Below are 115343 nucleotides of genomic sequence, written 5' to 3' on the forward strand. Positions count from 1 at the left end.
GATTAATAATTTTATGTTTGGTCAAAATCGTTAACCCTGCTCCCGGATTTACTTTCTGATATCCCTCAAATTGATAATCTTTACCAGCATCTTCCTGTAAAAGGATAACATCTGCACGCTGAGATTTCAGATAAGGTCCAATTCCGGCATTTCCTCTTCCCCCTGCCCTCGTATTGAAAGAGACTATTTTTATTTCTGAATTTCCATTTTTAGGAGAAGAATAATTCACCCATCTTTTTACCGGGTTGATAAATGCAAGCCCTGCAAACATGAATACAAAAGCTCTTTTTTTCCAGCTGAAAACCCAGAATACCGTCAGAATGATATAAGAGATCATAAGTACCGGAAAACCTAAGGAAAGCAAGTTAAACCATGGGAAAACCTTCGGTGGAACATAAGCATTCAATAATGTACCCAGCAGTAAAAACAGAATTCCCAGATGCAGGATGAATAGTATGAGTCGGAAAACCTTCACAATCTTATTTTAATTGAATCTGTACAAATGCTTTTTCCAAATTACTGCCAGCAGCCATCCTACCAAAGCTCCCCCTACGTGAGCGAGGTGAGCAATGCCACCTCCATTCCCGGAGACACCAAGGAACACAGAAACAACAACAATAATTGGCAGAAGGTATTTTACTTTTATAGGAACCGGAATAAACATGATTCCAATTTTAGAATCTGGATAAAGCGTCGCAAATGCCGCTACAACTCCGAAAATAGCTCCAGAAGCCCCAACCATGGGTGTAGCTACAATGTCTTTGAAACTTTCAAGTAATTCTTTTTGTTTAAGAATGGAATCTGCATTCCCTGCAAACCCAACACTGGCACCTGACAAATATGCATTTACATTAAACCCCAGCTGTTCCAACTCGCTGGAAAGCTGCTGAACTTCTACAAAATTCCACAAATTGAAAAGGAAAAATGCACCTAAACCACTTGCAAAATATAAAATCAAATACTTTTTATCTCCTAATGTCTGCTCCAGAATGGGTCCAAAGCTAAAGAGCGTCATCATGTTAAATAAAATATGCATGATACTTCCGTGCATGAACATATGGGTAATAACCTGCCATGAATGGAAAAAAGGGGAGAACGGATAAAAGCCCGCGAGATAACCAATCATCTGGTTTCCCATGAAATAAGTAACAATAAATACTATAACATTGATTATAATAATATTCCTTGTAATGGGCGGTATATTGTTAAACATAATTTAAAATTTGTTTTTAAAATCATTAAACGGAACTTCATAATAGCATCTTTTTCCATCCGGCAAAAACTCCGGGAAACCTAGTGCTGTAAAGTCTTTGATAAGCTGTTCCGCATCTTTTTTATAAATAAAGTCAAATCTTGACTTGGACTGCATTTTGTTCCACTGATTATGGTAGTAATGCAAAAATTCGTCTTCTGTTTTGTATTCCAGAATTTCAAAAAGGTTCTCCAGGAATTTCATTGCCTGGGTTTCTTTCAGCCCTTCAGGAAGTGAATCTATTCGAAGTACGCTTTCATGAGCAATTTTCATGTCAAACCCTAATTCCGGAAGATATTTTTTGATCGAATTGTATTTTGTCTTCTCAATCTCATTCATATGATATTCCAGAGAGAAAAGAAGAGCATGGCTGTTTGTATTTGATTTTCTGGTAGATTTATTCCCTTCAGAAACCAATAATCTGTGCATTCTTCCGAGATCCAGCATCAAGGTCACATCACCTTTATTGAAAAGCCAGTAGCCATTTGGAAGCCTCATCAGATCTTCGTCAAAATCTTCATCTTCAAATAAATTAATCTTTGAAGGTTCAGCAGTAATATTCTGATGGTACATTTCTGTAAGATTCTGAATTTCTTCTGGATGCACTACATTTTTTTCTTCCAGAAACGGATTATAATCCTTATCTACAATAATCTCCGGCATTTTTACAAAACCACTTCCACCTCCGTTTCCTTTGCTTGGAATCGGTTTATTCATCATTTCATCCAACTCCGGATCTCTGTCGAAATCAAGGCTTGGAGAGACATTATAAATCCCTAACGACCTTTTGATGGTTGAGCGGAGCAAAGCAAAAATAAGATGTTCATCTTCAAATTTCACTTCGGTTTTCTGTGGATGGATATTCACATCAATTTTCTCAGGATCAAGCTCCAGGAAAAGGAAAAATGAAGGGACATATCCGGGCTGAAGCAATCCTTCAAAGGCTTCCTGTACTGCTTTATTGAAGTATGGGCTTCTGAAATACCTTCCGTTCACAAAAAGAAACTGTTCTCCTCTTGCTTTCTTGGCACCTTCAGGCTTAGCAACGAATCCATGAAGTTTACACCAGATAATATCTTCTTTGATAGGAATCAAAAGCGGCTGAAGTTTCCTTCCGAAAACATCTACAATACGCTGCATCTGACTTCCTTTTCTCAACCTGAAAACAGCTTCATCATCATGGAAAAGGGAAAACTCCAGATTTTCATGAGCCAGTGCAACACGCTGAAATTCATCAATTACATGTCTGAATTCAATATTGTTATTTTTCAAAAACTTCCTTCTTGCAGGAACGTTATAGAAAAGATTTTTTACTAAAAAATTTGATCCGTCTGCTGTCTGAACCGGGTCTTGAAACTGGAAAACTCCGCCTTCAATATAAATGTTGGTACCAATGGATGTGTCATTCTGTTTCGTTCTGAGCTCTACTTGTGAAACTGCGGCAATAGAAGCCAGTGCTTCACCCCGGAAGCCTTTTGTAGCAATCTTAAAGATATCTTCTGTTCCTTTGATTTTGGAGGTAGCATGTCTTTCAAATGCCATACGGGCATCTGTTTCGGACATTCCTTTTCCGTCGTCTACCACCTGAATAAGGTTTTTCCCGGCATCTCTGATGATCAATTCAATCTTCGTTGCATCTGCATCAATAGCATTTTCCAAAAGTTCTTTCACGATGGATGCAGGCCGCTGCACCACCTCTCCCGCTGCAATTTGGTTGGCTACATGATCCGGTAAAAGCTGAATAATATCTGACATAAAAACGTAAATCAACTTACAAAAATAGTCAATGGAAACGGGAATTAAAATACCAAAATCGTGATTTAATATTTAATTATCAACATTTTTACTTATTTATCCCCAACCATTTTTTTTAATGTTTGTAATGAAGGGCGTTAGCTCACTTATTAATCTGATCGGGAAATTTTCATTTTAACACCTTTGAAAAACAGGATAAAAAACAACAGATTTATAGATTTTTAAGACATTTTTAAAGAAAAACACCCCTATTTCATAATAAAATAAGGGCATTTACAGCTAGTTTATACAAAAAATCAATAGTGTGTTTTATATTTTAATCTTCAAAGACAAGCTTTCTTTTCTTCTCTCTTTTAGGAATTCCATGGATTTTATCATAGAGATATGCAAAGAGATTAGGCTTTTTATAAATCCTGCTATATCTATATTTCGTGTTAAAGTGTCGAACATGAATTTTATAAGCATCATACCCGATGACAATCAGAAGACACAGACTGATTACATAGAACACTCTGAATTCCAGATAGTAATAAGTCAATCCTGAGAACACTGCTCCCATGATATAGGCAAGCATAATACTCATCAGAAGTTTTGCTCTGCCAATCAGCTCTCCGTTTCTTCTGTATTTTTTCTGCGTAAACATAGACACCAGGATTCCTAAATCGGTGGTTGTTCCCGTAAGGTGGGTCGTTTTCACGGAGAAGTTGGAGATACTTGCCGTAAGACCGTTTTGCAGTCCGGTGGCAAAAAGCATCAATGCTACCAGATATTCTGTTTCCTCTAATGTTTTCTGATAGTAAAACTGCCCGTATATTCCCACAAAAAGGAGACATATAATTTCCAGCGCAATAGGCATAGAATGGGCAAAATATTTACTTTTCTTGTTAAAGTTGATAACGATAAAGTTGGACAGAAAACTTCCGAAGAAGAATAAAAAGATCCATCCTCCTACTACTCCTACCTGCGTCCAGTTTCCTTTACTTATTTCTGCTGCTAAAATAGCGTAGTGTCCCGTTACATTCGATGTAAAAGAGAGAAATATCAATAGGGAAGCAATATTTATAGTACCCGCCGTAAAGGCAGTCAGCGTCCCCAACCTGATATTATCTCCCAGTGTCCTGCTGTTACTATAATTTCTTAACATTTTTTTATTTGTGTTTTATTTAGACCTCTACAAAGATCTCTGCCAATCTTCCTCTTTCCGGAAGTCTTTCTCTTACTTCAACGGTAATTTCTTGGGATTGCAGTTCTTTGCATTTTTTGATGTAAGGAATCAGATCAAACTTACCTTTTCCCTTACTTTTGATAGATGGAGAATAATAAGCCTCTTCAATATTTTCTGCCTTTACATATTGGTTGAATGTTCTCTGGAAACTTCCTGTAAAAATATCACAAGTGATTTTATTAATCAGGTGGGGATATTTATTACTGATAATTCCATAGGCATCACAGAACTCTTCCGGTCTTATTTTATTAAAAACCGATGTTTTGGTTGTGAATAAAAGATCTCTGATAGAATCTCCGCCATCATACCCGGATGTCAGAAGGATATTATATTGGTTCTGATCTTCTGATGCATCTTTCTCCTTAAGTACTTTTTTCAATATATTCAATGACTCAAGAGAGTAATCTGTCGCAATTAAAATTGTTTTAGCCATGTTCTTTATTATTTTGTATTGTGTTTATCTTTTTTGATGATACAAAACTAGAACGACCACATTAGAACATCTTTGGAACGAAATTAAAATGTGATTAAAGAGATTAAAATGAGATTAGAAAATTGTTAAGGAGAGTTCATATAGCAAAAAACAAAATCGTAAAAGGACGAAATTGCTCATAGACATTGTTTGTTTCCGGATTGTTCTTCAGGCTGAATAAGATCAGGCTACTCTCCTTTCTGCGTACTATAGAAATTCGGGAAGCGCATCTGTACTGTAGTTCCCTGGTTTTCGTGTGAACTTACGATCAGTTCCCCGTGATGCATTCTTACGATGTTTCTTGCTAAAGGAAGCCCAATTCCATAGCCTTCATAGTTGTTCGTATTGGAAGCTCTGAAGAATGGGTCGTAGATTTTATTCATCTCTACTTCAGGAATTCCGATACCATTGTCTTTTACAATAATGTAGACATCTGTATTGGTAGCTCCCAAAGAGACTTTTACCTGCTGAAAATTAGAATATTTGCAGCCATTACTGATGATATTGGCTACCGCGAGATGGAGCAGCTGTTCATTTCCCTGTACTTTCAGCTTTTTCGGATTATCGGGAAGCATACTGATATCAAGATAAATATTATTTCTGGAATCTATTCTTCTTAGCGTTTCAATAACATCCCAAAGCAGCTGATCTATTCTTACCTTATCCATTTTCTGGATTTTCCCATCGAATCCGGTTTGGGCAATCATTAAGAGAGCTTTAATCTTTTTATCCAGCTTTTCAGCTTCATCCAGAATGATTCCAAGAGTTTCTTTGTATTCATCGGCTGTTCTGCTGATGGAAAGAGCAACATCAGCTTCTCCCATAATGGAGGTAAGAGGAGTTCTCAATTCGTGGGAAACATTTCCGATCAGGTGATTCTGAGTTTCAAATGAGGTTTCAATACGGTTGAGCATATCGTTGAAAGTATCTACCAACTCGTTCAGCTCTTTGTTATCAGGCTGAGACTCCAGCCTTAAGTGAAGATTTTCAGAACTTATCTCTTTTACTTTTCCTGTAATTTTTAAGATAGGTCTGAATAACGTTTTGGAAAGATAAAAAGAGAAGATCATACTGAAGAACAAAGAAAGAACGATACAGGTAAGCAGTGTTCTTTTTAAAAAGCCCAGATAATAAATGACATAATGATTTTTAGCTGAAGCAATAGCGATATAATCTTTATTATCATATTTAAAGCTTTGTCCTATATAATAGAATTCTTCATCATTATAATTGGACTCTCCTTCTTTGATAATATTTTTAAAGAAATAAGCAGGAATATGAACTTCCTGAGATATTTTTTTGAAATTGGAATCTCTGGGAACGGCAAAAACATAGTCCTTTTCCATTGGAAGTTCCTCATCATTCAGACTGTTGAGAATATAATTTTCCGGAAGGTCGAGATGATCTTTGCTTTTTTCAATCTGAACAATGGTCGCCGTTCTGATTTTTAGGAGCTCATAAAATCTCTGATGGGAAAAATTCACGATAGAAAAGTATACCAAACCACTGAACAGCAAAATGATGGCTGTAAAAACCAACATCAAAAGCACCATCGTTTTGGTCTGATTTGTAATCACTTTATTAAACATCCATTATGTTTTTTTCAACACATATCCCATTCCTATCACTGTATGAATCAACTTATTATCATCCTGGTTATCCATTTTTTTTCTTAAATAGTTGACATATACATCGACCACATTGGTTCCCAGTTCGTAGTTCACTCCCCATACTGCATCCAGAATTTCAGCTCTGGAAATTACTTTTTCCGGATTATTCAGGAAATATAGCAGGAGTTTATATTCTGTAGAAGTAAGCGAAATGTCTTCTCCTGCGCGGGTTACCTTCTTGGTATAATCATTCACCATCAGGTCTGAAAACTGAAAAACATCTTCATTATCAGGTTCAGATTCAATGGCTTCCTGCGGACCGTTGTTGTTGCTTCTCCTTAGCAAAGACTTCACACGTGCTACCAGCTCTATGAATTTAAAAGGCTTTACAAGATAATCATCTCCTCCGCTTTCCAGTCCAAGAACGATATTTTCAGAAGTTCCCAAAGCAGTTAGAAACAAAATCGGAACGCTCTGATTTGTTTTTCTTATCTCTTTACAGACATCCAGACCATTCATTTCCGGAAGCATAATGTCTAAAATTACCAGATCAAAATCGTTAGCCTGCACCAGTTGTACTCCTGTACGGCCGTCAAAAGCTACAGAAATTTCATATCCATTTTCCTGAAGTCCTTTTTTAATAAAAGAAACTACACTGGTTTCGTCTTCGATAAGAATAATTTTTTTCATAAATGAAATAAGGAGTTTCACAAAAATAGGGAAATTTTATTGGGGTGGACAAAAAGAGCAAGCAGAAGGCAAATTCAGTATTCCTTTTTCAATAATAATTTTCAATGAATTGATTCCCTACCTTATTCAAACTCTATATAATAATATTACCTTTGCTTTTAATAGAATGATGAAAAAATAATTCAGGTTAAATTACATAGAGTATGAACGACTTTTTAATAGGTATCGGCAAGAGATTAAAGGATATTAGAAAAAAGAATAATTTAACCATCAATGATCTGGCTTTCAAAGCGAATGTGAGTAACGGTCTTGTTTCCAGAATTGAAAACGGAAGGACGATTCCTTCACTTCCTGTCTTATTGGATCTGATTCAGTCTCTTGAGATTGATGCCAGCTACTTTTTTGAAGGGGTTGAGAAAAAATCCAATGCAAAATTCATCTATGTTCCGAAAGAAAGCCAGCAGGTAATAGAAAAAGAGGTAGAAGCTGAAGGATTCAAGTATATGCATATCTTCAGCAAAAGTCTTCATTCTTTGGGATTTGAAGCGGCACTCCTTACCCTTGAACCCAATTCAAAAAGGGAAAAAGTTATTACCGATGCCTGGGAATTCAAATATATCCTGAAGGGAGAAGTGAAATACGTGATTGATAATGAAGAAATCATTTTAAAAGAAGGTGATTCTCTATATTTCAATGGTAAGTTTCCTCACGTTCCGGTAAGCATCAGCGATGAAAGCTGTGTGATGCTTGTCCTTTATTTTTATACTGCTTAATCGCATTTTTTTTAACGCAAAGTTTTTTATTTGACTTTGTCATTCTGACGAAGGAAGAATCCTATTTACATTCAATAGTATAAAATTCTTCATTGCATTGCATTCAGAATGACAATTCTAGAGTAGAATCAATCTCATTGATTCTTTATGAGTACACGCATCACAAGAACGCTTCATCAGCGACAAAGTCGCAACCTTTGCATCCTTATAAATATACTGTTAGAATCATTAAACTTTGCGTTTAAAATAATAATCATTTTACTCATTCTTCTTCAATTTTTGATTTCCAGACAAAACAAAAGTTTACAAATATGCAATTTTTGATTTTCTACTTTCTCCCAAAATGAACGAAATATGAACCAAAACACCCCTATTTTAGATCAATTTCCCATTGAATAACTATAAAGCAATATTTATAAAAAACGTTGTGTGAACAAACTCTATCTCTGTTTTATTCTATTTTAAAAGATCAATTTCAATGGTTTCCAAAGTAAAATAGTCGTAATAAACAGTGTCTATTTGTTAAACAATACTTAATACAGAATATTTATATATATTAAAATTATTAGCTTGATTTGCATAAAAAATTTAATATATGTAAAAATGAAAGCAAATTTAGAGAAATTACTTACCCTTGTTTTTGTCTGTTTCATTGTCTTTGTTTCAGCACAGAAACAGTTAATTATAGGAACTGTTCTGGACGACAGCCAGCCTCTCCCCGGGGCCACAGTCAAAATAAAAGGCTTATCTAAAAATATAGCGACTGATATTGAAGGAAAATTTACCATCAATGATATCAAAGAAGGTCAGTACACGCTACAAATCAGCTACATCGGATATGAATCTACAGACATCAATGTAGATCTGAAGCCAGAACAAACGGTTGATTTGGGAATCATCAAACTTTCCCAGCCCCGAAAAAACATTGATGAAGTAGTCGTTACCAGAACGCTGAAAAATACGGAAGCAAGAGCGTTGAATCTTCAGAAAAATGCAATCAATATTACCAATGTCATTGCCTCTGACGGAATCGGAAAGCTACCGGACAGAAATGCGGCAGAGACCGTACAGCGTGTACAGGGAGTTTCTATTGAAAGAGACCAGGGCGAAGGAAGATTTGTTTCTCTGAGAGGACTTCCGCCATTCTGGGCTTCTACAACCATCAATGGAAACAGACTTCCTACCGCTGAGGAGGAAACAACATCAAGAGCAACAGCATTCGACTTTTTTCCTACGGAACTGATCTCGTATGTACATGTAAACAAGTCTTTTACCCCAGACATGGAAGCAGACGGAATTGGTGGTGGTGTCAATTTTATCACCAAGACTCCGCCAATGAAAACAGAATTCAAAGCAACTATTGGAAGTGGATATAATGCTAAAGCTGATAAAGGAGTTTACAACCTTGGATTTTTATATGGAGGAAGAACGAAAGATAAAAAATTCGGGTATTTATTCAACTTTGCCCATTTCATCAGAAACTGGTCTACAGATAACTTTGAAGCGAGGAGAAGTGGTGACGAAGGTGTTTTCAGACTGGAACTTCGTGATTATAACGGAGTAAGAAAAACAACAGGGATCAATACGGCTTTTGAATATGTATTGTCTCCAAAAACTACTTTCTATTTAAAAGGAATGTATGGTACATTATCGGATGATGAAACCCACTACAAACATAGAATCCGATTTGATAAATTCAGCAGCGCCAACAATACAGCGAGAGTAGAGCTTCAGAATATCCACAATTTATTAATTACAGAGCTTACTTCTGTCTCTTTGGGAGCCGTTCATAATTTAAATAAAGGAAAAATCGACTGGGACTTATCTTACTACGACAACAAATTCAAGTATGGAAACATTCCTGATAAACAGAACAATTCCTATTATGTCATCAAGTATACCCAATCTGGTGTAGGGATCAATCCAGATTACATTTCCAATCATGGAAATGGTCCCAGAGCCTACTGGAAAGCCGATGGCGGAAAATTAGATTATAAAAATCCGGATGCTCTGTTTAGTTTCTACAGTGATCCGAATTTTAAGATGGATGCTTCCCAGATGAGATTTACAGATCTTGAGTTCTATAAAGTTTTTGTAGAGGAAAAAGACAAAATCGTAGCAGCATTCAACCACGAAATTAATGCATCTGATAAACTGACCTTAAAATATGGTTTTAAATACAGAGATAAAGAACGTAATGCAAAGTTCTCTGATATTTTCTACAACTGGAACAATGGTACTGCCCCACTTCTGTCTGAGTATTCACAATATATCACAACACAGCCCAATGGACCGAAATATTTAAGTGAAATGAATGCTCATATCGGCAATACTTTTGGACCCGTACTTTCTACAACAGGAATGAACCAGTTCTGGTATCAGAATCAAGGGAATCTAAAGATTAATACGGCTGATTCCGAAGCACTGCAGTACAATAAAGCATTAGGAAGAAATTTTGATGTCTTTGAAAAACATGCAGACGCTTACGGGATGGCAACCTATAAACTGAATGATAAGATCATCATTTTAGGAGGAATCAGATTATCAAATACCAATACCAAAGTAAGAGGATACAGCGTAAATGATGATGTACTGACTCCAGTAGAAAACACCAAAAACTATCTGGCTGTTCTTCCGATGATTCACTTGAAATATACATTAAATGATAAAACCAACCTTCGTTTTGCTGCGACTAGAACTTTCTCAAGACCGAACTTTGGAGATCTCACCCCTGGAGGAACTTATATTGAAGCAGACAATGAGTTTAAAGGAGGAAACCCAAATCTTAATCCTACCTATTCTTTGAATTTTGATTTGATGGGAGAATATTATTTCTCCAACGTAGGGATTCTGAGTGGCGGCGTTTTCTATAAATCGATTACAGATCCTATTTTTCAGGATTCTTTTATCGGAAATTATAACGGAATTACGGGTGTACAATTTACAGCACCTAATAATGGAAAAGCAGCATGGCTTGGAGGTATTGAACTTGGAATTAACAAAAGATTCGACTTCCTTCCAGGGTTTTTACAATACTTCGGAGTACAGCTGAATGCCACATTCATGACCTCTGAAATGGAGAAGCCAAGCGGAAGAACGGTAGCACTGCCCTATCAGGCAAAAGAACTATACAACGCACAACTTTTCTTTGAGAAAAAAGGATTCAATGCAAGGCTGGCTTACAACTATAAAGGAAAGTATACTGTAGAATATGCTGAGGAAGATATCAACGATTCTTATTATGGTAAATACAGCAATCTTGATTTCGGAGGGTCTTATCAGTTTACAAAATATCTGACTTTATATGCAGATGTAAACAATATTCTGAACAAACCTCTGATCTATCACTTCGGTAAAAATGAAGACCGCCCTGAACAGGTAGAATATTACGGAGTACGATTCAATCTTGGAGTAAAACTGAACTTCTAAACCATTATCATGGCCAGAACCATCAATAAAAAAACATTAGTAACACTGAAAGCCGCTTTTGCTGCTTTTGGTGTTTACTTCTGCATGTACGGCTTCAGAAAACCTTTTACTGTAGCTTCTTTCGAGGGATTTTCCTATTTCGGAGTAGATTATAAGATTCTGATTATTATTGCGCAGGCAGTAGGCTATTTTATTTCAAAATTCATCGGGATCAAATTTATTTCTGAGCTGAAACCACAAAAAAGACTTACTTATCTGTTTGTTTTTATTGCCATTGCAGAGCTTGCCCTGTTAGGATTTGCAGCGGTTCCTGCTCCTTACAATATTATATTTATGTTTATCAACGGGATTCCGTTGGGAATGATCTGGGGAATTGTTTTCTCTTACATCGAAGGGCGAAAAACCACGGAAATCATCGGTCTGTTTTTATGTTCAAGCTTTGTCGTTTCTTCAGGATTTACAAAATCCGCAGGAAAATTTTTAATGGATACGTTCTCCATTTCCGAGTTCTGGATGCCGTTTTCAGCCGGACTTATTTTTATTATTCCATTGATTCTTTTCGGGCTGCTTCTTGAAAGAATTCCCCAACCTTCAGAAGAAGACATTTTGCTTAAAAACAAAAGACAACCGTTGAACGGCAGGGAAAGAAAAGCACTGATCCAACAGTTTTTTGTTCCCATCATGTGTATTATCTTTTTATATATCAGTTTAACGGTTTTAAGAGATTTCAGAGATAATTTCAACCGTGAGATCTGGGACGGACTGCATTTTACTTTTGACAGTTCCATTTTCACTTTAACGGAAATTCCTATTGCGGTGATGGTCCTTTTGATCTTCAGTTTCATGGTCAAAGTAAAGAACAACAAAAAAGCATTTGCCTACTATCACTATATACTTTTCATAGGAATTCTAACAGTAGGGCTTTCTACTTATCTTTTTCAGCAGGGCTCTTTATCTCCTTTTTTATGGATGACGATTTCCGGCTTCGGAATGTATATCTGTTATATTCCTTTTAACGGAATTTACTTTGACCGGATGATTGCCGCTTTTGAAATCAAAGGAAATGTAGGTTTTCTCATTTATATTGTAGATTCATTCGGGTATCTGGGAAGTGTTCTGATTCTTTTGTATAAAAATTTTGGTTCGGCTCAGACTTCATGGTTAAATTTCTATATCAACTTAAATTACATCATCACCGTTACCGTTTTCATTCTTTCGGTGATTGCTTTTCTGGCTTTCAGAAATAAATCAAAGCCAAAATCAAACTCTAATCAATTCATCAATTTCGATACATCGAAAATTTTATAAATTATAATACAATGACAACAAAATTTGATTTAATCGTTGTAGGAGGTGGAATTTTAGGAACATTCCATGCTTATCATGCGCTGAAGAAAAATCTTAAAGTAGCTTTACTGGAAAGAAATTCTGTTCCTCAGGGAGCCACTGTAAGGAACTTCGGACAGGTAGTACCGTCCGGAATGGATCTGAAATGGCAGAATTTCGGAAGAGAAAGTCTCACCATATACAATGAACTTCATACCCAGGCGGATCTTACCATCAGACAAAACGGATCTGTATATATCGCATCCAATGATGAAGAGCTTCAGCTGATTGAAGAGCTTTATGAAATCAACAGAAACAATGATTATGAATCTATTTTATTATCAAAAAATGACTGCGTTAAAAAATATGACGGGCTCCGTTCGGATTATTGTAAAGGAGGTCTGTTTTTCCCTCAGGAACTTTCAGTAGATTCTGCAGATATGATTGTAAAACTTCACAAGCTGCTTCAGGAAAAAATGGGACTGCAGATTTTCTACAATACAACGGTTCTTGAAACCCATGAAGATGATCAGAAATGTACAGCTGTAACTGCAGACAGAATGGAATTCAATGCATCTAAAATCATCATCTGTGGCGGACATGAGTTTAAGACTTTATATCCTAAAGTATTCAATTACAGTGATCTGGAAGTCAGTAAACTTCAGATGCTTCAGACCAAACCGCAGGGGATTTATTCGCTTCAGGGAAATATTCTTACCGGGCTTTCTGTCAGAAGATATGAATCATTCAGCGAATGTCCTTCTTTCCAGAAAATCAAGGCTTTAGAAGACCCGATTTCTTTTGAAAAGAAATACGGAGTTCATATTTTATTCAAACAGGCTCTTGACGGTTCTGTCATCATTGGAGATTCTCATGAGTATGCCGATGCTAAAAATGCGGATGATCTTGGATATGATCTTAATATGGAGATTGATGAATTCATGATTCTTGAGGCTAAAAAAATCATTGATCTTCCCACGTATGATATTCAGAGAAGATGGTTCGGAATTTATTCTCAGTGCAAAACCAAAGATATTTTTGAACACAGCCCATCTGCCAATATTCATATTGTAACGGGTATCGGAGGGAAAGGAATGACAGGAAGCGGTGGCTTCTCAAAATTTAATATTGAAAAAATTTACGCTTAAAATTTAAATGAAAAATATAGAATTACTGGTTCTGGATATGGCCGGAACAACAATTGATGAGGATAATGTAGTGTACAAAACACTTACCAATGCCGTGAATGATTACGGCTATGTGGTAAGTCTGGAAAAGGTATTATCCAGCTGTGCCGGAATGGAAAAACTGGAAGCTATTACAAGCCTTTTAAAGGAAATTAATGGCAATGAAGAGGACGCTCCCGAAATCTTTGAGAATTTCTCTGATCAGCTCAAAGAGTCTTACAAAAATCTTGAAGTAAAACCCATCACCGGAACGGAAGATTTCCTTCTCAGTATGAAGTCTCAAAACAAAAAGATCGTTTTGAATACAGGATATACATCTGAAATCGCTCATCAGCTTTTGAATAAACTCAACTGGAAAGAAAGTATTCATTTTGATGCTTTAATTACTGCGGATGATGTTTCGGAAAGCCGTCCAAGCCCTGAAATGATTCATCTTGCGATGAAGAAATTCAATATCACTGAAGCACATAAGGTTTTAAAAGCAGGAGATTCTGTTATTGATATTGAAGAGGGTAAAAATGCAGGCTGCGGACTTACGGTAGCCGTTCTTTCCGGAGCTCAGACCCGATCAGAACTTAAAAAAGCATCCCCTGATTATATTCTAAATACAATTTCTGAGGCTGAAGATCTTCTTTAAACACATCTTTTTTCAAACTATTTTTTAGTACTTCTTTACACAAATGTTTTCAAGGCAAATCATTGGAAACGTTTGTGTTTTTTACCACCCCGTCAAATTATAAATTTGACACCCCTCCGGAGGAGGGGAATATAGTACGTACAATTGAAGATTTTCGGACGCTGTTGTGAACTTTATATTCTCAAAGTTTGTTACTTAAAATAAACGGGATTTATTCTCTTTTGTGACTTTTGTGGTTAAACATTTCATTCTTTTTCTGGAACTTTTTAATTATCAATAAATTAATTTTCAGTTCACGCATGTTTACAAATAGTAAACTAATTTTACAATAGTTCAAAATAAATTACTATTTGTAAACTTTTCTATTTTCAAAAACTCTTTTCCCTATGAAAACAAAACTATTCTCAATGGCTGTTGTAATGAGCTGTTTCCTTGGAGCTCAGACCAAAAAAGTACTTTTTATCGGTATTGACGGTTGCCGTGCAGACGTAATGATGTCTACTCCTACTCCCAACATTCAAAATCTTATCAGTCAGTCGATCTATTCTGTCGACGGGCTTTGTGCTGCCACTACCTGGAGCGGAAACGGATGGAGTACGATGCTTACCGGTGTATGGCACACCAAGCATAATGTTCAGGACAATAATTTTACAAGCCCGAACTACGTCAATTATCCTGACTTTTTAACAAGAGCTGAAACTTACAATCCTGGTCTGAGAACTATTTCTCTTGCTCATTGGGCACCCATCAACGATAAAATTATCCAAAACGCTGATGTAAAAACCAATCTGGCAACAGATCTTGCAGTGAAAAATGCTGCTGTAACTGCTTTGCAGAATGATAATCCTGATATTCTCTTTGTAGATTTTGACGATGTAGACCACGCAGGACATTCTTACGGGTTCTCTTCCACCGTTCCTCAATATGTATCTTCTATTAAAACAACAGATACTTACATTGGAGAGATTGTTGCAGCGATGAAAAATAGACACTCTTATAACAATGAAGACTGGCTCGTAGTTCTTACTACAGATCATGGTGCGGTAGACAGCTCTCATGGTGGTGGAAATCTTTCTGAAAGAAATATTTTTACAGTATATTCTAATCCGGGATTTACTCCTCAGCAGATCAGCAAAACCGTTCTGGAATCCAATAAAACATTTAATCAGTTGAATTTTCCAGCGGGAACTTATGCAAAACCATCTAACCAGACACTTTTTAATTTTGGTGCCAATCAGGATTTTACCATTGAATTTTGGGTAAAACCTAATGCAGCCTATTCCAGTGATCCGGTAATGATCAGTAATAAAAACTGGGCTAATGGGAAAAATAAAGGATTTGTTTTCTCAGGATATTCCGGGCAGACATTCAAGATGAATATTGGTGATGGTACCAGCAGAATAGATCTTGTTGGCGGAAAAGTGGAAACCAATAAATGGAAGCATATTGCTGCCAGCTTTGACAGAGACGGCCTTGTAACGCTGTATGAAGATGGTGTTCCGGTAACTTTTGCTAAAATGAATACGATCGGAAATATTGATTCCGGGCTTCCTTTAACTTTAAATCAGGATGGAACAAATACTTATGGAATCAATCTGGCGGCTTCTTATAAAGATGTAAGAATCTGGAAATCGGCTCTTCCTAATGATGTGATTGTGAATTGGGCTAATCAGGATATTACGGCTTCACACCCTTATTATTCTCAATTATTAGCCAACTGGAAATGTAATGGAACTTCAGGAAATACATTGACGGATTCAAGCCCAAATGCTAATAATATGGCAGTAACAGGTTCTCCTACTTATAACACCGGTACTGTTAACAATTTTAAAGTGTATGATTATACTTCAACGACAAGAGAAACAGATCATTTCCCTACTGTATTGAACTGGCTTTGTATTCCGGTTCAGTCTTCATGGGGAATTGACGGCGTGAACAGAATTCCGGCATGTTCCAAAGAAGTATTGGCATCAAAAGAGACGAAGGTCATCGCTGATGATTTTAAAATATATCCCAATCCTGTTTCAACATTCATTGGAATCCAGTACAAGTCTGAGGATAAGGAAATTAAAGTAGAAATCATCGACAGTAAAGGAGCGATTGTTTCAACATCACATTTACAGTCTTCAAGAGAATATTACGATGAAAAAATAAATATCGGAAATCTTCCGGCAGGAATGTATTTTATTAAAATCAACGGAAGTAAAAAACCACTGACCCAGACTTTCATCAAGAAATAAAACAGTAAAGCAATTAGATTTAAATTTTGATATTAGAACAAGGATATTCCTATCCGAGTTCTAATATTTTTTTTGTTATATCTTCAAATCCAGCTCCATCTGCACATCTACACGGTCATATCCTGCAGCTACAATAGGTACATGTTTAAACCCAAGCTTTTCATAAAGTTTTATTGCAGGAACCAGCACAGAGTTTGTTTCCAGAACTACTTTTTCAGCATTCAGGCCTCTTGCCAGATCTACTAATGTGGCTCCCAGTAAATATCCTATTTTTTTACCCTGAGCTTTAGGACTTACCGCCATTTTTGACAGCTCAAAAGTAAGAGGTTCCTCTTTCGCTTTCACCAATGCACAAGTTCCTACAGCTTCATTATTTAACAGGGCAAAAACAATATGCCCTCCTTTATTTAAAATATGTTCTTCCGGATTATCCAACAGCTTATAATCACTGGCTTCCATCACAAAGAATGTTTTGATCCACTCTTCATTTAAAGCTTTGAAAGCTCCTTTATACTGAGGTTCATAGGCTACAATTTTTACTTCATTATTATTATCATTCATCGCTATAAGGTTTATTAAATTCTGTTTTTTATCATTTTTCCGAGCTTTTCAAGATCACTTTCCACTCTGTCTGTCCATTCTAATGCATAATTCAGACGCATACAGTTTTGGTACTGATTATATTGTGAAAACATTCTTCCCGGGGCGAAATTTACTTTCTGACTGACAGCCGCATCATAAAGATCTTCTGTACAGATTCTCTTATCAAGTTCCAGCCACAGCATAAAACCTCCTTTTGGTTCGGAGATTTTGGTATTGTCCGGAAAATATTCAATCACTGATTTCTGAATTTGAAGATAATTGGCGTAGAGTTTCTTCCTGAACATTCTCAGATGATGGTCGTACCGTCCGTGGGCAAGAAAATCTGAGATTACATCTGAAAATAATGACGGACTGGAAACCGTCTGAACGAGTTTCTGACGGATAATTTTATCTTTAAACTTCCCGGGAGCCACCCATCCCGTCCTAAAACCAGGAGCTAATGTTTTGGAAACAGATCCCACCCACATCACAATTCCTGCTTCATCATAAAATTTACAGGGTTTGGGTCTTCCTGCACCAAAATAGATGTTTCCGTAGACATCATCTTCAATCAGCGGAACATTCTGCTCGGTAAGCATTTTTACCAGTTCTTTTTTATTCTCATCAGGCATCTGGAATCCTAGCGGATTGTTATAGTTTACCACAAAACAACACGCAGACAGCTTTGGAAGCACTTTTTTTAAAGCATCCAGATCTACCCCTGTAATAGGATGAGTAGGAATTTCTACGGCCTTCAACCCTAATAAATGAATGGCCTGAAGAATTCCAAAATAGACCGGGCTTTCCACCGCTACGCAATCTCCCGGCTTAGTAACTGCCATCAGACAATTATATACTCCATTCATTGCTCCGGATGTAATTACCAGGTCATCTTCTGTGATTTTCCCTTCCATTACCATCGCCCATTTTGCTATTTCACGCCGAAGCTGTTCACTTCCCTGTACCGATTCATAATTGACTCCGCTGTCACTTTTCCTCTTCACCACATCAATCATGCATTTTTTCATCTTGGCTACCGGAAGAAGGCTTTTCCCGGGAATTCCCAGAGCAAACTGCGTTACATCAGTACCGGCAATCGTCCCGAATACTTTATCAAAGAGATCCTCAGGCGTATTTTTTCCTTCCGAATGCTTCATTTGAGCTACAGACGGCAGGGCAAGTTTCCGCTGGGAAGTCTGGCTTACATAATATCCGTATTTAGGACGTGATTCTACCAGAGACCTGCTTTCAAGCTCCATATAAGCCTGTTTTATGGTATTCAGACTTACGTTATATAACTTCTGGGCACTTCTCAGCGAAGGCAGCCTGTCTCCAAACTGCAGGGTTTCACTTTTGATCTGCTCTGTGACAGAGTTTGCTATTTTAAGGTACAGAACATCTTTGGGCATTGCATTACGGTTTTAAGTAAATGTACAATTTTATCATGGCTTTATTCAAGATTCAGCCAGCTGACCATTCTTCTTATACTGCTATTCAATTGTTCTGAATCCCTGAAATTAGGGGTACTATTATTTTTAAAATATCTTTCAGCACGGGAAAAGAAATTTCTCTTTTCGGATTCTGTTATTCTGTTTTTATCATAGATTATGAAAGATATTTCATCCTTTTCATTCACAATAAGACTGGCAAATGCAACGGTCTCATTTTTCTTTTTCGCCAACATAAAAGGAAGTCCGAAATTCGGGTCTACTTTCTTTACTTCTTTCATTTGCAGGAAAATCTTTTTCAGTTCAGGCATGTCCGAAATATATGCTTCGGCATACTGAATCTGCTCCTGAGGTTGAACCATCATTTCCATAAGTACTCTTCTTATTTAACAAAATTATGGAGTCTTTAAGTTTGGATACAGATACAGAACTATACAATATTCTGGGTACAGATTTATACTCGCAGGAATTTGTGATAACGAAAGAAAAACAGTTCCACAAACAGCATAGAAAATTGATATTATAAGGAACTTCATTTGTAGCAGTTTGTATTCTTAAAACAAATTATGCAATCTCTATTCATTCTCTGAAATATTGTGATACCAAATGGTTGCTTATCGTTGAGTTGCACAGAATTGCAAATATTTTTATCAATCATTTATTCGCATTATCTATATTTGCAAAAAATTTTAGACAACATGAGCTTCTTTGGAAGTAATATTAAGAAAATACGACAGGTTAAAGGATTAAGCCAAAAGGCCTTTGCAGACTTGTTTGATTTAAACAGAGGGGTAATAAGTTCTTATGAGGAAGGACGTGCAGAACCAAAAATAGAAACAATACTGAAAGTTGCCAATCATTTTAATCTTAATCTTGATAAATTTCTGACAGAAACCCTGCAGTCAAACCAATTGGGAAGTATTTCAAGCACTGATCAGCTCATGCTTTTCCCGGAATTGACTCATCAGAATGATAAGGAAACGCAAGTAACAACGGAAAATAAGAGTCTCAACACATCAATACTGCAAAAAATATTAGCATCCGTTGATTTGATCTATGAATTTACTATAGAAAAGCATCTATTACCACAATATCAATACGGAGATGTTATATTTCTGAATAAAGCTGATCTGACAACAGACTCTATTGATAATCTATTAGTTCACATCAATGGAAATCTTCAACATTCAACTGATAATCAAGTAACAAACAAAAAAAATAAGGAATACTATAAGGTTGTAGGATATGTTTCTACTACTGAAAAGAATATTTTTGACAGCATCTTTGAAAGACTGGAAAGGCTGGAAAATAAAGGATAGCCCGTCAATCAGACAAGAAATAAAAAATCCCTATGCATTTGATTGTATAGGGATTTTTATGAGCTATCATATTTTATTTAAAATCGTTTTCTTCAATACCCTTATTATAATACAATTCCACGAGGTTGGCTTCCTGATTTCCACTTTCAGAAACAAAAGTAGATTGAGTGGCATTCCAAAGATCACCGAACTTCTTGTAATCACTTTTTAAAACCTTTGAAAACGTATTCTTTTCTCCATTTTCAACAGTTTCTTCTTTGCTTAGAAAGAATGATTTCACATCATAATATAGATAAGTCACCTTTCCTGTTACATAGGTCGCTTTTATTTTATAATATATCTTATCAGGATTCTCATCAATAAGTTCAATTTTGTACAGTTTAGGATCTATGTAGGCTAATTCATTGATGATATATTTCCTGTCAGCTTTATCTTTGAATTCATCAGGATCAACCAGTTTTCTCTCACCATTAACCAACTCATATCCTGTTTTCCCATCAAACCAGGATCTGTATACGATCCTTCCCTGATATTCAATCTCAAAACTTCCTTTGTTAGGCACCATTTCTTTTGTGATCCAGTTTACCTTACGGCCGTCCATTACCGTTTCTGATTTGGAATAAAGTGTTTTTATGCTGCTTAAAAGCTTTTTCCCTCCTTCTGCCTGAATGGCTTTTTCAATAATTTCCCGGGCTTTTTTCTCGTTGGTTGTCTGTGAGAATAATTGATGAGAAGCAGTTATCATCGTAACTGCTAAAACGGTATTCAATAATTTCATGGTTGTTTTATTTCTGAAACAAATGTACCAAAAGCAGCCTCAATTTTTTAATTATATAAAATTATTTGTAATCGAAACCGATCTTCATCTTACCAGACATAAAAAACCCCTCCGTAATCAGATTACAGAGGGACTTGTACCCCAGACGGGACTTGAACCCGTACGTCCTTGCGGACACAGGATTTTAAGTCCTGCGTGTCTACCAGTTCCACCACCAGGGCATGGTGTGGGCAAAAAAAAAGATTCGAACTAGCGTTCCAACCTTTTGAATGACTCTGAAGAGTCTTTTCGCATAGTGCGGATGAAGGGACTCGAACCCCCACGCCTCACGGCACCAGATCCTAAGTCTGGCGTGGCTACCAATTACACCACATCCGCTGATTTGCCAATCTGTTTTTACAGATTTCAGCTATATTTCTTACAAATATAAGATTTTTATTTAAAGAACGCTCTCTATTAAAACAAAAAACCCTCCGTAAGATATTACAGAGGGTCTTGTACCCCAGACGGGACTTGAACCCGTACGTCCTTGCGGACACAGGATTTTAAGTCCTGCGTGTCTACCAGTTCCACCACCAGGGCATGGTGTGGAGCGAAAAACGGGATTCGAACCCGCGACCCCAACCTTGGCAAGGTTGTGCTCTACCAGCTGAGCTATTTTCGCATAGTGCGGATGAAGGGACTCGAACCCCCACGCCTCACGGCACCAGATCCTAAGTCTGGCGTGGCTACCAATTACACCACATCCGCTGGTTTTTTTATATTGTAAGTTTTAAAGAGCTTGCTTCGTTTTTGTGAGTGCAAATATAGGGCAATTTCCTTTACCACCAAACTTTTCAAGAAAAAAAATTAAAATTTCTACATTTTTTTTTCACGGCACCTTTTATTACATTTCATTTTCTTACTTTTACATCGTTAATATTTACGATATGGAATTACAAGGAACGGTAAAGAAACTTTTTGATGCTCAAACATTTGCGAGCGGGTTTCAAAAAAGAGAAATGGTTATTTTAACTCAAGAACAGTATCCACAGCCTATAAACATAGAATTTTTATCTGATAAAATCAGTTTATTAGATAACCTTAAAGAAGGAGAAAACGTAAAGGTAGGAATCAACATCAGAGGTAGAGAATGGGTTTCTCCTCAAGGTGAAACTAAATACTTCAACTCTATTACAGGGTGGAGAGTAGAGAAAGTTTCTGAAAATGCTTCAGAACCTACTCAGGCAATGTCTCAGCAATCTGCAACTCCAGTTTCAAACGAAAATCCGTTTGCGGGAGACGATGATGATGATTTACCTTTTTAATTAAAGAAAATAAGATCAAATATAAATCCTGCTTTTTGAAGTGGGATTTTTTTTCTAAGCATGGTTCGATTAGACGAAAACGAGATTTCATTTCCTGACCCTGAGCTGTATGACGGTCATGAAGGAGTGGTTGCTTTTGGAGGCGACTTGTCTGTAGAGCGTATCTGGTTTGCTTATCAACTTGGTATCTTCCCCTGGTACAATCCCGGAGAAGAAATTCTATGGTGGTGTCCGGATCCAAGGTTTGTACTTGACCCGGCAGAATTGAAAGTTTCAAAATCAATGAGAAAGATATTAAACAGAAACGTTTTTACTTTTTCAGAGAACAAAAATTTCAGGGAAGTAATCAGGAATTGTCAAAAGACAACCCGAAAAGGGCAGTCCGGGACATGGCTTTCTGATGAATTGATGCATTCTTTTATCCAGCTTCATGAATATGGTCTTGCTAAAAGTATTGAAGTGTGGCAGGATGAAGAGCTTGTGGGTGGCTTTTACGGATTGCAGATTGGCAGTGTTTTTTGTGGAGAAAGCATGTTTGCTAAAGTAAGCAATGCTTCCAAAGCAGGATTTATTCATTTTGTAGAGAGTAACAGAAACAATATTGAATTAATTGATTGTCAATCCCATACAGAGCATCTTGAAAGCCTGGGTGCTAAAATGATTCCTAAAAAAGAATTTCTAAAAATCTTACACGAAAATAATGAACGCGGATAAAGAAAAATGGGTTCTTCTGGTTATCCTGAGTATTATCTGGGGATCTTCCTTTATTTTGATCAAAAAATCTCTCGAGCATTTTAATCCTTATCAGGTAGGATCTTTAAGGGTTCTTATTGCGGGGATTATTTTACTTCCGATTGCGATTTCCAATTACAAGCTCTTCCCAAAAAAGCATTTAAAATGGTTAATTCTGGCTGCTTTTACAGGGAATTTTATTCCTATGTTTTTATTTCCAATAGCAGAAACCGAAGTGAGCAGCAGTATTGCGGGAATCATCAACTCTATGATGCCTATTTTCGTCATTATTGTAGGGGCTTTGGTCTGGAAATTCGAAACAACAAAAAAGCAGATTATAGGGACTTTAATAAGTTTTACCGGGGTTTGCATCCTTGCATTTGGAGGGGGTGACAGCGGAGAATTGAAAATGATTCCAATCCTATTGTTATTATTGGCTACTTTATGTTACGCCATAAGTACAACAACCGTCAAATCAAAGCTTATGGAGGTTTCTTCCACTGTTTTATCAGCTTTTGTATTCTCATTTGTCTTACTATTTCCATCCATTATAGCACTGACCTCCACCGGATTCTTTTCCGAATTCAGTTTTTCGAAAGATAATCTCCTGGGACTTATGTTTGTCGGTCTCTTATCTATCTTCGGAACGGGTCTTGCGATGACAATGAATTATCGTTTGCTGAAAGTTTCTTCTCCCCTTTTTGCTTCCACGGTTACTTTAATAATGCCAATTGTGGCTATTATCTGGGGAATTTTAGATGGTGAAAAACTGACTTATTTACAATTTATAGGGGCCGGAATCATCATTGGAGGGCTTATATTTTTAAGAACAAATCAAAAAAGATAAATCATATTATAAATTAAATTATATTTGACCGATTTAACTTATAACTATGAAAAAACTTCTACTTTGTGGCTCAATAGCCTTATTAACACTTTCGTGTTCTTCTGACGATGACACTCCTTTTGACAACAGTGATCCCTCCAATCAAAGTGTAATTCTTCCTACAAAAATGATCAAGGATGGTATTGTAATGAAAATCAATTACAACGGTACTAAAATCATCAGTATGATTAACAACATTAATCATGGGCAAAGAATTGAATTCACTTATACCGATGAGTATGTTACCGGAATCAAAAATTACGAAAACAATGTTCTTGAAAGCACGGTTGAATATGGATATAATAACGGTCGTATGTCTTCAGCAGTTACTAAAGAATATTCTACTACAGGCACAGTACAGAACACGGTTGCATTTACTTATGTTTATACAAGCAATACAGAAATCAATGTAAAAAGACAAACAAATTCCGGGGCTGCAGGCTCTTCTACAATCAACAGTGTATTTACCTACAACGATGGAAATATGGTAAGCAATGTAGGTTCGGGCACCGGAACAGTAAATGGAAACACTGTTAATTACACAGAAACAGAGACCTACACTTACACGGATAAAAACTATCCTTTTAAAAACGTAAAGGGTTTTGATAAAATCATATTCAATGGAAATGAAAGCAGCGATGGCGTAAGCATGTTGTTTTCAAATATAAAGAACAGCCTAAGCACCTATAAGGGGCAGTTTACCAATACTACAGCCGGCGGAGGAACCGGAACCGGAACAACTTCTCATAAATATACCGCTACATTTAATACCGCAGGTTATCCGTCTGTAGAAGACAGACAGTCTCTTGACAGTAATGGAAACCCTCTCACAAGTGCTCCTGATAAATTCATCTACGAATATAACTATCAATAAAAAAAACCTGCATAAATGCAGGTTTTTCTATTATTTTTTAGATTAATCTAGTTCTTTTTCCTCACTTTAGTAGCTTTAACCTTTTTCACTTCATCTTTAATGAAAGGATATTTTTTCTGCATATCCTTAGCTAAAGACGGATCAAGCTCTAATGCTTTCTGAAGTGATTCTGTTCCTTTATCCTGATCTTTCAAGTTGAAAAAACAATTACTCAACTGATAAAACAGCTCAGCTCTGTGATGTTTTTTTATGGCACTATTCAACACCGTTACCGCATCTTCGTACTCTCCTACCAACATTAAAACTTCTGAATAGGCATACCAGTTGTAGAACCTTGTAGGCTCTGCATCCACCAGCTTTTTAAGACATGAAAGGCTTTCTTCAAACTTCCCTGAGTCAATGAAAAGAAACGCTAATCTTTTTTGGTAATCAAGATTGTTTTCATTCAGCTGGGTAGCTTCTTTAGCATAGTGCAATGCTTCAGACATTCCGCCCATTTCTTCGTAAAGATAAGACTGTTCCATCATTGCAAGATAAAACTGAGGGTCTTCTCTCAATGATTTCTGGAATGCATTTAAAGCTAAAATAGGTTGTTTTAATGCCTTATTGCACAATCCGATTTTATAAAAAGTAAATGCTTTTGTGTATTCCAGCTCCAGCATTTCTTCATAAGTATCGATGGCTTTCTGGTATTGTCCCATAGCTTCATAACAGGCTGATTTGTTAGCATATACTCCTACAGAGCTTGAATTGATTGCCAACAAATAATCGTAGCCTCTTATGGCTTCATCATAATTTTTTCTGTTGAAATAGAATTGTCCGTATTCAAACCAGGCGGTTTCAGAATAAGGGAATTCATCTAAATATTCATTAAGAAAGGCTATAGCCTCCTCGCTCTTATTCAGGTCACTGAAGCACACCATACAGTTTTCCAGCGAATATTCGTCCGTTGGATCTTCTTTCAGTGCTTTTCTGTAATGTTTAAGGGCGTTAAAAGGATCTCCGAGATTCACATATTCATCCGCAATAAAGTTGTGGAGAAAGTTTTCTTCTTCCTCTAATGTCAAAGCTTTTTTACAAATTTCAATGGATTTTCTGGGATTTCCTAAGCTCGAATAATATTTGGCGTAACAAACCAAAAAGTCTGTGTTCTCCATAGAAGCACCTTTCAGCTCGTTGATAAGTTCTTTCGCCATATTATACTCTTCCCACTCCAAAAGGATCTCAAGCCTTTTGATCTTGATATCCAATGAATTGGGATGAAGCTTCAGTCCATAATTAACCGCCATATCAGCGTAATTAAAATCACCAAGCTCCAAATAATAAACAATAATGTCTTCCAACTCTTCTGTATCAAAGTAGAATTCGTCATTGTTTTCCATCATTTCCTCGAACTTTTTTACAAGTTCATTTCCAAAATACTCTTCCAATAGTGTCCTCTTTGTCGGCCTGATGTCTGAATTTGCTTACAAACCTCGGCAAACGGTTAGTTAATAATACATCTGAAACTGATATTCAAATATTTATGCAAAGTTGCAACTTTTTTTTGAATTTTCCATTTCATAAATTTCTATTATAAAAATAGTAAAAAAAGAAAACCGATAAAAGGATTGTGGATAAAAAAATGGAAATTGGGGTTAAATTCTTATGACCAGGCGTTTTCCGCTTTGTATCTCAGCATTCCACACGGCTTCGATATTTTTAATATCAACCTCTTCTGTTTCCATTTTAATTTTTCCTTCAACAGCTGCCTGGTACATTTCCGGAATAATTTCTGAAAACAGAAGTGCAGATTCTTCTTTTGTCCAGCTGCCCAATCCCGATCCTGAAATCTGAATATCAGTTCCTCTGAGAATCTGTGAAGAAAGCTGAACGGTATCTCCGCTCATTCCTCCTATTGTTACCAGTTTTGTTTTATGGGAAAAAGTTCCGTCTCCCTTAAAGGCGGACAATATCATTTCTACGGAATGGCCCCAGATATAATCCAAAATAATATCTATAGGTGTTTCCTGATGAACTTCTTTTATTTTTTGTTTAAAATCATGATCGTCCAGTTTGAGTGAAATTACCTCATCAGCGCCCAACTCAAGTAAAGACTCCAGAGATTTTTCATTTCTACCGGTAACGATAACTCTACCAGCTCCATATATTTTGGCGATCTGAACAGCAATTCTGCCTGTAATTCCTGTTGCTCCATTAATCAGGACCGTATTTCCCGGTTGCAACCCTGCCTTGAATTTCAAAGCCATCGCTGATCCCATAACAGCATTGGGTAGTGCTGCTGCTAACGAAAAATCCAGTTCTTCAGGAATCGGAATGATCATTTTTTTATCTGCTGCGGCTTTTTCGGATACGGTTCCTTTCTTGCTGAAAAAATAGACTTTATTTCCGTTTTCAAGATATCCTGCCCCATCTGTTCCAATAATTGTTGGCTGATGCTCCTGATTTTCTGTTGAATAGTGATTCCCTCCCGCTCTGGCTTTGTCAAGGTTTTTAATGGAGGCTGCTTTTACTGAAACCAAAATTTCATTTTCCTGTACTTCAGGCTCCGGGAAATCTGCATATTGAGGGATACTTCCTTTTTCAAATACTACTGCTGCTTTCATTCTTTAATTTTTATACAAAATTATGAGGGATAGGGATGGGAAAGCGATAACATTTGTTATCAGTTTGGGGAAATGAAGCTGGAAGAGGGAGGCTGGAGGTTTATAATCCTGATAATAGAGTTAAAAACGCGGAGATCGCTATGTAAATATGATATTATGATTATTATTTGTTCGCAAGGGCACTTCGTTTAGCAAACAACAATCACTGCTGAGTAAAATGCCTTTGCGATCGTATTCAACAATACATATTAATCTTTGTGAACGTTGCGTTTAAGATGAGTCATAATTTATGCAGTTTCTTTTTAAGCTTCTGGCTTCCATCTTCCAGCCTATTCCAGCCTCTCCTTTAATATTTTGCTTTTAATCCTACTGAGATGCACCGTTGTAATGCCTAAATAGGAGGCTATATAATGCTGGGGAACTCTTTTGATAATCTCGGGTTTTTGCTTAACCAGATTCAGATATCGTTGCTGCGGAGTGTCTTTAATGAATGAAAAGAAATGTTTCATATAATCGAATACCCTTTCAAAAAGAGCATCCATAAACAGGTTTCTGAGCTCTGGATTTTCATAGACTTCTTCCAGGAAAGCCTCTACATCAGGTTTGTTGATTTTATATAAAATACAGGGCTCTATGGTCTCAAATGACACCATACTTGGTAAGCCTTTTTTGAAGCTTTCAAGGGAAGAAAACATTGTATTTTCAAGAAAAAACTGGAATGTTACGTCTTTTCCGTCATTATTATACCATGCTCTCACCATTCCTTTTTCAATATAATAGGCATTGTAGGAAACCTCATCTTCTTTTAAAAGTAAGGTTTTGGCGGGAACTTCCATACGTTCGAAGCTGCCCAGGAATTTTCTCCATTTTTCTTTAGGGAAGGGAAACCTTTTTTTGATATGCTCAAACATGCCTGATATAAAAGAACGGACAATGTGCCCGTTCTTTTTCTATTTTTTTAGATTAAACTCTTAATTTTAGCAATGATATCATCACCCAACTGATCAGCTTCTTCCTGAGAATGAGCTTCAGTATAAATTCTGATAATCGGCTCTGTGTTGGATTTTCTAAGATGAACCCAGTTGTTTTCAAAATCTATTTTAACACCATCTACAGTAGAAACGTCTTCATTCTGATATTCCTGCTCCATTTTGCTTAAAATAGCATCTACATCAATCTCCGGAGTCAGTTCTATTTTCTTTTTACCCATGAAATAGCTTGGATATCCTGCTCTAAGTTCAGAAACAGTCTTATTTTCTTTAGCTAAATGCGTTAAGAATAGTGCAACTCCTACTAAAGAGTCTCTTCCGTAATGTAAATCAGGATAGATAATTCCTCCGTTTCCTTCTCCTCCGATGACAGCATTTTTCTCTTTCATCAAAGTCACTACGTTCACTTCTCCCACAGCACTGGCAAAGTATTCTGAATCATGCGAACGCGCTACATCTCTCAAAGCACGGCTGGAAGAAAGATTGGAAATAGCTGCTCCTTTTTTGTGTTTCAACAGATAATCTGCAACAGCAACCAATGTATACTCTTCACCAAACATTTCTCCCTTTTCATCAATCAGGGCTAATCTGTCTACATCCGGATCTACTACAACTCCTACGTCTGCATTTTCTCTTTTCATCAATTCACAGATGTCTCCCAAATGTTCTTTCAAAGGCTCAGGATTGTGTGGGAAATGTCCTGTAGGCTCACAGTATAATTTGATGGTTTCGCAACCTAGTTTATCCAAAAGCATAGGAATGGCAATACCTCCTGTAGAGTTTACGGCATCCAGGGCTACTTTAAAGTTTTTAGCTTTGATTGCTTCTACATCTACCATTGGTAAATCCAGGATCTGCTGGATATGGATATCAAAAGCATCATCTCTTGTTTCATATTTTCCAAGATCATCCACTTCTGCATAGTTGAAGTCTTCACTCTCTGCTAAAGCAAGTACTTCAGCCCCGTTTTCTCCAGTGATGAATTCTCCTTTTTCGTTCAATAATTTAAGGGCATTCCACTGTTTTGGGTTGTGGGAAGCGGTAAGGATGATTCCTCCGTCTGCATTCAGCTCAGGAACCATTATTTCAACTGTTGGTGTTGTAGAAAGGCCAAGATCTACTACATTAATCCCCAATCCCTGCAATGTAGCAGTAACCAAAGAAGAAACCATCTGACCAGAAATTCTGGCATCTCTTCCGATGATAAGGGTAAGATCTTTTTTGTTTTTATTATTCTGAAGCCAGGTTCCGAATGCGGAAGCGAACTTTACTACATCCAGCGGTGTTAAGTTATCATTTACTTTACCGCCAATGGTTCCGCGAATTCCGGAAATAGATTTTATTAATGACATGATGTTTTTACTTTTATTTTGTTCTTTCTAAATTTTCCAACGCAAAGATACTTAAAAGACCTTTCAACTTATAAAACGGGAATCTTTTTTTGGATTTTATCATAGGTATTTTTCACAACTTTCGGTGGTGCAAAACGATACCCTATATATAACAGTCCATAGAGGTTATTATTTTCTACGGTCTGATTATTTTTCTGATCATAGGCATAGGTCTTAAAATTCATTTTACCTCCGAATAAAAACCGGTCTGTATTATACCCGATGTGAAGCCCGCCCTGCATTCTTATGGTGGCATACTGGGCATTTTCTTTGGTTCCTCCATTCTGAAAATCACGGTAGCTGGAGAACTTCCCTCCGACCCCAATAGCCAGATAAGGTGAGATATTAACATTCTTACCAATGACCCAATTATAGAAATATCCTATATTTCCGCCGATATTATATTGGGTCTCTTTGCTTTTTATACCATCAATTTTATTTCTGAAAATAGTAAGGTCATAGTCTACAAAAGGAACCCAGCTTCCGCTGCTTTTATACTGCCATTCTCCCTGTGTATAGATACTTCTTGCTGAAAAATTTTTATTGAGAATATAGGAGGTGGATCCACCAAAGGTTTGAACCCTTAAATCCGGAAACTGAATGTATGGATCTCTTCCTTCCTGCCATTCGGGGGACAGGTCTTTCATATTTTCAACATAGAACCCGCTTACATTTTTATAATAAATATTCTGGATAAATCTTCCGGGGAATAATCTGAAACTCAAATCGGTATAAGAGCTCTTTCCTTTCATTTCATCATCATTATTACCCTCTAAAAATCTGGGTGCAAATGATACGGTCGCACTTATAATTCTATAATCGACTGAAAATGATGTTTTCGTTTTATTGTTGATTGACAGGTCCATTTCGAACGCATTCTTGCCTTCTCCTGTTGAAAAAACATAGTTTTCGATATTAGTATCAAGATTCACACGGATCATTACCTGGTCTGCATAAGACTTGGTATTTGCGGTATCCGACTGTGCTTTTACCTGAAAGACTGATAAAGAAAATAGTACAAGTAATCCTGTCTTTAAAAAATTCAAACCGAATAATTTACGTTAGAAAAATGAAATTACTACATTTTTTTCAATTATCCGATGAACCCAGTATTAAGAACAGCCACAATCTTTATCACAGTTGGTTCTTTTGGAGCTGAATTTCTTAGGGGCAAAGTTCTTTTTAAGTACTTTAAATAGAGAGTAACAGGCAAATGCTACAATTAATAAGATAAGTACGTATTGAAAAATTAATGATGAGTCCATTACTTTAAAATCTGATATACTATCATCGACACAAAATATGCCAAACCTGTCATCATGACTACCTGAAAGCCGGTCCATTTCCAGCTTTTGGTTTCTCTGTAGACTACTGCAAGTGTAGAAACACACTGCATTGCAAATGCATAGAAAAGAAGAACTGAGATTCCGGTTGCAAAGCTGAAGACTTTTTCTCCGTTGGGTTTTACATCTCTCCTCATTTTATCAATCACTTTTACTTCCGGAGCATCATCTTCCAAACTGTAAAGGGTAGACATTGTCCCTACGAACACTTCTCTCGCCACAAAACTGGTAAGAATTCCAACTCCCATTTTCCAGTCGTAGCCCAGTGGAGCAATAACAGGCTCTATTCCTTTACCCATTTTGGCAAGGTAAGAATGGTCAAGATGAACGTCTGTTGCTACCAATTCATCTGTTTTCTGACTTGGTCCGAAATAGCTCAGGAACCAGATGATAACACTTACAATAAAAATGATTTTTCCTGCTCCTGTAACGAAGTCCCATACTTTCCCTAAAACCATTTTAAAGTCGTAGCCAAAAAGTGGTTTTTTATAGGCCGGAAGGTCCATTACCAGGTATGTTTTTCCTTTACTTTTAATAAATCTTTTTAGGATTGCTGCTGACAATAAAGCGACCAAGAAACCTAGTAGATACATCCCCATCAGAACCAGCGCTTTATATTTTATTCCTAAAAATGATCCTTCTGAGATGATCAGACCGATAATAATACTGTACACCGGAAGTCTTGCAGAGCATGTCATAAATGGTGTTACCAATATCGTCAGCAATCTTTCTTTTACATTTTCAATGTTTCTGGTAGAGATTACCGCAGGAATAGCGCAGGCCGTTCCCGATACAAGCGGAACAATACTTTTTCCGTTAAGTCCGAAAGGACGAAGTAATCTGTCCATCAGAAATACAACTCTTGCCATATATCCTGAGTCTTCCAACAGATAAAGAAAATACAGCAAAATTCCAATCTGTGGTGCAAAAACGACAATTCCTCCGATTCCCGGAACGATTCCGTTTGAAATCAGCGAATTAATTGGTCCTTCAGGAAGGTGTTCGTTTGTAAATGCTGCCAGCCAAGAGAAGGACTCTTCAATCCAGTTCATAGGAAATTCTGCAAGGAAGAAAACGCTTTGGAAAATAATCAGTAAGATCACTAAAAAGACGACATAACCCCAGAATTTATGTACTAAAACTTTATCCAGTCTTTCAGTTAATAATTCTTTGAATTGGGCTTTTTTAGAAATTACATCAGCCAGTATTTTGTCTACGTTCTGATATCTTCTAACGGTTTCCTGAACCTGCAACCTTTTTGGAACCAGGCTTTTAGAATCGGATTCATTCAGTTGTTCCATTACAGAGCTTATTCTGCCGAGGTCTGTCCCAAGTGAAAGGCTCATCCAAGCTTTGTATTCATTATCGAAACCTTTATGTGCTGCCAGTTTCTGAATAAAATCTCTATGTTCGTTTGGTGTTTCAAAAGAAACCTGATCTGTTTTTACAAACTCATTGTTGTAAACAGCTTCTCTTACTTCCTCAATCCCGATCTGCTCTTTGGCATTGGTCTGGATAATTTTAATGCCTAATGCTTCGGAAAATTTTTGAATATCAATAGTGATTCCTCTTCTTTCTGCCTGATCAATCTGATTGACAATCAGAATCATTGGAATCCCAAGGTCCTGAATCTGCTGAAACAGAAGCAGTCCTCTTTTTAAACTTAATGCTTCAAGAATATAAACAACTCCTGCATAGTTTTTCTGCTCGTCAATAAGGTATTTGGAAAAAATAGCTTCATCTTCTGAACTCGGGTATACGCTGTAAGAACCTGGAAGATCAATTACTTCCACTTCTTCATTTTTATAAGTATAGTTCCCCGAATGGCTAGCAACGGTAACGCCGGCATAGTTTCCGGTCTTCTGCTTTTTGTTGCAAAGCGTATTGAAAACCGTTGACTTTCCTACATTAGGATTTCCGACTAAAAGTATCTGTTTTTTCTTGTTTTCCTGCATTAATTCAATTCTTCAACAATGATGTAATCTCCTTCTTCCTCACGAAGAGCAATCCGGCTTTTTTCTGCTCCAAACTCCACATACATTGGCCCGTTGAACGGAGCCTGATACAAAATTCTGAAAGTGGTTTCCGGAAGAAGCCCCATTTCAATGATTTTATTGGGCATTTTCAGATGGTCATTATCATACCCCAATATCTTCCCCATTTTGTTTTTAGGGAATCCACTTAATTTATGTAATCCTTTCTCTTTCAAAGCCTAATTTTTAGTCCTGCAAATATACGTTATTTAAATTTAATCTAAATAACGTTTAGGGATAAAAGAAATCAACCCAAACACATTGCTGTATCTGGGTTGATTCAAAATATAATTTAGTTGATATGAAGTCTTATTTTTTCTTCTTGTCAGAAGCTTGTTCTTTTTCTATTGGGTTATCATTGGATCCGAAGAAATCCTTTACCTGTTTTTCCAATCTCTTCATGAAATCTCCTACTGTTCCATCTGTTCCCGGCATAGGTCTGCTCATATTCTCTGCCGTCATATAAGGTCTTGATTCTGCAAACGGATCAGCTTTATATCCTTCGTAGGATTTCAGGAATTTATCTTTGGATGTAGGTGTTATTGTATTGCTCATCATTCCCATCTTAGCATTGATCTTATCTGCATATGACAATTCATCATAGTTTTCGATCTTTTTATTTCCGCTCAACTGCCAGGAATAGTTTTTATCAGCGTCTTCAATTTTTACAATCAGACCTGGAAGTCCTTTAAATTTATAAGGTCCATCCTGAAAAGGGATATCTGAACTGAACCATGCCGTCCATTTTCTTCCTCCGAATTCTGTAGTTGCTTTCTGAGCATTGTATGCACCCACCTTTTCTTTATCAGGTAAAATACTCCACTGCAGTTTCGGCTCGTCATCGTATGAAAATAGGTTTCTGCTGATTCTGTCTACATACTGAACCTTCATGTCCGGATAGCTTTTGATAATTTTATAGGAGAATTTAGGCCATTTTATCAGTTTGGTCATATCCTTGAAAGACTTGGTTTTCTCCATTTCTTCTATCTGAATTTTAATGATAGAATCCTGAGCAGGCATTGTATAATCCTGATAGATTGATTTCTTTGGAGTAATATCAAGGATGGTAATGATCTTATCAAGTTTTGCCGAATCTTTCTTCGGTTTAAAAGTCAGTTCATAAAAGAAACGGTTTGCAGTTTCCTTTGATTCCTGAGCTCCTGCAAATGCAAAAAGAGCAATAAGAAATATAGAGAATAACTTTTTCATTATAACAAGTTTTATATAATTAGTAATCACATGTCTTCTTTTGTTACAGTTTTTTTGAAATTTTATTTTTTAGGAAAAGATTTATCTCCTCCGGATTAAGTGGTGATTAAAAAATTATGATTTTCTTAAAACAGTTTCATTTTTTAAACGCTTACCTTTAAGTTTCTAAAAAACAAAATATTATGGACACGTTATCTCAATTAAAATCCGAACTGGAAGGAGAATTCCAAACCACAAAAAAGTTTATTGAATTGTTTCCCGAAGGAAAAAATGACTTCGCTCCCCATGAAAAAAGCATGAAAATGATGCCTCTTGCCACCCATCTCGTAGAAGTTTTTGAATGGCCGAACACTATTTTGAAAACTTCTGAACTGGATTTTGGTAAAGGCGATTACAAACCGACAATTCTTTCTACAAAAGATGATCTTATGAAAAAACTGGAAGAAGATTATCAGGCAGGTAAAGCGGCATTGGAAAATAGTACGGAGGACGATCTGAACCCCAGCTGGACGATTAAAAATGACGGCCATGAACTGGCAAGCTGGAGTAAATACGGAGCGATACGACATGCATTAAATCAGATTACGCATCACAGAGCACAATTGGGAGTATATTACAGACTGAACAACATTCCTTTGCCAGGAAGCTATGGGCCTTCAGCAGACCAGCAAAGTTTTTAATTTTAATACATCAGTATATCTCAACAAAAAACCAATCCATCAGGATTGGTTTTTATTTTATTTAAAGTTGAATTTTACAGTAAACATGACTTGACTAGGGCGGAGTTGATATCTTGTATATGTAATATTTGTGGTATTAATATCATAGGTTTCGAAAACTTTTTTATTCGCGATATTCATCCATTTCAATTCAAAATCAATTTTCTTTTTAGTCCAAGTGAACTGATATGATACATCGTAGAATCCATTATGATATTTTTGACCTGCCGCATTTGTATTTACCTGATCCCAATTGAATCCCACAGTATGACTTTCCATAGGATAGAAGAAAACCCCTAGGTTATGGGTAAATCCTGTTCTGGTAGCATTTGAGTTTAATTCTCCAACACTTGTTTGTTTTGTTCTGGTAAGACTTGCATTATAATCAACGCTCATCCAACTGAAATAGGTATTATTGAATTTAATACCAAATGACTGGCCATTATTTTTATTAGTATAGGATTTATCATTCAAAAATGCATCAGATTCTGTCGTATTGTTGCTATAACTAAGAGATGCGTTTGTTTTAAATTTTGGAAAATATTTTCCAACTTCTACACTATATCCATTACTCAATACATGATTATCCTGCTCTTTATATTTCATTATGGTATAACCGGCTCCATTGATCTCCGGATTTGAAATTAAGTTTCTCTTTGCATCAGAATATCTGTAATTAACATTGAAGAACAGATTATTCAATGGGTTTCTATATTCTATTCTTGTTCCTGCAGATTTATTGTTATTCTGAGGAATTGGGTTTTTAACATCCATTGCTCTAATTCCCTCTGGTGACGTCATTAAGAATCCTGAATATGCTGTATTTATTTCTCCAAAATTATTATTAATATTAGCATTTACGGATGCTTTCCAGAATGAAGCAAAAGAATATTGTGCAAAAATATTAGGTTCAAACGTTACTTTATTTACCGATTTTGAAACGAGTCTTAATGGATCTTCCGCTTTAATATTGTTTGAGTTTACCGGAAGATTGGCATAGATCATCCATGATTCATTTTTATAATTTATCCCTAAACTTCCGTATGGTGTAGCTATGGTGTAATTTAAATCATTGCTATATGCCTCTGGTTTGGGATCTTTATCAGGATTGGTAGATGGAATTGCTTTCACGTTTGACAAATCTGACATCATACCTGTGCTTTTAAAATTAAATCCAACTTCAGGAGTAAATGTCCATCCTTTAGCAGAAAAACCAATATTGGCAGAGTGATTAGCTTCAAAAGTCTTAAGTCTTAAACTCTGTGTTGCAAATTCTGTATTAGCTACCGGTTCAAATCCAGGGATATCCAGATAAGATGATGGAGAAACTTGCAAAGTCTGTCTGTCCGTTTGGTAGCTTACATAGGATAAAAGATTTACCATTTTTTCTTTCCAAGGAATAATTGTACTTAGTGAGTTCTGGAATGATGTTGTAGGAGATTCAACACCCTCATTAGCATTTCTCAGTATTCCACTTTTCAGATCTGTTCTGTCAACAATTCCCCTGTCTGCATTCCAATATTGAGAGAAACTTGTGGTATTTTTAAAAAATCCTTTTTTTGCATTCTTTGTAAATATTAATTCTCCTTTTGCTTTATCTGTATAAAAATTATTCAGGATTTTTATACTATTGGAAGTTCCTCCAAAATAATCCTTTTGACTATAGGATTCTCTTTCTACAGCATTGTTGGTATAGTTTGCGTTGGCTTTAAGTTCCCACTCCTTTTTCTTATCAATATTGGTAAGATAATTGGCTGATAAATAATGAACATTATTCATCAGATATCTTTTCACTGGAAGATTAGGGGTATCTGCATTTTCTACATTCAACCAGTCATTTTGTGAAGCATTGATTCTTTTTCCTTCAAATCTATTTCCAAACGCCAGAATATTCCCTTCGTTTTCCACCTGCTCACCCATATTATTGGTTTTATAATTGACTACCCATTGGCTTTTCTGTCCAAAGAACATAGGGGTCAGTTTTACATTCCAAAGCCATGGATCTCCGAATCCTGTTCCTACTTCCCCTCTACCAGTCATGGTTACGGAGTTTTTCAGTTTGATATTGATGGCTGCCTGATCTGAAGGCACTTTGTCCTGAAGTATTTTTACCGGCTGGTGGTTCTCCAGAACTTCCACTTTCTGTACTGCATCTTTCGGAAGTGAATTGTTGATGGTACCATAACCACCTTCCATAAGATCTTTTCCATTGACATAGAATTTATTAATGGCATTTCCCTGATAAAGAATTGTTCCGTCATTATTGACTTCAATTCCCGGGATTTTTTTCATTACATCTGCCAGGGTTCTGTCATTCTTGCTGTTGAAAGCTTTAAGATCGTAAGAAATGGTATCTCCTCTTGCGGTAATCATTTTTGTTTTCAGCTGTACTTCCTTTATTTCCGTAGCTTCAGACTGCATTTTAAAGCTCAGAGTCTGATCGCTGTTGCTGATTTGCTTAGTAAGGGGTTTCTGATTGAACGCTTTCACTTTAAGATCCACATTGGGTTCTGCGGATGTGAAAGTTACTTTATATTCTCCTTTAGAGTTGGTAATTCCGTAAGCCAGAATTGCATCTTTACCTGGTTCTTCTATAGTCACACTGGCACTTGGTATTGCTACCCCGTCATCATCAGTAATCTTTCCTGTAACTGTCTTCTGTGCAAAAGTGAGCACCGTAAAGAAAAGCATCAGAAATAAAGAAATATTTTTTTTCATACCTATTATTTGCTCAATTAGTTAATCATTGTAGTTTTTTGTTACACTTTTATAAAGATGACTTTTGTTATTAAAAGTTAAATCCTTTATCACTACAAACATAGTTATAATTTTGTTTTTTACAAGTCTCAAAAAACTAATTGTAATTTCTTTTAAATTATTAACAATAATTAACAAAACAATTTTCGCTTTTTTTATGTTTTAACAGAAACATTATAGATAAACTATATCAAAACTCTATTTTAATTTACCTCATAATATTTGTTTTAAAATTTACAATTTTATGATTTGTTAAAAAAAAGAATCTATTAAATAAATATTTCATATTAATCAATAATAAAACTATCTCCAAAATTTAGCTTATTTTAGATCATTGATACAATATAGCGTCATTTTAAGTCTTTTTTTACAACAAAAAGAGGGATCTAATCAATTAATAAAAAAAATAGTATTTTTAACTATTCCAAATAGTAAAATCTGATTTGAATCATAGATTAAAAAAAAATTAAAGACAAGGATCGTTAACATTTATTTAATAATTTTGTCATATAAATTTACTAAAATGGGAATTATTTTAAAGCCTATAGATATTGTAGATGACATTTCTAAAGAGGAATTCTACGAAAAATATCTGAAGCCAAGAAGGCCCGTTGTCATCAAAAATATGGCAAAAAAGTGGCCAGCTTACCAAAAATGGACGATGGAATACATGAAGGAGGTTGTAGGAGATGTAGAGGTTCCTTTATACGACAGCTCAAAGGCAGATCCTTCTGCTCCCATCAATTCTTCTGCCGCAAAAATGAAATTTGGAGATTATATAGATCTCATTCAGCGAGAGCCTACCGATCTGAGAATATTCCTTTTTGACCCCATAAAATACGCACCAAATCTTTTGGAAGATTATATTTCGCCCAAAGAACTCATGGGAGGGTTTCTTGATAAATATCCCAATATGTTCTTCGGTGGAAAAGGATCTGAAACATTCCTTCATTTTGATATTGATATGGCGCATATTTTCCATACTCACTTCAACGGAAGAAAACATATTCTTCTTTTCGATTATAAATGGAGAGAAAGACTCTATCAGATACCGTATTCAACCTATGCATTAGAAGACTATGATATTGAAAATCCAGACCTCACAAAGTTTCCGGCACTGGATGGCGTAGAAGGAATTGAATGTTTCCTGGAACACGGAGATACTTTATTCATGCCTACAGGATGGTGGCATTGGATGAAATACCTTGATGGAAGTTTCTCTATTTCTTTAAGAGCATGGGACAAATCATGGGCAGTAAAAGCTCATTCTTTATGGAATCTTACCGTACAACGTAAATTTGACGATGTTATGAAGTCTCAGTTTAAAAGTAAATACATGGACTGGAAAGAAAAGCTTGCTATTGAAAGGGCAGAAATCGCTTTAAAAAGAGGCTTACCAAGATAAATAAAAAGACGTTTCAATTGAAACGTCTTTTTGATTCTATTATAAAAATGTTATTTTTTAATAATTTTATAGCCTTTCTCAGTCTCTTTATCTTTAACCTTTACTATATAATTTCCTGCAGCCAATTCGCTTACATTTACAGTTCCGTTTTCTGAGTTCATCATTTCTTTTTTCACCAGCTTACCACTAAAATCATAGATATTGATTTCAGACATCTTCGTTTTATTTTTGATATATAACATATCTTTTACCGGATTCGGATAGACAGATGCGCGGCTGTTATCTGCTTTCACATCAGAAACCGACAGACTGTTTGCAGAAACCTGGAAATCATCTATCCCGATAAACCAGATATCTTCTGTAGTGGAATAGAAAGCAATATAGATTGTTTGTCCAACATAAGGGGTCAGATCATAAGTATACTGATTCCATGAAGTAGGAGGCTTTACTGCAGCAGCGAGCGTATTGGTAAGCCCAGCGATGGTGGGTGTTGTTGTTGATATTTTTATATCTACCGTCTCAGCAAGTCCGGCACCTCTGTTTCTTGCCCAGAAAGTAAGCTTATCTGATACTCCGGCAGTCACTACTATAGCAGGACTAATGACATAATCATCATGGGCAGTACTGCCATATTCCAATCCCAGAAAATGAGTTCCGGAATGAGGAGCATTGAATGAGGAATCATAAGAATCCCAGGTTTCCCAGGTTCCCGGATCGCCTCCATTAATGACGGTCCAATCGGCAGGCATTGTTGCCGAATCAAAACTTTGAGAATATTGTGCCAGCAGACCTATTGGTACAAAGCACAGCAATGTTACGAATTGATAAATTTGTTTCATAGTGTTTATTTTTCATACTAATTTAATAAAAAATAAACAAATTGATTAGCAAATAATCACGAAAACCCAAAAAATAACCCAGACTTTTATGAAAACCCTTTACAACACCTTATAAACAGGATATTGTCTGAAAGTCTTTTCTTCAAAATAAGGGGAATGTCTGTACACCCAATCCAGTTGTGCTTCTCCATCTTCAGACAGTTTTTTATCGGATGCTTTCGCTGTTTCAAAGGCCTCTTTCAGTTTTTTATCTTTTTTCAGCAGTTCAGCGGCGGTATCTTCAAAAATATAGGCGGAATAGTATTCTTTCTGAGCTAGAATCCCATCGAAGAAATTCCAGTTGAAAAATGAGTCTAATGCCTCAGGTTCAAGTGTTTCTATGATGTATTTCACACCAGGCTGATTGGTAGAAACCAGGTAATCTCCGGTAGAAAACATCAGATTTTTATTGAATTTGTCTACTGTGGTTTCAAAATGCAGATAGTGACCTTCATAGGGGTTTTTAACTGTTTTAAAATCTTTGATTTTATAGGATTCCACCGCTAAAATACTGTCTTTCCGAATCGGTTTCATCTGAATATTATTTCTTTTAAATTCCTCAATAACGCGGTATTGCGACTGTGGAATCACATAATATTTTGGAATGGTAATATATCCTGTTGGAACCGCAGTAGTAAATAGCTTTATATTCTTTGTAAAAGGTTTGTTTCTATCATAATAAAGCCTTGGCTTGCCGGAAACTTCACTGGGTTTATATTTCCCTTCAAAGCCTTTAAAATCCATGGTAGAAAACCTGGTGGAATCTATTTTCCAACGGATTCCATATTGTTTTCCAGCCTGGTATTGTTTTAAATTTTCAATGCGGAGCTGTTTTATTTTGTGGTACTCTTTATCTAAATTCTGCAGGTTGACCAACATATATTTGTAAGTAGCATCTACTCTTTTGTCATAAGGTTTTAACATATGGGTTTCAGGGACAGTTCCTAAGGAGTTGAAAAGAGAAGTATACCCTGTGGAATATCTTGGAGAGTCTTCAAATGAAGCAAATCCTACTTCAGGAACATCACCATGAATATTGACGTAAGGCGTACTTTCATACCCCAGTTTTTTCATATCCTCAAGATTTTTAGCCTGATAATCGTTATAGAAATAAGCTCCAAGTGTGTTTCCCAGGCGTTCTTTAAAGGTTGAAATATAGGTGAATGTATATTGATAATCTGCTCCGTTGCTGACATGATTATCTATAAAAACATCTGGTTTTAACCATTGATAGATTTCCTGAAAGCTTCTGGCATTTTTGGAATCCGCTTTAATAAAGTCCCTGTTCAGGTCATAATTCCTTGCATTTCCTCTGAAACCATATTGCTCCGGACCATTCTGATTGGCCCTGGAATAAGCCCCTCTGTTCAGCATTCCACTCACATTGTATGCGGAAATAGCGGCAATGATAAAATTCTGTGGAGTTTTGATCTTTTGGGTAGCAAGATCTCTCATCAGCATCATAGTTGCATCTATTCCGTCCGGTTCTCCGGGGTGAATACCATTGTTAACGAAGAGAACGGCTTTATCTTTTCTTAATTTTTCAACGCTTTTTTCCAGAAAAGGATTATAAACCACCACATAAATTGGTTTTCCGTTATCATCTTCTCCTTTTTTAAGGTACTGAATGGTATTGAAGTTTTTAGCCAGATCCTGATAATAGTTATTCATTTCATCGTAGGTAACAGTTTGATTGCCATTCCCTTTTTCAAATGGGGTCTGAAATGATTTTTGGGCAAAAAATAAGGTAGAACTCAGGGTGAATAAAAGATATTTCAGTTTCATTGAAGTCATATTTTTCAGACTTTAAAAGTAGCCATCTTTTATGAAAAAGCAGATATATGAAACTCCAAAATTGTTTTTAAAAATAAAACCCTCACCAGTTTTAAAAACAAATAAGGGTTATTTAAATTTATTAATTTCTTCCTTTTTCATTTGGGTATAAAGAGGGAAGCGGATCGCTTTGCCAGAATTCTTTAGAATCAATATCCATAATTGATAAAGCTCCGGTATAGGCTGCTCCGGTGTCCATATTCCAAATATTAGCTTTGTTGGCCGGCGTTGTAATCCCAATATCAAGAGTGGGTGTATGCCCGATAAATATTTCTTTGTATAAAAGCAGTCTTTTGGGATACAGCTCTGAATTCTTTTCCAGTTTTTTATCCATTGCTACGGCTGTTTCCCAAAGGGTTCTGTCCCATCGGTAATTGCTGGAATAAACTTCTTTTTCAGGGCCGTGCATCGAAGCATATCCCGCATGAATAAACAAGCGGCTCTGATTGTCAATATGATAGCTTTTCATTCTTTGAAAGAATTCCAGATGAATATCCAGATCTTCCGGGAGATAATCTGCGTAGCTTTCCACTGTACTTTTTCCGCCATTGAAAAGCCATACATCAGGGCTTTGTCCCAAAGCTAACCAATCTTCACACCAGGCATCATGATTTCCTTTGATGAATATACATTCCTGCTTTTTGGAAAGTTCCATTAAAAATTTAATAATTTCAGAAGATTCGCTCCATCCGTCCACATAATCACCGAGGAAGATCAGCTGATCATCCGTTGTGACTTTAGCTCTCTCAAGAACCTGTTGTAATGCTTTAAATCCTCCGTGAATGTCTCCTATTACTAATGTTCTTTTCATTTTACTTCGAAATATATTTTGCATCTACAAAATCTGTCAGCCAAACTCCATTTGCAGACTGGTAGAAAGATAATCCTTCCTGATGCATGGTTCCGGTTCTGATGGTAAGAATTACGGGTTTACCGTGTCTCATCCCGACCTTTGCAGCCGTCTCTTTATCAGCACTTAAGTGTACATGCTGGCGGGTTCTTTTTTCAATTCCTTTTTCTAAAATGGAAGTGATATTGGCTTCTGCAGTTCCGTGATAAAGAAATTCAGGGGGTTGTTTGGTTTCCAAAGCCAGATCTATATCAATAGAATGACCCTGATTTGCTCTGATCTTGGTTTTATCTTCATTAAAAGCAAAACGCTTTTTGTTATTGGTTTCTACAACCTCATCCAATTCTTCGGGAGTAAAAAACATTCTCTTTTTAGCAGATTTTGCTCTCAGCTCATCTATATCTGCCCACCCGTTTTCATCCAGCTTAATTGCTATACTTTCTGGCTGATGACGTAGAATCAGGCTTAAAAATTTACTTATTTTTTTCTTTTCTATTTCGTTCATGGTTTGTGTTTAATTCATTAATTTTTGGTTTAACTTCTCACATAATGCTTCAATATCTTCCTTTCTCACCAGCTCTGCAATCCATTCTTCCGGAATACTTCCATATCCATAATAAATTCCGGCAATTCCTCCAGTGATAGCTCCTGTTGTATCTGTGTCTTCGCCCAGGTTGACTGCTTTCAAAACTGCTTCTGAGTAGCTTCCCGAATTGAGAAAACACCATAGAGAAGCTTCCAGGCTGTGAAGGACATAGCCACTCGAGCCAATTTTCTCTTGTTCATATTCAAATATATCTTTATTTAAAATCCTTTCAAATTTATCCATTTCCGCCTGAGAACAAACGGGATTATAGTCTAAAAAGTGTTTTACAGACTTTTGTATTTTATAATAAGCTTCAAACTTTTCTGCCCCGTTTAATATTTCCAGTAAAAGCTCCAAATAAATAAAGCATGAAATCACGGAACGAATATGTCCGTGGGTAATTGAAGAGACTTCCTTAACTCTATCAAATCGTGCCTCAATCGGAAAGTCTTTAATATAAAATAATAGGGGTAAAATCCTCATTAAAGATCCGTTCCCATTATCAAATTCACTTGTTCCACCACATAATTGAGGAGTATATCCTTTACTGACTTTATATATCGCTTGCCTTGTAACAGTTCCTATATCGAAAACACGACCGTGAGGAGTCCAAATTTCTGCATTGTACCATTGCAAAAATTTCAATGCCATATCTTCGAGATTATACCCATTACACAAACTATCTGCAAGACATAATGTCAAAGAACCATCATCACTCCATGTTCCTGCAGGCTGGTGATGGGTTCCCAAAGCACGCATTTTAGTAACAGGAGAGCGCTTAAGCTGTTCTCTACTTCTAAATTCTACAGGAACACCAAGAGCATCTCCAATACAAACGCCCATGATTCCTGCTTTTACTTTATTTTCCATCAGGCAAGGTTTACCAGTTTATCAAATAAGAGCTTCATTCCCTGGGTTGCTGTTTCTTTCATTACAACTGCTCTCTGTCCGTATCCAAATCCTGTTTCATTAGGGTTGATTACGATTAAAAGACAATCATCTTTGATATCATGAATCAGTCCGGCAGCCGGATACACCTGTAAAGACGTTCCAATTACCAGTAAAATATCTGATTCTTTTACAATTTCTCTTGCGGTCTGATACAAAGGGACATCTTCTCCGAACCAAACGATAAAAGGTCTTAATTGAGCTCCATCTTCTGCTTTATCACCGATTTTGATATCCTCTTTTTGGTCATAAATCAGACTTTTATTGTTGCATGAGCATGATTTGAACAATTCTCCGTGAATATGAAAGATATTGGTAGATCCTGCTCTTTCGTGAAGGTCATCAATATTCTGGGTAATGATCTGAACATCGAAATGTTTTTCCAGTTCTGCTAATAATTGATGCGCTTCGTTCGGCTGTACTTCATGCAGCTGACGTCTTCTTTGGTTATAAAACTCCAGCACTAAAGCCCTGTCTTTTCTCCATCCTTCCGGACTTGCCACATCTGTTACATTATGATTTTCCCAAAGACCGTCTCCGTCTCTGAAGGTTTTTATTCCGCTTTCGGCACTGATTCCTGCGCCGCTTAATATGGTTAGTTTTTTCATTGGTTTACTCTAATAGTTTTTTGTAAATCATTTCATTTTCATCATCAAAACAAACAAAAATAACTTTCTCAATGACATCTGACTTAAATTTTCTGACCTCATCTATTGCAATTTTTCCTGCCAGTTCTTTTGGGAATCTGTATACTCCTGTACTGATGTTTGGAAAAGCAATTGTTTTTACACCAAGGCTTTCTGCTAATTTCAAGGAATTATGATAACAGTTTGCCAGAAGCTTTGATTCTTTTTCTTCATTACCATTCCAAACCGGACCTACCGTATGAATAACATAGTTTGCAGGGAGATTTCCCGCATTTGTTACTACAGCTTCACCAGTATTACATTTACCTTGTCTGTTTCTGATCGCTCTGCATTCTTCCAAGATCTGTGGCCCTCCTGCTCGATGAATAGCTCCATCCACTCCGCCTCCACCAAGTAAGGATGAATTGGCAGCATTGACAATCGCACCAACTTGGATCTTTGTGAGGTCTCCTTTTATTAATTCAATTTTCATTATATTTCTTCAAATGGTTTCAGCATTTCTTCTTTCTTTGTAAGCACCGCAAAAACGACTCTCTTAAATTTATTTTTATATTTACCCTGAAGATGTGTTTTAAATAATCCTGCAATTTCCTTCGGGTCGTTTCTGAACACTCCGCAGCCCCATGCCCCTAAAATTAAAACTTCATTTCCTTCATGTAAAGCCAGCGAAAGCATTTTATCCATTCTGACATCCATGGCAGGGAGAATTTCATTTTTTCTTTCCGGTTCCTGACGTTTTACCACCCCTGCATTGACTGCCGGAGAGGTGATGAAATTACACAGAACAGGTTTGGGAAGCAATTCTCCTTTATCTTTTCTGAAAACCGGAACTTTCGGGCTGTAAATCATTGTATCAGTATAAAAACAGGATTCCATCGCTCGGTGAATCATATAATAGTCCCAGGCCTGAAGCAGACTTTCATACAATCCGGAAGTTCTTGCGAGACTTTCTTCCTGTGCTTCAGCTCCGTTGATAAATCCTCCTCCGGGATTTTTTGCTGAAGCAAAGTTCAGACACATCATTTTTTCCTGATTTTCTTCTTCAGCTAATTGTAAAATTGCTTTTAAAGAACTGCAGTTTCTTGTTTCAAACTGCGTTTCAAAACCGGTTTCCGGCATTGGGGATTCTATCATTTCTGAAAGCTGTTCCGGGGTGAAAAGAGTGGTTTCTTTTTTACTGATTTCCAGCTCGTGTTCTATATTTATTTTTTCGCTATGTTCGTTGATATAATATTTTTTAGCAAGGATATCCAGGGTATCTTTTGCCATTCCTTTATTTGTCATCGTTAGTTTTTTTTATGTTAAGCATCAGTTCTTCCAGTTCAGTATTTCCGGCATTCTTAAAATCATCTCCTATAAATACTTTGGTGACTTTGATATCTCCTATAATTGCTTCATTAAAGCTGTTCAGCTCTTCCGAAGGAACCCATAATTCATTGTGGTTCATGGCTCCTACATTCTGTGCGGGATATTGATCTGCCACTTCTTCCAACACTTCAAACCGGGTTACAAAGCCCAGATAGTTTCCCGCTTCGTCTCTGGTGTTCCATTTTTCAGCAATCTCAGAAGCATATTCTTCATTAAGAACAGGATAAAAAATGGGCTGCCAATCCAGTCTGGGAGGAAATTTTTTAAACCCACTTTCTATAATCAATATCATTTCTTTTTCTCCTATTGGTCTGTATAATGTTGTTGTTTTCATGGCATTTCTTTTAATTATTTATTATACTGTGGCCCCAATTCTATGGGCCAGTTCATTTGATAAGGGATAATTCTTTTCTACAGGCAGCAGTTTTTTTGCCTTGTCGAATTCCCCTGATTGAGTAAAGTTCAAAATCTTCTTAACCAAAGGGGTATAATCCTCTATTTTCATAATCCATTCTTCATTGAATTCCTCAATCAGCGATCTGCTGATCCCAACCTGGATGGAACGGTAATTAAGTTTTGTTCCCTTAATATTCCTTTCAGGATCCCATTGCACATAAATTTCAGCATTTTCAAAGTCTTTTTCCCAATTTCGGGGATCAGGATAGACTCTTTTTTCTGGCGAAGTAAGTATTGCTTTGCTTAAAGCTTTCTCCCAGGCCTCTCTTTTGATGTGAATTGCCAGCGTACATTCCTGATTGGATTTCTGTCCATAGTTGCTGCGTTCCATCATCCAAAGAAAAGAAGGCTTTATCCAGGTCATTCTGTTGAATGAAAACGGTGCCATAAACTTCTGATTCTCTACGGCTGCTTTTGCAATTGTTTTATTATAAGCCTGGTATACCACCACAGTGTTATTTTTATAATCTGCTCTTATTTCAAATTCTTTCATCGTTGTTAATTTATTAAAAATCATACACATACACCTCTACATTCTTTGCAAGCAGTGTTCTTTTGATAATGGGTTCTATTTCTTCCCATTTTCCTCCCGCCAAGCCACATCCTATCCGTGGCATATGAACACTTGCATTGTACTGCAAAGCTTCATCAGCGAGTTTCAACAAACATTCTTCCACTGCATCGTATCTGATAGGTTGAACTTCTGAATGAGTAATGATTTTATGCTGAGCAATCATATTGCAGACCAAGATATCTCCTTCTGCCTGAACAATCTGGATTTCCCCTAAGTTAAATTTTTCTTTGTTTTTAAACCAATCACGGTATTCTTGCTCAGGTTGCTTCCATCTTTTGGAAATAGCGGTTACAAAACCTTTTCCCCAGCCTCCGATATCATTACAGATGTGGGTGATAATTTTTAATCCTTTTGCCTGTGGTGCCGTAGCATCCCCTTTCAAATATTGTATCGTTTTCATGGTTATTTACTTTTATTCATTATCAATATCTTGTCCCTAACTCAATAAAATTAATACTTGTATCTGCAAAATTTATAAAATCTGTTTAAAATCTTTTGAATACGGAGAATATGATCCATAAACGACATCAAATTCTACATCGATATTTTCTACCTTAAATTTCTCATCAATCTGATCCAGGCATGTAATAACAAGATTCTTTTTAACCGGAAATACATACGCTGCATCCAGTTTCAAGGCATAATTCAACAGGTTATAATCTATTTCTCCTGTTCTTAACTCCTTCTGATATTCATTAAATGTACAGGTTTCTTCTTCATTATTTTTCAGATCCATTTCTTTTTCATTGCTCATCCAGCCGTTTCCGTGACGGGTTGAATAGCTTCTGGTGACATAATACATTTCAATGTCTTCAATTTTTAAAAGCTTACAGATTTCGTATGCATTTTTTGAAATGGTATGAGCATAGGTCACATTGGGGAAAACGCCATGATCCATATCGAGTAAAATACCCTGGCTGCCTTCAAAAATAAGGTGTCTGAACGAAGCCAGCCAGGTATAATCATTTATTTTCCAATCAATCCTGTCAATAGCTTTCAAAAAAGGATGTAAAAGCTCATTAACTTCTTTTTCATCTGCAAAACCATAATAATAGGCGATCCCTTTCAGTTTTTCCAATAACATTTCTCTGGGCGCAATCAGGTCTATGGCAAACAGTTTATAAGGACTTTCGTGTCTTTTCATGGTTGCTCCTACTCCTTTTCCACAGGTTCCGTGTTCCAGATTTCTTGCATTGGTTCTGTTCTGCCATACATCAAAAGGAGTGGTTACCTTTGCCAATGGATGAATATGCAGCTCAATATTTCCGTTCTTTATTTTTAATTCTTCTCTTTCATTGAGTAAAAAAACCGGATGAATAGTGCAATGTTCCGTAAAGTAAGAAGGTAAACCGCGAAGAGATCCGCTTGCAAAGCTTGAATGCACATGTTTTCTATCATCAATCATCACGGTATGAGCAGCCTGTTGCCCTCCTGAAAATCGGATTACAACAGCCTCCGGATTCTGAGAAGCCAGAAAATCTGCAGTGATCCCTTTTCCTTCATCACCAAAACCAAGTCCTATTATTATTTGCGCCTTTTTCATGTCCTTTTATTTTTTGAAAGTCTTTACCATCTTCATTTGTTTTTTTATAATTTTCTGATGGCAATTACCTTATTCTAAAGCATTTGAAATTGATCCAACCCTTCTGTTTCTATAGTTCCCAAAGTTTTATTTTTAAATGTATCGCAGATAATTCCTTTAATAACATTCGGAATTTCTCTGTGATCTTCTATGGAAATACAATTTTGTCCTAATAATTCTCTCCATCCTCTGTCTGCTCTCAGTGCCTGATCTGAATGTAAAACATTGATATGGTATACTTCGTACTTCTTCTTTACTTCTTCCAGCAATTCAAGATGAGTATAGGTTTGCTGTCCTTTTCCCATAATTTCTCTGATGGCGGAAGCGGGAAGTGTTTTTAAACAAGGTTCATCTCCAACGGTAAACAGCAATCCTTTTTGATTTCTTTTTTCAAAGGCATCTGTCCTGGTATGGAACGCTGCGAAATACCACGCTAAAAGATAGCTTTCGCCGGCATTTCCGCCGCCGCCAGACTCAATATAAGTACGGGTAAGCCACATATCCAGTTCTGCATCTCCGGACTCAAACTGTCCCACCTGAAGCGGATAACCATCACATTCATGGTCTCCGATTCCAAGAAATAATAAAGCCGGATCCGGAACACCTCCCTGAATAATTCCTCCCATTAGTTTAGGCAATCCATCTCTGATCAGCTCATGAGGAATATGTCCCATACTTCCTGTAACATCCAGTCCTAAAATAATCGGAACTGAGTTGGGGTGAACTTCAGAGTCTCTGGATTCTCTGAAAGAAATTCCGTGAGGATTCATTGATTCGTGAGCCATTCTTTTGGCATTCTGGGTAAAAATTTCACCTGCGGATTTTGTTCCGTACCCTGCTTTTCTTGCTCTGTCATAACGAGCGTCTAAATCGTATCTTGTACTTCCCATGACTATAGTGTTTTTCCAAATAAATATTCAAATCTCTTCTGGGTTACTTCAAGCTGAATATTAAGGTTTCTGATTGTTAATGATAATTCCATGTCTTTCTGAACGAATGATTCGGGATTGAAATCCGCGAATGTCAGACTGTTCCTGTCTAGAGGACTGATATCTATAAGCCCTTCCTGTTCGCGCTCGAGTCTTTTGATTTTTAATTCGATATCTTCAACTCTGCGTCTGTAAATCAATTCGGAATCTGCTCCGATGATCTTTGCACGGTCTTCTCTGATCTGATCATTATTTCTTTGTAATGATTCGATAAATCTGGGTTTTAATTCATCTTCCATGATCAAATATTTTTATTTGTGTTAATATTACGCTAATTAAACAAGACATAGCAATGCCATTTTTTAAGAATGTTTATTCTTTAGAATACATGATATCCGTTCTTAAAACATACTTCAGTCCACTAATCAAGGTCTTTCCTTCATGTCTCAGAGGATGATGAAAAATCAGTGCTGTTCCTTTCTTCGGAGCCACGGTAAACAGGCTTTCGAATTCTGTTTCTCCTCCTTCAAAATCATCATTCAGATAGATCATAAAGGTGTAAAAACTTTTCTCATTTTCATTTCTGATATAACTTCCATCCCTGTGCATTTTAAACTGCTGTCCGGGAGCATATCTATAGACCCTAAGCATTTCATTAAAGTTAAGAAGCTGATATCCATCGTGTTCCTGAGGCAGAAATTCGGTTGCCTTTTTAAACAGATCTTCAGCCATTGTTTCATCAAAAATCATCAGTCGGTCATTATTTCTGACTCCTTTATTCATCTGCTGACGTCCAAATACATTGATTTTTGCTTCTTCAAAAACTTTTTCCTGCGAAAGACTGATATAATGATTGCATTCCGTTTCGGTCAGAAAATCTTCAATCAGAAATATCTGTGGGTGTAATTCTATTTTTTCCATGATTCCTATTTTGTATTGGTTATGTGTTTTAGTTTTTTAATTGATCTCTTACTTCCATTAAAGCAAATCCTAAGAGATTTTCTCCGTTCCATAATAAAGGATTTTCTGCTCTGCTGTCTGTTTCCAGCATTCCAATTCCCCAGATTCTGTCATAAGGACTCGCTTCCACAAGAATTTTATCTCCGGTTGACAAAAGAAAGTCTTTAAATTTCTGATTTTGAGAAAACTTCAAAAGATTTCCCTGAGTTACAATTTCATATTTATAATCATCCCAAAGTTTCGGATCAAAGTTTTTTACTTTTCGGCCTAAAGCTTTTGCCTGGTTAGGAGTAGCTGCCTTTAAGATTTCTTCTTCCGTTTCAGGATCATTAAATAACCTTGCTTTTCCGGCCATCATATAGTGCTCTGCCGTTTTATAAATGATCCCGTTTTCTTCAAATTTTCCGGGAAACCATTGGCTGAAGCATGATTTGGTTACCATATCTTTTGCCGTATGTCCCCAGAAAAAGAGAAATTTTATTCTTTCTTTCTTCTGAAACCGTTCTGTAATATTTTGTATGGTGTATTTCATGATTGCGTTATTTATACACAAATTTAAAATTTTATCAGTCTTTGCGCCAAATTTATTTGTGTTAATTTTACGCTAATATACATAAACTACTGATTTTCAGTTGTAAAAATTTATTTTATAAAACACGGATAACGCTAATTTTTATCACAATGACCCTAATCTTTAATTGATTTAGGCTAAAACTGATAGAATTTGATCATAAAAAACGGGCTAAAGCCCGTTCCTATTGAATGTATTTTGAGTGATTTTTCTTATATAATTCTTTTTTTTCTCCTATGCATTTGTGACCATTAGTGTAAACTAATTTGTGAAATTTGTGTTTAAAACTATTTAATTTCAAAATAAAAACCCTGTTCTTCAAGCTCTTTATATTTTTCTTTATTGAAAGTAAAAAGCTTTCCAGGTCTGCCACTTCCTTCTTTTTTAACATTATTCGTTTCGTTCAACAGTCCGTAACTCATGATTTTCTTACGGAAATTTCTTCTGTCGATTTCCTGTCCTACAATGGTTTTATAAAGATTTTCAAGGTCTGAAAAAGGAAATTCTTCGTTGAGAAGATTGAAACCGATCGGCTGGTATTGAATTTTTGTACGAAGTCTCTTTAAGGCAGTCTCAATGATTGTTTTGTGATCAAAAGCAACTGAAGGAAGTTTATTAATACTAAACCATTGTGCGTCTTCAGCATCAGAATCTGCAAACAATTCATGGTAAGATGGGTTCACAAGGCCCAGATATGCTACAGAAACTACTCTGTTTCTCGGATCGCGACCCAGATTACCAAATGTGTAGAGTTGTTCCAGAAAATCGGGTTTTATGCCTGCTTCTTCATAGAGTTCTCTTTTTACGGCTTCATCTACGCTTTCATCATCAAGAACAAGTCCTCCCGGAAGAGCCCATCCACCTTTAAAAGGTTCAATATTTCTTTTAATCAGAAGGATCTGAAGATCTTTTTTATCAAAATATCCGAAAATAACGGCATCTACAGCCACTTTTATATCCTGTAATTTTTTTGGAGACTCCATAAATTAATTTGCGTTACGAATACACAAAGTTACGATTTATGCTCAAATTAAAAAATAATTTCGGTTATAATAAAAGTTCCTATCTTTAAGTTATCATTCTAACCATCTTAAAACTAAATCATTATGAAAAATGTATTAACAATTCTTTTTATTGCTTTTTTATTAACAGCATGTGAGAAAGGAAAAACTACTGCTGCTAATACTACTGACAAAGCCGATTCTACTTCGACCTCTGAATGGAAACCTGTAGATTCTGCAACAGCTATGAAAGCCTGGATGGAGTATTCTACTCCTGGAGAAATGCACAAAATGCTGGCCAAATCTGATGGAACCTGGACTGGAGAAACAACAATGTGGATGGAAAACGGAGCAAAACCTATGATGAGTAAATCCGAGGCAACCAATAAAATGATGTATGGTGGACGTTATCAGATCACTAATCACAAAGGTGACTTTATGGGAATGCCTTTTGAAGGGATGAGTATTGTAGGATATGACAACTCAAAGAAGAAGTTTATCAGTACATGGATAGACAATATGGGAACGGGAATCATGCATGGAGAAGGAGAATGGAATGCATCCACAAAATCAGTTGAGTTTAAAGGAAAAATGACTGACCCTTCAAGACCAGGAAAAGATTGTGATTTCAGAGAAGTTTTCACATTTGTAGATGATAATAATCAAAAACTGGAAATGTACGGCCCTGATTCCAAAACAGGCAAAGAGTACAAAACCATGGAAATAAAATATACCCGTAAAAAATAAATCAGGAAATAAAAAAACCGCTTCATCTGAAGCGGTTTTTATTTTATAATGAATTAATCATTTAGTTTTAATACAGCCATGAATGCCGATTGCGGGACTTCTACTCTACCAATCTGTTTCATTTTCTTCTTACCTTCTTTCTGCTTTTCCAATAGCTTACGTTTTCTGGAAATATCTCCACCATAACATTTTGCGGTAACGTCTTTTCTTAAGGCTTTAATGGTTTCTCTAGCAATTACTTTGGCTCCCAATGCTGCCTGAACTGCAATATCAAACTGCTGTCTAGGAATCAGTTCACGAAGCTTTTCACACATTCTTTTACCAATGTAATAAGCATTAGAATCGTGAATCAATGAAGACAGTGCGTCTACCATGTCACCATTGATCAGGATATCCATTTTCACCAATTTAGAAGAACGCATTCCGATTGGGGAATAATCAAATGATGCATATCCTTTTGAAATAGATTTCAGACGATCGTAAAAGTCAAAAACAACTTCAGCCAAAGGCATATTGAATGTTAATTCCACCCTGTCTGCTGTTAAATAGCTTTGGTTTACAATTTCCCCTCTTTTCTCGATACAAAGCGTCATTACTGCACCCACAAAATCCGATTTGGTAATAATAGAAGCTTTTATATAAGGCTCTTCAACTCTGTCTAAAAGATTGGGATCAATCATTTCAGATGGGTTGTTGATTAACATTGCCGTTTCAGGATCTTTTTTAGAATATCCGTGATATGAAACGTTGGGAACTGTAGTAATTACATTCATATTAAATTCTCTTTCGAGACGTTCCTGCACGATTTCCATATGAAGCATTCCCAAGAATCCGCAACGGAAACCAAAACCTAATGCTGCAGAACTTTCGGGTTCAAACACCAAAGAAGCATCATTCAGTCTTAATTTTTCTAATGAGAATCTCAATTCTTCAAAATCTTCAGATTCAATAGGATAAATTCCTGCAAAAACCATTGGTTTTACTTCCTCAAAACCGTCAATTGCAGCAGCAGCAGGATTCACAAAAGAGGTAATGGTATCACCCACTTTCACTTCTCTTGCATCTTTAATCCCGGAAATAATATACCCTACATCACCACATTCAATTGTCTTTTTCGGAACCTGTTTTAGTTTTAAAGTTCCCACTTCATCAGCACCATATTCTTTTCCAGTCGCGAAAAATTTTATCTTCTCGTTTTTAGAAATACTTCCGTTTACTACTTTAAAATACGCTTCAATTCCTCTGAACGGATTGTAAACAGAGTCAAAGATTAGTGCCTGTAACGGAGCATTGGGATCTCCAACCGGTGCAGGAATTCTGTTGACAATCTGCTCAAGCAAATCATGAACCCCCTCACCTGTTTTTCCAGAAACTCTAAGAACATCTTCATATTTGCACCCTAAAAGGCCCATAATTTCGTCGGTTACTTCTTCAGGGTTTGCTGACGGAAGATCTATTTTATTAAGAATTGGAATAATTTCTAAATCATTTTCCAATGCCAGGTATAGATTACTGATGGTTTGTGCCTGGATACTCTGTGCAGCATCAACAATAAGAAGTGCTCCTTCACAGGCAGCAATAGAACGGGAAACTTCATAAGAAAAGTCAACGTGTCCCGGTGTATCAATAAGGTTTAGAATATATTTTTCTCCTTTATACTCATAATCCATCTGGATGGCGTGCGACTTGATTGTAATCCCACGTTCTTTCTCCAAATCCATATCATCAAGCGTCTGAGACTGTAGTTCTCTTTGGGTAACGGTATTCGTATACTCCAATAGACGGTCTGCCAGGGTACTTTTACCGTGGTCGATATGAGCGATTATGCAAAAATTTCGTATGTTTTTCATTTAAGAATCTTGTAATTTGCAAAGATAAGAAAATGCAAGAGAATTTTTCATTCTAATTCTTTCTTTTAACTGAAACACAGATAACAATAGGAAGAGAAGCTCAATTTTTCCCTTTTTCAATATTATTTGGTTTTACCAAAGTCTTCCGGCAACAGGTAATTTCCTGTAAAAGGATCAAGATAAACTTTGGGGCCTAAAGTATTCTTTTTTTTATTTGAGAGACTAACATCTATGACCGCGCCAATAACACCTCCCACCAAACCACCTGCAGCAACTCCAATGGTGACACCACTTGCAGTTGTTTCAGGAAATAGTTCTGCTTTTGTTACTTCAATAAAAACACCGTTCTCATCTTTAAAAATCTCAGTGTAACCAACAGGAATATTTTTATATGCTATTCCTTTATACACAAAAGCGTAAAAATGTCTTATCCCCGTTTTCTCCTCTCCTTTTACTGCTTTTGTCACCACTCCTTTATCATTAGCCTGCAAAGTAAATCCGGGTTCAGGATTATGGGTAAAGAAGCTGTAATAATCTTTGTACACCCCTTCTTTCAATTCGTTTGCGTTCAGGATGCTAAGTTTTTCTTTTAATAGAGAGCCATAGCTAGGAAGATCACTTTCTGAAACACTAAATTCCCATGGTTCTCCTTTATAAGATTCTTTAAACAGATCAGTAAGAATTAAAGTCGCTTTTCTGGACAGGCTTTGGGCTAAATAGGGCGTTATACGTGATGAAACTGTTGCTATTGTATCTTTTCTGTCAATAAAATGATATCCATCTTCTTTCTTAATAAATGTACTTGCTCTTAATTCAAGCTTTCCGATAGAGTATTTTTCTTTTTTGTCTTCTGAGATATTCAACCTTTCCAGCAAAAGAACCATGTCATCATTTCCTCTTACCGGATTGTATTTATAAAACCAATCTGTTATGTCTTTGCCGGCATTATTTTCGAAAATAATTTTCACCTCGTCTTTATGATACATGACCATTCCGACTTCCTGATTTGCTCTTTGATCTATCACCGTAAAACTTTTAATAGAGTTTTTATTATCTTTAATAGATTTTGAAAGATCAATTTTTTCTATTTTCTGTCCCAATAATACCATCGAAAATAATAAAAAGAAAAGTGTTTTTTTCATATGTGAACTTTCTGGTAAAAGTAATTTTTTTTGTTGTAAAAATTAAACGGCTCTCACAGAAAGATCTGTAAGAGCCGTCCAACATTAAAAAAATAAACTATTATGGGTTTTGTCTAGGTCCCGAAGCATTATTGTTTCCATGAGGTTTTCTTTCATCCATTTTATCCTTCATCATTTTCTCGGATTGAAACAACTTCAGAACTTTCTGGCAGGGAATTACCTGCTGCATTTTTTCTGCATATCTTTTTCTGTTATCTAACAGTTTTTGTCCTACTTCAAAGCTTTGCTGCAATTTGGCCTTTGCTTCTTCATCCGTTAGAGTTTCAGGATCAAAGCTTGAATTAAACTGACTTTTGATTTGCTTTTGGCTATCCAGATATTCGTTATACAATTGTGTAAATTCGGCTTTATCACCTGGATCGACATTCAGATTATCCATAATCATATTGTTCCTGAATTTTTTCAGGAGCTCTTTTCTCTCTTCCGGAGAAAGATTATTGATGACTTCTTTCCTTTCCTTAGGGTCCATCTTTTTCCAGTCGTAATCAGTCCTTTGGGCATTTAATCCAAAGCCATAAATAATCAAAAACGTCAATAATATCTTTTTCATTTTCTTTTAATTATAAATATCCAAATAAACGTCCTGAGTCGAATTACTTGCTAGCTCTGCAATTTCAGAGTTAGAAAACGAGTCCAGATATTCATTCATTTGTGTTTCTACTTTTTTATTCACGGTTTTCACCGGTTTGGGTGTCTCGATTGTTTTTTCAGTTTCGCTTACATTTTTAGAAGCATAAACATTGTTACTCTTTTGATTTCCAACTGTTTGATTATTATTTTCAACAGAAGTTAAATCAGATTTTAAAGTTTCGTAAGCAAGCTCGCCCTCTGTTTTTGGTTCTTTGGTATTGGCTGTATATGTTGTTTCAGAATTCAATCCTTTTTGCGTAGAATCATTATCTGAATTAAAAACATAAGTTGCTCCAAAGATCAAAGCCAGTGATGCCGCTGCAGCATACATCCAGTTCAGCTTAAAGACAGGTGCTTTTTTACTTGTCTTTATATCATTCATAACGTTCTCCTGAATATTTTCAAACATATTATCAGGAACTGTGTAAATGTTTTTACGCTCTAATTTTTCTATGTCGAACTCTTTCATCTTTGTTGGGTCAAAAAATTATCTTTCGTAATTTTCTTTAATATAATCTTCTATTTTTTGTTTGGCATAATGATAATTTGTTTTCAATGTTCCTACCGACATATCTACAATTTTTGATATTTCTTCGTAGGGTAAATCATCATAATACCGCATCATAAATACCAGTTTCTGCTTTTCGGGCAGGCTTTGTATGGCGTTCTGCAGCAAAAGCTGTATTTCTTCGGCATCTCCTTCCGTATTATCAGCTACAAGATTCTGCATGTGATACTCCGGATCTTCATCAGTTTTCTGCATCTTCTTCATTTTATTCACCTGCTGCAATGCTTCGTTGGTTGCAATTCTGTACAACCAGGTATACAACTGGCTATCATTTTTGAACTGATGAAAATTTTGATAAGCTTTAATAAAAGTTTCCTGCAAAGTATCCTGTGCAAGATCTCCGTCCACAATAATTCTTCTTATATGCCAGTACAATCTGCTTTGATAGGCATCCATCAAGGCCCGGACACCTTTATCCTGGGTCCGTGGATTCTGCATCAACGAAATAATTTCCGCGTCCTTAATCTTCATGAGATGCCTTACATTGTTTTGGATTACAAAAATAACTGAAAGTTAAATTAAAACTTCAATTTTCAATTTAAATATTTAAAATAATATGAGACACTTACGCAATAAACGTGCCTATATTGAAGTGTGAGATTTCTGAGGACATCTTCCTTTTCCGGCTCAGCTTAAAATCTTATATTTGTTATATGCAAATTGTAATCATCGGTTCCGGAAATGTTGCCTATCATATGGCAAAAGCTTTCACTTTGAAAAGTATTCCCCTGGCCCAGATTTTTGGCAGGAACGAAAAAGAATTGAGTAAGATTTCAGAAGAATTAAATATTCCTTATTCCACAGATCATCTGGAGGAAGCAGATCTTTATATCGTCTGTGTCAGTGATAATTCTATAGAAGAAGTTTCAAAGAGTATTTCCAGAAAAGACTGTTTGGTTGCCCATACATCAGGATCACTTCCAAAAGAAGCTTTGTCTGGTGAGTACAGGAAAGCAAGCTTCTACCCTTTGCAGACTTTTTCAAAATCAAAAGAACTGGAGTATGAAAAAATACCATTCTTCGTAGAAGCAGAAAATGAGGGAGATCAAAAAATATTGCTTGATCTCGCTTCACAGATTTCAGAGAAAGTAATGGAAAGCAGCCACGAAAAAAGAAAATACATTCATTTAACGGCTGTTTTCGCCTGTAATTTTGTGAATCATCTTTTTTCAAGAGCTAAAGAAATTTCGGATTCTCAGGATATTCCGTTTGATTATTTTTTACCGCTGATTGATGAAACGGTTCAGAAAATTTATGAAATTGAACCCAAACAGGCACAGACTGGCCCTGCAGTGAGAAATGATGTAAGAATTTTACAGCTGCATGAAAAGTTATTAAAAGACGAAAGTCTTAAAATTTATAAAACAATGAATCATTCTATTCAGGAAATGTATGAGTTATAAAGAGAAATTAAAAGATATTAAGGCATTTGTATTTGATGTTGACGGCGTTTTCACAGACGGAAGTGTTTATCTTCTTCCCGGAGGAAATATGTGCAGAGTAATGAATGTTCTGGACGGATATGCAGTAGTGAAAGCATTAAAAAACAATTATTTGATTGGAGTGATTACCGGTGGAAATGATGAAATGGTAAAACACAGAATCAATTACCTGGGTATCCAGGATTACTATCCGAAATCCCACAACAAAATAGATGATTTTGAAGATTTTAAGAAAAAACACAATCTTAAAAATGAAGAAATCCTGACTATGGGTGATGATCTTCCGGATATTCATATTATGGAAAGTTCGGCTATTGCGGCATGTCCTGAAAATGCAGTTCCTGAAGTAAAAGGAATCTCCGATTATATTTCCCCGAAAAAAGGAGGAACCGGAGCTGTACGTGATGTGATTGAACAGGTGATGAAGGTTCAGGGAAACTGGCATGACGATAATACTCAATCTGTATAATTACCGGTATGAAATTACTTTTAGCCTCTCAATCACCAAGAAGAAAGGAGCTTCTTTCCAACCTGGGTTTTGAATTTGAAGTTGTAAAAATAGACTGTGAAGAAATTCTTCCGGAACATATAAAAATAGAAGAAGCTGCAGCTTATCTATCTGATTTAAAAGCAGATGCTTTCAGACACTTGGAAGCAGATGAAGTTCTGCTGACCGCTGACACTGTTGTAGCTATTGATAATCAGATTCTTGGAAAACCTAAAGACGAAGCTGACGCTTACAAAATGCTTCAGAGCCTTTCTGGAAGGACCCATCAGGTTTATACGGGGATCACCATCAAAACTGCAGATAAATCCATTACAGAAACTGATGTTGCTGACGTTACACTTGATGAGCTCTCCGATGAGGAAATAAACTATTACGTTCAAAACTATAAGCCTTTTGATAAAGCGGGCAGCTATGGTATTCAGGAATGGCTGGGAATGGCAAAGATCACCAGCCTTACAGGAAGTTTTTATACCATTATGGGACTTCCTACTCATCTTGTTTATAAAATATTGAAAGAAACCTCCCTGATTTAAGAAATTATTGAAGTTTCGAATATCAGTTAAAGAAGAAATAAAATATTTCCACAAGAAATATAAATATTATTCATTATAAAATTTTATTATTTTTACAAAATCATCAAACTGCTGATAATAAAAAGCAGATTAGCAAGTTATAATTGAATAATGAAAAAGAATATATTATTCCTTTTAGTGATATGCCTTGTTGCTTCCTGTGCTACCAAAACAAAAAAGCCGGAGCAGCGATCAAAACTATTGAAAGGATTTTCCACATATTACAACACTCTTTTTAATGCGAAAGATGCGTTAAACAGTGAGTTTACAACCAGAGATAAGGGACATAAAGACAATTTTTATGCTCCTTATATACCTATTCTTACCTATGAAGAACAACCTTTGGGAAGTGATCTTGGACAATCAGAGGCTTTTGCCGAAAACTCCATGAAAATGGCTGAAGTAGCCAACAAACCTTCAGGAAGAGGAAATTCCGGAGTGCCGAATATCCCTGGCGGACCTCAGGGAAATACCCCTGCAAGGCCTGAAGGAGAACAAGGTAAAGGAGCTACTACACTTGAAATTGCGGAAGCAAAAGCTTTAAAAGCGATTAATAAATATTCTGTGACCAGAAATGGTGAAGAAAAAAACAAGCAGATTTTCGATGCCTATATGATTCTTGCCCAAGCGAGAATTTATAGAGGTAAATCCCTGGAAGCGCTGGATGCTCTTAATTATGTGTTCACCCATATGAAAGACGATAAAAGAATTGCACTGGCAAGAATTTATCAGGGGCTTGCCTATGACCAAATCAAAGATTATCACAGAGCTCATGAAACTTTTGCTAAACTGAAAGGAGAAGACATTAATAAAAGCTATGCAAAACTGCTGAGCATCTATTATTCTGAATCTCTGCTGGATGCAGGTAAAAAGGAAGAGGCAGCCAAAGAGCTTGATGAAGCTTTTGAACTGAACAGCAACAGAAAACTAAAGAGTAGAATTGCTTATCTGAGAGGCCAGGTTTTAGAAAATCTGAACCAGAATGATAAAGCAAGAGAAAGCTATACCGCAGCTTATAAATATGCCAATGATTTTGAATTTGAAGTAAAATCTCAGATTGCCATTGCTAAAACTTTTAATGGTAAAGGTGACTATGCCGGAGCCAAAAACTATCTGGAAGGAATCAGTAAAAAAGGTACTTATGGTTCCAGAAAAAATGAATTTTATTATGCTTTAGGCTTAATGGCCAACAAAGCAGGAAAAAAAGAAGAAGCCCAGCAATTCTTCAGAAAATCACTGTTTGAAAAGGTGTCTGACCCTCAGATCCGTGGATTGGCTTATTACGAAATAGGAAAAAGCTATCTTGACAAGAATGATTACATCGGGGCCGGAAGCTATTATGATTCTGCTCTTGCCGTAATGACGTATGAACCATCAAAAATCCTTTTAAAAGATCAGTCTGCCTACATCAAAAAGATTTCAAGGAATTATTATCTGATCAAAAAGAATGACAGTATTCTTTCACTGGCAAAGATGGATGAAGGCCAGAAAACAGACTATTTCACAAAATATATAGCAAAATTAAAGATTAAAGAAGAAAAAGAGGAACAGGAAAGAAGACGCGCAGAAAGGAACAAAGGATTTGATACCGGAGATTATAGCGCTAATTCTATTTTTGCTAACAGCTCCAATGCTTTTGAGGATTTCGGAGTAACTACCAAAGGATTTTACTTCGGAAATACCGGTACTGTAAGCAAAGGAACCTCTACCTTTAAACAAGTTTGGGGAGATCGTGCTCTTGCTGATAACTGGCGTTTTTCCAAGAAAATGGCTTCCATTGAAGATATGAAGAATGAAGCGTTGGGGGTAACTTCAGCACCTAATCCTAGACGTTTTGAACCTTCTTACTATATTGAGCAGATCCCAACAGATCAGGGTAAATTATCCCAATTGAAAAAGGACAGAGATACCGCTTCATTAGGTCTGGGAATCATGTATCAGAATTATTTTACCAACACTCCCCTGGCGACAAAAACGCTGTATGATCTTGTAGATGTAAAACCGGAAGAAAAGGTAATGCTACAGGCATTGTATGAAATTTTTGCCATGAATTATGAGAAAAATCCACAGGCATCTGAAAAAGCGAAACAAATTCTGTTGGCGGATTATCCTTACACTTCTTATGCTGAATTTGCCAGAAATCCTAAAAACAAATCGTTCGTAAAATCAACGGAGGAAGTTGAAAATGAATATAAAAAAGCATATGCCTTATTTGAATCGGAAAAATTTTTGGAAAGTAAGGAGGTCATAGATCAGACTCTTCAAAAATTTCCTAAAGATGCACTAGTTCCTAAATTGTACCTGCTCAATGCATTCAATGCAGGAAAATCCAGTGGAAAGGAAGTAATGATTCTGCAGCTTGAACAGATTGCCCTGAATTATTCTAAAACTCCTGAAGGGATAAGAGCTAAAGAAATGTTGATTTATCTGAAAAGCGACCTCAGCTTCCAGGCAACGGATAATAAAGGAAATGCCGTCCCTCAACAACCCGCAGGAGCACCTGTACAACCTAATGCCCAGAACACCGGCATTCCGCAAATGAACAATGGAAAAGTACAAAAGCTGGAAAATATCAGTACAAAAACTCTGAATATGGATCCTACTCCACAACAGGGAAATCCTGACCAGCAGCAGCAAAAAAATAAAAAATCAACAGAAACCAAACCTGGGTCAAAGGCACCGCCAAGACCTCAATAAAATAAAAAAGCGAAGATCTACTCTTCGCTTTTTTTATGCAGTTATTTATTATTTGAACTAATAATCTTACGGGTTCTTCTTCTTTACTCCATGGAAATCTTTGAGATAGAAAGGCTCAAAATAAGCCATATCTTCAAATTCTTTATTTCCTATTTTTTCCAATGTCTTTTTGATAAGATATTTCGCAGAAGGATACACATTCTCGTTAAAAACAGCATCAGGAAGATTCAGAATCTCTTTTGCTTTCTTGGCACCATCACCTACAAACAATACTTTTTTATCTCTGAATTCTTCAAAAGAAGTTTCGTCCAAAATCTTGGCTTCGGTCTCAGATAATTCTTTTCCCGTATTTCCATCATAAACGGCCGTATACACCTCCATTCTCCTCGCGTCAATCAAAGGCACTATAAAATCATAGTTATTGTCTAAAAAGGGCTCTATCATGCTTTCAAGGGAGTTTATAGCAATCAATGGAACTTTAAGACCATAGCAGAATCCTTTTGCAGAGGCTGCACCAATCCTCAAGCCTGTGTAAGATCCGGGACCTTTCCCCAAAGAAACGGCTTCGATATCTTTAAGAGCAATTCCAGCCCCTTCCAACGCCCATTCTACATAGGTATGAAGGCTTTCAGATTGTTTATAATTTTCAGAAACTTCTTCACATACACACAGCAGTTTTTCATTGTCTGATACCGCTACTGAACAGTTTTTGGAAGATGTTTCCAGATATAGAATTTTCATTTTTTTGTTTTAAGCTAAACAGCAAAATTGCTTTTAATATTCTGCAAATTTAGTCCATTATTTTGACTATTTTCTATAAATCGTTCTCGGTTCTGCCTGAGCACTCGGGTAGATTGTCATGTCTGAAACGGTAACATGTTTCGGAGCATTCACACAATAAGCAATGGCATCCGCAATGTCTTCAGCTTTCAGAGCATCATAGCCTGCATACACTGTTGAAGCTTTCTCACTGTCACCTTTGAATCTTACCAAAGAGAAATCGGTTTCTACAGCTCCCGGCTGAATATTGGTTACTTTGATCCCAAATTCCGTAAGCTCCAGTCTCATTCCTTCTGAAATCACGTCTACAGCTTTCTTCGTTGCACAGTACACTACTCCATTCGCATAGGTTTGTCTTGCCGCTACAGAACTTATATTTATTATATGACCTAAATTTTTAGTTTTCATAATCGGGATGATCATTTTAGAAACATAGAGTAGTCCCTTTACATTCCCATCAATCATAGAATCCCAGTCATCAGTCTTCCCGGCAGAAAGAGGGTCCAACCCATGAGCATTTCCTGCATTATTGATCAGAATATCAATTTCTTTCCAGTTTTCAGGAAGCGAATTAATGGCTGCTTCCACTTCTTTAAGATTCCTTACATCAAACAATAAACTAAATATTTCGGTATACTGAGATAGCTCTGATTTTACAGCTTCCAGTACTTCACTTCTTCTTCCACAGATGATGATTCTGTTTCCTTGTTTTGCAAGAAATTCTGCAGTGGCTTTACCTATGCCGGAAGTTGCTCCGGTGATTAATATTGTCTTCATAAAATTGCTTATTAACGATATGAATGGAATACTTTACCTAGAGTATGATATTATTCCCTTCATACATTGTTATTGATTTATTAATTTGCATCCAATGCCTGAAAAGCATCAGCTATGTGGTCAACTTTTAAGTTTCTGTTTTCATCAGGAAGAACGGAGATAATATCAAATCTGACTTCGTTATCTTTATTAAATTCTTCGAGATAATGATTGGCTGCAGAAACAATTGATTTTATTTTTGCTTTGGTTACAGCTTCCTGAGGGAGCATAAATGCATCAGTAGATCTTGCTTTCACTTCCACTATGATAATCAGATTATCTTTTTCAGCAATAATATCAATCTCCGCTTTTTGAAAACGGTAATTTCTCACAAGGATTTTGCAGCCTTTTTTCTGAAGATAACCGGCGGCCATATCTTCTGCTATTTTTCCAAAATCGTTGTGATCAGCCATATTTTGTATTTAAGAGTTTGAAGATAGGAGAGTCGTCTTTTTAAAATTCGAGCTTTACTTTAGTTCCAACTTTCATTTTAAGATTACCACCAATTAAAAGTGGCCGGTTATCTTTAATGTGTCCATTCGGGAAAGCAAATACTACAGGGAATTTATATTTTGAAATTCTCTCCGAGATCAGTTTATAGGCAAATTCATCAAAGCTTTCTTCATAGCTTTTATTTTCCTTTTCGTCTCCCATATTAGTCATCCCGCCAACGATAAGTCCTTTGATCTTACTGAAGACTCCTGCCAGCTCCAGACTCATAATCATGCGATCCAGGGCATAGAAATTTTCTCCGATATCTTCAATAAACAAGATTTTATCTTTAAAGTCAAAAGAATATTTTGTTCCTAAAAGGGCATAGATAAGGGCTAAATTTCCTCCAACCAATTCTCCTTCAATATTCCCTTCTTTATTGAATTGATTTGATTCAAGGGTGTATTTTGGAGTTTTTCCTTTGAGGATATCAAAGATCAGATCATAGCTTTCATCAGTAACGCCGAAACTTGATGTTTTAATGGTCTGCCCATGAATGGATGCAAAGCCTTTCTTTAACAGATAGCTTTGTATAACCGTATTATCAGAATAGCCGATATACCATTTTGGATTTTCTGTAAAACCCTTCATTTTTAGGTGCTGAATCAGGTGCTGACAGCCATAGCCTCCTCTGGAAGCCCATACCGCTCTGATTTCTGTATCATTTAAAGCCCAGTTGATATCTTTTATTCTTTCCTGTTCTGTTCCGGCATAATTATATCCGTTTGAAAATCTGGTGTAAAGATGTTCCCCGAGAACGGGGTCAAAACCTCTACTTTTAATCATTTCTATTCCCTTTTCCATTTGAGAGGCATCTACCGCTCCTGCAGGGGAAATAACAGCTATTTTGTCACCTTTTTTAAGGGACTTTGGAAAGATCATTTTTTTCATTCTGTTTTTTGATATTTTACTTCTTTCTTTTCTGCTTCCTCCAGTTGTCTTTCAAACTGATTGAACTTTTTGAAACTCTGCAGGAAGATAAAGAAACTGAAGATAATAAGAATACAGCCGACAACTCTTCTGATTTGGTTCGCCAGCTTTTGTGTTAATTTATCGTGAAATTGCTTGGCAAGAAATATTTTAGCAAGATCTATTGAAAGGTAAGTGGTCAGTACGATCCCTATGTATAAAATAAAACTGCTGGTGTCCGGATATTGATTCCTCACAGAAATTACCGTTACCAGCCAGAAAAGGATGACTCCTACATTCAAAAGATTAAAGAAAAAACCATTGAAAAATGTTTTAATATAATTTTGGCCAATAATCTTCTCTTCACCAGGCATATGCATCTTGGTTTTGGTAACCAACATCACAATCCCATAAATAAAAATAAGAATGGAAGTGATCCTGTAGAAGCCAGGATGTTTATCAATTAAAGCTACAATATCTGTACTGGCATAATACGCCGCTACAATACATAATAAATCTGCAGTGATAACTCCAAGATCCAATGATAAGGCATGTTTTGGGCCTCTGGAAAAGCTGGTTTCTATTAACAGGAAAAATATAGGTCCTATAAAAACCAAGCTCAGCATGAATCCTAATATGACCGCCGATAGTACAAGTTCTAGCATTTAATGTGTTTTAAAATGAAAAAAATTCATTTCGTTTTATACAAAGTTATACTTTATGATTTAATTATTCAATAAAGTTGTGATATATCAAGTGGATTTTAAGGAGAGTTTAATGTAAATTTTTTAAGAAAATAGGAGAGGAGGGTATATTCAAAAGTTTTTTGCTTCAAAAAATAAAAGGCTGAATGTTCATGAACATTCAGCCTCTTTATAATTTTATCTGGAGTCTTATTTTAATACCTATTTCTTACTTCACAATCTGGAAGTCAAGCTGCTTCTGGATCAGATTAGCTTTTACCACTTTGATCTGAACTTCATCTCCCAACTGATACTTGTTTCCGTGTCTTATTCCGTATACCGCATGGGATTTTGCATCATACATATATGAGTCGTCTACAAGGTCTCTAAGTTTGATCAGTCCCTCCGCTCCGTTTTCAGGAATTTCAACCCAGAAACCGAATTCTGCCACTCCGGAAATAACCCCTCTGAAAGTTTCTCCCAGGTGTTTTTCCATGAATTTCACCTGCATAAACTTGATAGAGTCTCTTTCCGCATCTGCAGCCAGTCTTTCCATGGCACTGCAGTGTTTTGCTTTATCTTCAAGTTCCCCTCTGTTTGGAGATTTTCCTCCGTCCAGATAATGCTGAAGAAGACGGTGTGCAAGCAAATCCGGATAACGACGGATAGGAGAGGTAAAGTGACTGTAATACTCAAAACCTAAGCCATAGTGGCCAATAGGTTCAGTAGAATACACCGCTTTGCTCATACTTCTCATTGCAAGTGTTTCAATCATGTTTTCTTCTCCTTTTCCTTTCACATCATGAAGAAGTTTATTTAAAGATGCGGCAACCTTTTTGGTATTGGCCAGATCCATTTTGTATCCGAAAGTAGCAACGAAGTCTCTTAACGATTCTAATTTTGCAGGATCCGGATCATCATGAACCCTGTAAATAAATGTATTGTTGGTGATTTCATCTTTTCTGCTCAGAGAAACATATTCAGATACTTTTTTATTGGCTAAAAGCATGAATTCCTCAATCAGGTGATTCGAGTCTTTGCTTATTTTAAAGTAAACTCCAATCGGTTCATTATTTTCATCAAGATTGAATCTTACTTCACTTCTGTCAAAAGTAATAGCACCTCTTCTTATACGTTCATTACGCATAATCTTTGCCAGCTTATCAAGAGTATTGATCTCTTCTGCCAGGTCTCCCTGCCCGCTTTCGATACGTTCCTGAGCTTCTTCATAAGTAAATCTTCTGTCTGAATGGATTACCGTTCTTCCAAACCACTGTTTCTGAATTTCAGCCTCGTCATTCAGTTCAAAAACTGCTGAAAAAGTATATTTATCTTCGTTAGGACGAAGGGAACAAACATCATTACTCAAAACTTCCGGCAGCATCGGAACAACTCTGTCAACAAGATATACTGAAGTAGCTCTCTTATATGCTTCATCATCAAGAATAGTTCCCGGAACTACATAATGAGATACATCAGCAATATGAACACCAATTTCCCAGTTGCCATTTTCCAGTTTTCTTATGGATAAGGCATCATCAAAATCTTTCGCATCCTTAGGGTCAATCGTAAATGTACAGATGTTACGCATATCCCAACGCTTTGCAGCTTCTTCATCAGTAATACTTCTGTCTATTTTATCGGCATCGGCCTCAACTTCCTGTGGAAATTCGTAAGGCAGGCCATATTCTGCAAGAATAGAGTGGATCTCTGTTTCGTGTTCTCCCGGAGCACCCAGCACCTTGATAATTTCTCCTTCAGGGTTTTTATCTCCAGGTCTCCATTCAGTCATTTTTACGATGACCTTATCTCCATCTTCAGCATTGTTGAACTTCGCTTTTGAAATAAAGATGTCTGTATTGATTGATTTTTTATCGCAAACAACGAAGCCGAAATCTTTATGAGCCACCTTCTGAAATGTTCCTACAAATTCAGTTCTGGTACGTTCCAAAACCTCCAGAACGGAACCTTCCAATTTCTTTCCTTTATAATGATAAGTTATAATAAGAACCTTATCTCCCTGCAGAGCATCCTTCACATTTTTGGCGTGAATGAAGACATCATCTTCCAATCCTTCCACATTTACGTAAGCATTTCCACTTTGGTTGAAGTCAATAATTCCAGTAAGCGTTCCTGCAATTTTCAGGTTCACTATATATTTTCCTTTTTCTACTTCTTTGATCTTTTCAGATCCCTGAAGTTTGTGCAGTGCCTGGATGACAAGTTCTCTTTGTCTTGGATTTTTGTAATCTATTCCATCAGCGATCTGCTTATAATTATAAATTTTTGATGAATTCGCATTCATAAAACGGAGGATCAATCTTCCGATCTCCATCATTTTTAAATCATTTTTATGACTTATATATTTTCTTTTTTTTGGCATTTTTAATTTTCTTTTAATTATTTTGGTCTTACTTAAAATAAAACCTTTCTATAAATCTTCCCCGTTCATTCCTTATAAAGGTTATTCAATTTCATCATTAGATTCTTTCCGTACATCATCAGAAATTATCTTTCAGTTTACTTAGAACGGGAGCTTTAGTTTTGTATAAATTTAATACAATTCTTGAGAAGAAAAGAGAAAAACCTTCTATTAAATATGTTTCAAATATAAGAAAGGCTTTAGAGAATAATAGAATGTAATTTCTATTGGACACTGCAAATATACGAATAAAAAATAAATAAGGCTTGTAATGTAATTTACAAGCCTTAGTATATTTAGCAAACTGCAATTTTATCAACTCTGTTCTGGTGTCTTCCACCTTCGAAATCTGTTGAAAGAAATTTATCTACAATCTCAATCGCCAGTTCCTTTGATATAAATCTCGCAGGCATTGAAATCATATTGGCATCATTATGCTGTCTTGCCAGCGTTGCAATCTCCGGCATCCAGCAAAGAGCGCATCTTATTTTCTGGTGTTTGTTTGCAGTGATCTGAACCCCGTTTCCGCTTCCACAGATAAGAATTCCAAGCTCATTTTCTCCGTTTTCCACAGAGGTTGCAGCAGGGTGTACAAAGTCCGGATAATCCACACTGTTTGTGGAAAACGTTCCAAAATCCTGAACTTCAAATCGTTCTGAAAGATAGTTCTTAACAATCTCCTTATATTCATAGCCTGCATGGTCCGCTGCAATAGCAATTTTTCTTTTCATAATACTCTTATTAAGCTTTATTAGATTTTATTTCCTTACAAAGGTAAGAATAATAACAATTCGTGTTAGTAAACCCTGAGTTAATTGTTAAGAGGTATGTTAATAACTGTGGAAAACTTTTCTCAACTTTCTATTTTTAAAGATCAATTTATTTCGTAATAGAAATTCTTTCCGCAAATTTTCACCATAACTTTCCAGATGTTTTCTTCAGCTATCCCCAGATTTTTCCATAATAAAATAACTAATAATGGCTTGATCTCAAAGTTACCAACATTTGTTAGTAAGTATGTGAAATAGCGGGTTTACAAGAATTTATATTGTGAGTTAAATATGAATTGAATAAAAGTTGAATGTTATCAATTTTTAGCCTAAAACTTATCCCCGAAACTAACAACACACAACAACAACTACATTATTCTTTTTTTATAAAGAGAAAAAATTGTTGATTAATGGGTGATTGGGTTCGGGGAAAGTTTTTGAAAACTTTTATTTTAATCAATCTGTTGAAAAAGTTTAAAACCTTACATTTGTGAAACGAAAATTCAATGAGTTTCATGAATTTGTCTCCGCTGGATTTGCGGAAATGCAAACCGGGATCTGGCCAGCGAGACTTCATAGAACTTTGACAAAAATAAATCTGCTTATGAAAACAATCAATGATTTCAATTTTAAAGATAAGAAAGCTCTGGTAAGAGTGGACTTCAATGTTCCTCAGGACGATCAGCTGAAGGTGACAGACAATACAAGAATTGTTGCTGTAAAACCAACAGTGGAAAAGATCCTTAATGATGGTGGTTCTGTCATCTTAATCACACACCTTGGAAGACCAAAGGGAGAAGTGAAAGATGAATTTTCTCTTAAACATATTCTTGGCGAAGTTTCTGCTGTTCTTGGACAGGAGGTAAAGTTTGTTGATGAATGTATCGGAGAAAAAGCGGAACAGGCTGCTGCAGATCTGAAACCAGGGGAGATCTTATTATTGGAAAATGTACGTTTTCATAATGAAGAAGAAAAAGGAGATGCAGGTTTTGCTGAGAAACTTTCTAAACTAGGAGATGCTTATGTAAATGATGCATTCGGGACTGCACATAGAGCTCATGCTTCTACAGCAGTAATCGCTCAATATTTTCCTTCAACTAAATATTTCGGTTTTTTAATAGCTAATGAACTTAAAGCTATTGATAAAGTATTAAAGAGTGGTGAGAGACCTGTTACAGCTATCCTTGGTGGTTCTAAAGTTTCAACTAAAATCACCATTATAGAAAATATCCTTCCTGCTGTTGACAATCTGATCATCGGTGGAGGGATGGCATTTACCTTTATTAAGGCTCTTGGAGGAAAAATTGGTAATTCTTTAGTAGAAGAAGATAAACTTCCTTTAGCTCTTGAGATTTTAGGCAAAGCAAAAGAACATAAAGTAAAAGTATATCTTCCTTCTGATGCTATTATCGCTGAAAGTTTTAGTAATGATGTGGAAAGAAAAGAAGCTGATATCTATGCAATCCCTGAAGGATGGATGGGCCTTGATGCAGGCCATAAATCAAGAGATCAGTTTAATGATGTATTGTTAAATTCGAGAACTATTCTTTGGAATGGGCCAATCGGAGTTTTTGAAATGTCAAATTTTGCTGGCGGAACTGTTGCATTAGGTGAGAGTATTGCAGAGGCTACCAGATTAGGAGCTTTCTCTTTAGTTGGAGGAGGAGACAGTGTTGCTTTTGTTAAGCAATTCGGATATGCGGATCAGGTAAGTTATGTTTCTACCGGTGGTGGTGCCATGCTTGAAAGTCTTGAAGGACTTGAGTTACCAGGTGTAGCTGCAATCAACAATTAAATAAAAATTAAAGATATTTTATAGCCTGCTAATTATATTAGCAGGTTTTTTTGTTTTTGAATTTATAAAAAATTCCTTTATTGATCGGATTTTTCATAGTATCTTAGATATAACCTGTAGTTATATTGGTTTGACTTGAATTCGCTTTCAGTCACTTAGGTATTTAATAAATTGTGTGCTTAGTTTTTCTTTTTAAAATTTGGGATTAGAAAGAATGTGTTCTTGTTTTCATAACCAGATTTTTGTGATAGATTAGCTATGATTTTTGATATGAATTTGTATTTTTTTGAGAGATCATGATATCTTTTTTTTATTAATTATCATGTTGCATTTTACAAACATTAGATTGATAAAATGACGTGATGTGACATAAAATTTCTGAAAGCTAAGAGTATTTTCTGATAACAATTTTTTGCCGAAGAATCTGTGATTGCTTAAATTGGATCTTGGAGTTTCATTGAACCTTTAAACTCTATAATAATTTAGGTAATTATATACAACTTTGCATTAATCCTGCTATATTACTATTGTGACGCTGTCATTCTGGATGTAGCGTAGTGAAATGAGGAATCTAAGCTTTACATGAGATTTTTCCTTCGTCAGAAATCGATGATTCGTCCATAGTCAATGACAATGGTGTAAAATTCAATTGTCACCATAATTTACATATGTATGTGACTTGTTAGTATTTTTTTTAATTTAAAGAGCAAGTTTTATATGTTTAAGCTTTATTTTTATCTGAATTTTATATTTTTTTATTTCACATATTAATGATAGTGTTGTAATGTATTGTATATCAGTTTTTAAACTATTTTTTATTGTTAAATTATATGCTGTTTTTACTTTAAAGGGTAGTTAAAAATTAGAAATTATTTATTGAATACTATAAAATGAAGGATGAACTCAGTTTTCAAGAAAAATAATTTCAAGAATTTTTTTGAAATATATTTGCTTTACTCTTTTCTGCAACCAGTAATTTTTTTCGGTACTTTTTATTTTATCAGAATTTTCAACTTCATTATTTTTTTGAACTTTAAATTAACCTAAAGAATTTCTTTGAAAATTTTTTATGTGAAAGATAGAATAGAGTAGGGGAGTTTTATATTCCGGATTTTAAATTTCCTTTTCTGGTTGAACATAAAATTTTTTGACTAAACAGATTTTAGATTTTGGATTTGATCAAAAAGAAATTTACTAAGGCTCTTAATTTTTTATTTTTTCCAATGAAGTCCCCAAAAATCGACCTTTATAATCACCTTTAAAATCTAAAAACTAAATTTTCCCGAGTATTTACATCTTGAGTAATTTTGAATCAAGATTTGCACCTTTTTTGTCAGGATTTAATTTCTAATATCTGTTTTTGTGTTTTTTGGATCAATTTTGTTCAGAAACTGGAAAGTAGATAAATGATTAAAGCAATACTTTAACTGAATCAAGAATAAGAGTTCTTGTTTTTTCTTTTTTAATTGAAATGGAGTAGGGGAGTATTTATTATAAAAATTATAAGGATCTTAAATTTTTAAGTTTCCTTTTTCTAAATGATTTTAGTTGAAAAATAGAAAACTCAGGAGAAAAATCCTGAGTTTTTATTTTTTAAGCCTTGAAATGCTAAAATCCGACCTTCATAAATGGGTCAAAAATCTACTTTCTATCTTTTTTCGATAATGTATATCAAACTTGAAAATTCGTTGGAAAATAATGCTTTTACGTTTGAAATTGTTCCGTAGACTACTGCTTTTACCCAAAACAGGGGTGATTTTTTGTATTTTTCGCTCAACATTGAGATGTAATAGGAGTCTAGCACTAAAGGTTTTATTTTTCTCATTTTCCAGTTTGGTTTTTTTGAAATCAGATTTTCCATTCCAACTTTTGAAAAATGATAAATGTGTCTGGGTACATCATAGGCGGCCCAATATTCTTTATAATGTTTTGCATCATATGAAGTAGGGTTGGGAACAGCAATAATCAGAATTCCTTTTTCTTTTAATTTCCCGTGAAATGCACTAAGCATTTCATCCTGGTTCTCGATATGTTCAAACACATGCCATAGGGTAATAGCATCTAAGCTGTTTTCTTCAATTGCATTGATATTATCTAATATAGAAGCTTTCGTTATTTTTCCTTGTGCTGCTTTTCTTGCATCTGCATCTGGTTCAAAACCGAAAGTTTCAAAATCATTTTCTATAAATTTAACAAATTCTCCGGCACCGCATCCATAATCAAGAACTTTTGATCCTTTTTTTATTCTGTCTACCAATACATTTTTCTTGTATTGAAGATTAAAAGACTGAAGGAATTTATAAAGCTTTTCTTTCAGACTTCCGGAATCCTGATGATGAGAAATGTAATCTTCACTTTCATAATATCTGGAAATGTCAGATGGAATAGGAGTGGTCTTGAAGACTCCTTTTGTTTCTGTCTCTTTAATTTCAAAAATTTCCTGTGAAAGAAAATGATCTTTTATTTTCATTGAAATCGTTATCTTTTATATTGTAAAAAAAATTAAGATATCCAGAGCTTGATGTATGCTCACAAATACCTTAATTTTTGCTTTATTATTTTTTATGTTTCACGTGAAACATATCTTTTTTAACGTCCTAAATAGACTAGTAAAACGTTGATATCGGCTGGAGAAACTCCACTTATTCTTCCTGCCTGGGCAATAGTCTTTGGACGTACGTTAGACATCTTCTGTTTTGCTTCTGCAGAAAGACTGGAAAGCTTTGTGTAATCAAAATCCTCAGGAATTTTAATATTTTCCAGACGGTTTAGTTTGGCTACATTTTCTTTTTCTTTCTCAATATATCCTTTATATTTAATATTGATCTCAGCCTGTTCTCTTATTTCATTGTTGTATTGGCTTGAAACTTCTTTAATGAAATCAATTTCATCCAGTTTTCCTAATGTCATATGAGGTCTGGTAAGAATTTGTGCTGCTCTATATGCCTGATCTACCGGATTGCTTTCTATAGATTCAAGAACAGGGTTGATGATACCTGGTTTTAAAGAAGTTTCGCGAAGGAATTCTTCAAGTGCTTGACTTTCAGATACTTTAGTTTCCATCCTTCTTAATCTGTCTTCTTTTGCCAATCCTAAGTGGTAAGCTTTTTCAGTTAATCTGATATCTGCATTATCTTGTCTCAAAAGAAGCCTGTATTCGGCACGTGAAGTGAACATTCTGTAAGGCTCTTCAGTTCCTTTTGTGATAAGATCATCTATTAAGACTCCGATATAAGCTTCATCTCTGTTTAGAATGAAATCGCCTTTTTCATGAACTTTATTGTGAGCATTGATGCCGGCGATTAATCCTTGGCCTGCTGCTTCTTCATATCCTGTTGTTCCGTTGATCTGTCCTGCGAAATATAAATTATCAATTAATTTTGTTTCCAGGGTATGTTTTAATTGGGTAGGAGGGAAGTAGTCATATTCAATTGCATAACCTGGGCGGAACACTTTTACGTTTTCAAATCCAGGAATATGTTTCATTGCTTTGACCTGTACATCCTCAGGGAGAGAAGAACTGAATCCGTTTACGTAGATCTCTACAGTTTTCCATCCTTCCGGTTCTACGAATAGCTGGTGTCTGTTTCTTTCTGCAAAACGGTTGATCTTATCTTCAATACTTGGGCAGTATCTTGGACCTAAACTTTGAATTGTACCATTGAACATTGGGCTTCTGTCAAAACCTTCTCTCAAAATATCGTGTACTGTTTCGTTCGTATATACGATATGGCAGCTTAATTGTTTTGTCAATTTTGGAGTGTCAAGATAGCTGAACTTTTGAGGATTTTCATCTCCTTTTTGTTCTTCCATTTTTGAGTAATCCAAACTTCTTCCATCTACTCTTGGTGGAGTACCGGTTTTCATTCTTCCTGCTTCAAATCCTAAAGTGACCAATTGTTCTGTAATTCCAAATGCTCTTGGTTCACCCATTCTTCCTCCGCCTAATTGTTTATCTCCAACGTGAATTAAACCATTAAGAAAAGTTCCGTTAGTAAGAACTACCGATTTTGCTTTAATCTCAATTCCTAAAGAAGTAACTACTCCGGTTACTTTGTTATTTTCAACAATCAGTTGTTTCACCATATCCTGAAAGAAATCAAGATTGGGTGTATTCTCTAATGCTAAGCGCCATTCTTCGGCAAAAAGCATTCTGTCATTTTGGGTTCTCGGAGACCACATCGCAGGACCTTTTGAAAGATTCAGCATTTTGAATTGTATAGCAGATTTGTCTGCTACAATTCCGGAATATCCTCCCATTGCATCAATCTCTCTTACGATCTGTCCTTTTGCGATTCCGCCCATTGCCGGGTTGCAACTCATCTGTCCGATGGTCTGCATATTCATTGTAACGAGTAGTGTTTTTGAACCTAGGTTGGCAGCGGCTGCTGCTGCTTCACAACCTGCATGTCCGGCACCTACTACTATTACATCATATATTTCTGAAATCATTTTTATCTCGCTTGTTTTAAGCTTTAAACCTTATCTTTATAACCAATGTTTCACGTGAAACATTTTTGAAGAATGCACTCTAGGTAAAGTTATATTATTACTAGAATTGAGTACTTTAGATATGGGACTTTAAGTGATTGTTCAATTTTAAAACTTTAAATCCACGTATTTGGCCAAGTACAAATCTTCCATTCTCCGCATTTCTTTTTCTTCCTCTTCCGTCTTGTCTTTATAGCCTATAAGGTGTAAAATACCATGGGCTAAAACTCTTCTTAATTCTTCTTCATAATCTCGGGATAGGGTAGAGGCATTATCAGAAATGCGCTGCAAAGATACGAAAATCTCAGCGCTTATTGTCTTGCCTTTTACATAATCAAAAGTGATGATATCTGTATAATAATCATGCTGCAAATAATCCTGATTAATCTTAAGAAGATATTCGTCATCACAGAAAATGTAATTGATTTCTCCTGGCTTTTTTCCTTCTGAAAGAATAAGATCTTCCAGCCATTTTTTGTAATCTGTACTTACCGACTCTGGTAAGCTTTCGTAAAAGAACTGTATCATTTTTTTAAAACCAGTGTCCTAGAATAACACTGAATATACCTTTTTGGTTGTTTTTAAGTGAGTGGCTGAAGTTAACTTTTATCTGCCCGAAAGGAGATTTGTAACCTGCCGTAATTCCCAGGGAACTATAATTTACTTTAACTGCGTCTTCAAACTTGATATCATTTGATAAGTTAGCAAAGCTGAAGTTTCCACTGATGAAATAGTTTTTGTTAAATTTAAACTGAACATCGTTTGAAGCTAATATCACATTATTAGTATAAAGCTGGGCAAAATAAAATCCTCCAAAACTTTTAAAATTCATTAGATTCTGCTCAAAAATTCCACCCAATCTGTATTGGTAGTAAGCAGGAAGATTTTCACCAATAGTAACCCCTCCAAACACGTTCAGACGGTAAGTGAATTGTTTACCCAGAGGAATATTGATTTTAAGATCTGCTTTGATCTGAATTATTCTTTTATCAACTTCAGATTTTAAAAGATCCACTACCTTTCCTTCTGCAGCAAAATAAATTCCTTTGGTAGGAAACTCTTTATCATCCTGCGTATCGGTTTTTATGAAGATGTAAGGGTTCAGAAAACGGCTGTAACGTCTGTTGTCTCCATTGCTGTTTTCCGCTTTGAAATAATCATGGCTGATACCACCTCCAATAGCAAATTTATCCTTCCATATAGACTGTATATAGGCTTCATTTCTTAACCATTCCCATCGGTCCACAACATAATTATCAACATTTTTTATATCGAAACTCATTCCTGATGAGTAAAGACCAAATCCAGGAATGTATCCGTTATCTATAAAATAGTTCATATAATATCTCACGCGGTCTCCCACAACAACATCCAGGGAAAGGTTTGAATTTTTAAATAACAGCCTCTTTGCTGAATAATTTAAAAGAAGCCCAGTTTTGAAAACTTCATCATAATGCAGCCCGAATTTTATAAAATGGCGGGTGTCATCTTCAGTGACATAAAGCTTTAAGTAGTTGGCATCATTTTCCTGAACGATATCATAATTGATAAAACGATAATTATTTGTCGCCACCAATTTATCCACCATTTTATTGATGCTTCCATAAGTCTGTAAAGAGGGTAGACGAAGTCCCATTTTCCCCAGGGTGTAGTTTTTACCATATATTTTACTTCCTTCAATAGAAATGCTATCTATCTTGTATACGTTGGAATATATAGGGTTTATGCGTTGTCTGAGGCGGTCAAAAGGGCGCTTTGGCAATTGATCCAGTACTTGTGAATATTTGAGCCCTTCTACATATCCGCTGTCCAGAATTTTCTTCTTATCGTCATAGCTCGTTGCAGACATGCCCTTCAGGTTGGGTTTGATATTGATGTCTGTATATTTATACTGTTTTCTTGTATCTTTCTTTATTCCGAAATCGATTACCTGATTCAGTATGGATATAATATTGTTTAAATCCTCTCTTTTTGAAAGATCCTGATTAAGATCCACTCCAATCACAATATCGATTCCTTTGTCCTTTAAAGGCTTTGAAGGATAGTTTACAGTCATGGCCCCGTCAATATAAATGCTGTCGCCAATTTTAACAGGATCCATTAAAGAAGGAAAAGCAGAACTCGCCATAATAGATTGTACAAGATCTCCTTTTTCAAAGATCTGCATATTGCCGCTTTCCAGATTGGTTGCAACACACATGAATGGAATGGGCATTTTGGAAAAGTCCTCAATATTGGAAACATTTTTAAAAAGTTCTTTCAGAAGATAAACATTTCTTTGGCCAGTACTGATAGAAGAGGGAAGTGTGATTTTTCCGTTTTTGAGCGGAATGGATAAAAGATATTTGTCTACAGATTTGTTAAAAAAGCTGGTTTCCTGCCTGGATTTTGGATCCATAATTAAAGAATAGAAATCCGTATCCATGACAATTTTTTCTATTTCTTTTCCGGAGTAACCTGCGGCATACAAACCCCCTACAATGGCACCCATACTTGTTCCGGAAACATAGTCCACCTTCACTCCCAATGAATCTAATACTTTAAGAACTCCTACATGTGAAAACCCCTTGGCTCCGCCACCGGCCAGCGACAGTCCTATCCTTGGATTTTTAGGAATCACCAAATCTTTTTTTACCTGAGAATGGATCAATAACAGTTGGAATATGGAAAGCAGAATCAGGAGTTTTCTCATAGTTAATCTTTTATATAAATCCGTTTCACCCGAGGTGAAATGGAGGTTAATACTTCATAAGTTATCGTTTTGCAGTAGCCTGCGAATTCTTTTAAACTTGGTTTGGCATTGAAAACAGTTACAGTATCGCCTTCTTTTACATTTGGAATATTATCTACATTAATCATCATCATATCCATACAGAGGTTTCCAACAATTGGTGCCAGGACTTTGTTGATACCTACATTTCCTACCTGATTTCCTATCAATCTCGGAATACCATCTGCATATCCAACAGGTATAGTAGCAATTCTGGTAAGATGATCAGCTTTATACTTCCTGCTGTAGCCTACAGATTCTCCGTTTTCAACCATTGATATCTGTGAAATTACGGTTTTAAAACTTACAACAGACTGCAGTTGCTTTTGAATTTCATTATCCGGTGACTCTCCAAGCATTCCAATACCGATTCTTACCATATCAAACTGATAATTGGTATAGCTTGTTATTCCGGATGAATTCAGAATATGACGAAGCGGAGCGTATTCTAATTTTTCTATCAGGTAACTGGAATTCTTTTCAAAAACTTCCAGCTGCTTCAAAGTAAATTTTTTTTCTTCAGGCATATCAGAAGATGATAAATGGCTGAACATGCTCTGAACTTTCAGATTTTTTTGGCTTAAGGTTTCGCTTAACTGATCCAGTTCAAAATCTTTAAAGCCAAGACGGTGCATTCCGGTTTCCAGTTTAATATGGATAGGATATTTTTTATCATAACCTGATTTCTGAACGGCTTCATAGAATAATTCCAACACTCTGAAGCTGTAAATTTCAGGTTCCAGATTATATTCTATGATCGTCTGATAGCTGTGCTGCTCAGGATTCATAACAATGATAGGAGTTGTGATTCCTTTTTTACGAAGTTCAACTCCCTCATCCACATAGGCTACCCCCAGATAATCTATGTGATGATGCTGAAGAAATTCTGATACTTCATAACTTCCCAGACCATAAGCATTGGCTTTTACCATTGCCATCATTTTAGTTCCCGGTTTCAGCAATGATTTATGATAGTTGATATTGTGAAGAATAGCATTAAGATTTACTTCCAGTACCGTATCATGTTTTCTAAGCTCAAGAATATCTTTAAGCTTTTCAATCTCAAATTTTCTGGCTCCTTTTAGCAAGATAATCTGATTTTCTATTTCAGTAAGATGCTTACTTTCAATTAGCTCCTTAGTGTCAATAAATGTATATGTTTTAGCTTTAAATAATTCACTGAAGTTTGATATTTCATCACCGATTAAGAAAACAGAATCAAAATTCTGTTCATTCACCAGCTCAGAAACTTCCTCATATAATTCTTTTACGTTGGTACTCACCCCTACGATGTCAGTTAAGACCAGGGATTTTTTAGACTTATTATATTCATTCAAAAATTGCAGGGCAGTCTTCAATGAATCAAGATCAAGATTAAAAGAATCATTGATGACAATATTGCCTTTAATTCCTTCGATCGCTTCAAGCCTCATTTCAACGGCTTTTAAAAGGTTGATTTTTTCAACGATCTTTTTATTTTCGATATTCAGTTCCTTGAGAACTGTGATAAGCGCCATAGCGTTGGTTAATGTAGCTTCGTCTCTCTGATGAGCAGGAAAACTGATTTCTTCGCCAAAATAATCAACAATAATGTTGTCATCCTTGGAAATATTGCTTTTGATGAAAACTTGGTTCTCTTTTTTAAAACCGTAAGAAATTAATTTTTTATCAGAATAGGATTTTTTAATTTTTTGTTCAACCAAAGAATTGTCACCATTATAGATGATTACTTCAGAATTTTTAAAAAGACTGATCTTTTCATCAATGAGTTGCTCTTCAGAAGAAAAATTGGCAGCATGAGCTGTCCCGATGTGGGTGAGCAGCCCGATTTGAGGATGGAACATATTTTCAAGTTTATCCATCTCATGTGGTTTTGAAATTCCAACTTCAAAAATTCCCAGCTTATAGGAACTGTTGATCTGAAGAAGAGACAGTGGAAGACCAATCTGAGAATTAAAACTTTTAGGACTTTTTACAGTAGGAAATTCATTCCAGAGGCATTGATATAACCACTCTTTTAAAATAGTCTTACCATTACTTCCCGTGATTCCGATAGATTGTAAATGAGAATTTTCGAAATGATATTTTGCTAATTTTTGAAGAAACTCCACGGAATTTTCAACAATAAGCCAGGTTATATTTTCAAACTCCGGATAATGATGTTCAGAAATAATGACATTGATTCCCCTGCCTACTGCAGAATCTATAAATTTTTCGCCGGAATTTTTATGGGTATTGATCGCAATAAAAGCTGTATTTTTAGTAGAATAAATAATCCTGCTGTCATACGCTATATTTTTGATCATTAAATTACTGTCTCCAATGATCTGTGCATTGGTGATTTCTGCAATGTGTTGTACTGTATAGTTCATTGGTGCCCTTTCTGCTTTATTTTTTGAACGAAACAGCAGAAGTAAAACTTCAAGAAAGTAAGAAAATTATAATTTATACTGATTCTTTTTTCCAGATTTTACTCTATTGCTTTCCCGTTTTTATTTTTTATTGAGTGAATATTTTTTATGGGTGTATTCAATCCCTTATTTTCTTTTTAAAAGTACTTCGTCAATAAATACACGGCGGCTTACTGCTTCATAGCTTTCAGTTTCTCCCAATTCTACCAGATTATCTCCCTGGGAAGTTCTCATAGAATAGTTGGCGAGATTACCTGTTCTCTTACAAATAGCATGCACCTTTGTGACATACTCGGCAGTAGCCATCAAATTGGGCATTGGCCCGAACGGACGGCCCAAAAAGTCCATATCCAATCCTGCAATGACCACTCTGATCCCGCTATTGGCAAGCTGGTTGGCAACATCAACAATACTTTCATCAAAAAACTGAGCTTCATCAATGGCTACTACATCACAATTGGAAGCCAACAGAAGAATTTCATTAGGATTTTCTACTGCTGTACTGCGGATTTTATTCTGATTATGAGATACTACATCCTCTTCAGAATATCGTATATCCATTTTTGGTTTAAAAATTTCCACATTCTGTCCTGCCATTTCCGCTCTTCGCAATCTGCGGATCAGTTCCTCGGTTTTACCCGAAAACATAGAGCCACAAATCACTTCCATCCAACCACTTTGTTTGGAATGATTAATTGTATTTTCTAAAAACATTTGTTAAATTAGCCGTATATTTTTAACATCAAAAGTAAGCAATTTTAATAAGAATCTTATTATGCAGAATATCCAAGATTTAAAGGAAAAGATTTTTTTTGAGTCCATGAATATCATTGATAATCTGGACAAAATAAGCAACGTAGACGAATTACTTTCCAAGCAAGATCTTGTAGATGAGCTTGCTAACAGGATTTCTTTTTTGAAACTGCTGGAAAAGAATATTGAATATTTTGTTACAGATCATCCGGAGCAGTCTCCGAACAATGAGTACATCTCTTTTGCATCCGGAGAAACGGAACATTATGATAAAGGAAATGAAGTAACAGAAGAGGAAGCTATTTTCAATAATGAGCTGAACGAAATTGATGAGAATGAAATTTTCTCAACCGGTTCTGAAGAAGAGGAAGCTGCTTTCAATAATCAGCTGAATGAAATTGTTGAAAATGAATTCCATGAAAATATTGTGAGCTTTGTGGAAGAAGGTTACGAAGAAAAAACACTGGAAAACACTCAGGAACAGGCTTCTGGTCATGAAACTTTAGAAGAGGAAGCCGTTTTCAATAATCAGTTGAACGAAATTGATGAAAATGAAATTTCAGAAGAGCAGAGAGCTGTTCTGAGCTTTGTAGATGAAGAAAAAATTCTTGCTGATTCTACACCAGATTCTGATGAAGATCTCAATGAAGACCTGTTTCATGATGAAGTGACTGAGGAAGAAGCCATTTTCAACAACCAGCTGAATGAAATGGATGAGCAGGAAGAGGAAAACATTGAGCAAGAATCAAAAAAAGAAACTGATTTTGCCGGGGTAAACGATGCTAAAGTTCCTGTGACAGAGATTATTCCAAGTATTTTTGATACAGAAACTCTGGAAGATGAAATACTGATTGAAGAAAACGAAGAGCAGTTTGTTGCTTCAAATGTTTCTATTGAACAGGGTGAATTGGCCACAGAAACTTCGAATGTGGAAAATATACTGAGTGAGATAAAAAATGATCATTCAGTAGAAGAGACAAAAGAGGAAAGCATCCTTGCTGAAGTCTATGACAGAAGAAAAATCGTTGAGATCGATAAACCTTCTGCCGAAGAAACAGAAAAACATCCTTCTGATGAAAGCTTTGAAAATTTAGAAGCGTATCACCAGGAGAAAAAAATAAAATTAGCCAATATCAAAGGAATGAAGGCTGTTCAGTCACTTTTTGATGACGATCCTTTGGAAAGAGAATTTCCTAACGAAAAAGAACATGTGGCAGAGAAAGAAGATAGCGGAAGTATTTTGAAGTCTAATATTCCTACCAACTTTATGGAAGCAGACAAACAGAAACCGGAATTTAAACTGGATCTGAATGACAGAATTGCTTTTTCAAAAATGCTCTTTGAAGGAAGTCAGACAGATCTGAATGATACGGTATTTCAGCTGAACCAGTTCAAAACACTGGAAGAAGCCAAAGAATATCTTAGTGATCTGTATTACGAAAGAAAATGGAATAAAGTGGATGAATATGCTCAGAGACTTTGGATATTGGTGGAAAATAAATTCTTATAATTTTGAGCGGAATCTTATATTTTGTTCCCACACCTGTTGGGAATCTGGAAGATATGACTTTCAGGGCGGTAAATGTCCTTAAAGAAGTTGATTATATTTTATGTGAAGACACCAGAACTTCCGGAATACTTTTAAAACATTTTGAAATCTCAAAGCCTTTAAAATCTTATCATTTACATAATGAACACCAGGCAACGGAGAAAGTAATTACAGACCTTAAAAACGGTCAGAATATCGCTATTATTACCGATGCGGGAACTCCCGGTATTTCGGATCCGGGATATTTGCTGGCAAAAGCAGGAGCAGACAATAATATTGATATGATCTGCCTTCCCGGAGCAACAGCTCTCATTCCTGCACTTGTAGTTTCAGGACTTCCCAATAATGAATTTTTATTTGCGGGTTTTTTACCACAGAAAAAAGGCAGACAGACAAAGCTTAAGCAGCTTGCTGAAGAAAAAAAGACCATCGTTCTTTACGAAAGTCCCCATAAAATCAATACAACGCTGGAGCAGATAAAAGAATTCTTCGGAGAGGAAACTAAAGTAAGCTTAAGTCGTGAGATCTCTAAAAAATTTGAGGAAACCAAACGGGGAACAATCAATGAATTAATTGAATTTTCCAAGAGTAAAACATTAAAAGGAGAGATCGTTCTTATTGTCAACAATTCTATTTAATTTTTCTTGAAAAAATTAGTCTTTGTATTATGTTCTGTAGTCTGTACAGCACAGACCAACCAATATATGAAAGTGATCCTGTCAAAAAAGACAGGGAAGGAGGTGACTTCCTATTCAGACGGATATGGAACGGTTTACGATTCGGATTCTAAAAAGCAGGGAATCATAGACTCTTTAGGAACCATTACCTTTGAATCTCCTTACAGAGGAGGAATTTTACATATTTTTAAAAACAGATTTATTCTTTATTCTGAAGATGGCAATAATAGAAAATCAGCCATTATTAACGAAAAAGGGAAGGAATTCATTGCTTTGGATGATCAGGAATTCAATACACCCTGGTGGAGCAAAGACCGTATTATTTCTTCGAAACAGGATAAAGAAGCCGTCTATGATTATAATGGGAAAGAAATTATTCCTTATGCTGAAAAAATCCGTTTTTCGGGAAAGAACAGATTCTTTGTTTTAAAAGATAAAAAATGGTTTCTGTATGACCTTGACGGAAAACAGCTCAGTAGCCGCGAATTTAAAGAAGATTACAGCTTTGAATATGGCAAAGCACTGATCATTAATGAAGAAAATGAGAGTGAAATCATAGGAAATAACGGTCAGACCCTGCATAAATTTTCAAAACAGGTGGTAGATATCAATGCATATCCTTATCTGATTACTAAAAATAAAAGTACAGGAAAATATGGTTTGATAGATGCAGAAGAAAATACAATTGCAGAGGAAATCTTTAATGATATCACACCGGAATACTTTGGCAGAAAAGAATACATCTACCTCATAAAAAATGGAAAAACAACGGTATTCAATAAAAAAGATAAGAAGCTGTATTCCCAGACTTTTAAATATGTAAATCCTTTATTGAGTAATTTCTTTAGTGTTTATAACGATAAAGTAAAAAAATCCGGAATTGTTGATCTGGAAGGGAATATTATTTTTCCTCTGGAATACGATTTTATCAAGGCTTTTAGCATTTCCGGAAAAGATTTTATCTATCTTAAAAAAGGAACTGAAGAACAATTCCTGGATAAGGATCTTAAAAATATTGTTGGAGAAGGAGTACAGATTTTAGGCTTTTATCCGGAGAATCTTATTATTGGAAAACAGGATCGTTACTATAGGTTTTCTGTGAAGGATGGCTCCATGGCAGAGCTGAAGAATATCAGTGAAATCAGAAATGAAGACGTTGAATATTTTAATCCGCTTAATCAGTATTCAAAACCATTGGTATGTAAAAATACAAACAATTTATATGGTATTCTGGATGGGAAAGGAACGGAAATTGTTCCCTTTATTTACGAAGATATCATTACATTCGGGAATGCTGAGAACGAAATTGTGGTAAAGAAAGAAGGAAAATTCGGAGTTTCAAACTTTCAGAATGAGCCTTTGAAGGAGATTATTTATGATAAATATTTCTGGCAGAAAGAAGTACTGAAGCTGGATAGAAGCAAAAAAACAGACTTTATTTATTTCACGAGATTTAAAAATAATCCTGTTCAGCTTTGATAAAAATCTAAATAATTATCAAAATAATCCAGTATTTTAACAATTTAAATGGGTTGAATAACAATTTATAATATCTTTGCAAACCGTTTAATTCCGGATAGGAATTGTAAAAATTATAAGTGTCAGCTGTCACAAGCTGAATGAGTTAAAAGAAAATAATTATCAATAGATATGAAAATATTAGAAGGAAAAGTAGCACTAATTACCGGAGCTACAAGAGGAATCGGTAAAGGTATCGCTGAAATGTTTGCTCAGCAAGGGGCAAAAGTAGCATTTACCTACGCTGGCTCTGTAGACAAAGCAAAAGAATTAGAAGCAGCTTTAAGTTCTGTAACCCAAATTAAGGGATATCAGTCTGACGCATCAGATTATGATGCTGCCCAGAAATTGGTGGAAGATGTGATGGCAGAGTTCGGGCAGATTGATATTTTAATAAACAATGCAGGGATTACAAAAGATAACCTGTTATTGAGAATGTCCAAAGAAGATTGGGATAAAGTAATCAAAGTAAATTTAGATTCAGTTTTTAATCTTACCAAAGCGGTAATCAAACCGATGATGAAGGCCAGATCTGGATCTATCATCAATATGACTTCTGTAGTAGGAGTGAAAGGAAATGCCGGACAAGCCAACTATGCAGCTTCTAAAGCAGGTGTAATAGGATTTACAAAATCTGTGGCACTGGAATTAGGATCAAGAAATATCAGATGTAATGCTATTGCTCCAGGATTTATTGAAACTGAAATGACAGCCGTTCTGGATGAAAAAACGGTTCAGGGATGGAGAGAGGAAATTCCAATGAAAAGAGGAGGGCAACCTGCAGATATCGCAAATGCATGTGTATTCTTGGGCAGCGAAATGTCAGCTTACATTACCGGACAAACGTTAAATGTTGACGGTGGAATGTTAACTTAGAAAATGAAAAAAGTACAGAATATAGTATTATTCTTGTCGATTTTAATAGGCGTCGGTCTGGCATACATTAGTTTTTTTAATGTATATCAGACCGATGATTATTTCTGGTCCTATACAACCAGAAAAGCAGGATTGCTGCAAAGTTTTATAGATACCTATACAACATGGGGCGGAAGGTATTTCGGGTATTCAATTAATATGTTTAATCCAGTCTTTTACGACAGCAATACGATTCTCCCGAAAATATATCCTGTTTTCTTACTACTTTCCTTTATTGGAATTTCAGCATTAAATTTTAAAGAATATTTCAACTATTCTCTGAAAGAATCCCTCAAAAAAGGATTTCTTCTGTTTTTCTTTTATACAGTGCTTCTTGTAAGCTTACCAGAACATTACTTCTGGATCACAGGTTCCAATGTCTATTTCGTGCCTGTTATTTTATCCGGGATCTTACTTTATTTTTTCAAAAAATATCAGGATACAAAACAGAAAATATGGTTTTACCTTTCAGTTTTGTTTATCATCATTCTGATGGGTTCTAATGAAATTCTGGCATTGATTCTTGAAGGCGTCCTGTTAGTATCTTATTATCAGAAACGGAATAAAGAAAGCCTGTTTCTGGTACTGTTAGGAACCGTTTTTTTGCTAGCATGTTTTCTTGCACCAGGAAATTTCAACAGAATGGGAGAGGTAGAAAGAGGAATTGTAAAATGGCTGAAAAGAATTGCTCTTTTTGGTGCTGATACATTCTATGTAGGATTAAAAGTTATTGCAGTACTTCCATTATTTATTAAAGTTTTTGAAGAAGAACTCAAAAAGATCACTGCCCAAATTACATTGAAAAAAGCAGTTCTATTTTGGTCTGTTTCATTGATTCCCTTGTTATTTACGAGCTATATTCTCACCTCTATTGCAAGACAGTTTGAAAGTATACTCTTTTATTTTTTGCTTACTTTTTCTCTGTTAGTATATTTTAAATTTGAAAAAATTAAAAAATTCTGGTGGATTTCTCTGTTCATTATTTTTCTTCCTGAACTTAAAATTTTCCCGGAAAAATATGATTATTTTAATATTGATTTTAATGGTGAAAATATTGTGATGGAACTTGTGACTACAGATTTGAAAGAATATGAGAGAGAAATGAACGAAAGAGTAGATATTATCAAAAACTCTCCTCAAGACTCTGTTGTAGTAGATAAAATAAAAGAGATTCCGAGAATTTTATATTTCGATGAAATGGCTTCAGAAAAAGAACAGGAAACCTATGTAAATGATCAGCTCCAAAAATACTTTAACAAAAAATATATCAGAACAAAAGAATAAAATAAAGGCTTTAGATAATAATTCTAAAGCCTTTATTATGTTTTTATTTTTAGTCTTTAAAAACCTGATTTTCCTGTTCCTGAACACGGATAAAAGTGGTTCTCTTGGAAAGCTCTTTAAGTTTTGAAGCGCCTACATAAGTACAGGTAGACCGTACACCTCCCAAAATATCTTTTACGGTGTCTGCTACAGGACCTTTATACGCGGCTTTCACAGTTTTGCCTTCAGAGGAACGGTATTCTGCTACACCTCCGGAATGCTTATCCATTGCAGTTTTGGAACTCATCCCATAGAAAAGACGGTATTTTTTCCCATTTTCTTCAATCATTTCTCCACCGCTTTCATCATGACCGGCAAACATTCCACCCAGCATTACGAAATCTGCGCCGCCTCCAAAAGCTTTTGCAACATCTCCGGGAACTTTACATCCGCCATCAGCGATGATATGTCCGCCTAAACCATGGGCAGCATCAGCACATTCAATAATAGCAGAAAGCTGAGGATATCCTACTCCTGTTTTTACTCTGGTAGTACAAACTGATCCAGGGCCAATTCCTACCTTTATGATATCGGCACCTACAAGAAGCAGCTCTTCTACCATTTCTCCGGTAACGACATTTCCAGCGATAATGATTTTATCCGGAAAATTAGCTCTTGCCTTCTTCACAAATCCAACGAAATGCTCAGAATAACCATTGGCTACATCAATGCAGAGAAATTCAATTTTTGGATGCTTTTCAAGGATTAGTCTTATTTTTTCTTCATCGGCTTTTCCTGTTCCTGTGCTTAAGGCAATATATTGATAAATACTTTCAGGCTGGCTCTGTAGAAACTGATCCCATTGCTCGGGGGTGTAATGTTTGTGAACAGCTGTGATAATTTTTTCTTTTGCCAGCTCTACAGCCATTTCAAAAGTTCCTACGGTATCCATATTGGCGGCAATTACCGGAACACCTGTCCATTTTTTCTTAGTATGTTTAAAGGTAAACTCTCTTTGTAAATCAACTTCTGACCTGGATTTTAAAGTAGAACGCTTAGGGCGGAACATTACATCCTTGAACCCCAGTTTTATGTCATATTCTATACGCATTTTGTAATTATTTGTCAGAATAAAGGTAGTGAATAATCTGAAATAGTGTATTTTTGAAATAATGGATTTTCCTGTAACATTTCATATTTTCGGCAAAACAATTCTTGCACATCCACTTTTTGAGGCTGGAGGTATGTTTTTGGGTATGAGATATTATTTTTATTTGAAACGTAAGTCCAAAGAAAAACTTTCTTTCAACACCTCAGCTGCGGTTTTAATAGGGGCTACTGCTGGTGCTCTGATAGGTTCCAAGCTGATTGGTAATCTTGAAAACCCTTATACCTTATTTGAGAATTTTACAATCAAAAAGTTTTGGTCAAACAATACCATTGTCGGAGGCCTGGCCTTTGGATTATTGGGAGTAGAGCTGGCAAAGAAGATAGTGCATCATAAAGAAAGCACAGGAGATCTTATTGTTTTTCCTCTGATATTTGCTATTATTATAGGTAGAATAGGGTGTTTTCTCACTGGTATTTATGAAGAAACATATGGCATCCCTACTGATTCTGTTTTTGGAATGCATTTAGGAGACCAATACCTCAGGCATCCAGTTGCTTTGTATGAAATAGCTTTTTTAATTCTTCTGTGGGTGGGGTTAAAATATATTCAAAATCATAAGAAATACCCTTCCGGTTTTATTTTTCAGCTGTTTATGGTCAGCTATTTTACGTTTAGATTCTTTTTAGATTTTATAAAACCAAGGGCAGAGATCATGGGAAATATGGGTATAATTCAAATGGTCTGTATTTGCGTAATTATTTACTACATTTATAAAATCAAAAATACCAAGCCTTTATATTTAAAATATTCAAGATGAAAACTTTAACTATTTTAGAAGTCGGCAATCTGGCAGGTTTAGTCGTAATTATCGTTGGTGCAATTATTTTGGTTGCACTGGTTATTTCCCTTATTGTCACTGTTATAACAAAACTTATTTACGAAAGAAAGGGAGACCGGAAATTTACCAAGAAACAATTTATTCAGACAATGCTTATATCCCTTCTGATCTGTGGATTGATCAGTGGTTATATTTGCGGAGGACTTTAAAAATTTTGCTATGCCAGTAAGAAATTATACCTATTACGATTATACAATCAGTCTTTGCCCGGAATGTCTTAAAAGGGTGGGCGCCAAGATCATTATTGAGGATGAAACTGTTTTTATGACCAAAAAATGCCCTGATCATGGTTTTTTTAAAACAAAAATAGCTTCAGATGTGCATTATTATAAAAACATCAGAAACTATAATAAAGCTTCTGAAATACCTTTACATTTCGGAACCGATGTAGAATATGGCTGCCCTTATGATTGTGGACTATGCGTAGATCATGAACAGCATAGCTGTCTTTCTATTGTAGAAGTTACAGATCGTTGTAATCTGACTTGTCCCACATGTTATGCGATGTCCTCTCCACATTATGGAAGTCATAGGAGTCTGGAGGAAATAGAGGCTATGTTTGATGTTATTGTAAAAAATGAAGGTGAACCGGATGTAGTGCAAATCAGTGGAGGAGAACCTACAATTCATCCGGAGTTTTTCAAAATCATGGATATTGCCAAGTCAAAACCAATCAAACATCTGATGCTGAATACCAACGGAATCAGAATTGCCAATGATCCGGGATTTGCTGAAAGATTGGCAACTTATGCCCCGGAGTTTGAAATATATCTTCAGTTTGATTCATTTAAACCTGAAGTACTGCAAGATTTCAGAGGAAAGGATCTTACTGCAGTCAGAATGAAAGCACTGGAAAAACTTAATGAGCTTAATCTTTCTACTACATTGGTTATTGTCCTTCAAAAAGACAAAAATATTGATGAAATAGGAAAAATTATAGAATTTGCCTTGAAGCAGAAATGTGTTAGAGGAATTACCTTCCAACCCGTTGAAATTGCTGGAAGAAACAGGGAAGATTCTGCCCATGAAAAGATTACTCTAACTGAGGTAAGACAGGAAATAATCAATCAGTTTCCGCTATTAAATTCTGATGATATTATTCCGGTACCATGTAATCCGGATGCTCTGGCTATGGGTTATATTTTAAAACTTCAGGACGAAACGATTCCTTTAACCAGATATATCAATCCTGCAGATCTTCTGAATAATGAATCAAGAAATACTATTGTTTACGAACAGGATAAGGGATTACATATGCAACTGCTGGATATATTCAGTACGGGGATTTCTGTAGATAAAGTTCAGCCCAAGGTAAATCAGTTACTATGTTGTCTACCCGAAGTTTGTGCGCCGGATCTTGATTATGATAACCTGTTTAGAATAATCATTATGAATTTTATGGATGCACATGATTTTGATGTAAGAGCAGTGAAAAAATCATGCGTACACATTGTCAATAAAGACCTGAAGTTAATACCCTTTGAAACAATGAATCTTTTCTATAGAGATGAAAAAAAGGCTTATCTTGAAGAACTCAGAAAAGAAGATAAAGTATTATTTTGAACAGTATAAAAAATAAAGCGTGAAATTAATTTCACGCTTTTATTATCTTTAATTTCCGGGTTTATTTTACTTCTTTAACGCTTTCAAAAGTCATCACTTCTTCCAGTGTTTTCATGTATTCGTATGCCGTAAGGTCAAACTTTACCGGAACAATGGAAATATATCCGTTAGCCAAAGCTGTCTCATCAGCATCTTCGGAATCATCCATATTGTTGAAATAACCGGTCAGCCAGTAATATTTTTTACCGTGCGGGTTTATTCTTTCATCAAAGCTTTCTTCCCATTTTGCATGAGCCTGTTTACACACTTTTACACCTTTTATTTCTTCAGCCGGAAGTTTAGGAATATTCACATTCAGGACAATACCTTTTGGCATTGGGTTTTCCAGGGTTCTTCTTACGATATTCTGGATAAATTCTTTAGCCTGGGTAAAATCAGCTTCCCAGCTGAAATCCAGTAATGAGAATCCTATCGCAGGAATTCCTTCTACACCTGCTTCTACAGCAGCGGACATTGTTCCCGAATAGATCACATTAATAGAAGAATTTGCTCCGTGATTGATTCCTGAAACTACAATATCAGGTCTTCTTTTCAGAATTTTATCAAGAGCCATTTTTACACAGTCTACAGGAGTTCCGCTGCAAGAAAAATCAGTCTGCGGACCATCCAGAGTAACTTCTTCGTAGCTTAGCGTAGAATTAATGGTAATAGCGTGGCCTTTTCCACTTTGAGGAGAGTTGGGGGCTACAACAACTACTTCTCCGATTTCATTCATAAAACTGATAAGATTTCTGATACCAGGAGCTGTAATTCCATCATCATTAGTAACCAGAATAAGTGGTCTTTCCATAAATTATCTTTAATATTTTTTATTCAAATAGAGTGAATTTGTTCATTTAAGAATTGAACAAATAGATTTTCAACACATCAAATGTAGGTAAAAATAAGACGTGATAAAACAGCTGTTTTATTATTAATTGTTGTGAATTCAGAATAGAGATTGCCCTATTTTAATTAAAAAATGAGGCTGTGAGCAGGAAAAAAGAAAAGTTTAAAGTTTAGAAAATAAATTAAGAATGAAGAAAAATTAATACATTGATTTGATCTCACATTCTCAAATATTAATTCCTGTTTCATTAATGGCCTCAGTACTTTACAGGTGCTTTTTCAGAAAGAATCTTATACTTCATCTGAAAAGCACCTGCTAAGCCTGATGGTTGTTCAATTTAAGTGGTTGTACAAAATAATAAACTAATCAAGAGGTTTTCTGCCTGTAATGATGTTATAAAGAATAACAATAATGGCAATGACCAGCAGAATGTGAATCAAATAACCCGTGCTGATGCCTGGGACTATTCCTAACATTCCTAAAAGCCAAACAACGATGCAGATGACTGCAATTAACCATAATAAACTTCTCATGACTTTACATTTTAAAGTTATTTGGTTAAATATCAGCATATTTTATGCCTTTATGGATGAAAATTGATTTTTGTGGTATCTGTTTTTAATTTCCAATGAGAAATACATGTTGCGGCCATTCCCTGAAAATGGAACGATAATTATTTCATTTTGGAGCTAAACTGCCTGATAATAGGAAATGGCTAACACTGTTATTATTATTTGCAGATCTATTTAATAAAAATGTTCAAAACTATCTGATAATTGCAAATAAGGTATTAAATTTGATCATTTGTAACAGTACCAAACTTACTGCTACTAATTATTATACTTATTTTAAAAAAATTAATAAATAAAGACAGTTTATGTGGAAAAATTTCAAACTGAATAAATTTTTACTTCTTATTCCATTAACCAGTCTAATGTTTTGTTTCAACTCGCCAAAGAATGACGATGAAAAGATGCAGACGATTATGGTGAGCGTAAAAAACACACTTTCTTATCTGCATTATAGCCCCAAGTCTATCAATGATGCCTATTCGAAGGACGTTTATAAGCATTATTTCGAATTGGTAGATCCTGCGAAAAGATATTTCCTGCAATCTGACATGGATGAATTCAACAAGCATGAGACAAAGCTTGACGATTATATCAGCCAGGGTGACCTTACATTCTACAAGCTTACGATTGACAGGCTATACCAGAGAGTGGATGAGATCGATAAAATAACACAGGATATTTTCAATAAGCCAATCAATCTTCAGGAAGATGAAACGCTTACTCTTGAGCCGAAACTCAAAAAGGTACCTTCCAACAAGCAGGAACAGTATAATGAGTGGAAAAAATTCATCAAGTACAATATCCTTCAGGAAGTAGAGTCGATGAACAGCAAAGAAGAAGCTCAGAAAGAAAAGAAAGACTCTGTTCAGAAATACAAGCTGAAAGATACGATCAAGTTTAAGCCTCTTACTCAGGATGAAAAGATCAAAAAAGCGACTGATGAAGTAAAAGATCTTGTAAAAGATACCTTTACCCGATTCAAAAAGAGAAAGAAAATGGATTGGTTTACCGTGTATATGAATGCCTATACAGAAGTATTTGATCCACATACCAACTATTATTCTCCAAAAGATAAAGAAGATTTTGATACTCAGTTTACCGGAAAAGTAATCGGTATCGGAGCATTGATTCAGGAGAAAAAAGGAAATCTTTACTTAGGAGCTCTTACCATTGGTGCACCGGCATGGAAGTCTAAGCAGCTTTCTGAGGGTGATAAAATTCTGAAAGTAAGGTCTAAACCGAAAGACGATGCTGTAAATGTAGTAGGAATGCTTTCTGATGAAGCTGTAAGACTGATCAGAGGAGAGAAAGGAACTCCGGTAACACTAACGGTTCAGAAAAAAGACGGTACCATCAAAGACGTAACAATGATTCGTGAAGAAGTAGCTATTGAAGACACTTTTGCAAGAAGTATCGTAGTGAACACTCCAAACGGAAAGAAATATGGTTTCATCAACCTTCCAAGTTTTAATGCTGATTTTGAAAATGCTAAAGGAAGAAATGCTTCTGATGATATTAAAAATGAGATCATTAAACTGAAAGAACAGAATATCCAGGGAATTATTCTTGACCTTAGAAATAATGGAGGAGGTTCTTTAACTGAAGTAGGGGATATTATGGGTCTTTTCATGGAAGCTGGACCTTATGTTCAGGTGAAAGACGGAAACGGGAAAATACAGACTCTTAAGAATAAAAATGAAACTCCTATCTGGACAGGTCCATTGGTGATTATGCAAAACGAGCTTTCTGCTTCGGCTTCAGAAATCCTTGCAGGAGTAATGCAGGATTATGGAAGAGCAATGATTATCGGATCTCCGCAGTCTTTCGGGAAAGGAACCGTTCAGACTTTTGTTGATCTGAACAGATTCCTGAATACAGAAGATGATTTCGGATCTTTAAAACTGACTATCCAGAAGTTCTACAGAATTACCGGAGAATCGACACAGAGAAAAGGTATCGTTTCTGATATCCAGATGAAAGACTTCTTTACCTATGCTGAAGTAGGAGAGCGATATGATGATTATGCATTGGCATGGGATAAAATTCCGCCTACGAAATTCCAGAAGCTTAACTATTTCAACATTCAGGCGCTGGAAAAAGCAAGTGCAGACAGAATGGCTAAAAACAGCAATTATCAGTTGTTATTAGAGTCTGCCCAGTGGAGAGAACAATTGGACAAAGAAGAAAATATCACTTTGAATATCACTAAGTTCAATGAACTAATGAGGAACAGAAAATCTCAGATTGAAAAGTTCAAAGCTTTAACTAAATTTGAGAACGGACTTCAGTTCATGATGTATCCAAGTGAAGTTGAAAGAGAGAAAAAAGACGAAGCTTTCAAAAAGAAATCTGAAATGTGGATCAAAAATCTGAAAAAAGATCTTTATCTGCAGGAAGCAATGAATATTGTATCAGATATGGGAGCGAAATCCTAAACATAAAAAACCCGCTAATGAAAATTAGCGGGTTTTTTTATTGAGTAAAAAGGCTTACTTAATTTCTACACATCCCACTCTTCCTCCTGCATTTCCAGTAGGCTGAGTATGGAAATCATCTGCAGCAGCATGTACAATAAGACCTTTGCCGATGATGTTTTTAGACTCATCAGTACAGCCCAGACACCATTTGTCTGTCTTGAAAGTCAGTGTTGCCGTTCCGCCCTCATCAGCAACCAGATTTCCTATATCTCCCATATGGAAATGTTCAGCACCCCATTTACCGTGATCATTTTTGGAAGGATTCCAGTGACCACCAGTAGAGGTTCCGTCTGCAGCAGAACAATCTCCTTTTTCATGAATGTGTACTGCATGGATTCCGGGAGTAAGGTTTGTTACATTCAGTTTCATGATCACGTCATTTCCCTGCTGGGTAAACTTTGCCGTTCCTCCTGTTTGTGTTCCGCTTTTGGCATTTACAGAATACATTTTTGTTGTTCCGCATGAAGCTGCTAAAAATGCAAATCCTGCCAATAATGCTAATGTTTGTACTTTCATTTTTTAAATGATTTAAAGTGATTTTATCCCTAAAATTATAAAAGATTTTCCAAAGCGCTTTATGATTCCAGTCTTTTTTTCAAAAGATACGGCGCAGTACAGCCGAAATCCAATAGGTTTTGGCCTCAGATTCTGCAGCTTTGTCAAGAATATTGCTTGCTTTAAAAAGAGATGAAAAAAGCTTATTTTTAACGGAGAAAGTAATTAATCTCTAACATCAAAAGAAGGAAGAAATAGAAAAAATGATTATTCTATATACATTTATCAGCGAAGAAAAACACCAGTCTCTTCTTGACCGGTATCTGCCTGTTTTTTCTGATGATATGAAAAGAGATATTCTGAGATACAGAAGATGGCAGGATGCACAGCTTTCTTTGCTGGGGAAGTTACTTTTACGGCATGGATTAAGAACTTTTTATAATATTCCGGAGGTGGAAATAGGTATTCTTCCCAACAAAAAGCCTTATTTGAAAGGACATAACCTTCATTTTAATATATCGCATTCCACGGACCTTGTTGCCTGTGTCATTGCAGAATATCCTTTGGGAATAGATGTAGAATACAATGATCCGAAGGTCAGTTACCGGGATTTTATATTTCAGATGACTCCTAATGAGATGCAGGAAATTCAGGATGGCATGGATAAAATGAAAGGATTCTTCACCTATTGGACGAGAAAAGAAGCTGCTATAAAAGCACATGGAGGTGGGATGATACTTCCCTTAGATTCTTTTGAAGTAACTAATGGGGAGTGTGTTATTGAAGATGAGAAGTTCTTTATAAAAGAGATTTTTATTCACAAAGACTATCATAGCTATATGGCTTCTTCAGATCCAAAAATTAAAAATGTAGTCCCTCTTTTCAAACATTTTGAAGGAGATATCCTATAGTAAAAGCGGGTTCTTTATCTTTATTATAGCAATAAAAGACAACAGAATTCTGCCCCGGAAAAATATCTTTGTAAACTAACAACTTTGAATTGGAAGAATATAAAAAACGAATTGTAAAAACAATTCAATACATTGATAATCATATTGATTCGGATTTGTCTCTGGAGAAAGTTTCAGAGATAAGCGCTTATTCGCCTTTTCATTTCCACAGAATATTTAAGCTTGTCACCGGAGAGACTCTTCAGAGCTATATTATCAGGAAGAAAATAGAAAAAAGCGCCCTTCATCTGGCAATGCATAAAAATATGGAGATCAAAGAGATCTACTGGAATCTTGGATTTTCAAACCACTCAGCTTTCTGCAAAACATTCAAAAAATATTATGGTGTGCCCCCTACAGAATTCCGCAGGTCGGCTCCTGAAAAATTTCACAAGATTTTACAAACACATAGCAAGAACGGACAAATTGATACGGTTTTCAGCCAATACATTTGCAATATTGAAAACCTGTTAAATTGGACCAATATGAATTTAAAAATCGAAGTAAAAGAAATGCCGGAAATGAATCTGGCGTCTGTAATGAGCCTTGGAATTGCAAATGTGGAATCTTCTTTCAACGTATTAATAGATTGGGCGATAAAGAAGAATCTTTTTCCGCGGGAAAATGTGAAAATGATCGCTGTATATCATGACAGCTGTAAGATTACCCCTCTTGACAAAGTAAGAATTCATGCCTGCATGCTCCTGGATGAAAAACTGAGGCAGCAGGAGGGCGAAGTATTTGCCGAAACTTTAGATGCGGGCAAATACATTGTAGGAAGTGGCGAAGTTACTTTGGATGACTTCGAGCAATGCTGGGTTTCTTTGTTTTTATGGATGAATGAAAACAAGTATACCACCAGAAGAACCTTTCCTTACGAAATCTATCACTCCAACTTTAAAGAACATCCGGAAGGAAAAATGATCGTTGATTTTTGTATTCCGATTCATTAATTTCCCATTCGGTAACAAAAGAATGCCTTTCGGTAACAATTTTTTTACGGGAAGGCATTTCTCATCCTATTTTTGACCCAGAAAACAATAAAAATGAAAACGCAAGGACAAAACATACTGCTTCTTATTTTCCTGATCGCTTCCATAATGGGATATTCGCAGGTGAAGATCTCAGGAAAAGTTTCCTTTAAAAACAAAGGGGTAAGTGAAGTAAACGTCACTCTGAAAGATACCTATGACGGGACAACCACAGATGCCCAAGGTAATTTTTCTTTTGAAACTTCAGAAAAAGGAGAGCATAAAATAACATTTACCCATCCGAAATATGAGAATATAGAAAGAACAGTTTCTATTGAAAATCAGGAAATTTCTTTGATTGTTGACCTTAAAGAACAGATCAGTGAGATTGATGCAGTAGTAGTTTCTGCAGGATCCATTGAAGCAAGTGATAAGAAAAGAGCAACAGCACTGCTTTCTCCAATAGATATTTACACCACAGCAGGAGCTGACGGGCAGATTTCTTCAGCTTTAACCTACCTTCCGGGAGTGCAGAAAGTAGGTGGAACAGAAGGTCTTTTTATCAGAGGTGGTACAGGAACGGAATCTAAAATTTTTATGGATGGAAGTCTTATCAATAATTATTTTTCAAATTCTGTTCCGGGAATTGCAGGAAGAGATCAGTTCAATACCTCACTTTTCAAAGGGAATATATTTTCAAGCGGCGGATATTCTGCATTATACGGACAGGCTCTTTCAGGAGCTTTGATGCTGGAAAGTGTTGATCTTCCGGATGAAAGTTCTTACAGCTTAGGTGTTTCACCTATTTTCCTGAGTGCCGGATTTCAGAAGCTTGGAGACAATAAAAACTATTCCTACGGCGCTACAGCAGGATATTCTATTTTAAGTCTGATGCAGAAAGTCTTTAATTTTAATACAGATTTTGTTGAAGCACCACAGGGTCTTAACGGAGATCTGAATTTCAGATTTAAAACAAAATCAGGGGGCTTTTTCAAATATTATGGGATGTTTAATTCCAATAAAATGGGAGTGAGATCGGAAAGTCTTGAACCCGGATATGATTTCAGTCTGGTAAAGCTTAACGGTAAAAATACATTTCATAATCTTTCCTTTAAACAGAAATTTGGAAAATACCTTCTGAATGTAGGAGGTTCTTACTCTTACAACAGATCTGATCTTCATTTTTCTACAGAAACCAATGATATTGAATCCAACAGAAGCCAGCTTCTTACAGACGGAAATTATTTTAACTTCAAAGCAGTTATTGAAAGAAAGATCAACAAAATCAGCGCTCTGAGAGGAGGATTTGAGTTGAATAATACGGATGAAAACCTGAACTTTGAAGCGGTGCAGAAATATTATAAGGATTTGATATCTTCTGCTTTTCTTGAAACAGATCTGGGATTCAGTAATGCATTGTCAGCGAAAATAGGAGTAAGAGCAGAGCACTCTTCTTTTTTAGGGAAGAATAATATTGCCCCTCGTTTTGCCATTGCTTACCGTCTGGCAAAAGACTGGACCACTTCCTTAGCGTATGGTCTCTTTTATCAGAATCCGGAAAGTAAATATATCAATGGTCCTGCAAATCTTGGTTTCCAGAAGTCTCAGCATTATATTTTTCAGGTTCAGAGAGCTTCGGAAGGAAGAACATTACGTTTTGAAGCGTTTTATAAAAAATATGACCAATTGATTAAAACATTTAATGTTAATCAGGATAAAGAACAGAATCAGCAGACTCAATCCGCATTAAACAACAGTGGATACGGATATGCAAAAGGAGTAGAATTTTTCTGGAGAGACAATAAAAAAACATTTGAGAATATTGATTATTGGATCAGCTACTCATACCTGAATTCTAAAAGAGATTTTCTTAATTATCCGGTTAGCCTGCAGCCAAGTTTTGCCGCGGAACACACCCTTTCTGCAGTGGCAAAAAGATTTATTCCGGAATGGAAGCTTGGAGTAAACTTATCGTATACCTATGCTAAAGGACGTCCTTATTATGATATTGCCTCTACGTTTGAGAACGGGAAAGCAATTAATTATACCAGAAATGAAGGGAGATTAAAAGATTATAATGCTTTGAATTTCAGTATCAATTATCTACCCAATATCGGTAAAAAAGATGCGAAAGCTTTTCCGGTGTTCGTATTGAGTGTCAGCAATATTTTAGGATCAAAGAATGTATATGGCTATAATTTCTCTGCAGACGGATCCAGAAGTTCTGCAATCGTTCCGCCAGTCAATACTTTTGTGTTCATTGGAGCATTTATAAGTTTCGGAGTAGATAAAACGGATGATGCCATCAATAATAATTTATAAAAAACATACCTTAGGGCAAACAAATAGACTAACTTTTAAAATTTGATATCATGAAAAAATACCTTTTAAGCTTTGCTTTAGCTTTTGTGAGCTTAACAGCTTTTGCACAGGCAGATTACGACAAAATAATGACTGAAAAAATCGGAAGAATTGAAGTCTGTAAAACATCGGAAGATTTCCAGACTCTGGCCAATGATTTCCAGAGGATAGGAAGTAAAGAAAGCACAAAATGGCTTCCGGCGTACTATTCGGCATTTTCTTATATCCAGAAAGGAAGAACCTTGATGAGAGACGGAAAAATGCAGGAACTGGATGCTATTGCAGATCAGGCCGAGAAACAACTGTCAATGGCACAGAATCTTGCCGGAGCAGATAATGCAGAAATTCACTTGCTGAGAAAAATGTCCTACTCACTGAGAATGATGGTAAATCCGGCACAGCGTTATATGACAGACGGAGCCAGAGCTGCTGAAGAACTTAATATTGCAGAAAAATTAGAGCCTGCAAATCCAAGAATTGCTCTTATCAAAGCAGAAGACGTTTATTTTACTCCTGAGCAGTACGGAGGAAGCAAAACCAAAGGACTGGAAATGTTCAAAGATGCACAGGCAAAATTTAAGACCTACAAACCTAAAACGGCATTAGATCCTAACTGGGGAAGAGGTGAAGCTGATTATTTTCTAAGCCTTCCGGCAGAAAAAGCGAAATAATACATTCTTTGCTTTACTTATAAATTAACCTTCATTCGTGAAGGTTTTTTTATACCGTTCAGGGAAGAAAATCAGCCCTTCGGTAAGAATTAATTTTTGATACCTTTAATAAAAACTAATTTTGAGTCAAGAAAACAGATCATGAAACGGAAATACTTTACCATATTACTTTGGACGTCATTAGGAACCACATTATTTTTCTTTTTGTTTTTTAATGATGAAAAGACTTTGAATTCTTTTCTGATCACGCTGCTTCTTTCAACCATGTATTCCTTTGTACTGGGGTTTGGAAACGGATTTATCAATGAATTTCTCAACAGAAAATTCCCATGGTCGGAAGCTACCCGAACGAGAGCGGTTTTAAGTATTGTTTCCATTATCATCGGGAACTTTATTCTGGTCTATTTCTGTAATTATATGAACTATGTGGTGATTCAGAAAACGGCTACCATACAAGAGTTTTTTTCTTCAAAGTATGGGGTAACGAATTGGTTTATGATCAATATTGCTCTTTTGATCTCTGCCTTTCTTCATGCTAAAAGCTTTATGGAAGAGCTGAAAAAGACTTCCAGAAAAGAAGTAGTAGAGCAGAAGCTAATCGCGAAATCAGCAAACGCTCAGTTTGAAAGTTTAAAAAATCAGCTGGATCCTCATTTCCTTTTCAATTCTCTGAATGTTTTAAGCTCACTGATTGATGAGAATCCGCGCCAAGCTCAGAAGTTTACCGCTTCAATGTCAAAGATTTACCGTTATGTACTTGAACAGAAAGATAAAGAGCTTGTAACGGTGGAAGATGAAATAGAATTTGCCAGAACATATTGTGACCTTTTGAAAACAAGATTTGAAGACAGTGTAGATTTTACTTTTGAAGTTGCCCGGGAAGATTACCAGAAATATGTTGTTCCGCTGTCTTTACAGCTGCTGCTGGAAAACTGTATCAAACATAATTTCGCTACGTCATCAAAACCTTTGATGATAAGAATTTTTTCAGCGGGAAATATACTTTGTATTGAAAATAACTTACAGGTAAGAGAGCAGATCAAAGAAAGTTCGGGAATTGGTCTTGCCAATATTGTACAGCGTTATTCTCTGCTTACCGATCGAAATGTATTCATAGAAAAGTCAGAGGATCATTTTAAAGTAAAACTTCCGATGCTTTTGAATAAACCGCAAGTTTCCAGTGCAAAACCTGAAGATGATTCTGCTGCGTACAAGCGTGCACAGAAGAGAGTAAAAGAAATGAAAAGCTTTTATATGAATCTTATTTCTTACTGCACTGTATGTTCCTTTTTAATCTTTATCAATCTTTACACCAGCAGCAGAAATCAGTGGTTTTGGTTTCCGGTACTGGGGTGGGGAATTGGGGTTGCTTCCCATGCCTTTCAGGTGTTTGGAGTAGGAGAATCATGGCAGGAAAAGAAGATTCGTGAAATTATGAACAAACAAAAAAAATAAAACGATGGAAAGATTTGACGAAAATGATATTGAATACCAACGTGCCAGAAGAGAGGTAGAACGGTTACGTGGATTTTACGGACATTTATTCGCTTATATCGCAGTGAATGCTATGATCGTTGTATACAACTGTATGAACCTGAAACCCGGTGAAAGTTATTTTCAGTTTAAAAACTTTTTTACAGCCACTTTCTGGGGAATAGGAGTTGCAGCACACGCTGTTACGGTTTTTTTACCCCGTATTAATTTTATCAGGAAATGGGAAGACCATAAGATTAAAGAACTGATGGATAAGCAGAAAAATCATTAAAGGAATTTCCTTTTTTATTCAAACACTTTTAATTTTAAAAACTCATTAAAGATGAACACTTTGTCAACGCTATTCTACATTTCAATGGCCGCCTGGTTTCTTACAGAATTTCTTTACAAAAACATGTTGAAATCCGGTAAAGAAGATCAAAAGAACAAAGATAAATCAACATTGAATATTCTATGGCTTGCCATTCCTTTTTCTATAATGAGTTCGATATTCATATCTTATAACACTCATTTTACGATTGCTGCAGGAATTTGGATTCTTTATCTGGGAGAACTCCTCATTCTTACCGGAATTATTTTCAGATATATGATCATCAGATCCCTGGGAAAATATTTTACCGTAGATGTTACCATCAGACAGGATCATAAAATCAAAAAAGAAGGGTTTTATAAATATCTGAGACATCCTTCTTATGCCTTTTCCCTGCTAACCTCTCTTGGTCTTGGTTTGTATTTGAATAACTGGCTGTCTTTAGTCTTTGCTTTTGTACCTCCGTTTTTAGCCTTCGCCTACAGGATTAAGATCGAAGAACAGGCTTTGGTAGAGCAGTTCGGTGATGAATATATTGAATACAGAAAAAGTACAAAGAAGCTGATCCCGTTTATCTATTAATTACCCGTTTTTACGATTCGGATAGCATAATCTACCATTCGGTAATATAAAATTGATTTGACCCCTTTTCCTGAACTACCTTTGATTCAAGAAAAAAACAAATTAACCTTTTAAAACAAAACATTATGGAAATTTTACCAAATAAAGAGACCATTGCTTACAGAAAAGCATCCAGAAGAGTGAAAGAATTAAAAGAATTTTATGGAAATCTTACTTCTTATTGTATTGTTATTCCATTTCTGGCAATACTGAATCTTATGACCGCTCCCGGATACCTGTGGTTTTTATGGCCGGCGCTGGGCTGGGGAATAGGAATTGCGTTTCATGCAATAAATGTATTCGGAATTGGAAAAAGCTGGGAAGAAAGAAAGATAAAAGAACTGATGGAGAAAGAGGAAAAAGGAAAAATAAAAACATTCTAACAATAATCATAACTAAAAACTTACACGATCATGAATTACGAAACTGCAAGCACAAGAACGAACAACATCAGAAAATTCTATAAAAGCATTTTTATATTTGCAATCTTTGCTGCTCTTATCATTCCGGATGATATTTTTGGCGAAAAGATTATTAATTTTCGATTGTTTGACCGATATACTATCCTTGGGATCTGGGGATTTATTATTCTCATTAAAGCCGTAAAACTGTTTCTTTTTGATTCTGAATGGGAAAGAAATATGATTGAAAAAGAGCTTGAGAAGGAGAAAAAGCCAATAAAATATTAAAATATGCCCGCTTTTATCTAACTTTATTTCCTAAAATCTAAAAACCAAAATTAAAGCTCAATGATCAAAACTGTCATTATAGAAGATGAAAAACCTGCTTCAAGGAAATTAGAACGTATGCTGAGTAATTTTCCTGAAATAGAGATCGTTGCGAAAATAGAATCAGTAGAAGAAGGAGTTGTCTGGTTTTCTGAAAACGAACATCCGCAGCTGATCTTTTCTGATATTGTTTTAGGTGACGGACTGTCCTTTGATATCTTTGAAAAAATTCCAACGAAAGGATTCATCATCTATACCACGGCTTTTGATCAGTATACACTGAAAGCTTTTAAGCTGAACAGTATTGATTATCTTTTAAAACCTATTCTTGATGAAGATCTGGAAGGCGCAGTAGAGAAGTTTAAATCCTTTATTCCTGCCAATGATACGAATGGTTCTCAGGATATCAAACAGCTGATCAGAAAAGAGAAATCTACACTGTCCAGAGTTCTGGTAAAAATCGGGTATAACCTTAAAATTATCCAGACTCAGGAAATAAGCTGTTTTTTCAGTGAGAATAAAATCGTTTATCTTCAGACAGAAGACCGTATCTATCCATCAGATTTTACACTTGATGAGCTGGAAGATGTTCTGGATGAGAAAAAATTTTTCAGAGTAAACAGACAGTTTATTGTAAGCTCAGATTATATTAAAAATATCCATACATCACCTTATTATAAAGTGGATATGGAGTTTCAGCCTGAAGAAGAAATTACAGTAAGCAGAGACCGCGTCAAAGACTTCAAAGATTGGCTGGTCAGTTGATAAAAAAGGAAGAAATTTCCTCATCATACAAAAACAAACACCATGGATCTTATATTATTGATTTTTAAACTGTTCCTTTCCCTCTTTTATGCCTGAAAACAGGAATTGTCAGGAGTTATAAAAGTTACTGGCAGATTGTACAAACTGGTGAAAGGCTTCTGTGACTTCTTTCTTATGCTTATGAGCAAGAGGAAACGGAACCATATGGGAATACTCATACGGGAAATCTTTGATTTCTACTTCTACATTAATGTTCCTGTAGCCTCCACGTAAAGTATTCAACGCTTCTATTGGAGGGGCAACACTATCTTTTTCCAGGACATACGCTTTTATCTGGGACTGAATTTCATGAATTCTTTCTTCTCTTTCCCTTTGAAAATAATTGTAGCGAAGCATTTTTTTGAACCAGCTTTCCTGCGGATGAAGTTCTTCATTCTGATAATGTTTCAAACGGGTATCTGATTTAAAATCAGAACTCAGCAGCTCTGTGAAGACAGACTGCATTTTAATAGTAGCCTGAGTATCCATGATGTATTTGGATATCGGAAACATCCTGTCAATAGTCATTCCTCCACAAAAACAGAAAACTTTAGACCGGGTAAAGTAATGGTTCGGATCTGCCATTTTAATGATCATTGAAAGAAAAGATCCAATAGAATATCCAAATAAATCCAGATCTGCTTCTGGGGAAATCCCTTTTATTTTATTGTTTTTAATCTCTTTTACTACTTCAGTAATATCAGAATAAGTCTGCAGGCCGGACCAGAATATTCTTTGAGGATGTGCTTCCAGCCTTGAGCTTATCGCAGCATTCACATAGGAGAAATTCATATTTTCCGGATATTTTTTCCTCCTGAAACGAATCACTTCCATCATGTGATGACGGTCACTCCAGATAGGTTCTGCACGATCCATATGAAAAGCAATAGGAAACAGAATAACGGCTTTCTGTGTTCTCTGGGCCAGTTCATATGCCCATGGCAGATATTTGTCCCATTTTTTTTCATTCAGGCCATGGAAGAAAAAAATACACCCTTTGACGGTTTCTATATCCGCTCTCTTCAGTATATAATATGTAAACCTTTTATTGCATTCAATATCGAAATCCTTGATGTCCACTGCAGGCTGACCATAAAAAAGATACCCTTTTTCACTGATTTCCAGTAATTGCTGGTGGGTGATGCAATGTTGATGTTCCGAACCATAAAGCAGATCAGAAACCTTCGATTCAAAAGGAACAGCCTCAATAGTTACATTTAATTCCTTTATTTCAACCCTGTCTTTTCCGGAATCAAAATGACTTTTCAAAACTTCATACAATTCATAATATTCCATAGTACGACAATTGAAGGGATTCATATTTAGAACTATCAATTTAGAGAATTATTGCTATAATATGTTGATTTTTAAGAGTTAAATGTATTCTAGGCATAGGAGAAAAAATAAACCCCGGAACAGTCTTATTCCGGGGCAGTAGATATATAAATTGATAAGGATGTTTACTCTTTTGCTTCCGCTTTTTTTCCGTTTTCCTGGATGGTAGCAGCTGTAAAGATGATCATGACAATGCACAAGATAAGATCTGCTTTTTCAGGGTGAAAGATTTCCTGGTAGATATTGTAGCCTACAAGTATTGAGACAAAAAAGATAAGAGCATTGTTAGCGGATGCATATTGGTTTTTAATTGTTGTTTTCATAATGATGTTTTTTATTGTTATTTATCCAGTAAGTATGACAATTCAAAATACGTTACAACAATTTTCAAAATAATAATCAATAATTACATAACTATCTGTAATCAATCCTGTTAGATTCAGTGTCTTCAAGCTGTTTAAGGATGGATTCCGGAATTTCATCGCTGTCAATGGGAAAGCTGATAGAGTCGGAAATAAAGTTTTTTCTGTCTGCTTTTCTGAAGATTTCAAACAAGGCTATCGGCTCCTGATTGAAACTGATACAGGTACTTATAAAGTGGATTTCGTGGAGTTTATAGTCAGGATTCTTAAGTTTTTCTTTAATATCTTTAATTCTTGAAATAAAATGCCGCTGGCGGATAAAAGTGTTGCTGTTCATAATGATAAAAACATAGTCGGAATAAGCTGTTACCTTACCAAAATACTTATGCTGGTCACCACCGCTTCTTTCAATAAAATATTCTCCGGTTGTCTCCGATTTATAAATTTCCATCGCAGAGCGCCATATACGGTCTTCTTTTGCCATTAAAGGATTGTCAGGAAGATTTCTGTTATAAGAGTACCAGCAGCCTACCAGGCGGTCCAGAAGAGCGGTATTCAGATTTACATTATTCATCTCAATCCTGAGATCATTAAAGTTGAAAGACTCTGTAGTGGAATTGATGAAGTCTATATAATTGGAGTAACCCAGAACTTTGACAATTAGACTCAGTTTTGCAAGGTTCGGTCTGCTCAGAACAGCATTTTCATTTTGCCTGAATTTTTTCAGTTTATTGATAATCAGGTGTTCATACAGGTAATTAGTCCCCAGAAGATCTGGTTCTTTTTTAATTTCTTTCTCTGAATGATCATTGATAATGAGCTCATTCAGTTCTGCGCTGATGTAGGACCATTCGGTTTTGGTAACGTCTTCCCAATGGTTTTTCTTTAAAAAATGGCGGCTTAAGAAATTCATCAGTTTTTCAAGATGCAGTATATCTTCCTTTTTCATCTGTTTATTTTTTATGGTCAGATTCGTTTTAGTTTTATAAGACTAATTTAAGATTTTTATCAAGCCAAAAAAGACTTTTGAGAGATTTTTATATTTTAAAATCCATTGATATTTGAATAGAAAACAAAATTTAAAACAATGGAAACAAGAATGTTATTAAAAGATGAATCCCTCTGGAACCGGATACAGGGATTTTCGCTGGATGCTCCCGGCGTTGCTTTCCCTTTTTCAAAAAAACTGGCAAAAGAAGAAAGCTGGAGCCTTGATTTTGCAAAAAAAGCGATAGAAGAATATAAAAAGTTTGTCTATCTCTGCTGTATTCTTCCCAACGGGGCCTCTCCCAGCGAAATAGTGGATAAAGTATGGCATCTGCATCTGATCTACACCCAGAATTATTGGGAAGAATTCTGTCCGAATATTTTAAAAAGACCGCTTCACCATCATCCTTCTAAAGGAGGAAACACAGAAAGAGTGAAGCATGAGAATTGGTTTGAAGATACGATGTCCGGCTACAGGAACATATTTCAGCAGGAAGCACCCGAAGAAATATGGAAAGGGAAAAAGAAAGAATCTAAAGTAAGACGCTGGATGAAAAAGATGGCCTTTTTTTCTCCAATTTTTATTTTATTGCTGCTGTTTTCCTGTACAGAAGGAGGAGGATTCACCGGATTGTTGGTCACGGCAGTGATTTTTGCCATTATTTTTATTTTGGGAACAATAACCTCAATCATAGGAGATGGTGAAATTTCCGATCCTAATAGAAAGGATAAGCAAAGCAATGATGGAGGAGGAGGTGGAAGCTGCGGAGGATCGAGCTGCAGCGGAGGAGGTGGTTGTGGCGGAGGCTGTGGTGGTTGTGGGGGATGTGGAGGATAAAAAATAATCAATATGAAAAAACTAACCATTCACTCAGTTCCTGTTGGAGTAAGCTTTATGTGGTTTATGACAGCATGTCAGACATTGAATCCCATTATTCTTAAAGGGCCGGATTTTCTGAAGTTTTATCTCATTCTGGTTCTCGGATTCTATGCTTCAGTTTTTATTTTAAACTCCTTGAGAGAAACCATTTCGGAGACTACATTTTATTTTACAGGCTTCATTTTTTTACTGGGAATTATAAAACTGGTAAGAGGAATCATGCTGGGAAAACCCGTTGGATTTCTCGTTATGATTTTAATCCTGGAATGTATTGTGGCAGTGTTTCTTATCATGAGCCACGTCAACAAGAAAACAAAGTAATTGTTTCATAAAAACAAACCCGAAACAGAACTGTTCCGGGCTTTATAATAAGGTATAGAGATCAAATCTCTTACTTTTTTTCTTTTATGGGCTGGTAGCCATATTTTCTAACCATAATGGAAGTGATCACCACTAAAATAAGGCTGATTCCGATATTTGAATTCTCAGGATGTACAATTGCCTGATAAAGATTGTAACCGAAAACCGCAGATACAACTGAGATCAGGATATTGTTTACATAAGCATACTGGTTTTTTGTAGTTGTTTTCATAGTAATTTTTTATTGTTATTTACTCAGTAAGTAAGACAACTTAAAAAACGTTACAGAAAACTTTAAAATTATTTCTTCAAAAAACAAACTTATATATTCTCAACCCTGAACTCATCATCCTTTACGCAATCACACCGCTTCCGATAAGTTCATCATCAATATACCATGCAGCAAACTGTCCTTCCGCAATGGCAGACTGAAGTTCATCAAACTCAATATATAATGCATTTTCAAACTGATACAGAATTGCTTTCTGCAAAGCCTGTCTGTATCGGAATCTGGCCATTACTTCCATAGATTCTCCACTCTGAAGTTTCATATCCTCACGTACCCAGTGCAGTTCAGAATTATCTATTTTCAATGCTTTTTTGTGAAGACCAGGGAAATGGCTTCCTTCTCCCACGAAAATGATATTGTTTTCCATCTCTCTGGAGATAATAAAACAGCTTTCCTTGTGCCCGCCTATTCCAAGGCCCCGGCTTTGTCCGATGGTGAAAAACTGGGCTCCCTGATGTTTCCCGATTACTTTTCCGTCAGACTTTTTATAGTTGATTTTTCTGGATAAAAACTCAAGTTCTTCTTCTTTAGAAGCGAATTCTGGTTTTTCTTCCGAAAATAAAGGTGAATCTTTGAAAATTTCTACAATTTCCCCTTCATTGGGCTTCAATTGTTGCTGTAAAAACTGTGGAAGGCTCACCTTCCCGATAAAACATAATCCCTGAGAATCCTTTTTATCTGCTGTTACCAACCCGATCTCCTTTGCGATTTCTCTTACCTGAGGTTTTGTAAGTTCTCCGATAGGGAACAACGCTTTTGAAAGTTGATCCTGGCTTAGCTGGCAAAGGAAATAAGACTGATCTTTATTGTTGTCTTTTCCGGCAAGAAGGTGGAAAATTTCTTTTCCGTTTTCGTCAAAAGTAGAGTTTACTCTTGCATAATGTCCGGTTGCCACCTTATCTGCCCCCAATGACATTGCGGTCTTCATGAAAACATCGAATTTTACTTCTCTGTTACATAATACATCCGGGTTGGGAGTTCTTCCTTTTTCATATTCTGCAAACATATAATCAACGATACGTTCCTTGTAAAGTTCACTCATGTCTATCACCTGAAAAGGAATTCCAAGCTTTTGTGCCACCATAAGGGCATCATTACTGTCCTCAATCCAGGGACATTCATCTTCCAGAGTTACGGAAGCATCGTTCCAGTTTCTCATAAACAAAGCCACCACTTCATGGCCTTGCTGTTGCAGCAAATACGCTGTAACACTAGAATCTACACCTCCGGAGAGGCCTACTACTATTTTCATTGTATTTCAATTTTACGAAACTCTTAACGGGAGTTCTTAGTTTGATGCGGCAAAAATACAACTAAATAAATTCGTAAAAAAACCATAATTTTAAACATTGATAAAAACGATATTAATCGTATTTGCCATTATACCGTACTATAACAAGTGATGGGAGTATACAATATCATCAAAACAAAATATATCTACATATGAAAAAAATTATTATTTCAATGATGCTGATCATCTCGGGGTCAGCGTTTTCCCAGGTTTCAGTAGGAACTCCGGTGCAGGAAAACAGCAAATGGACTTTTGGAGGGGGAATCGGATTAGGATTCGGGAGTAATAGTGCTTTTAATCTGTCTGCTTCACCAAGAGTAGGTTACAGGCTTACGGATGATCTTGAGGCAGGTGTTGTGGGAAGTGTATCCTGGCAGACTTCCAATTCTTATAAATCTACCATGTTTGGGGTAGGGCCATTTGTCAATTACTATTTTGCCAGATCATTTTATGTGGGAGCAAACTATCAGCATTATTTTGTTGACTATAAAGATAAATACTATGATTATAAATACAATACAGAAGAAAATGCATTGTATCTTGGAGGAGGATATATGCAAAGAATCGGGAATAATTCTTTTATGCAGATTGGATTGATGTATAATGTACTCTGGAAGCAGAATTCCAGTGTGTTTTCAAGCGGTCTGATCCCGAATATCGGTTTTGTAGTAGGGCTTTAATGCCTGGTTTATCAATAGGAACGGGCTTTAGCCCGTTTAATCAAAGAACAAAATTCATTCGGCTTCAGCCAAACCTCATAATGTTAAGGCACAAAGATATTTGGAGTTCAATACAATACTCAATATAATTGGTTTTAACGTAAAACTTATAAAACGAAAAGCCCCGGAAAATTTCCCGGGGCTTTTCTATTTGAAATTAAATTATTTATTCAATTATGATTGAGAAGACTTCTCAGCAGCTGATTTTTTCGCTTTCTGCGTTTTTCCAATCAGTCCGTCTTTAGCATCATTAAGGTCAAGAACTACGGTTTCTCCTTCATTCAATTGCTTGTTTACCAACATTTCTGCCAATAAGTCTTCAATATATTTCTGGATTGCTCGTTTCAATGGTCTTGCACCGAAATCTTTATCCCATCCTTTTTCAGAAATGAAGTTTTTAGCATCTTCAGTTAAGTCAACTTTATATCCTAATTTTTCAAGTCTGCCATACAATTTGTTCAATTCAATATCAATAATCTTCTTGATATCATCCTGAACAAGAGAGTTGAAGATCACAATGTCATCAATTCTGTTTAAGAATTCAGGAGCAAATGCTTTCTTAAGAGCACTTTCAATGGTACTTCTCGCTCTTGTATCTGAGCTTGTCTTTTTAGCTGAAGTTCCGAATCCTACACCATCTCCAAAGTCTTTAAGATCTCTGGTTCCGATATTGGAAGTAAGAATGATAATCGTATTTCTGAAGTCGATTTTTCTCCCTAAGCTGTCTGTAACGTGACCTTCATCAAGGATCTGTAACAGAATATTGAATACATCCGGGTGAGCTTTTTCAATCTCATCCAAAAGAACCACAGCATAAGGTTTTCTTCTTACCGCTTCAGTCAGCTGACCACCTTCTTCATATCCTACGTATCCCGGAGGCGCACCCACCAATCTTGAAACTGCGAATTTCTCCATGTATTCACTCATGTCAATTCTGATCAAAGATTCGTCAGATTCAAACAGTTCTCTCGCCATTACTTTAGCCAGCTCGGTTTTACCAACCCCGGTTGTTCCAAGGAAAATAAATGTACCGATAGGACGGTTTGGATCTTTAAGACCAGCTCTGTTTCTTTGAATTGCTTTCACAACTTTTTTCACAGCATCTTCCTGACCGATTACTTTTCCGTTCAGTTTTTCATCCATCTGGGCAAGCTTATCAAGCTCGTTCTTGCCAACTTTCGTTACAGGAACTCCACTCATCATAGAAACCACTTCCGCTACACTTTCCTCACTCACGGTTTCTTTTTTCTCTTTTACATCTTTATCCCATTTTTCCTGAGCAGCATTCAGTTCCATCTGAAGTCTTTCCTCTTCATCTTTAAGCTTTCTTGCCTCAAGATAATCCTGAGCTTTTACAGCTTTCTGCTTCAGTTCTTTGATATCTTCAATTTTCTTTTCAAAATCAATGATCTCTGTAGGAACTTTCATGTTCTTGATGTAAACTCTTGACCCAGCTTCGTCCATTGCATCAATCGCTTTGTCCGGTAAGAAACGGTCTGTAATATATCTTGCTGTCAGATTGACACAGGCATTAATTGCTTCAGGCGTATAAATTACATTGTGGTGTTCTTCATACTTATCCTTAATCTGGTTCAGAATCTGAATGGTTTCATCAATAGAAGTAGGCTCCACCATTACTTTCTGGAATCTTCTTTCTAAAGCACCGTCTTTTTCAATATACTGACGATATTCATCCAGAGTCGTAGCCCCGATGCATTGAATTTCTCCTCTTGCCAAAGCCGGTTTGAACATATTGGAAGCATCTAAACTTCCTGTAGAACTTCCCGCTCCTACAATCGTATGAAGCTCATCAATAAATAAGATGACATCTCTGTTTTTTTCCAGTTCCGTCATGATGGCCTTCATTCTTTCTTCAAACTGACCACGGTATTTAGTTCCGGCAACTAAACTTGCCAGGTCTAAAGTGATCACACGTTTTCCGTAAAGAACTCTTGACACTTTTTTCTGTTGAATTCTTAATGCTAAACCTTCAGCAATGGCAGATTTACCAACTCCCGGCTCTCCAATAAGAAGAGGATTGTTTTTCTTTCTACGGGATAAGATCTGAGAAACTCTCTCAATTTCTTTTTCACGGCCGATTACCGGGTCTAGCTTTCCATCCCTGGCCAAAGAAGTAAGGTCTCTACCAAAGTTATCCAATGTAGGTGTTTTACTTTTTGCAGAACCTAGATTTCCTGTAGGCTTTCTCATTTGCTCAAATTCTTCTCTTTCATCATCGTCATCATAAGCACTCATCTGTGGAGACTGGCCTGAATTTTTAAGCATAGTCTGGTATTCTCTTGAAACTCCCTCATAGTCTATGTCATAAGCTCCCAGGATATTTGAAGTAGGATCCTCATATTTATAAAGAATACCTAAAAGCAGGTGAACGGTATTAATTTCATTGCTTTTATATTGACGGCATTCTAGCTCTGCACGTTTAATGGCATGGTCTGCCATCTTGGTGAAAGAAATATTGGTAACCTCTTCAGAAATAGGATTTAGACTTGCTGTATTTAAAGTTTCAATTTTTCTTCTGATTTGTGTTAAATCCGCATTAAGGTTTTGAAGGATTTCTTTTGCAGAGTTTTCCGTTTTTATAATACCTAAAAGTAGATGTTCTGTATTAAGAAATTCACTTTTCAGCCTTTTAGCTTCGCTTTTGCTTTGTTTGAACACCTGGCTCAAACCTTGTGAAAACTTATAATCCATAATATATCTCATTAGAACAAAGGCAACATTACCTTTTATTCATTATCTAAATTACAAATATTTTACCAAAAATCAATTAATGACTTTATGGCAGAAAAAATTTTATTATCTTATTGAAAATGATTAAGTTTGTTATCCTTAAATTTCCCCCATGAATACTGAAATTACCACCTACATCGGCTATTCTGCATCTCTTTTTATCGTATTGAGTTTCATACTGAAAGATGTAAGAAAAATTAGGGTAGTCAATATGATCGGCTGTATTTGTTTTGTCATTTATGGTATCTTCAATGGAATGCTTTGGCCGGTTATCATTCCAAACGGGCTCATTTGTTTCATTCAGATCTATTATTTAATATTAGACAAGAAAAATTGATGAAGAAAAAAATACTAGTATCTGCCTTTAGCAGTTTGTATACCGATCAGCGAATAGAAAAGGTATGCAAAACCCTTTTTGACAACGGATATCCCATTGAATTGATCGGAAACGATTGGGAAGGAAATGAGACAATGGAACGTCCTTATCCTTTTTCAAGAATAGGACTGACGTCAAAAAGCCTAAAGACAGCTTATTTTGAGTTCAACTGGAAATTATACCATGAGCTTAAGAAAAAAGCAGACAAAGATACTATCCTTCATGCCAATGACATTGATGCGCTTCTGCCAAATTATCTCATTGCCAAAAAACTCAATATTCCATTGGTCTTTGACAGCCATGAAATTTTCACGGAAATGCCATCAGTACAAAACAGGTTTTCACAAAAATTCTGGAGAGTGCTGGAAAGAAAGCTGGTTCCTCATGTGAAATTTATGATGACAGAAAGTGAAAACTATGCTGAGTGGTTTCACGAAAAATATAAGGTAAACCCGGTAGTTGTCAGAAATATCCCGAGAAAAATTCTTTCTGCCCCTGAAATTCCTGAAAACCATCCTAAAATTATTCTGTATCAGGGAGCGATTAATCAATCCAGAGGAATTGAAAAAATGATTGCCGCCATGCATCATATTAAAGATGCTGTTCTGAAAATTGCTGGTGACGGACCGAAGAAAAAAGAATATGAAGAACTTGTCATTCAGGAAAAACTGCAGGACAAAATCTTTTTCCTGGGTAAACTGAAACCGGAAAATCTCAGAGAAATTACAAAAACAGCAGATGTAGGATTTAGTCTTGAAGAGAATAACGGAGTTAGTTATTATTACTCACTTCCCAATAAAGTTTGTGACTATATCCAGTCCAGAGTGCCGCTTGTTATGATTAATTTCCCGGAAATGCAGCGTATAAAAAATCAGTTTAATGTAGGAGAGATCATTACAGATCATCAGCCTGAAACGATTGAAAAAGCAATTAATCTGGTTCTTGAAAGAGGAAGACTGTACTATCAGGGCGAATTGAACAAAGCTGCAGATGTATTTTGCTGGGAGAACGAAGAAACAAAAATTCTTCAGCTTTTTGAAAAAGCATCCCGGTAATAAATTTTACAAAATTGGTTATCTTTGCAAAAGAAATTTGATTAAAAATGACCATTAAAGAAAAACAGCAGGAAATAATAGACGAATTCGCTTTTCTGGACGATTGGGAGCAAAAGTACGAGTACATCATTGATCTTGGAAAAGAACTGAAAGGCCTGCCGGAAGAAAGAAAGACAGAAGAAAATCTGATTAAAGGCTGCCAGAGTAAAGTTTGGATTGATGCCGAATTTAAAGATGGGAAACTTTTCTTTAATGCAGATTCTGACGGTATTTTACCCAAAGGAATCGTTTCTCTTTTAGTAAGTATTTATAGTGGGCATTCCACTCAGGAAATTCTGGATTCTGATTTTGATTTTATTGCAGAAATAGGGTTACAGGAATTTCTTTCGCCATCCAGAGCCAACGGATTGATGGCAATGACCAAACAGATCAAGTTTTATGCAGTTGCTTATCAACTGAAATCATAGCCGTGACAAAAATTTTAGCATATCGTTTTTCCGCATTCGGAGATGTTGCGATGACCGTACCTGTTTTCAGAGAATTTCTGGAGCAGAACCCCGGTGTGGAAATTATTATGGTGTCCAGGAAGAATTTCGAAGCGTTGTTTGCGGGAGTTCCTAATGTAACTTTTAAAGG

The 115343-nt window shown here is 35.9% G+C and carries 110 protein-coding genes and 5 tRNA genes (2 of these 115 cut by a window edge); 45 read left to right on the forward strand and 70 right to left on the reverse strand.

Going from position 1 to position 115343, the window contains the following annotated elements; all coding sequences use genetic code 11:
- The 7 genes from KYG33_RS14310 to KYG33_RS14340 form a co-directional block, all read right to left on the reverse strand.
- Positions 1–475 carry the start of an endonuclease/exonuclease/phosphatase family protein gene (locus KYG33_RS14310; protein ID WP_257468787.1) on the reverse strand. The gene continues 518 nt to the left of window position 1, outside the view, so only the first 475 of its 993 coding nucleotides appear in the window; it begins with the start codon at positions 473–475; the stop codon falls past the left edge of the window.
- A 9-nt stretch (positions 476–484) separates the two neighbouring features.
- A complete protein-coding gene (locus KYG33_RS14315) occupies positions 485–1213 on the reverse strand; it encodes a rhomboid family intramembrane serine protease (RefSeq protein WP_077413169.1) in 729 nt (242 codons plus the stop codon).
- Between the two features lie 3 nt (positions 1214–1216).
- Entirely contained in the window at positions 1217–3007 is a 1791-nt protein-coding gene (gene mutL / locus KYG33_RS14320) for a DNA mismatch repair endonuclease MutL (protein WP_077413170.1), read from the reverse strand.
- Between the two features lie 316 nt (positions 3008–3323).
- The gene (locus KYG33_RS14325; protein ID WP_219071956.1) at positions 3324–4151 is read right to left on the reverse strand and encodes a YoaK family protein; all 828 of its coding nucleotides are present in this window, start codon (positions 4149–4151) and stop codon (positions 3324–3326) included.
- A gap of 19 nt (positions 4152–4170) precedes the next feature.
- Positions 4171–4665: a hypothetical protein gene (locus KYG33_RS14330; RefSeq protein WP_077413172.1), complete on the reverse strand. Its 495-nt coding sequence runs from the start codon at positions 4663–4665 to the stop codon at positions 4171–4173.
- A 227-nt stretch (positions 4666–4892) separates the two neighbouring features.
- Positions 4893–6293, reverse strand: coding sequence for a sensor histidine kinase (locus tag KYG33_RS14335; protein ID WP_077413173.1), 1401 nt, complete (start codon positions 6291–6293; stop codon positions 4893–4895).
- Positions 6294–6296: 3 nt separating this feature from the next.
- The gene (locus KYG33_RS14340; RefSeq protein ID WP_219071958.1) at positions 6297–7004 is read right to left on the reverse strand and encodes a response regulator transcription factor; all 708 of its coding nucleotides are present in this window, start codon (positions 7002–7004) and stop codon (positions 6297–6299) included.
- A gap of 203 nt (positions 7005–7207) precedes the next feature.
- Between KYG33_RS14340 and KYG33_RS14345 the strand changes: the two genes are divergently transcribed.
- The 6 genes from KYG33_RS14345 to KYG33_RS14370 all read left to right on the forward strand — a co-directional run bounded on the left by KYG33_RS14345 (position 7208) and on the right by KYG33_RS14370 (position 16596).
- Positions 7208–7777: a helix-turn-helix domain-containing protein gene (locus tag KYG33_RS14345; RefSeq protein ID WP_077413174.1), complete on the forward strand. Its 570-nt coding sequence runs from the start codon at positions 7208–7210 to the stop codon at positions 7775–7777.
- A 603-nt stretch (positions 7778–8380) separates the two neighbouring features.
- Complete coding sequence (locus tag KYG33_RS14350) at positions 8381–11206, forward strand: TonB-dependent receptor (protein ID WP_219071959.1); 2826 nt, start codon at positions 8381–8383, stop codon at positions 11204–11206.
- A 9-nt stretch (positions 11207–11215) separates the two neighbouring features.
- The gene (locus KYG33_RS14355; protein WP_180564840.1) at positions 11216–12514 is read left to right on the forward strand and encodes a DUF5690 family protein; all 1299 of its coding nucleotides are present in this window, start codon (positions 11216–11218) and stop codon (positions 12512–12514) included.
- 11 nt (positions 12515–12525) lie between these two features.
- Positions 12526–13680, forward strand: coding sequence for a TIGR03364 family FAD-dependent oxidoreductase (locus KYG33_RS14360; RefSeq protein WP_219071960.1), 1155 nt, complete (start codon positions 12526–12528; stop codon positions 13678–13680).
- A 7-nt stretch (positions 13681–13687) separates the two neighbouring features.
- The gene (locus KYG33_RS14365) at positions 13688–14356 is read left to right on the forward strand and encodes an HAD-IA family hydrolase (protein ID WP_219071961.1); all 669 of its coding nucleotides are present in this window, start codon (positions 13688–13690) and stop codon (positions 14354–14356) included.
- Positions 14357–14742: 386 nt separating this feature from the next.
- Positions 14743–16596 carry an alkaline phosphatase family protein gene (locus tag KYG33_RS14370; protein ID WP_219071962.1) on the forward strand — a complete coding sequence of 618 codons (1854 nt, stop codon included), beginning with the start codon at positions 14743–14745 and terminating at the stop codon, positions 16594–16596.
- 75 nt (positions 16597–16671) lie between these two features.
- Here KYG33_RS14370 and KYG33_RS14375 read toward each other — a convergent pair whose 3' ends face one another.
- From KYG33_RS14375 to KYG33_RS14385, 3 genes are read right to left on the reverse strand one after another with little or no spacing between them, the layout of a single operon-like run.
- On the reverse strand, positions 16672–17157 hold the full coding sequence (locus tag KYG33_RS14375; protein WP_077413180.1) for a GNAT family N-acetyltransferase: 486 nt from the start codon (positions 17155–17157) through the stop codon (positions 16672–16674).
- 14 nt (positions 17158–17171) lie between these two features.
- Positions 17172–18587, reverse strand: coding sequence for a PLP-dependent aminotransferase family protein (locus tag KYG33_RS14380; protein ID WP_077413181.1), 1416 nt, complete (start codon positions 18585–18587; stop codon positions 17172–17174).
- 41 nt (positions 18588–18628) lie between these two features.
- Positions 18629–18997, reverse strand: coding sequence for a hypothetical protein (locus tag KYG33_RS14385; protein WP_180564842.1), 369 nt, complete (start codon positions 18995–18997; stop codon positions 18629–18631).
- A 327-nt stretch (positions 18998–19324) separates the two neighbouring features.
- On the opposite strand from KYG33_RS14385, the gene KYG33_RS14390 reads away from it, so the two are divergent.
- Positions 19325–19945, forward strand: a complete 621-nt coding sequence (locus KYG33_RS14390) for a helix-turn-helix domain-containing protein (RefSeq protein WP_219071963.1) — start codon at positions 19325–19327, stop codon at positions 19943–19945.
- Between the two features lie 73 nt (positions 19946–20018).
- On the opposite strand, the gene KYG33_RS14395 is transcribed toward KYG33_RS14390, so the two are convergent.
- The 6 genes from KYG33_RS14395 to KYG33_RS14420 form a co-directional block, all read right to left on the reverse strand.
- The gene (locus KYG33_RS14395) at positions 20019–20723 is read right to left on the reverse strand and encodes a hypothetical protein (RefSeq protein WP_219071965.1); all 705 of its coding nucleotides are present in this window, start codon (positions 20721–20723) and stop codon (positions 20019–20021) included.
- 137 nt (positions 20724–20860) lie between these two features.
- A tRNA-Leu gene (locus KYG33_RS14400) sits at positions 20861–20944 on the reverse strand.
- Positions 20945–21019: 75 nt separating this feature from the next.
- Positions 21020–21101: transfer RNA gene (locus KYG33_RS14405), tRNA-Leu, on the reverse strand.
- A gap of 120 nt (positions 21102–21221) precedes the next feature.
- Positions 21222–21305, reverse strand: a tRNA-Leu gene (locus KYG33_RS14410).
- A 6-nt stretch (positions 21306–21311) separates the two neighbouring features.
- A tRNA-Gly gene (locus KYG33_RS14415) sits at positions 21312–21387 on the reverse strand.
- A gap of 4 nt (positions 21388–21391) precedes the next feature.
- A tRNA-Leu gene (locus KYG33_RS14420) sits at positions 21392–21473 on the reverse strand.
- Between the two features lie 179 nt (positions 21474–21652).
- On the opposite strand from KYG33_RS14420, the gene KYG33_RS14425 reads away from it, so the two are divergent.
- From KYG33_RS14425 to KYG33_RS14440, 4 genes are read left to right on the forward strand one after another with little or no spacing between them, the layout of a single operon-like run.
- The gene (locus tag KYG33_RS14425) at positions 21653–22030 is read left to right on the forward strand and encodes a DUF3127 domain-containing protein (RefSeq protein WP_047380715.1); all 378 of its coding nucleotides are present in this window, start codon (positions 21653–21655) and stop codon (positions 22028–22030) included.
- Between the two features lie 60 nt (positions 22031–22090).
- On the forward strand, positions 22091–22744 hold the full coding sequence (aat, locus tag KYG33_RS14430) for a leucyl/phenylalanyl-tRNA--protein transferase (RefSeq protein WP_219071966.1): 654 nt from the start codon (positions 22091–22093) through the stop codon (positions 22742–22744).
- Positions 22731–23609 carry a DMT family transporter gene (locus tag KYG33_RS14435; protein WP_077413186.1) on the forward strand — a complete coding sequence of 293 codons (879 nt, stop codon included), beginning with the start codon at positions 22731–22733 and terminating at the stop codon, positions 23607–23609. Before aat ends, KYG33_RS14435 begins: the two co-directional genes overlap by 14 nt.
- Positions 23610–23655: 46 nt before the next feature.
- Complete coding sequence (locus KYG33_RS14440; RefSeq protein ID WP_219071967.1) at positions 23656–24522, forward strand: hypothetical protein; 867 nt, start codon at positions 23656–23658, stop codon at positions 24520–24522.
- A 47-nt stretch (positions 24523–24569) separates the two neighbouring features.
- Here the strand turns inward: KYG33_RS14440 and KYG33_RS14445 are convergent, their stop codons facing one another.
- From KYG33_RS14445 to KYG33_RS14480, 8 genes are all read right to left on the reverse strand, one after another.
- Entirely contained in the window at positions 24570–25952 is a 1383-nt protein-coding gene (locus KYG33_RS14445) for a tetratricopeptide repeat protein (protein WP_077413188.1), read from the reverse strand.
- A 207-nt stretch (positions 25953–26159) separates the two neighbouring features.
- On the reverse strand, positions 26160–27128 hold the full coding sequence (locus KYG33_RS14450; protein WP_219071968.1) for a zinc-binding alcohol dehydrogenase family protein: 969 nt from the start codon (positions 27126–27128) through the stop codon (positions 26160–26162).
- Positions 27129–27457: 329 nt separating this feature from the next.
- Positions 27458–28039, reverse strand: coding sequence for a Crp/Fnr family transcriptional regulator (locus tag KYG33_RS14455; RefSeq protein WP_180564848.1), 582 nt, complete (start codon positions 28037–28039; stop codon positions 27458–27460).
- Positions 28040–28086: 47 nt separating this feature from the next.
- Complete coding sequence (gene glmM, locus KYG33_RS14460) at positions 28087–29469, reverse strand: phosphoglucosamine mutase (RefSeq protein WP_180564849.1); 1383 nt, start codon at positions 29467–29469, stop codon at positions 28087–28089.
- A 68-nt stretch (positions 29470–29537) separates the two neighbouring features.
- Positions 29538–30554, reverse strand: coding sequence for a DUF4421 family protein (locus KYG33_RS14465; protein ID WP_219071969.1), 1017 nt, complete (start codon positions 30552–30554; stop codon positions 29538–29540).
- Positions 30555–30772: 218 nt separating this feature from the next.
- The gene (gene feoB / locus KYG33_RS14470; RefSeq protein WP_077413193.1) at positions 30773–32806 is read right to left on the reverse strand and encodes a ferrous iron transport protein B; all 2034 of its coding nucleotides are present in this window, start codon (positions 32804–32806) and stop codon (positions 30773–30775) included.
- Entirely contained in the window at positions 32806–33012 is a 207-nt protein-coding gene (locus tag KYG33_RS14475; RefSeq protein ID WP_051934272.1) for a ferrous iron transport protein A, read from the reverse strand. The genes feoB and KYG33_RS14475 overlap by 1 nt, the downstream gene beginning before the upstream one ends.
- A 181-nt stretch (positions 33013–33193) precedes the next feature.
- Positions 33194–34093, reverse strand: a complete 900-nt coding sequence (locus tag KYG33_RS14480; protein ID WP_047380020.1) for a GLPGLI family protein — start codon at positions 34091–34093, stop codon at positions 33194–33196.
- A 182-nt stretch (positions 34094–34275) separates the two neighbouring features.
- Here KYG33_RS14480 and KYG33_RS14485 point away from each other — a divergent pair, with 182 nt between their 5' ends.
- The gene (locus KYG33_RS14485) at positions 34276–34773 is read left to right on the forward strand and encodes a DinB family protein (RefSeq protein ID WP_077413194.1); all 498 of its coding nucleotides are present in this window, start codon (positions 34276–34278) and stop codon (positions 34771–34773) included.
- A gap of 57 nt (positions 34774–34830) precedes the next feature.
- Here KYG33_RS14485 and KYG33_RS14490 read toward each other — a convergent pair whose 3' ends face one another.
- Positions 34831–37530, reverse strand: coding sequence for a hypothetical protein (locus KYG33_RS14490; protein ID WP_219071971.1), 2700 nt, complete (start codon positions 37528–37530; stop codon positions 34831–34833).
- Between the two features lie 562 nt (positions 37531–38092).
- Between KYG33_RS14490 and KYG33_RS14495 the strand changes: the two genes are divergently transcribed.
- Positions 38093–38974, forward strand: a complete 882-nt coding sequence (locus tag KYG33_RS14495) for a cupin-like domain-containing protein (protein ID WP_219071972.1) — start codon at positions 38093–38095, stop codon at positions 38972–38974.
- Positions 38975–39024: 50 nt separating this feature from the next.
- Here KYG33_RS14495 and KYG33_RS14500 read toward each other — a convergent pair whose 3' ends face one another.
- The 17 genes from KYG33_RS14500 to KYG33_RS14580 form a co-directional block, all read right to left on the reverse strand.
- Positions 39025–39813: a T9SS-dependent choice-of-anchor J family protein gene (locus KYG33_RS14500; RefSeq protein WP_077413196.1), complete on the reverse strand. Its 789-nt coding sequence runs from the start codon at positions 39811–39813 to the stop codon at positions 39025–39027.
- A gap of 99 nt (positions 39814–39912) precedes the next feature.
- The gene (locus KYG33_RS14505) at positions 39913–41637 is read right to left on the reverse strand and encodes a hypothetical protein (RefSeq protein WP_219071973.1); all 1725 of its coding nucleotides are present in this window, start codon (positions 41635–41637) and stop codon (positions 39913–39915) included.
- A gap of 130 nt (positions 41638–41767) precedes the next feature.
- Entirely contained in the window at positions 41768–42496 is a 729-nt protein-coding gene (locus tag KYG33_RS14510; RefSeq protein ID WP_077413197.1) for a metallophosphoesterase family protein, read from the reverse strand.
- A 1-nt stretch (position 42497) separates the two neighbouring features.
- A complete protein-coding gene (locus KYG33_RS14515; protein ID WP_219071976.1) occupies positions 42498–43040 on the reverse strand; it encodes an RNA 2'-phosphotransferase in 543 nt (180 codons plus the stop codon).
- Between the two features lie 9 nt (positions 43041–43049).
- Positions 43050–43991 (reverse strand): ADP-ribosylglycohydrolase family protein, encoded by a 942-nt coding sequence (locus tag KYG33_RS14520; RefSeq protein ID WP_219071977.1) that lies wholly within the window; start codon positions 43989–43991, stop codon positions 43050–43052.
- Positions 43991–44677, reverse strand: a complete 687-nt coding sequence (locus KYG33_RS14525; protein ID WP_077413200.1) for an SIR2 family NAD-dependent protein deacylase — start codon at positions 44675–44677, stop codon at positions 43991–43993. The genes KYG33_RS14520 and KYG33_RS14525 overlap by 1 nt, the downstream gene beginning before the upstream one ends.
- A 4-nt stretch (positions 44678–44681) precedes the next feature.
- Positions 44682–45188, reverse strand: a complete 507-nt coding sequence (locus tag KYG33_RS14530) for an O-acetyl-ADP-ribose deacetylase (RefSeq protein ID WP_180564856.1) — start codon at positions 45186–45188, stop codon at positions 44682–44684.
- On the reverse strand, positions 45188–46000 hold the full coding sequence (locus KYG33_RS14535; RefSeq protein WP_180564857.1) for a TIGR02452 family protein: 813 nt from the start codon (positions 45998–46000) through the stop codon (positions 45188–45190). The genes KYG33_RS14530 and KYG33_RS14535 overlap by 1 nt, the downstream gene beginning before the upstream one ends.
- Positions 45990–46418, reverse strand: coding sequence for an ADP-ribosylation/crystallin J1 (locus KYG33_RS14540; protein ID WP_180564858.1), 429 nt, complete (start codon positions 46416–46418; stop codon positions 45990–45992). The genes KYG33_RS14535 and KYG33_RS14540 overlap by 11 nt, the downstream gene beginning before the upstream one ends.
- Positions 46419–46439: 21 nt before the next feature.
- On the reverse strand, positions 46440–47033 hold the full coding sequence (locus tag KYG33_RS14545; protein ID WP_219071978.1) for a DUF4291 domain-containing protein: 594 nt from the start codon (positions 47031–47033) through the stop codon (positions 46440–46442).
- 13 nt (positions 47034–47046) lie between these two features.
- Complete coding sequence (locus KYG33_RS14550) at positions 47047–47514, reverse strand: macro domain-containing protein (RefSeq protein ID WP_077413204.1); 468 nt, start codon at positions 47512–47514, stop codon at positions 47047–47049.
- Positions 47515–47586: 72 nt separating this feature from the next.
- Positions 47587–48657 carry an adenylosuccinate synthetase gene (locus KYG33_RS14555; RefSeq protein ID WP_219071979.1) on the reverse strand — a complete coding sequence of 357 codons (1071 nt, stop codon included), beginning with the start codon at positions 48655–48657 and terminating at the stop codon, positions 47587–47589.
- 74 nt (positions 48658–48731) lie between these two features.
- Positions 48732–49586 (reverse strand): hypothetical protein, encoded by an 855-nt coding sequence (locus tag KYG33_RS14560; protein WP_219071980.1) that lies wholly within the window; start codon positions 49584–49586, stop codon positions 48732–48734.
- A 2-nt stretch (positions 49587–49588) separates the two neighbouring features.
- Entirely contained in the window at positions 49589–49924 is a 336-nt protein-coding gene (locus KYG33_RS14565) for a hypothetical protein (RefSeq protein ID WP_077413207.1), read from the reverse strand.
- A 73-nt stretch (positions 49925–49997) separates the two neighbouring features.
- Positions 49998–50546, reverse strand: a complete 549-nt coding sequence (locus tag KYG33_RS14570; RefSeq protein ID WP_219071981.1) for a 2OG-Fe(II) oxygenase — start codon at positions 50544–50546, stop codon at positions 49998–50000.
- A gap of 28 nt (positions 50547–50574) precedes the next feature.
- Positions 50575–51117, reverse strand: coding sequence for an NADAR family protein (locus KYG33_RS14575; RefSeq protein WP_180564864.1), 543 nt, complete (start codon positions 51115–51117; stop codon positions 50575–50577).
- A gap of 326 nt (positions 51118–51443) precedes the next feature.
- A complete protein-coding gene (locus KYG33_RS14580; RefSeq protein ID WP_077413210.1) occupies positions 51444–52139 on the reverse strand; it encodes an NUDIX hydrolase in 696 nt (231 codons plus the stop codon).
- Positions 52140–52262: 123 nt separating this feature from the next.
- Here KYG33_RS14580 and KYG33_RS14585 point away from each other — a divergent pair, with 123 nt between their 5' ends.
- On the forward strand, positions 52263–52904 hold the full coding sequence (locus KYG33_RS14585; protein WP_077413211.1) for a DUF1579 domain-containing protein: 642 nt from the start codon (positions 52263–52265) through the stop codon (positions 52902–52904).
- A 53-nt stretch (positions 52905–52957) separates the two neighbouring features.
- Here the strand turns inward: KYG33_RS14585 and lepA are convergent, their stop codons facing one another.
- The 5 genes from lepA to KYG33_RS14610 form a co-directional block, all read right to left on the reverse strand.
- The gene (gene lepA / locus KYG33_RS14590) at positions 52958–54754 is read right to left on the reverse strand and encodes a translation elongation factor 4 (RefSeq protein WP_077413212.1); all 1797 of its coding nucleotides are present in this window, start codon (positions 54752–54754) and stop codon (positions 52958–52960) included.
- A 122-nt stretch (positions 54755–54876) separates the two neighbouring features.
- Entirely contained in the window at positions 54877–55896 is a 1020-nt protein-coding gene (locus tag KYG33_RS14595) for a hypothetical protein (RefSeq protein ID WP_219071982.1), read from the reverse strand.
- A 100-nt stretch (positions 55897–55996) separates the two neighbouring features.
- The gene (locus tag KYG33_RS14600; RefSeq protein WP_077413214.1) at positions 55997–56506 is read right to left on the reverse strand and encodes a hypothetical protein; all 510 of its coding nucleotides are present in this window, start codon (positions 56504–56506) and stop codon (positions 55997–55999) included.
- A 6-nt stretch (positions 56507–56512) separates the two neighbouring features.
- Positions 56513–57055, reverse strand: a complete 543-nt coding sequence (locus KYG33_RS14605; RefSeq protein WP_077413215.1) for a hypothetical protein — start codon at positions 57053–57055, stop codon at positions 56513–56515.
- Between the two features lie 18 nt (positions 57056–57073).
- Positions 57074–57625, reverse strand: coding sequence for an RNA polymerase sigma factor (locus tag KYG33_RS14610; protein WP_047380042.1), 552 nt, complete (start codon positions 57623–57625; stop codon positions 57074–57076).
- A gap of 182 nt (positions 57626–57807) precedes the next feature.
- Between KYG33_RS14610 and KYG33_RS14615 the strand changes: the two genes are divergently transcribed.
- The 4 genes from KYG33_RS14615 (at position 57808) to KYG33_RS14630 (ending at position 62373) form a co-directional block, all read left to right on the forward strand.
- On the forward strand, positions 57808–58557 hold the full coding sequence (locus KYG33_RS14615) for a Rossmann-like and DUF2520 domain-containing protein (RefSeq protein WP_219071983.1): 750 nt from the start codon (positions 57808–57810) through the stop codon (positions 58555–58557).
- Complete coding sequence (locus KYG33_RS14620; protein ID WP_047380044.1) at positions 58547–59065, forward strand: KdsC family phosphatase; 519 nt, start codon at positions 58547–58549, stop codon at positions 59063–59065. The genes KYG33_RS14615 and KYG33_RS14620 overlap by 11 nt, the downstream gene beginning before the upstream one ends.
- Before the next feature lie 8 nt (positions 59066–59073).
- Positions 59074–59637 (forward strand): Maf family nucleotide pyrophosphatase, encoded by a 564-nt coding sequence (locus tag KYG33_RS14625; protein WP_077413217.1) that lies wholly within the window; start codon positions 59074–59076, stop codon positions 59635–59637.
- Between the two features lie 150 nt (positions 59638–59787).
- The gene (locus KYG33_RS14630) at positions 59788–62373 is read left to right on the forward strand and encodes a tetratricopeptide repeat protein (protein WP_180564869.1); all 2586 of its coding nucleotides are present in this window, start codon (positions 59788–59790) and stop codon (positions 62371–62373) included.
- Positions 62374–62439: 66 nt separating this feature from the next.
- On the opposite strand, the gene tsaB is transcribed toward KYG33_RS14630, so the two are convergent.
- The 7 genes from tsaB to rpiB form a co-directional block, all read right to left on the reverse strand.
- Positions 62440–63114, reverse strand: coding sequence for a tRNA (adenosine(37)-N6)-threonylcarbamoyltransferase complex dimerization subunit type 1 TsaB (gene tsaB / locus KYG33_RS14635; RefSeq protein WP_219071984.1), 675 nt, complete (start codon positions 63112–63114; stop codon positions 62440–62442).
- Between the two features lie 66 nt (positions 63115–63180).
- Positions 63181–63930, reverse strand: a complete 750-nt coding sequence (locus tag KYG33_RS14640; protein WP_219071985.1) for an SDR family NAD(P)-dependent oxidoreductase — start codon at positions 63928–63930, stop codon at positions 63181–63183.
- Positions 63931–64010: 80 nt separating this feature from the next.
- On the reverse strand, positions 64011–64382 hold the full coding sequence (locus KYG33_RS14645) for a YraN family protein (protein ID WP_077413221.1): 372 nt from the start codon (positions 64380–64382) through the stop codon (positions 64011–64013).
- A 40-nt stretch (positions 64383–64422) separates the two neighbouring features.
- Positions 64423–65352, reverse strand: a complete 930-nt coding sequence (locus KYG33_RS14650) for an LD-carboxypeptidase (RefSeq protein WP_180564872.1) — start codon at positions 65350–65352, stop codon at positions 64423–64425.
- Complete coding sequence (locus KYG33_RS14655; protein ID WP_219071986.1) at positions 65349–66035, reverse strand: LysE family translocator; 687 nt, start codon at positions 66033–66035, stop codon at positions 65349–65351. Before KYG33_RS14655 ends, KYG33_RS14650 begins: the two co-directional genes overlap by 4 nt.
- A gap of 247 nt (positions 66036–66282) precedes the next feature.
- A complete protein-coding gene (rnr, locus tag KYG33_RS14660; protein ID WP_077413224.1) occupies positions 66283–68436 on the reverse strand; it encodes a ribonuclease R in 2154 nt (717 codons plus the stop codon).
- 335 nt (positions 68437–68771) lie between these two features.
- Complete coding sequence (rpiB, locus tag KYG33_RS14665; protein WP_027372149.1) at positions 68772–69206, reverse strand: ribose 5-phosphate isomerase B; 435 nt, start codon at positions 69204–69206, stop codon at positions 68772–68774.
- Between the two features lie 643 nt (positions 69207–69849).
- Between rpiB and KYG33_RS14670 the strand changes: the two genes are divergently transcribed.
- Positions 69850–71040, forward strand: a complete 1191-nt coding sequence (locus KYG33_RS14670) for a phosphoglycerate kinase (protein ID WP_219071987.1) — start codon at positions 69850–69852, stop codon at positions 71038–71040.
- A 1648-nt stretch (positions 71041–72688) separates the two neighbouring features.
- Here KYG33_RS14670 and KYG33_RS14675 read toward each other — a convergent pair.
- The 6 genes from KYG33_RS14675 to KYG33_RS14700 all read right to left on the reverse strand — a co-directional run bounded on the left by KYG33_RS14675 (position 72689) and on the right by KYG33_RS14700 (position 81426).
- Positions 72689–73510 carry a class I SAM-dependent methyltransferase gene (locus tag KYG33_RS14675; protein ID WP_219071988.1) on the reverse strand — a complete coding sequence of 274 codons (822 nt, stop codon included), beginning with the start codon at positions 73508–73510 and terminating at the stop codon, positions 72689–72691.
- A gap of 119 nt (positions 73511–73629) precedes the next feature.
- Positions 73630–75492 carry a tRNA uridine-5-carboxymethylaminomethyl(34) synthesis enzyme MnmG gene (mnmG, locus tag KYG33_RS14680; RefSeq protein WP_219071989.1) on the reverse strand — a complete coding sequence of 621 codons (1863 nt, stop codon included), beginning with the start codon at positions 75490–75492 and terminating at the stop codon, positions 73630–73632.
- 147 nt (positions 75493–75639) lie between these two features.
- Positions 75640–76059, reverse strand: a complete 420-nt coding sequence (gene ybeY, locus KYG33_RS14685; protein ID WP_077413227.1) for an rRNA maturation RNase YbeY — start codon at positions 76057–76059, stop codon at positions 75640–75642.
- A gap of 4 nt (positions 76060–76063) precedes the next feature.
- A complete protein-coding gene (locus tag KYG33_RS14690) occupies positions 76064–78223 on the reverse strand; it encodes a patatin-like phospholipase family protein (protein WP_077413228.1) in 2160 nt (719 codons plus the stop codon).
- A 2-nt stretch (positions 78224–78225) separates the two neighbouring features.
- Entirely contained in the window at positions 78226–80673 is a 2448-nt protein-coding gene (locus KYG33_RS14695) for a bifunctional UDP-N-acetylmuramoyl-tripeptide:D-alanyl-D-alanine ligase/alanine racemase (RefSeq protein WP_219071990.1), read from the reverse strand.
- A 165-nt stretch (positions 80674–80838) separates the two neighbouring features.
- A complete protein-coding gene (locus KYG33_RS14700) occupies positions 80839–81426 on the reverse strand; it encodes a thymidine kinase (RefSeq protein WP_047380060.1) in 588 nt (195 codons plus the stop codon).
- Positions 81427–81487: 61 nt separating this feature from the next.
- Between KYG33_RS14700 and KYG33_RS14705 the strand changes: the two genes are divergently transcribed.
- The 5 genes from KYG33_RS14705 (at position 81488) to KYG33_RS14725 (ending at position 87408) form a co-directional block, all read left to right on the forward strand.
- A complete protein-coding gene (locus tag KYG33_RS14705) occupies positions 81488–82975 on the forward strand; it encodes a hypothetical protein (protein ID WP_180564876.1) in 1488 nt (495 codons plus the stop codon).
- A 2-nt stretch (positions 82976–82977) separates the two neighbouring features.
- The gene (gene rsmI / locus KYG33_RS14710; protein ID WP_047377914.1) at positions 82978–83652 is read left to right on the forward strand and encodes a 16S rRNA (cytidine(1402)-2'-O)-methyltransferase; all 675 of its coding nucleotides are present in this window, start codon (positions 82978–82980) and stop codon (positions 83650–83652) included.
- A 6-nt stretch (positions 83653–83658) separates the two neighbouring features.
- Entirely contained in the window at positions 83659–85170 is a 1512-nt protein-coding gene (locus tag KYG33_RS14715) for a WG repeat-containing protein (protein ID WP_219071991.1), read from the forward strand.
- A gap of 171 nt (positions 85171–85341) precedes the next feature.
- Positions 85342–86085, forward strand: a complete 744-nt coding sequence (fabG, locus tag KYG33_RS14720) for a 3-oxoacyl-[acyl-carrier-protein] reductase (RefSeq protein ID WP_047377912.1) — start codon at positions 85342–85344, stop codon at positions 86083–86085.
- Between the two features lie 3 nt (positions 86086–86088).
- On the forward strand, positions 86089–87408 hold the full coding sequence (locus KYG33_RS14725) for a DUF6056 family protein (protein WP_219071992.1): 1320 nt from the start codon (positions 86089–86091) through the stop codon (positions 87406–87408).
- Positions 87409–87457: 49 nt separating this feature from the next.
- Here KYG33_RS14725 and KYG33_RS14730 read toward each other — a convergent pair whose 3' ends face one another.
- Positions 87458–88498, reverse strand: coding sequence for a GMP reductase (locus tag KYG33_RS14730; RefSeq protein WP_077413234.1), 1041 nt, complete (start codon positions 88496–88498; stop codon positions 87458–87460).
- A gap of 61 nt (positions 88499–88559) precedes the next feature.
- On the opposite strand from KYG33_RS14730, the gene KYG33_RS14735 reads away from it, so the two are divergent.
- The 3 genes from KYG33_RS14735 to KYG33_RS14745 are packed head-to-tail and all read left to right on the forward strand — an operon-like array spanning position 88560 to position 90959.
- On the forward strand, positions 88560–89315 hold the full coding sequence (locus KYG33_RS14735) for a prolipoprotein diacylglyceryl transferase (protein WP_175627166.1): 756 nt from the start codon (positions 88560–88562) through the stop codon (positions 89313–89315).
- Positions 89312–89545 (forward strand): hypothetical protein, encoded by a 234-nt coding sequence (locus tag KYG33_RS14740; protein ID WP_077413236.1) that lies wholly within the window; start codon positions 89312–89314, stop codon positions 89543–89545. The genes KYG33_RS14735 and KYG33_RS14740 overlap by 4 nt, the downstream gene beginning before the upstream one ends.
- A 10-nt stretch (positions 89546–89555) precedes the next feature.
- Positions 89556–90959, forward strand: coding sequence for a radical SAM protein (locus KYG33_RS14745; RefSeq protein WP_219071993.1), 1404 nt, complete (start codon positions 89556–89558; stop codon positions 90957–90959).
- 61 nt (positions 90960–91020) lie between these two features.
- Here KYG33_RS14745 and surE read toward each other — a convergent pair whose 3' ends face one another.
- Together surE and KYG33_RS14755 are read right to left on the reverse strand one after the other, a co-directional pair.
- Complete coding sequence (surE, locus tag KYG33_RS14750; RefSeq protein WP_077413238.1) at positions 91021–91809, reverse strand: 5'/3'-nucleotidase SurE; 789 nt, start codon at positions 91807–91809, stop codon at positions 91021–91023.
- Positions 91810–92210: 401 nt separating this feature from the next.
- On the reverse strand, positions 92211–92381 hold the full coding sequence (locus KYG33_RS14755) for a lmo0937 family membrane protein (RefSeq protein WP_047380070.1): 171 nt from the start codon (positions 92379–92381) through the stop codon (positions 92211–92213).
- Between the two features lie 344 nt (positions 92382–92725).
- On the opposite strand from KYG33_RS14755, the gene KYG33_RS14760 reads away from it, so the two are divergent.
- Positions 92726–94855, forward strand: a complete 2130-nt coding sequence (locus KYG33_RS14760; RefSeq protein WP_219071994.1) for a carboxy terminal-processing peptidase — start codon at positions 92726–92728, stop codon at positions 94853–94855.
- A 54-nt stretch (positions 94856–94909) separates the two neighbouring features.
- Here the strand turns inward: KYG33_RS14760 and KYG33_RS14765 are convergent, their stop codons facing one another.
- The gene (locus KYG33_RS14765) at positions 94910–95413 is read right to left on the reverse strand and encodes a superoxide dismutase family protein (RefSeq protein ID WP_077413241.1); all 504 of its coding nucleotides are present in this window, start codon (positions 95411–95413) and stop codon (positions 94910–94912) included.
- Between the two features lie 242 nt (positions 95414–95655).
- Between KYG33_RS14765 and KYG33_RS14770 the strand changes: the two genes are divergently transcribed.
- The 10 genes from KYG33_RS14770 to KYG33_RS14815 all read left to right on the forward strand — a co-directional run bounded on the left by KYG33_RS14770 (position 95656) and on the right by KYG33_RS14815 (position 104263).
- Positions 95656–96303: a 4'-phosphopantetheinyl transferase family protein gene (locus KYG33_RS14770; RefSeq protein WP_219071995.1), complete on the forward strand. Its 648-nt coding sequence runs from the start codon at positions 95656–95658 to the stop codon at positions 96301–96303.
- Positions 96304–96392: 89 nt separating this feature from the next.
- Entirely contained in the window at positions 96393–97295 is a 903-nt protein-coding gene (locus KYG33_RS14775; RefSeq protein WP_077413243.1) for a GyrI-like domain-containing protein, read from the forward strand.
- Positions 97296–97388: 93 nt separating this feature from the next.
- Positions 97389–99635 carry a TonB-dependent receptor gene (locus KYG33_RS14780; RefSeq protein WP_077413244.1) on the forward strand — a complete coding sequence of 749 codons (2247 nt, stop codon included), beginning with the start codon at positions 97389–97391 and terminating at the stop codon, positions 99633–99635.
- Between the two features lie 50 nt (positions 99636–99685).
- Positions 99686–100345: a hypothetical protein gene (locus KYG33_RS14785; protein WP_077413245.1), complete on the forward strand. Its 660-nt coding sequence runs from the start codon at positions 99686–99688 to the stop codon at positions 100343–100345.
- A gap of 141 nt (positions 100346–100486) precedes the next feature.
- Complete coding sequence (locus KYG33_RS14790) at positions 100487–101800, forward strand: 2TM domain-containing protein (RefSeq protein ID WP_077413246.1); 1314 nt, start codon at positions 100487–100489, stop codon at positions 101798–101800.
- A gap of 4 nt (positions 101801–101804) precedes the next feature.
- Positions 101805–102110, forward strand: coding sequence for a 2TM domain-containing protein (locus KYG33_RS14795; RefSeq protein ID WP_077413247.1), 306 nt, complete (start codon positions 101805–101807; stop codon positions 102108–102110).
- Between the two features lie 51 nt (positions 102111–102161).
- Positions 102162–102731, forward strand: a complete 570-nt coding sequence (locus KYG33_RS14800) for a methyltransferase family protein (protein WP_077413248.1) — start codon at positions 102162–102164, stop codon at positions 102729–102731.
- 125 nt (positions 102732–102856) lie between these two features.
- Positions 102857–103153 carry a 2TM domain-containing protein gene (locus KYG33_RS14805; RefSeq protein ID WP_047380084.1) on the forward strand — a complete coding sequence of 99 codons (297 nt, stop codon included), beginning with the start codon at positions 102857–102859 and terminating at the stop codon, positions 103151–103153.
- A gap of 30 nt (positions 103154–103183) precedes the next feature.
- A complete protein-coding gene (locus KYG33_RS14810; RefSeq protein ID WP_077413249.1) occupies positions 103184–103459 on the forward strand; it encodes a 2TM domain-containing protein in 276 nt (91 codons plus the stop codon).
- Positions 103460–103519: 60 nt separating this feature from the next.
- Positions 103520–104263 carry a LytR/AlgR family response regulator transcription factor gene (locus tag KYG33_RS14815; protein ID WP_077413250.1) on the forward strand — a complete coding sequence of 248 codons (744 nt, stop codon included), beginning with the start codon at positions 103520–103522 and terminating at the stop codon, positions 104261–104263.
- 108 nt (positions 104264–104371) lie between these two features.
- Here KYG33_RS14815 and KYG33_RS14820 read toward each other — a convergent pair whose 3' ends face one another.
- The 3 genes from KYG33_RS14820 to KYG33_RS14830 all read right to left on the reverse strand — a co-directional run bounded on the left by KYG33_RS14820 (position 104372) and on the right by KYG33_RS14830 (position 106948).
- Positions 104372–105598, reverse strand: coding sequence for a DUF6051 family protein (locus tag KYG33_RS14820; protein ID WP_219071997.1), 1227 nt, complete (start codon positions 105596–105598; stop codon positions 104372–104374).
- A gap of 164 nt (positions 105599–105762) precedes the next feature.
- Positions 105763–105960, reverse strand: a complete 198-nt coding sequence (locus KYG33_RS14825) for a hypothetical protein (protein ID WP_077413252.1) — start codon at positions 105958–105960, stop codon at positions 105763–105765.
- A gap of 91 nt (positions 105961–106051) precedes the next feature.
- Positions 106052–106948, reverse strand: coding sequence for a hypothetical protein (locus KYG33_RS14830; protein ID WP_077413253.1), 897 nt, complete (start codon positions 106946–106948; stop codon positions 106052–106054).
- A gap of 138 nt (positions 106949–107086) precedes the next feature.
- Between KYG33_RS14830 and KYG33_RS14835 the strand changes: the two genes are divergently transcribed.
- Both KYG33_RS14835 and KYG33_RS14840 read left to right on the forward strand, forming a co-directional pair.
- Positions 107087–107824 (forward strand): glycine-rich domain-containing protein, encoded by a 738-nt coding sequence (locus tag KYG33_RS14835; RefSeq protein ID WP_219071998.1) that lies wholly within the window; start codon positions 107087–107089, stop codon positions 107822–107824.
- A gap of 12 nt (positions 107825–107836) precedes the next feature.
- On the forward strand, positions 107837–108187 hold the full coding sequence (locus KYG33_RS14840) for a hypothetical protein (protein WP_180564885.1): 351 nt from the start codon (positions 107837–107839) through the stop codon (positions 108185–108187).
- Positions 108188–108257: 70 nt separating this feature from the next.
- Here KYG33_RS14840 and KYG33_RS14845 read toward each other — a convergent pair whose 3' ends face one another.
- Entirely contained in the window at positions 108258–108458 is a 201-nt protein-coding gene (locus KYG33_RS14845) for a hypothetical protein (RefSeq protein WP_077413256.1), read from the reverse strand.
- Between the two features lie 121 nt (positions 108459–108579).
- Positions 108580–109767, reverse strand: coding sequence for a tRNA 2-thiouridine(34) synthase MnmA (gene mnmA / locus KYG33_RS14850; protein WP_180564886.1), 1188 nt, complete (start codon positions 109765–109767; stop codon positions 108580–108582).
- A gap of 191 nt (positions 109768–109958) precedes the next feature.
- Between mnmA and KYG33_RS14855 the strand changes: the two genes are divergently transcribed.
- Positions 109959–110486: a hypothetical protein gene (locus KYG33_RS14855; RefSeq protein ID WP_180564887.1), complete on the forward strand. Its 528-nt coding sequence runs from the start codon at positions 109959–109961 to the stop codon at positions 110484–110486.
- Positions 110487–110699: 213 nt separating this feature from the next.
- Here the strand turns inward: KYG33_RS14855 and KYG33_RS14860 are convergent, their stop codons facing one another.
- Entirely contained in the window at positions 110700–113237 is a 2538-nt protein-coding gene (locus KYG33_RS14860) for an ATP-dependent Clp protease ATP-binding subunit (protein ID WP_077413662.1), read from the reverse strand.
- A gap of 151 nt (positions 113238–113388) precedes the next feature.
- On the opposite strand from KYG33_RS14860, the gene KYG33_RS14865 reads away from it, so the two are divergent.
- The 4 genes in view from KYG33_RS14865 to KYG33_RS14880 are tightly spaced (at most 50 nt apart) and all read left to right on the forward strand, a layout consistent with a single transcriptional unit that may run on beyond the window.
- Positions 113389–113613, forward strand: a complete 225-nt coding sequence (locus KYG33_RS14865; RefSeq protein ID WP_047375919.1) for a hypothetical protein — start codon at positions 113389–113391, stop codon at positions 113611–113613.
- Positions 113613–114707, forward strand: a complete 1095-nt coding sequence (locus KYG33_RS14870) for a glycosyltransferase (RefSeq protein WP_077413260.1) — start codon at positions 113613–113615, stop codon at positions 114705–114707. Before KYG33_RS14865 ends, KYG33_RS14870 begins: the two co-directional genes overlap by 1 nt.
- 47 nt (positions 114708–114754) lie before the next feature.
- Positions 114755–115174, forward strand: a complete 420-nt coding sequence (locus KYG33_RS14875; RefSeq protein WP_047375924.1) for a SufE family protein — start codon at positions 114755–114757, stop codon at positions 115172–115174.
- A 50-nt stretch (positions 115175–115224) separates the two neighbouring features.
- Positions 115225–115343, forward strand: partial view of a glycosyltransferase family 9 protein gene (locus tag KYG33_RS14880; RefSeq protein ID WP_077413663.1) — the 5' portion only. Its footprint extends 805 nt past the window's final position; only the first 119 of its 924 coding nucleotides appear in the window; it begins with the start codon at positions 115225–115227; its stop codon lies beyond the right edge, outside the window.

It is taken from the genome of Chryseobacterium sp. D764 (assembly GCF_019317325.1).
Classification (GTDB): Bacteria; Bacteroidota; Bacteroidia; order Flavobacteriales; family Weeksellaceae; genus Chryseobacterium.

Excerpts from the sequence above, each read along its gene's own strand:
- KYG33_RS14315 (WP_077413169.1), bottom strand. The coding sequence starts at position 1,213 with ATGTTTAACAATATACCGCCCATTACAAGGAATATTATTATAATCAAT.
- mutL (WP_077413170.1), bottom strand. The coding sequence starts at position 3,007 with ATGTCAGATATTATTCAGCTTTTACCGGATCATGTAGCCAACCAAATT.
- KYG33_RS14325 (WP_219071956.1), bottom strand. The coding sequence starts at position 4,151 with ATGTTAAGAAATTATAGTAACAGCAGGACACTGGGAGATAATATCAGG.
- KYG33_RS14330 (WP_077413172.1), bottom strand. The coding sequence starts at position 4,665 with ATGGCTAAAACAATTTTAATTGCGACAGATTACTCTCTTGAGTCATTG.
- KYG33_RS14335 (WP_077413173.1), bottom strand. The coding sequence starts at position 6,293 with ATGTTTAATAAAGTGATTACAAATCAGACCAAAACGATGGTGCTTTTG.
- KYG33_RS14340 (WP_219071958.1), bottom strand. The coding sequence starts at position 7,004 with ATGAAAAAAATTATTCTTATCGAAGACGAAACCAGTGTAGTTTCTTTT.
- KYG33_RS14345 (WP_077413174.1), top strand. The coding sequence starts at position 7,208 with ATGAACGACTTTTTAATAGGTATCGGCAAGAGATTAAAGGATATTAGA.
- KYG33_RS14350 (WP_219071959.1), top strand. The coding sequence starts at position 8,381 with ATGAAAGCAAATTTAGAGAAATTACTTACCCTTGTTTTTGTCTGTTTC.
- KYG33_RS14355 (WP_180564840.1), top strand. The coding sequence starts at position 11,216 with ATGGCCAGAACCATCAATAAAAAAACATTAGTAACACTGAAAGCCGCT.
- KYG33_RS14360 (WP_219071960.1), top strand. The coding sequence starts at position 12,526 with ATGACAACAAAATTTGATTTAATCGTTGTAGGAGGTGGAATTTTAGGA.
- KYG33_RS14365 (WP_219071961.1), top strand. The coding sequence starts at position 13,688 with ATGAAAAATATAGAATTACTGGTTCTGGATATGGCCGGAACAACAATT.
- KYG33_RS14370 (WP_219071962.1), top strand. The coding sequence starts at position 14,743 with ATGAAAACAAAACTATTCTCAATGGCTGTTGTAATGAGCTGTTTCCTT.
- KYG33_RS14375 (WP_077413180.1), bottom strand. The coding sequence starts at position 17,157 with ATGAATGATAATAATAATGAAGTAAAAATTGTAGCCTATGAACCTCAG.
- KYG33_RS14380 (WP_077413181.1), bottom strand. The coding sequence starts at position 18,587 with ATGCCCAAAGATGTTCTGTACCTTAAAATAGCAAACTCTGTCACAGAG.
- KYG33_RS14385 (WP_180564842.1), bottom strand. The coding sequence starts at position 18,997 with ATGGAAATGATGGTTCAACCTCAGGAGCAGATTCAGTATGCCGAAGCA.
- KYG33_RS14390 (WP_219071963.1), top strand. The coding sequence starts at position 19,325 with ATGAGCTTCTTTGGAAGTAATATTAAGAAAATACGACAGGTTAAAGGA.
- KYG33_RS14395 (WP_219071965.1), bottom strand. The coding sequence starts at position 20,723 with ATGAAATTATTGAATACCGTTTTAGCAGTTACGATGATAACTGCTTCT.
- KYG33_RS14425 (WP_047380715.1), top strand. The coding sequence starts at position 21,653 with ATGGAATTACAAGGAACGGTAAAGAAACTTTTTGATGCTCAAACATTT.
- aat (WP_219071966.1), top strand. The coding sequence starts at position 22,091 with ATGGTTCGATTAGACGAAAACGAGATTTCATTTCCTGACCCTGAGCTG.
- KYG33_RS14435 (WP_077413186.1), top strand. The coding sequence starts at position 22,731 with ATGAACGCGGATAAAGAAAAATGGGTTCTTCTGGTTATCCTGAGTATT.
- KYG33_RS14440 (WP_219071967.1), top strand. The coding sequence starts at position 23,656 with ATGAAAAAACTTCTACTTTGTGGCTCAATAGCCTTATTAACACTTTCG.
- KYG33_RS14450 (WP_219071968.1), bottom strand. The coding sequence starts at position 27,128 with ATGAAAGCAGCAGTAGTATTTGAAAAAGGAAGTATCCCTCAATATGCA.
- KYG33_RS14455 (WP_180564848.1), bottom strand. The coding sequence starts at position 28,039 with ATGTTTGAGCATATCAAAAAAAGGTTTCCCTTCCCTAAAGAAAAATGG.
- glmM (WP_180564849.1), bottom strand. The coding sequence starts at position 29,469 with ATGTCATTAATAAAATCTATTTCCGGAATTCGCGGAACCATTGGCGGT.
- feoB (WP_077413193.1), bottom strand. The coding sequence starts at position 32,806 with ATGCAGGAAAACAAGAAAAAACAGATACTTTTAGTCGGAAATCCTAAT.
- KYG33_RS14475 (WP_051934272.1), bottom strand. The coding sequence starts at position 33,012 with ATGGGGAAGATATTGGGGTATGATAATGACCATCTGAAAATGCCCAAT.
- KYG33_RS14480 (WP_047380020.1), bottom strand. The coding sequence starts at position 34,093 with ATGAAAAAGTTATTCTCTATATTTCTTATTGCTCTTTTTGCATTTGCA.
- KYG33_RS14485 (WP_077413194.1), top strand. The coding sequence starts at position 34,276 with ATGGACACGTTATCTCAATTAAAATCCGAACTGGAAGGAGAATTCCAA.
- KYG33_RS14490 (WP_219071971.1), bottom strand. The coding sequence starts at position 37,530 with ATGAAAAAAAATATTTCTTTATTTCTGATGCTTTTCTTTACGGTGCTC.
- KYG33_RS14495 (WP_219071972.1), top strand. The coding sequence starts at position 38,093 with ATGGGAATTATTTTAAAGCCTATAGATATTGTAGATGACATTTCTAAA.
- KYG33_RS14500 (WP_077413196.1), bottom strand. The coding sequence starts at position 39,813 with ATGAAACAAATTTATCAATTCGTAACATTGCTGTGCTTTGTACCAATA.
- KYG33_RS14505 (WP_219071973.1), bottom strand. The coding sequence starts at position 41,637 with ATGAAACTGAAATATCTTTTATTCACCCTGAGTTCTACCTTATTTTTT.
- KYG33_RS14510 (WP_077413197.1), bottom strand. The coding sequence starts at position 42,496 with ATGAAAAGAACATTAGTAATAGGAGACATTCACGGAGGATTTAAAGCA.
- KYG33_RS14515 (WP_219071976.1), bottom strand. The coding sequence starts at position 43,040 with ATGAACGAAATAGAAAAGAAAAAAATAAGTAAATTTTTAAGCCTGATT.
- KYG33_RS14520 (WP_219071977.1), bottom strand. The coding sequence starts at position 43,991 with ATGGAAAATAAAGTAAAAGCAGGAATCATGGGCGTTTGTATTGGAGAT.
- KYG33_RS14525 (WP_077413200.1), bottom strand. The coding sequence starts at position 44,677 with ATGAAAAAACTAACCATATTAAGCGGCGCAGGAATCAGTGCCGAAAGC.
- KYG33_RS14530 (WP_180564856.1), bottom strand. The coding sequence starts at position 45,188 with ATGAAAATTGAATTAATAAAAGGAGACCTCACAAAGATCCAAGTTGGT.
- KYG33_RS14535 (WP_180564857.1), bottom strand. The coding sequence starts at position 46,000 with ATGACAAATAAAGGAATGGCAAAAGATACCCTGGATATCCTTGCTAAA.
- KYG33_RS14540 (WP_180564858.1), bottom strand. The coding sequence starts at position 46,418 with ATGAAAACAACAACATTATACAGACCAATAGGAGAAAAAGAAATGATA.
- KYG33_RS14545 (WP_219071978.1), bottom strand. The coding sequence starts at position 47,033 with ATGAAAGAATTTGAAATAAGAGCAGATTATAAAAATAACACTGTGGTG.
- KYG33_RS14550 (WP_077413204.1), bottom strand. The coding sequence starts at position 47,514 with ATGAAAACGATACAATATTTGAAAGGGGATGCTACGGCACCACAGGCA.
- KYG33_RS14555 (WP_219071979.1), bottom strand. The coding sequence starts at position 48,657 with ATGAAAAAGGCGCAAATAATAATAGGACTTGGTTTTGGTGATGAAGGA.
- KYG33_RS14560 (WP_219071980.1), bottom strand. The coding sequence starts at position 49,586 with ATGGGAAGTACAAGATACGATTTAGACGCTCGTTATGACAGAGCAAGA.
- KYG33_RS14565 (WP_077413207.1), bottom strand. The coding sequence starts at position 49,924 with ATGGAAGATGAATTAAAACCCAGATTTATCGAATCATTACAAAGAAAT.
- KYG33_RS14570 (WP_219071981.1), bottom strand. The coding sequence starts at position 50,546 with ATGGAAAAAATAGAATTACACCCACAGATATTTCTGATTGAAGATTTT.
- KYG33_RS14575 (WP_180564864.1), bottom strand. The coding sequence starts at position 51,117 with ATGAAATACACCATACAAAATATTACAGAACGGTTTCAGAAGAAAGAA.
- KYG33_RS14580 (WP_077413210.1), bottom strand. The coding sequence starts at position 52,139 with ATGGAGTCTCCAAAAAAATTACAGGATATAAAAGTGGCTGTAGATGCC.
- KYG33_RS14585 (WP_077413211.1), top strand. The coding sequence starts at position 52,263 with ATGAAAAATGTATTAACAATTCTTTTTATTGCTTTTTTATTAACAGCA.
- lepA (WP_077413212.1), bottom strand. The coding sequence starts at position 54,754 with ATGAAAAACATACGAAATTTTTGCATAATCGCTCATATCGACCACGGT.
- KYG33_RS14595 (WP_219071982.1), bottom strand. The coding sequence starts at position 55,896 with ATGAAAAAAACACTTTTCTTTTTATTATTTTCGATGGTATTATTGGGA.
- KYG33_RS14600 (WP_077413214.1), bottom strand. The coding sequence starts at position 56,506 with ATGAAAAAGATATTATTGACGTTTTTGATTATTTATGGCTTTGGATTA.
- KYG33_RS14605 (WP_077413215.1), bottom strand. The coding sequence starts at position 57,055 with ATGAAAGAGTTCGACATAGAAAAATTAGAGCGTAAAAACATTTACACA.
- KYG33_RS14610 (WP_047380042.1), bottom strand. The coding sequence starts at position 57,625 with ATGAAGATTAAGGACGCGGAAATTATTTCGTTGATGCAGAATCCACGG.
- KYG33_RS14615 (WP_219071983.1), top strand. The coding sequence starts at position 57,808 with ATGCAAATTGTAATCATCGGTTCCGGAAATGTTGCCTATCATATGGCA.
- KYG33_RS14620 (WP_047380044.1), top strand. The coding sequence starts at position 58,547 with ATGAGTTATAAAGAGAAATTAAAAGATATTAAGGCATTTGTATTTGAT.
- KYG33_RS14625 (WP_077413217.1), top strand. The coding sequence starts at position 59,074 with ATGAAATTACTTTTAGCCTCTCAATCACCAAGAAGAAAGGAGCTTCTT.
- KYG33_RS14630 (WP_180564869.1), top strand. The coding sequence starts at position 59,788 with ATGAAAAAGAATATATTATTCCTTTTAGTGATATGCCTTGTTGCTTCC.
- tsaB (WP_219071984.1), bottom strand. The coding sequence starts at position 63,114 with ATGAAAATTCTATATCTGGAAACATCTTCCAAAAACTGTTCAGTAGCG.
- KYG33_RS14640 (WP_219071985.1), bottom strand. The coding sequence starts at position 63,930 with ATGAAGACAATATTAATCACCGGAGCAACTTCCGGCATAGGTAAAGCC.
- KYG33_RS14645 (WP_077413221.1), bottom strand. The coding sequence starts at position 64,382 with ATGGCTGATCACAACGATTTTGGAAAAATAGCAGAAGATATGGCCGCC.
- KYG33_RS14650 (WP_180564872.1), bottom strand. The coding sequence starts at position 65,352 with ATGAAAAAAATGATCTTTCCAAAGTCCCTTAAAAAAGGTGACAAAATA.
- KYG33_RS14655 (WP_219071986.1), bottom strand. The coding sequence starts at position 66,035 with ATGCTAGAACTTGTACTATCGGCGGTCATATTAGGATTCATGCTGAGC.
- rnr (WP_077413224.1), bottom strand. The coding sequence starts at position 68,436 with ATGCCAAAAAAAAGAAAATATATAAGTCATAAAAATGATTTAAAAATG.
- rpiB (WP_027372149.1), bottom strand. The coding sequence starts at position 69,206 with ATGAAAAGAAAAATTGCTATTGCAGCGGACCATGCAGGCTATGAATAT.
- KYG33_RS14670 (WP_219071987.1), top strand. The coding sequence starts at position 69,850 with ATGAAAACAATCAATGATTTCAATTTTAAAGATAAGAAAGCTCTGGTA.
- KYG33_RS14675 (WP_219071988.1), bottom strand. The coding sequence starts at position 73,510 with ATGAAAATAAAAGATCATTTTCTTTCACAGGAAATTTTTGAAATTAAA.
- mnmG (WP_219071989.1), bottom strand. The coding sequence starts at position 75,492 with ATGATTTCAGAAATATATGATGTAATAGTAGTAGGTGCCGGACATGCA.
- ybeY (WP_077413227.1), bottom strand. The coding sequence starts at position 76,059 with ATGATACAGTTCTTTTACGAAAGCTTACCAGAGTCGGTAAGTACAGAT.
- KYG33_RS14690 (WP_077413228.1), bottom strand. The coding sequence starts at position 78,223 with ATGAGAAAACTCCTGATTCTGCTTTCCATATTCCAACTGTTATTGATC.
- KYG33_RS14695 (WP_219071990.1), bottom strand. The coding sequence starts at position 80,673 with ATGAACTATACAGTACAACACATTGCAGAAATCACCAATGCACAGATC.
- KYG33_RS14700 (WP_047380060.1), bottom strand. The coding sequence starts at position 81,426 with ATGTTTTTAGAAAATACAATTAATCATTCCAAACAAAGTGGTTGGATG.
- KYG33_RS14705 (WP_180564876.1), top strand. The coding sequence starts at position 81,488 with ATGCAGAATATCCAAGATTTAAAGGAAAAGATTTTTTTTGAGTCCATG.
- fabG (WP_047377912.1), top strand. The coding sequence starts at position 85,342 with ATGAAAATATTAGAAGGAAAAGTAGCACTAATTACCGGAGCTACAAGA.
- KYG33_RS14725 (WP_219071992.1), top strand. The coding sequence starts at position 86,089 with ATGAAAAAAGTACAGAATATAGTATTATTCTTGTCGATTTTAATAGGC.
- KYG33_RS14730 (WP_077413234.1), bottom strand. The coding sequence starts at position 88,498 with ATGCGTATAGAATATGACATAAAACTGGGGTTCAAGGATGTAATGTTC.
- KYG33_RS14735 (WP_175627166.1), top strand. The coding sequence starts at position 88,560 with ATGGATTTTCCTGTAACATTTCATATTTTCGGCAAAACAATTCTTGCA.
- KYG33_RS14740 (WP_077413236.1), top strand. The coding sequence starts at position 89,312 with ATGAAAACTTTAACTATTTTAGAAGTCGGCAATCTGGCAGGTTTAGTC.
- KYG33_RS14745 (WP_219071993.1), top strand. The coding sequence starts at position 89,556 with ATGCCAGTAAGAAATTATACCTATTACGATTATACAATCAGTCTTTGC.
- surE (WP_077413238.1), bottom strand. The coding sequence starts at position 91,809 with ATGGAAAGACCACTTATTCTGGTTACTAATGATGATGGAATTACAGCT.
- KYG33_RS14755 (WP_047380070.1), bottom strand. The coding sequence starts at position 92,381 with ATGAGAAGTTTATTATGGTTAATTGCAGTCATCTGCATCGTTGTTTGG.
- KYG33_RS14760 (WP_219071994.1), top strand. The coding sequence starts at position 92,726 with ATGTGGAAAAATTTCAAACTGAATAAATTTTTACTTCTTATTCCATTA.
- KYG33_RS14765 (WP_077413241.1), bottom strand. The coding sequence starts at position 95,413 with ATGAAAGTACAAACATTAGCATTATTGGCAGGATTTGCATTTTTAGCA.
- KYG33_RS14770 (WP_219071995.1), top strand. The coding sequence starts at position 95,656 with ATGATTATTCTATATACATTTATCAGCGAAGAAAAACACCAGTCTCTT.
- KYG33_RS14780 (WP_077413244.1), top strand. The coding sequence starts at position 97,389 with ATGAAAACGCAAGGACAAAACATACTGCTTCTTATTTTCCTGATCGCT.
- KYG33_RS14785 (WP_077413245.1), top strand. The coding sequence starts at position 99,686 with ATGAAAAAATACCTTTTAAGCTTTGCTTTAGCTTTTGTGAGCTTAACA.
- KYG33_RS14790 (WP_077413246.1), top strand. The coding sequence starts at position 100,487 with ATGAAACGGAAATACTTTACCATATTACTTTGGACGTCATTAGGAACC.
- KYG33_RS14795 (WP_077413247.1), top strand. The coding sequence starts at position 101,805 with ATGGAAAGATTTGACGAAAATGATATTGAATACCAACGTGCCAGAAGA.
- KYG33_RS14800 (WP_077413248.1), top strand. The coding sequence starts at position 102,162 with ATGAACACTTTGTCAACGCTATTCTACATTTCAATGGCCGCCTGGTTT.
- KYG33_RS14805 (WP_047380084.1), top strand. The coding sequence starts at position 102,857 with ATGGAAATTTTACCAAATAAAGAGACCATTGCTTACAGAAAAGCATCC.
- KYG33_RS14810 (WP_077413249.1), top strand. The coding sequence starts at position 103,184 with ATGAATTACGAAACTGCAAGCACAAGAACGAACAACATCAGAAAATTC.
- KYG33_RS14815 (WP_077413250.1), top strand. The coding sequence starts at position 103,520 with ATGATCAAAACTGTCATTATAGAAGATGAAAAACCTGCTTCAAGGAAA.
- KYG33_RS14820 (WP_219071997.1), bottom strand. The coding sequence starts at position 105,598 with ATGGAATATTATGAATTGTATGAAGTTTTGAAAAGTCATTTTGATTCC.
- KYG33_RS14825 (WP_077413252.1), bottom strand. The coding sequence starts at position 105,960 with ATGAAAACAACAATTAAAAACCAATATGCATCCGCTAACAATGCTCTT.
- KYG33_RS14830 (WP_077413253.1), bottom strand. The coding sequence starts at position 106,948 with ATGAAAAAGGAAGATATACTGCATCTTGAAAAACTGATGAATTTCTTA.
- KYG33_RS14835 (WP_219071998.1), top strand. The coding sequence starts at position 107,087 with ATGGAAACAAGAATGTTATTAAAAGATGAATCCCTCTGGAACCGGATA.
- KYG33_RS14840 (WP_180564885.1), top strand. The coding sequence starts at position 107,837 with ATGAAAAAACTAACCATTCACTCAGTTCCTGTTGGAGTAAGCTTTATG.
- KYG33_RS14845 (WP_077413256.1), bottom strand. The coding sequence starts at position 108,458 with ATGAAAACAACTACAAAAAACCAGTATGCTTATGTAAACAATATCCTG.
- mnmA (WP_180564886.1), bottom strand. The coding sequence starts at position 109,767 with ATGAAAATAGTAGTAGGCCTCTCCGGAGGTGTAGATTCTAGTGTTACA.
- KYG33_RS14855 (WP_180564887.1), top strand. The coding sequence starts at position 109,959 with ATGAAAAAAATTATTATTTCAATGATGCTGATCATCTCGGGGTCAGCG.
- KYG33_RS14860 (WP_077413662.1), bottom strand. The coding sequence starts at position 113,237 with ATGGATTATAAGTTTTCACAAGGTTTGAGCCAGGTGTTCAAACAAAGC.
- KYG33_RS14865 (WP_047375919.1), top strand. The coding sequence starts at position 113,389 with ATGAATACTGAAATTACCACCTACATCGGCTATTCTGCATCTCTTTTT.
- KYG33_RS14870 (WP_077413260.1), top strand. The coding sequence starts at position 113,613 with ATGAAGAAAAAAATACTAGTATCTGCCTTTAGCAGTTTGTATACCGAT.
- KYG33_RS14875 (WP_047375924.1), top strand. The coding sequence starts at position 114,755 with ATGACCATTAAAGAAAAACAGCAGGAAATAATAGACGAATTCGCTTTT.